This is a genomic window from Xanthomonas sp. NCPPB 3442, assembly GCF_056725145.1.
The window spans coordinates 4,897,501-5,012,843 of the sequence record NZ_CM161514.1; the positions used below are offsets into that span (position 1 = coordinate 4,897,501).

Below are 115,343 nucleotides of genomic sequence, written 5' to 3' on the forward strand. Positions count from 1 at the left end.
TGCGCGAGGACAGCGAACGCGAAGCGGCGTTGATCACCTTTCTGGTCACCGCCTCCGGGCTGACGCTGGGCGGGATCGGCGCGGCGTTCTGGGGCCTGGTGGCCGGAACGATCACATTGCTGGCATTGCGGACGAAGCCAGCGCCTTAGTACGCGTGCCCGCTGATGGAGCACCAAGTGCGGCAGACGCATGCGCTGGCCGCCTGCCGGTGATCGCAGCGCTCTTACTCCGGGTCGCGCAACTGCAGCAGCCAGTGCGCGGTGACGCTGCTGGGGCTGGGCAAGGGTTCGAGATGGAACTGGCGATACACCGGTGCGCCATCGCGGGTGCGCAGCGGCAAGGTGACATAGGCGGCGCGACCCAGGCGTAGCGCCTCTTCGAACAGTTCGACCTTGCCACGTGCGGCATCGTCGGCCAGCAAGGCGAGGATGTCGCAACCGATCAACTCGGCCACTTCGGTCTGGCTGAGTTCGGCGAACGCCGGGTTGACGAACATCAGCCGGTGCGCGGCGCCCTTGGCACCGCGTTCGATGATGGCCACCCCGTCGCGCAGCCGCGACAGCGAGGCTTCGAGCAGGGTGAAATCCTGCTGGAAGCGCTTGCGTTCCATCAGTTCGATCAGCACGCGCAGGCTGCGCGCCGATTCCAGATGCAGCGGCGACCAGCGCCGTGCGCGGCCGCGCACGGTCTGCTGCCACAGATCGAAACTCTTGCGTGGCGACAGCCGCGAATTGGGGATGTCCTGCAGCTTGGCCAGCTGCGGGTTGCCGGCCCATTTGACCTGCTGCACCTGCTCGCGGCGGGTCCACAACAGGGCGCTGCGCGATTGCGGCATCAGCGGCACGAAGATGAAGCCGGCGGCCAGCGGAGCGAGGTCGGCCAGCTCGGGGAACACCTCGCCGATGGCGTCCACATGCAGGGCACCGACCGCATCCTCGCGCAGGGCGTCGTGATGCTCGGATTCGATGTGGTCGCGGATGCGGCGCAACGCCTCTGCATCCGGCACGCTGCCATGACGGCTGATTTCGTTGCCGTGGAAGATTGCCACGCCATCGGCGTCGACCACGTCCATCAGGTCCGGGGCCATGTCGGCGAGCATGTCCACGGTCAGGTGCTCGGCGTCGTTGAAGTCGGTGATCAGCTTTTCGCGGATGGTGAGCAGCACCGACTCCAGCCGCGCCCGCCCCACCGCCTGCAGCGCGCCGATGCGCCCGGCCAGCGCGCGGGTCACCGCATCGGTGGCATCGCGCATGGCATGGCTGGTGAAGTGCGGGCTGTAGTGGTGACAGGAAATCAGCCCCCAGAGCGCATCGTTGACCACGATCGAGGACACCAGGGTGGCGCTGACGCCCATGTTGGCCAGGTATTCCAAGTGCACCGGCGAGACGCTGCGCAGGCTGACATCGCTCAGATCCACCGGGGTGCCCAGGCGCGGATGCAAGGTGGGCTGGATCGGCGACGGCTGGTACCGCACATCGGCGATCTGGCGCACGCGGTTGCGCAGGTACAGCGCGCGTGCCTGCGCCGGGATGTCGCTGGCCGGGTAATGCAGGCCCAGATAGGCTTCCAGTTCGGGCTGGCGCGCTTCGGCGATGACGTCGCCATTCCACTCTTCGTCGAAGCGATAGACCATCACCCGGTCGAAGCCGATCATGCTGCGCAGGCCCTTGGCCGCGCGCACCGCCGCTTCGTCGATGCCGGCATCGCGCTCGATGCTGCGCAACAGCGGCAGCGCTTCGCGCAGGGTGACATCCATCAGGCGCGCGTCGCGCGGCTCGATTTCGATCAGCCATTGCTCCGGATACAGATGCCAGGCGGCCACCCAGGGATGATCGGTCGGCGCGCTGCGCTGCGGGAAGCGCACATCGGCGTGCAGCAGGTGCTGCGGTTGATCGTCTACTGCGAATGGCTGCGCATCGGGCAGTTCCAGCACCTGGGTGTACGGCATGCCCAGCAGGGCATCCATCGGCACGCCGAGCAGATCGGCGGCGGTGCTGCTGGCCTGCACGATGCGGCCATCGGCCGGTTCGATCACCAGCAACACGCCGTAAGGCTGGATCAGGCCGGGAATATGGATCGGTTCCCGCGCGCAGACATCCATATCCAGAGGTTCGGTGGACTGATTCACGGCTGTGGCTCCGCTGCGAGGCAGGTATGGAAGTGGGCGAACATGGCCTGCGCGCCGTCGATGGCGGCGTCGCGTGCGGATGGGGTGGCCAGGCGTCGGTCCAGCGCTGCCTGGAAGCGGCGCCAGCCGGCCGGGTCGTCGTCGGCCATCTCGAAATAGCGCAGGGCGCCGGCCAGCGCGGGCTGCTGCTTGCGCACGCTGCGTGCGATCACCCGTCCACCGAGCTGCGAGCCTTCGATGACGTACAACATGCCCCAGCGCGCGGCATCGTCGGCAGTGGCGGGCAGTGCGGCCGGCAGATCCGGTTGCTGGCCGAGCGCGCGCAGGTCATCGCGCAGTGCCGGCACCCGACGGCGGTAATGCCAGCCGTTGCCGACCAGGGTGGCCAGCCAGTTGCCGAGTTGCGCTTCGAAGCCGCTCAGCAAGGCATGGTGGCGGCGCAGGATCTGCACATAGGCGGCCGAATCGACCCGCCCCTGCGCTAACGCCTGCATCAGCGGCACTGCTTCGACCAGGCGATGGGCATCCTGGGTGGCGTGGCGCAGTGCGAGCGCAGCCGATGGCGGAACTGCCAGGACGTCGGAAACCATAGGAGCTCAAAGCGGTGCCGCGGCACGAAGGACACCAGCCTAGCAGTGCCTGCGCAAATCAGAAAAAGCAGACGCGAGCGCAAGCTGAATAGGTTGGCTTCACGGCTGCGCCGCGGGGCTGGTGCCGGCGCCGCGCGCAGCCCGTTTCCAGGCCATGCCCCAGCCTGCGGCCAGCAGCACAGCGGCCAGCAACCACGGCGCGCCCGGCAGATGCAGCGGTGCAACGCTGCCGATGAACCAGGCGAAGACATTGGCGAACAACAATGGACCGGCGATACCGGCCAGGCTGACCAGGCCGGTGAGCGCGCCCTGCACGCGACCTTGCGCGTCGGCGCCGACCTCACGGGTGATCAGGGCCTGCGCGGACGGTGCGGCGATGGCCCACAACGCACTGATCGGCACACCGATCAGGAAGGCAGTGCCGCTGTCGGCCAGCCCATAGATGATGAAGCCGATCACCCCGCAGCCCAGCCCCAGCAGCAACGCGCGGCGTTCGCCGAGCCGGCGCACCAGGCGGCCGACCAGCAACGCATTGACGATGATGCTGCAGACACCGACCCCAGCCAGCACCCAGCTCACTTCGCGCGGGCCCCAATGGTATTGGTAGCCGGCGAACAGCACGAAAATGCTGGGATACACGTAATGCGCCAGGTTGGCCAGGAACACCACCGACGCCAGGCCGAACACCTGCGGGTAGCGGCGCAGCAGCTTGAGCGCGCCCAGCGGATTGGCGTGCGACCAGTCCAGCCGCGCGGTACGGCGTTCGGCGGGCAGCGATTCGGGCAGCACGAACCAGCCATACAGCACGTTCAACAGGGCCAGCCCGGCGGCAAACCAGAACGGCCAGCGCAACCCGATGCTGCCCAGCCAACCGCCGATCAACGGGCCGGCGACAAAGCCGATGCCGAAGGCGGCACCGAGCATGCCGAATGCGCCGGCGCGTTTGTCCGGTGGGGTGACATCGGCGATGTAGGCATTGGCGGTGGAGAAGCTGGCCGAGCACACGCCGGAGATGACCCGCGCCAGCAGCAGCATCGGCAGGCTGTGGGCAATGGCCATCAGGATGAAGTCCAGGCCCAGGCCCAGGCACGAGAGCAAGATCACCGGGCGGCGACCGAACCGATCGGAGAGCGCGCCCTGCAACGGCGAGCAGACGAACTGGATGGCAGCGAACAGGAAACCGAACCAGCCGATCCAGCCGGCGGCCACCACGTAGTCGCCGCCGGTGAAGTGGCGCACCAGATCCGGAAGTACCGGAATGATCACCCCGAAGGACAGCACGTCGATCAGGACGGTGATGAAGATGAAGATCAGCGCGGCGCGGCGGCGCCCGGGGACGGGAGCGGAATCGGGAGAGAGGGACATCGCGCGGCGCAGTTGGGCGAAGCGGCGAGTGTAGCGGTGGATTGAATGGTGGGGTTGGGGTGGGCTGTCGTCTGATGCGCCCGAGGTCCCCCTCTACTGAAAGCCCCTCTCCTGCGGGAGAGGGGTTGGGGTGGGGGTACGGGGCGAAGCGACATGTGCGCTCGGCCTCCACCAGGCTTCGCGCCTACCCTCATCCGCCCTTCGGGCACCTTCTCCCGATGGGAGAAGGGAAAGCCTGTACGTCCTGTGCAAGACCCGCGGTGAGGGTACGGCGAAGCATTCGTGTCGTTCCAACTGCGCTAGGCTTCGTTCGTACCCTCATCCGCCCCCTCGGGCACCTTCTCCCCCATAGAGCAGGGCAATGTTCCGGTGGAAGAAGCGAGTCGTTGCTGCTGCTTTCGTATTCTGAAAACAGCGTGGGCTTTGCCCGATCGGGAGGCGATTGTTGCGCTTACTCGACGCTGATGGTCTGGGTCAGGGTGTGGCTGGCGCCGGGAGCGAGTTCGATCACGTCCGGGCCGGCGTTGGCCGCTTCCAGGCAGACGTAGTCGCGCCAGCCCTCGCCCACGTCGGCCATCTGCCTGCCGGCCTCTTCGCCCGGGTTCCAGGCCACCAGCGAGCGGCTGCCTTCGGTGGCGATGACGACGCGGCGGCCGAGCACCGGGTCGGTAAGCGTGTAGCGGCCGCCGGCATTGGTGTAGATGCGGTCGCTGCGGCCGGGGTCGCGTGGGTCGCGCAGGCTCCAGGCGCCTTGCTGGCGGTGAACGGTGGCGTAGTTCTCGTACTTATCGAGATAGTCCAGGCCGTCCAGGCCCTGCACGCTGACCTTGAGCGCGTCGCCGACACGGAAATAGTTGTGCAGCGCCTGGGTGAAACGCACCGGGGCGGCGCTGGTGTTTTCGGTGATCAGGCGTTGCTCCAGCGTGCGGCCGATGCGCAGGGTCATGCGCAGGCGCAGCGCCAGGTCGTCGAAACGCGGCGGGGTGAGCGTGAGCACCACGGTGCCGTCGTCTTCACGGCGGCTTTCAGTGAGTTGCCAGGCCACCGTGCGCACGAAGCCGTGGGCGGGGACGTCGCCGGTCTGGTCCTGGCGGCCGAAATACGGCCAGCACACCGGCGCGCCGCCGCGGATCGGGGTAGGCGGCTGCTTGGCACTGGGCGAGAGCCACATCACGTCCTGTCCGCCCTTGGGCACGAACGAGAGCAATTGACCGCCGAACAGGCTGATGGCGGCGGTGGAGAACGGGGTGTCGATCAGCAGCGACGGAAACCCGTGGAAATCGCCTGTGGTCAGGCCGGTGGTGTCGGACATGGGAGATGCCTTGTGGACGCTGGGGGATTGGGCGAAGGCCGGGTATGCGGCCGGCAGCTTGAACGCGGTGGCGCGCATGGCGGCGGCGCCGGTAACTGGCGGGGCGGCGCGCAGCGCGGTGAGGATGCGTTGGCCGGGGCGGCCGTCGGCCGGTTGCAGGCCCAGGCGGGTCTGCTCGACCTGGATGGCGCGGCGGGTGGCGCTGCCGACCATGCCGTCGGCCTCGCCGATCTGGTAGCCACGGGCGAGCAGCAACTGCTGCAGTTCGCGCCGTTCGGGCCGGCCCAGGCCCGGATCGTCGGTGGGCCAGGCCGCGATCAGGCCGGGGCCGCCACGCAGGCGATCGGCGAGCAGGGCGATGGACAGCGCGTAACTTTCGGCGGCGTTGTAGGCGTAGATCGCGTCGTAGTTGCCAAACACCAGGAACGCCGGGCCGCTGGCACCGGCCGGCAACAGCAAGGCGGCCGGCGTTTCTGCCGGCAGTCCGGCCGGTGCCAGCGGTGTGCCGTCGGTGCCGAGCAGGCCGGCGCGTTGCCAGGCCTGCAGCGGTTGGCGGCGGGTGCGCCCGGCCTTGCTGGCGTCGAAGCCCCGCGGCAGGGTGACTTCCATGCCCCACGGACGGGCGCGTTCCCAGCCGGCCTTGACCAGGTAGTTGGCGGTGGAGGCCAGTGCATCGGGAATGCTGGTCACCAGATCGCGGCGGCCGTCGCCGTCGCCATCCACGGCGATGCGGGCGTAGGTCGAAGGCATGAACTGGGTTTGCCCGAACGCACCGGCCCAGGAGCCGGTGAGTCCTTCCGCCGACAGATCGCCTTGCTGCAGCAGGCTGAGCAAGGCGAGGAATTCGCCGCGAAAGAACGGCTGGCGGCGGCCCGCGCACGACAGCGTGGCCAGCGACACCAGCAGCGGGCGCTTGCCGGTGACGCGGCCGTAATCGCTCTCCACGCCCCACACCGCCACGATGGTGGCCGGGTCCACGCCGGTCTGTTCGGACAGGCGGCTGAGCAGCTCGCGGTGGGTAACCAGCATGGCCTGGCCGTCGCTGACACGCTGGCTGTCGACCAGGCTGGCCAGGTAATCCCAGATGGGCGTGGTGAATTCGGGCTGCGCATCCAGCAGCGGCAGCACGCTGGGATCGGGCGCCAGCCCGGCGGTGAAGCGCTGAAAGCTGGCAGCGTCCACGCCCTTGGCAGCGGCCTGGGGCTGCAGGCCATCCAGGCAGCGGTCGAAGGCCGGATCGGCAGAGGCTGCCAGCGGCAGCAGTCCCAACACGAACGGCAATGCACGCCGGGCCAGCGTCATGGCGCGATGGCCGGCGGGTGGACAGACGTCATGCGGTGAGGTGCTCCTGCGCGGCAAGTCGAGCCGCCGAGCATAGCCAACCTGGAGGTCACAAGCGTGCCGAGGGCGATACGTGAGGCGTCCCTGGGTGGGGCCGGCGGCTCGGTGCGAGCGAGAGGCCGCCGGCCCGACAGGCTCAGCTGCCGTCGCCGGTGATCCCGGTCAGCATCGACAGGGCCGGCGCGGATGGGGCGTTGTCGGTCACTCGGCGGGGGCGGGCATGGCGCGGCGCATCGTGGCGCGGGCCGAAGCGAATCAGTGCGGTCGCCACGCACGCCGGCAGCACGATCGCGAACACGACCGCCGCCAGAAGCACCCACTGCCAGAGATTGAAGGTTGCCATGATCCAAGTCCCCCCGCGGCGGAGTTCGCCTGCGCGGCAAGCTTCGGCGATCGGCTGCGAACGCGGCGTCGACAAATGGCGGGCGTAAAGACCGTTCGTCGGGCTGGACCGGCCTGGCGGGCGGTGCATCGAGGGCGCAGTTGGCTGGCGACGTCGGGTTGGAGTGGGACGGTCGGCGTGGGACTCAGCGCGCGTCGAGGTAGTACCAGTGACCTGCCTCGCGCACGAAACGGCTGTGTTCGGTCATGCGGACTGCGCTGCCGCCACCGATGCGATAGCGCGCCAGGAAGACCACCTCGGCCGTCTCGGGGCCGGTCTCGAGGGTGCGCTGCACGCTCAGGCCAAGCCAGGTGGTGCGCCCGCCTTCGTCCAGCGACAGCGCGGCCGGGCGCGTGGACGGATGCCAGCTGGCCAGCAGGTACGCAGCATCGCGGCGCACGTAGGCGCTGTAGCGGGCGCGCATCAACGTCTCGGCGTCGGGCGCGGCGGCACCGGCGTGATACGGGCCGCAACAACGTGCGTAATCGGCCGGGCGGCCGCAGGGACAGGGGTCGGTGGGTGCGGTCGGCATGCGGGGATTGTGCGGGATGGGATTGGGGATTGGGGATTGCATTGCGAAGCGGGACGCGGGAGCGGCGGCTATGCTGTCGCCCCCCGTTGCGCGGAGCGTGGTCTTGCTGGAACTGATTCCCACCGAATTGCCGTGGCTGCTGTGCATTGCGTTCGTGGCCGGGTTGGTGGATGCGGCGGTCGGCGGCGGCGGATTGATCCAGCTGCCGGGCCTGTTTGCCACGCTGCCGCAGCAGGCGCCGTCGCTGATTCTGGGCACCAACAAGTTCAGTGCGATGTTCGGCACCGCTGCGTCGGCGTGGCGATACGCGCGCACGGTGCGCTTTCCGTGGCGGCCGGTGCTGTATGCCACCGCGGCAGCGTTTACGTTCTCGTTCCTGGGCGCGACCGCCGTCAGCCTGATGCCCAGGCAGGCGGTGCGGCCGCTGATTTTGCTGCTGCTGATTGCGATGCTGATCTACACGCTGATCAAGAAGGACTTCGGCGCGCTGCATCGGCCACGTCAGATCGGCCGGCGCGAACTGGCCACCGCGTTGGCGATGGGCGCGGCGATCGGCTTCTACGATGGGTTCTTCGGCCCCGGTACGGGCAGCTTCCTGATCTTCCTGTTCATTCGCTTTTTCGGGCTGGATTTCCTGCGCGCCTCGGCGGCGGCGAAGGTGGTCAACCTGGCCACCAACCTTGCGGCGTTGTCGTTCTTCTTGCCCAGCGGACAGGTGATGCTGGCGATCGGCCTGCCGATGGCGGCGGCGAACGTGGCTGGCGCGGTGGCCGGCACACGGATGGCGTTACGTGGCGGCACGCCATTGATCCGCAAATTGTTCCTGGTGCTGGTGATCGTGCTGATCGGCAAGATGGGCTGGGATCTGCTGCACTCATCACTGGCACCCGCTGCCAACGCAGCGTAGTCGAACCGGCGACGCCACGTGCAGGTGGCGTCGCCCGTGGATTGTCTTCAGCGCTTGCCGCGCGCCTGCGGGGCGTTCGCCTTAGCGGCACGCTTTTTGGCCGGCGACGGTTTCGCTGCCGCACGTGATGAAGATGTCTTGCCGGCACCACGCGCTGGCTGACCAGTCGATGCAGCTGTTGCACGTGGCTTGGCTGCGGCAGTGTTTTTCACTGGCGCAGATGCAGCGGCGACCTTCCTGGATGTGGCGTTGGATGCGTTTGCGGCCGCAATCGGCTTGCCCGGCGTGTTTGAAGACGGAGTGGTCTTGCCCACGTTGGACCTGGCTCCTGAAGACACCGCCGACACGCCCGCCGTGCGTTTGCCGGATGCCGGCGTGTTGGCCACAGCTGGCGTGCGCAAAGTCGGTTTCTTGGTCTGCGTTGCGCGAGGCGGTGCCGCAGCACGCGTGGAAGATGCAGTCCTGGCGTTCTTGGCGGTCTTGTTCTGCTTGTTCGCGGTCGCGACGGCCGGCTTGCGCTGACTAGTCTGCGTTTCCGGCGCCGCGGACGAGGTCTCCCCCGCCGCAGGCGATGCCGTGCGCATCGGCACGCCGTCGGCTGCCATGCCATCTGCGCTGGCAGCGCCCTGCACGACTGCAGGCTCGCTCAACGCCGCGATCGACGGCGCTGCGCCAGCAGCATCGGCAGCTGCCGGCTCATCGCCACGCGAGCGCTCCGGCAGCTTCAATCGCTGTGCCTGCTCGTCGTATTCGATCAGCAACACGCCGGAGTTATGGCGGCCGCTGATTTCGACAAAGCATGCGCCGCCGATGAAGGGCTCCAAGGTCATCACCGACTTCAACGGCGTGGCCACCACCATCTGGAAGCCGAAGTTCTCGAAGATGTTCATCGCCAGCGCGGTGAATTCGTTGTCGGCCTTGTCGAAGGCTTCGTCCAGCACCACCGCGCAGTAGCGCGGCAGTTCGCCGTCTTCGCCGCCAAGCTGGTAGCGCAGCGCGGCCGCCAGGCAGGTGGTTGCCAGTTTCTGGCGCTGACCGCCGGACTTACCGGCGCCGCTGCGGTAGATCTCCACCTGCGCGCGCGTCTGCGCGTCCAGTTCCACACCGATGAACTCCACATGCAGGCGCACATCCAGCACCTGTTCGCGCCAGCGGCGTGCCTCCGGTTCCTGCGCGCCCAGGCGCGCCACCAGCGCACGCAAGGTGGAAAACTGCGCTTCGGCCAGGGCGCGGTCTTCGGTCTGTTGATGCGACAGCACCGCGCGCAACTGCTGCTGGAATTCCTGCACCTCGGCCAGGCGACGGTCGCCGACCTCGATGGTCAGCACGGTGTCGCGATTGAACGGCACCTGCTCCAGGCTGGCGTTGACCTCGTCCATGCGCTGCTTGATGCCCTTGTGGGCTTCGGCGGTGTAACGCTGCAAGGCCAGCAGGTTGTTCTTGCTCTGGGTCTGCAACAGGTCGAAGAAACGATGCTCGTGACGCGGCAGGCCATCGCTTTCCAGCCGGTCCAGACGCGCGAGGAAATCGTCGGCGCTGGCAAGGCTCACGGTGAAATCGCCGCTGTCTTCGGGCCACTGCTGGCAATACTTGCGGAAGCATTCCAGCAACTGCGCGCTGAGCCGGCTGTCGCGGCCCTGGCTGTCGGCCAACTGCTCGGCCAGGCCACGTTCGACCACGCGGAAATGCGCTTCCAGATTGTCCAGCGACAGCGGCGTCAATGCGGCAAGCCGTTCCCGCAAGCCCTGCAACTGGGTGGGCGTGAGCGTGGCGGAACCGGCGCGGCCCGCGCAGGCCGCATGCTGCTGTTCGAGCCGCATGCGTTCGCGCGCCAGTTGCGCGCGCTCCAGCCGCACATCTTCATAGGTGCGCTTGGCCTGGTCGCGCAGGGTCCGTGCGGTGTCGATGGCCTGCCCGAGCGCGCGCAGGCCGCTGTTGCCTTCGCGCAGCTGCACCAACTGTTCGTCGATATCGCTCAGGCGCTGCAGCTTGGGGCCGACATCGATCTCGTCCCAGTCGCGCTCCACCAAGGTGTGCGCAGCGAGTTGGCGTTCCTGGTCCTGCTCACGCTGCTTGCGCAGCGCTGCCACATCGGCATCGCAGCTGGCGATGCGCTGGGCCAGCGCCTGCGCTTCGCGCTCGAACACCTTGAGCTTGTCGCGGTTGTCGTGACCGAGCAGCCAACGCTTGCGATCGTTGACCGCGTGGCGGTCGTCCTTCTCATAGCGATCGCCGGGATGCTTGACCTGGCCCTCGCGGGTGATCGCGCGGTCGGCGTTGCGCAAGGCTGCGGCGTTGTCCACGCACGCGTAGTCGAAGCGACGGGTCAGCTCGTTGCGCAGCCATTCGGTAAAGGCGTGCTCGCGCAGCTGCAGCTTGCCCGGCAGCGCGCCGGGATCGACCCGCCGCGAATGCAGCTCGTCGTTGCGGCGCACACGGAAGTACACCAGGCGCGTGCCGATGTGGGTGCGGTTGACCCATTCGCTGACCTGCGCGTAATGCCGCTCGTCCACCAGCAGCGATTGCGCAAAGCCGTGCAGCACCCGCTCGATCGCACCGCGCCAGGCCGTCTGGTCCTCGCGCACCTGCACCAGCTCGCCAACGAACGGCAGCGCGGCCTCGGCAATGCCGGTGTCTTCGCACAAGCGCGCGCGCAGGGCCTGCATCGGTGCGGGCATGCTCGATGGCGCGCGCTTCAGCGCCTCCAGTTCGGCACGGATTTCGGCAAACCGGCGCTCGTCGTCGCGCCGCGCGCCCATGCGTTCGGCGATGGCCTCATCCAGCGCGCTGGCGTCATGCTTGCCGTTATCCAGCACGGTCTGCGCATGCGCGATCTGCGCGGCAAAGCCACTGGCGCCGGCCGCCAGGGCGGTGCCGAGCTGGCGGCAGGCCTGTTCGATCTGTGCACGGCGGCGCAGGCGTTCGTCGCGCTCGCGCTCGACGCGTGCGCGTTCGCGTTCCAGTTCCTCGATCTGCTCGCCACCGGCGGCGCGCTGTTCGCGCTCCAGGCCGGCCAGTTTTTGTTCGTGGTTATCCAGCGATTCGCGGCGCTGGCCTTCTTCGCCGGCCAGTCCACGGTCCTGGTTGTCGAGCTCCTGCAGCCGCTCCTCCAGCAAGGCCAGCCGCTGCTGCTCGCGGTAGCTGTCCACGCCCAGCTGCAGCTCGCGCAACTCGCCGACGCTGTGGCGCAGCGCCATCAGCGCCGCGTGGTGCTCGCGCGCAGGGGTCAGGGTTTCCACCTGGCGCCGGGCGGTGACCACCGCATGGTGCGCGCCATCGAGCTCGGCAAAATCTTCCACCAGCCGGTCGGCCGCTTCGAAGGTACGCGGCTCGTCCAGCATGAAGCCGCGCAGAAACGCATTGAGATCGCCCAGGTTCTTGGCCGACTGGGTCTTGTGCAACAGCCGCAGCGCCATCTCGTTGCCGATGCCCAGCGCATGCCGGAAACGTTCGGCGTAGCCGGCGAAGCCGTCAAAATGCGCAACGTCCTCACCCAATCGCGCCTTGAGCTTGCGCAGGTCAAGATCGAAGCCATCCAGCTCGGTCGCCACGTCGAAACGGCGTGGCGCGACCATGTAGTGACGCCGTACATCGGCCGCCGCGTTACCGCTGCCGGCGATCCAGAACAAGCGGATCAGGCTCACCGCCTCGCCGTGCGCATTTGCGTATTCCAGCACCAGCGCGGTCCAGGTGGCGCCCTTGCGCAGGTATTGGGTGGCGATTTCGCCGGACGCGCTGTCCTGCTGATCGGCCCACGCACCGCGCACATACGACACCAGACTCCGATCGCGCCCACTGCGCTCGGCTTCGCGCGCGGCGGCGTTGAAGTCGACGATGCTCGGCGGCGTCAGCAGTGCCGACATCGCATCCAGCAAGGTGGACTTGCCCGAGCCCGAACGCCCGACAAACAGGAAGCCCTTCTCCGCGATCGGCACTTCGGTCAGCCCGTTGAAGGTGCCCCAGTTGTGCACCTGCAAGCGCCGCATGCGGAACTGCTGCGCACGTTGCTCGGCGAGCGTCTCGGCAAACAAGGAGGCACCTGGTTGCGCTGGCGACAGATTGGACTGGGAATTCATAGCTCACTCATCAAAACGGGACGACGTGGAACGCGAAAAACCGGATGACGCATGGTGCCGCGCTGCTGTGTGGTGTGTTGCTGCGGCGCTGTTGCTGGTGATGCTGCGATTCCTATAACTGCCGTCGCAGTAGATGCAACACATACGACATGCTCCCAAGCACCACGCCACAACGTGCCCTCATCCGCCCTGCGGGCAGCTTCTTCCCGATGAAGGAGGACAATGTCCCGAAGCGAGAACGGAAGCCGGCGCGCCGGCGCGGGAGAAGGAAAATTACTCAGCAGCTACATCCCCTTCCCGCAAACCGCGATACGCGACCACCAAGGCCTGCACATCCTCTGCCGAGAACAACAGCTTCAGCACCGGCGAGACTTCATAGCGCTCCTCGCTGCCGCGCAAGCGCGACAGCAACTGGTTGTCGCGCATCTTGCCGATGGCCGTCATCACCCGCCGCGCGAAGCCCGCCCGATCGGTGGACACGTTCTTCTCGTAGACCGACAACGCCTCCACCAACTGCGCTTCGTCCACCACCGCACGCTCGCCGCGCGTATCGGCCTCGGCCAGTTGCTGGCGCAGGAACAGCAGCAACACCGACTCGATGAACGTCAGCGGCGCGCTGCGCAGCAAGGTGGGCGATTCGAGCTCGGCGGTGTCGGCCTGGCGGGTGAAGGCCACCCCGCCCTCGCGGTCGAGCACCAGCTCCAGAAACAGCTCGCACAGCACCTGGCGGATCGCCACCTCGTTGCGCAACAACGCCGGCCACAGCGCGCCGTGCCGTTGCGCATCGATGCTGGGCCCTGCCAGCAACTGGCACAGCGCACGCCGCGCGTCGAACGGCAGCGTGCCGGTGTCGCCTAAAAACAGCTCGCCGCGCGGCTCGGCACTGGAGGCTTGCGTCATCGGCATGCGGTCGTCGATGGCCGACACCGCGGTGCTCTCGTCGGCGTCCGGGCCGGCGTCCTCAGACCAGTTCATTGCGTTTCTCCCGGGTAAACCACACCAAGGGAATGCGCGCGCGCCGCACGGCGCCGTCGCTGCCTTCCCATTGCACCGTTTCCATCTGTCCTTCGATCACCATGCCGTGGCGCGTGCCCAGCGACAGGTATCCGATCACGCTGCCCAGGCCCTGCACGGCCGGGCGTTGTTGCAAGGCGTCGCCGATGGTCAGCCGCGGGCGTTGGCCGAGCAGTTCATGCAGGTCGTTGCGCAGGCTGCGCACATCGATCTCCGATTGCGCGACCAGATCGCCCACGCTGTCCAGCGAGATCTCGGCCGCGTCGGCGGCCTGCACGCGTCCATCGACCTGGGTGAGCCGTGGATCGTGCAGCCGCCATTGCGACAGCGAGCGCAGGCGGCTGCTGCTGAGTGCCTGCGTATAGCCGGTGGCGGTGGTGGCGTGGAGGCTGTCGCGCAATTGCAAGGCTTCGCCCTGCGCCTGCTTGAGCAATTGATTGAGCCGGCGCTGTTCCAGATACCCACGGCTTTGCACGAACCCGCGCAGGCTGCGCGCGAAATGCTGCATCACCGTGTGCACCTCGCCGCCGCGCTCCAGCAGCGTGCCGGTCAGCCCGCGCAAGAAGGCGCGTTCGCGGCGATCGAGCTTGCGGGCAAACCCACGGGCAAGCAGCGCATCCAGCGCCTGGTCGAGCTGGCTGCTTTGCTGGGTGTCGTTGAGCAGACTCCAGAACGCCTCGAAGGTGCGCCCGGCTTCGCTGTCTGCAATCACATCCACGCCGTTGAACAATTGTTCGAGCACGTCGCCGCGCGCGCCTTCGTCGTCGATGATGCGCTCGCGGAATTGGCGGTTGAGCTGCTCGAAGTCGTCGCGCACGCGGTGGAAATCCTCGGCCAGCTCGTCAGAGAGATGGATCAGGTCGCGCGCGCGTTCCAGCGCGCGTTTGCCGTCCAGCGCCGCCACGCGGCCGGAGGCCACGCGTTCGATTTCGGCATCGATGCGCGCACGTTCATCGCGCAGCGCGGCCAGCCGGAGCTCTGGATCGGCCTCGGTCTGTCCGGCCAGCTGCACCAGTTGCTGGATCACCAGCGACAGGCGGCTTTCGGTGGCGCTGTTGCTGCTTTCGCGCAGGCCGGCGATGAAGCGGATGGCCTGGGTCGCGGCACGCGAGAGTTCGTATTCTTCTTCGGCTGCGCCTTCAGGCAGGCGGCGTTCCAGCCAGCCCTGTGCCAACCAATGCGCCAGATATGCCTGTGCGGTGCGCGGCAGTTCGCGCGAAAGCTCGTCGGCGCGCAAGGCGTCGAGCTGGCGCTGCAAACGTTCGTGCAACACGGCCGAAGGCAGGCGGCGTTCGCCATCCATCAGCACCGTCTGCAGCAGGCCGATCAGCTCGGGTGCGTGGTCGGCGGCGAGCAGTTTCCATACCGGCTGCTCGCGCAGTTGCCGATAACCGGCGATACGTGCCTGGTGCTTCATGGGCGCTGCCGCGACTGCCTCAACGCTTGCCGCCCACTTCGATGAACTGCAGGAATTCGGCGCGGGTGCGCGCATCTTCGCGGAAGGTGCCCAGCATCTTGGAGGTCACCATGCTGACGCCGCGCTTGTGGATGCCGCGGGTGGTCATGCACTCGTGCGCGCCTTCCACCACCACGCCCACGCCAAGCGGCTGCAGCACGTCCTGGATGCATTGGGCGATCTGCGCGGTCATCTTTTCCTGCACCTGGAAGCGGCGCGCGTAGCTTTCCACCACGCGGGCCAGCTTGCTGATGCCGACGACCTTGCCACGCGGCAGATAGCCCACGTGCACCTTGCCGATGATCGGCGCCATGTGGTGCTCGCAATGGCTTTCGTAGGAAATGTCGCGCAGCACGATCAACTCGTCGTAGCCGGCCACTTCCTCGAAGGTGCGTTCCAGGTATTCGCGCGGTTCTTCGCGATAGCCGCTGAACCAGTCGCCGTAGGCTTCAGCCACCCGGCGCGGGGTGTCCAGCAGGCCCTCGCGCGTGGGATCTTCGCCCGCCCAGCGCAACAGGGTGCGCACGGCCTCTTCGGCCTGGGTCTGGGTGACGGAGGAATCGGGCTGGTTGGACTGGCTCATGCGCAGGTGCACCCAAAGGGGGCGTGCATGGTACCCGAGGACGGCCCGGCCGCCCCAGTGGCGGTTGCGCCAGCTTGCAAATGTTCAGTGACTATTGATTCATTTATGAATTGATAGCATCCTATCTATTATGAAACCTGCTCTTTCTCCACGCGCCCAGCTCAGTTCCGGTCTGCTGGTGGCTGCCCGTCAGTGGCAACGCTTGGCCGATCAGGCGTTTGCCGAGTTCGACCTGTCCAGCGCCTGCACCGGACCATTGCTGATGATCGGGCGCTCCGGCGGCGGCATCCGCCAGGTGGCGCTGGCCCAGCAACTGGGCATGGAAGGCCCCTCGTTGGTGCGTTTGCTGGACAAGTTGGCCGCGCAGGGCCTGCTGCGCCGCGAGGCCGACAGCAGCGACCGCCGCGCCAACCAGCTGTGGCTCACCGATGCAGGCCAGGCACTGGTCGGCCAGATCGAGATCCGCCTGGATGCACTGCGTGCGCAGGTGTTGGGCGCACTCAGCGACGCCGACGTGCAGGTGGTGCTGACCTTGTGGGAGCAGATCGCGCAGGCGCATGCGCGGCTGAGCCAGGCCGACTGAGTCGGCTGTCGGCGTCGCGCGCGACGCCCGTTGTGCCCTTTCCGATGCCCCGGCGCGCTGCGCCGGGCGCTGTGGTTCTTTTTCCAGGATGTGCCCGATGTACGGCGAATTCAGTCTCTACGGTGTGTTCGTACCCACCTTGCTGGCGTTGATGACGCTGGCCTACCTGCTCAACAGCAGCATCGCCGCGCTGCTGACCCGCGCTGGCGCCTACCGCTACATCTGGCACCCGGCGCTGTTCAACCTGGCGTTGTACATCGCACTGCTGGGCGGCCTGTTCTTCCTTACCCGTTGGATGCAATCGTGAAAAAGCTGCTCAAGACCGCGGGGCCGGCACTGCTGACCCTGGCGATGGTGGTGCTGGCCGCGTGGGTGTTGCAGCACCTGTGGCGTTATTACATGCAGGCGCCGTGGACGCGCGATGCGCACGTGGGCGCCGATGTGGTGCAGGTGGCGCCGGACGTCTCCGGGTTGGTGGAATCGGTCGCCGTGGCCGACAACCAACCGGTGACGCGCGGGCAATTGCTGTTCGTGGTGGACCGCGCGCGCTATGCGATCGCGCTGGAACAGGCGCGCGCCGCGCTGGCCGAACGCCAGGCTACGCTGACCCAGTTGCGCCGCGAGATCGCGCGCGACCGCAGCCTGCAGGATCTGGTCGCCGCCGAAGATGCCGAAGTGCGCCGCTCCAACGTACAGAAGGCGCAGGCCGCAGTGGCCACCGCGCAATCGGCGGTGGATCTGGCCCAGCTCAACCTGGACCGCACCCAGGTGCGCAGCCCGGCTAACGGTCGCGTCAGCGACCGCACCGTGCGGGTGGGCGACTACGTCAACGCCGGGCGTCCGGTGGTGGCGGTGCTGGACACCGGCTCGTTCCGCGTCGATGGCTACTTCGAAGAAACCCGCCTGCAGGGCGTGCACCCCGGCCAGCGCGTGGACGTGCAGCTGATGGGCGAGCCGGTCACGTTGCAGGGGCATGTGCAGAGCATCGCCGCCGGGATCGAAGACCGCTACCGTAGCGGCAGCGCCGGCGCATTGCCCAATGTCACCCCGGCATTCGACTGGGTCCGGCTGGCGCAACGCATCCCGGTGCGCATCGTGCTGGATCGCGTGCCTGCGCATGTGCAGTTGATCGCAGGGCGCACTGCCACGGTGAGCATTCTGCCCGACACAGCGCACCCAACCCCGGCGACCGCGCCTGCCCATGTGCAGGCCAAGGCGGCGCCATGAACCGCGCGATGTTGCGTCCGCTGGGAGTGGCCGCACTGCTGAGCATGCTCAGTGCCTGCAGCACGGTCGGCCCGAACTACGCGGTGCCTGCGGAGTCGGCCTACCAGCGCCCGGCCGCCAATGCCGCGTTCCTGGACACCGGCAACGCGCAGGTGCAGCCCGGTGCCGCGCTGCCGGCGCGCTGGTGGGCGCTGTATCAGGACTCGATGCTGGATGGCCTGATCGAGCAGGCCCTGCGCGACAACGTCGAATTGAAGGTGGCCGGTGCCAACCTGCGCCGCGCTGCCGCGGTGTACGAACAGGCCATGGATGCCGGCGGGTTCGATTACGACGTGGAAGCCGGTGTCAGCCGCGCGCAAGTCTCGGCCGAAGCATTTTTGCAGGAAGAAAAGCTGCCGGTATTCAACCTGGCCGATGGCAAGTTCGGCGTGTCGTACCAGTTCGATCTGTTCGGCAAGCTGCAACGCGGCGCCGAAGCCGCGCACGCCGACACCCAGGTGGCGCAGGCGGCGATCGATCTGGCGCGCGTCAGCGTGGCCGCGCAGGTGGCCGGCAGCTATGTGGAGATTTGCCACGCCAACCATGAGCTGCAGGTGGCCGCGCATTCGCTGCACTTGCAGCAACACAGCCGCCAGATCACCCAGCGCCTGATCGCGGCCGGTCGCGGCACGCCGCCCGATCTGGCGCGCGCCACCGCACAAGTGGCGATGCTGGAAGCGGCGCTGCCGCCGTTGCGCGCACGCCGCCAGGCCGCCGGTTACCAATTGGCCGCGCTGCTCGGCAAGACGCCCGGCGAGTTGCCGCCCGGCGTGGACAGCTGCGCGCACGCGCCTGCAGTGCAACAGCCGATCCCGATCGGCGATGGCCGCGCGCTGCTGGCGCGACGGCCGGATGTGCGCCAGGCCGAGCGCCGGCTCGCCGCCGCCACCGCGCGCATCGGCGTGGCCACTGCCGCGTTGTATCCGGACATCCGCCTGGGCGGTTCGATCGGCGCCACCGGCCTGCTGGCGGATTTCGGCGAGCCGGCCACACACGCATGGTCGTTGGGCCCGCTGATTTCCTGGACGCTGCCCTCCAGCGGTGCGCGTGCGCGGGTGCGCGCCACCGAAGCCGGCGCCGATGCGGCGCTGGCGCAGTTCGACAACACCGTGCTGCAGGCCTTGCGCGAGGTGCAGACCAGCTTGTCGCGCTATGCGCAGGACCTGGACCGCCTGCATCTGCTGGAACAGGCGCAGCAACAGGCCGAGCTGGCGTCGGCGCAAAACCGGCGCCTGTATCAGGGCGGACGCACGCCGTACCTGTCCAGCCTGGACGCCGAGCGCACCCTGGCCAGCGCCGAGATGACCCTGGCCAACGCACAGGCGCAGGTGTCGCAGGACCAGATCCAGCTGTTTCTGGCGCTGGGCGGCGGTTGGGATGCCGACGCCGGGCGCAACACCACCACGGCTGCACGATGAGCCCGTTGTTGCGCGATCGCCAGGCCTGGCTGTTTTCGGCCAAGACCTTTGCCGCCTCGATCGCGGCGCTGTATGTCGCACTGGCCGGCAATCTGTCGCGACCGTACTGGGCCATGGCCACGGTCTACATCGTCTCGCAACCGCTGCTCGGCCCCACCCGTGCCAAGGGCGTGTACCGCGTGCTCGGCACCTTGCTGGCCGGCGTGGCCACCTTGGTGATGCTGCCGAATCTGGTGGAAACGCCGTTGCTGCTGAGCGCGGCGATGGCACTGTGGCTCTCGGCCTGCCTGTTCCTGGCGCTGCTCAATCGCGGCCCGCGCGGCTATGCATTCCTGCTGGCCGGCTACACCACCGCCTTCATCGGCTTTCCGGCGGTCACCTCGCCGGAAGGCATCTTCGACACCGTGGTGGCCCGCAGCGAAGAGATCATCCTGGGCACGGTGATGGCGGTGCTGTTCGCGTCGCTGTTGTTCCCGGCCTCGGTCAAGCCGATGCTCACCGCGCGGATCGGCAACTGGATGCAGGACGCCGCGCAGTGGTGCCGCCAGGTGCTGCAGCGCGGCCCGTCGCAGGCGCCGCGCAATCGGCTGGCGGCCGATCTGGTGCAGTTCGAGGCCCTGATCGCCTTCGTGCGCCATGACGACCCACGCCATGCCGGCGCCGCGCCTGCGCTGGAACAGTTGCGCGCACGCATGCTGATGCTGTTGCCGGTGCTGTCGTCGATTGCCGACTGCCTGGACGCCTTGCAGCGCGACGACGCCGCGCACGGGCCGGAGTTGGCGACATTGCTGGAGGCTGTTGCTGCGTGGGTGGATCATGTCGCCGACACCGGCAGTGCCGATGCCGATGCCGATGCCGCCCGACAGGCTGATGCACTGCGTGCGCGCATCGAGGCACTGCGCCCGGTGGTGGATCAGGACATCGATCACCTGCTGCTGGACAGTGTGCTGCTGCGCCTGAAGGAGCTGCTCGACCTGTGGCAGGACTGCCGCGCGTTGCAGCAGGCGCTGGTGCAGGGCACCGAGCCCGTTGCGCTGCGTGTGCCGCCGGCGCCGGCACCTGCTGCATCCATGCAAGCCGACCCTGCAGCGCGTGATGCCGCGGCGCGTTCCGCAGGGCCCGGGGCGTTGCTGCAGCGCCTGGGCTTCTCGCGCCGTCGCGCGGCGCAGCCGGCCGTGCCCACGCAGGACGACGCGGCGCCGCGCGATGGCGCGCTGCGCTCGTCAACGCGTGCGGCAGCGTGGCGGCCATCGGGCCATCCCTCTGCAGAGATTGCTGACACTCCGGTTGCGGCACACGCCACGCGCCACATCGATTTGGGCATGGCCGCATTTTCCGCGCTGAGCGCCGGCTTTGCGCTGATGGCGTACTGCGTGTTGTGGATCGGCATCGGCTGGGAAGGCGGCGGCAACGGCGCGATGATGGCCGCAGTGACTGCTGCGTTTTTCGCCGCGCAGGACGACCCCGCGCCGAGCATGCTGTCGTTCCTGACCTGGGCGGTGGTGGCCAGCGTGGTTGCCGGCATCTATCAGTTCGGCATCTTCCCGGCCATCCACGATTTCCCGATGCTGGTGGTGGTGCTGGCGGCGGTCTTCCTGCCATTGGGCGCACTGCTGCATCGCCCCAGGAGCATGCTGATCGCCTTGCCGCTGGTGGTGAACCTCACCGCGCTGCTGAGCCTGCAGAACACCTACAGCGCCAACCTGCAGAGCTTCGTCAACGCGGCGGTGGCGATGGTGCTGGGGATCGGGTTTGCGGTGGTGCTGACGCGTCTGTTTCGTTCGGTCGGTGCCGAATGGAGCGCGCGCCGACTGGTGCGCCAGGGCTGGCGCACGCTGGCCGATGCCGCCGACGGACATGGCGCGCAGGATCGCCAGCACTTTGCCGCACGCATGCTGGATCTGCTTGGTCTGCTTGCGCCACGGCTGGCGTTGACGCCGGAAGGTAGCGACCTGGCCTCGGTGGATATGCTCAACGAAGTGCGCGTAGGCTTGAACATCCTGCAGCTGCGCCGCGCACGGCATGGCTTGCCGGCGTCCAGTCGCGATGCGGTGGACGCGATGTTGGGCGACGTGGCTGCGCACTACCGGCGGCAGGTTGCACGGAAGCGTCCGTTGCCGGGTCCTGACTCTTTGCGTGATCGTCTGGATATGTCGCTGACGCGCGTGGGCAAGGTGCCGGCAGGCGCGCAGCGTGATGAAGCGTTGTTGGGATTGATTGGTTTGCGTTACAGCGTGTTTGCTAAGACAACAGCGCAGCATCAGGACGGCGCAGAACAGCAGCCCGCGTTAGCCCCTCTCCCGCCAGGACGATAAGGCACTGCTTGCGCTCCACTGGCGCGCATGTCTTGCAGCGGCCGCGCTGCTAGTGCAGGCCGGGACGCGGAGCGGGGGTTGAGCTGAGGGTTTGGCTACCAATGCACGACCGCAGCATCGAAGCTTCACCTTGGCTGCGCGTGGCGACGCGTTTACCACGCTCGGTATGCCAATCACCTGAGGCGCCCCTCATCCGCCCTTCGGGCACCTTCTCCCCCATGAAGGGGGACAATGTCCCGCAGGGAGAAGGGAAGGGCTCTGCCCGCGCGCGCGCATCACCGCTTGCGCTGATGCATCGCCGCTTCGTCGTCCAGCCAGTTGCTGCCCTTGTTGGTCAGGAAGAACATGTAGACCACCAACGACACCGCAATCACCGCCGTCGCATAGATCACGAACTCGGTCACGTGGTTGGTCTTCAGCGAGGCCTGATACAGCAACGGCGCGGTTCCGCCGAAGGCCGAATTGGCCAGCGCGTAGCCAAGACCGACACCCAGCGCGCGCACGTGGGTGGGGAATAATTCCGCCTTCACCACGGCATTGATCGAGGTGTAGCCGGTCAGGATCACAAAGCCCACGGTGAGGATTGCGAACGCGGTCAACCAGTCGGTCTGCTTGGGCAGTTCCATCACCAGGAACCAGGTGTAGAGCACGCCGCCGATGCCGAAGAACACCAGCAAGGTCTTGCGCCCGACGATGTCCGACAACCAGCCGCCCACCGGCTGCATCAGCATCAGCACGGTCAGCGCCACCAGATTGATGATGGTGCCGGCCATCACGTCGCCACCGGCGAACGCGGTCTGGATCATCTTCGGCCCGGTGACCGAATAGGTGTAGAACGCGATCGTGCCGCCGGCGGTGATCAAAAAGCACAACAGCAGCGGACGCCACTGATTGACGAACAATTCGCGCATCGAGCCGGAGGCCTTGGCCTTGCCGGTACGCGAATCGGCGATGGATTCGGAGCTCAGCGACTCATCCATCGTGCGGCGCAGCCAGAACACCACCAACGCGCCGATGCCGCCCAGCCCGAACGCCACGCGCCAGCCCCATTCGGAGACCTGCGACGCATCGAAGAAATGCAACATGATCAGCAAGGTGGTCTGTGCCAGTACGTGCCCGCCCACCAGCGTCACGTAATGGAACGACGACAGGAAGCCGCGCCGGCCGGGAATCGCCGCTTCGGACATGTACGTGGCGCTGGTGCCGTATTCGCCGCCGGTCGCAAAGCCCTGCAGCAGGCGCGCCACCAGCAAGATGATCGGCGCAGCAATGCCGATCGTGGCCACCGTGGGCGTGATCGCAATCACGAACGAGCACAGCGCCATCACCGATACCGAAATGGTCAACGCCAGGCGGCGGCCATAACGGTCGGCGAAGCGGCCGAAATACCACGCGCCGATCGGGCGCATCAGGAACGTCATCGCAAAGATCGCCCACACGAACATGGTGGCGTTCTTGTCTTCCTTGGAAAAGAACTGCGACTCGAAGTAGGTGGCGAACACCGAATAGACGTAGACGTCGTACCACTCGACGAGGTTGCCGGCCGAGCCCTTGAGCGTGTTGGACACCGAGCGGCGAAGGCTGCCGGCAGCTTTGCCAGAACCGGCAGCGATCGGAGACGATGGGGGTGCGCTCATGCGGTCAGAACCTCTTCGGTGGGACAGCCCCGGAGTATAGGTGCGCGCTTGTGTGACGCATGTAAGCATTTTGGCTTATAGATGGCGGCAACTCGCACACCGGACCGCCTGCTTCAGCCCGCTTTTGGCGTGGGTGCCGCCAGCGCGTGGCTGTACTTGCCGGAGCGATCGAAACAGCACGCACGCCGCTTGCCCGAGGCCAGCATGGCGCATGCGGTGGCGATGCGCTTGCCCCGCGTTTGGGCCTTCTTGCCGGACACCACCCAGAAGATCCAATCGCGCCGCGCCACGGCGGTGATGTCGTCCCAGGTCGCACGCGCGGCCGGATGCGCGGCCAGCGCTGCATGCAGATCGTCCGGCACCAGCGGCTCGGGCTCTTCGGCCACGGGCGTCAGCGCGAGCGCCACCGTCTGTCCAGCGCACACACCGGCTGCCTGCTGCAGGGCGCGTTCGATCGTCAGCCAATGCCCGCCCCGCCCGTCCGGCTGCAGCGTCGCCTGCAGTGGGTGCCCGGCCACCGTCCCGGTGACGCTCACCATGCTGCGCGTGGGCAGTCTGTAGCTTGCTGCCATGGGCAGTACCAGAAACAGCCAGGACGCACCGGCAGGCATTGCCGGTTCCAGCAACGTTGCCTTGCAGTGGATGATGGCGCTAGCTTGCGTCATGTCGCCTTGCTTTAACCGGCTATCCAATCGCCTATGAATATGTCACTGGCCTTCATGCCATGCACCTAGTCTCTAAGATATCTTACGCATGAGCCCGCAAGGCTTTCATTTTACTATTCCGAAAATTCTTTCAAAGAGGAATACGTCGTGCAAGAACGCAACTCCAGAAGTCGCCTACTGTTGACGACAACACTATTGGTCAGTTCAATGACCTGTGCCCACGCCGCGGACCAGCGAAATACCACTTTTAATTCCTCAAATGGTTTTTCCGCAACATATGTGACGTGTCAAAAACAGGCACGCGGTGCGGTAGAACGTGCTGCGTGTGTGTCCCAGGAAGAGACGCTTCAGGACAGACGCTTGAACAAAGCGTACAAACTGCTTTTGAGTTCTCTAAAGGCTGATGTGCGTACCAAACTAGTGGAGGCGCAACGCGCATGGCTGCAGTCCAGAACCAAAGACGGCAATTTGGAGGCCGCGATTTATGGGGATAGCCAAGCGGAAAACATTGAATCCGCAGAGGCTGCCATGCTGAGGCTGACCGCACGGGCTGATCAACTCGAGAAGTATGCCGCACTAATCAACTGATTCAACGTTAAAAACCGTTAAGAAAGGAACTCTTATGCCTACCAATATCGATACGCGCGATCTCGAAACCGTCTCTGGCGCCGTTTACTTTTCCGTCGGACGCGGAACCGAGGGCGGTGCCGCCTCTTATCATTTGGCAATTGCGGGAATTACTGTCGGCACGTCAGAGCCTCGCTGGGGTGAGGTCAATCGCGTCGCACAGAATAGCGGCTATAGCCTTGGTACGATTCAAGTCGACTTCGGCCAACGTGGCACGTGGCCGCTAGGTTCGATTGAGAACCGTGCGCTGCAACCGGGTGAGCAAACCTACGTTGATGGCGTTATCCAGCAGGCCGCAGCATACGCCAAGGAGCACAAACTTCCCTTCGCGGAAGATCATGCGGATTTACGCCGCGATCTATTGAGTCATGGAAACGGTTTGAACGGTCGGCCCACACTCAATTTTATTGATGTCGGTACGCGCGACAGCATCAACGCGTGGGCTAGCTCTACAGAAGGCAAGCAGTGGATCCACAGCAATATCGATTATCCGCAGGTCAGGAATGCCACGCAGACGGCAATGGGAATTCTAGACGCGCATGGCACTAACATCGCAGAAGATCGCCGGTTTGAAGCAATTAGCCTGCTCGCAAAGACAGCGAATCAAATGCCTAGCCAATTAGTAAAACTTGAAAAGGTTCTCAAGGAAGGTGGAGATTACGATCAGTTGTTAGCCAAGGCAGATCAGATTCGTTCGACTCACACATATTATGATGGCCCTAAGGCTGCGAATGTTGCCCAGAGTTATGAGGATGCATATCCTCAGAATCAGGCTGCGCTGGATCGAGCCCATTTGAAAGTCAGTGGCAGAAACTTCGACCCTTCCTCTGAGCGTACTGATCCCGATGTCCAGAAAGCGCTGGAACTGGTTAACGCATCACCGGGCCGGCAGGCCGCGCAGAGCCATATCCTCAAAGAGGGTTCCAGCGGCCGTGAAGTACGCAAACTCGAATCCAATCTTAGCGCGCTGGGGTATGGCGACTCAGACGGCCATGCGTTACAGATAGACCAAAAGTTTAATGCGTCGACCAAGCAGGCGGTCGAGGCATTCCAGTGGGCCAATGGACTGACGCCTGTTGATGGAAAGGCAGGCCCAGCGACGCTAGATGCCATTGGTCGGCAAGCACGCGGCCTACAATCCGATCTGATCGAGCTTGGTTTTACCGGCGCGGACAGTAAGCCCCTGCGTGTGGATGGCTATTTGGGGAGTGGCACACGTCAAGCGGTCAGCGCCTTCCAGGAAGCCAATGGATTACCGGTCACTGGCATTGCAGATCGTGGAACGCTAGACAGCTTGGCAAGGCAAACAGCAGAGCAGATCCAAACCAATGACCCTGAGCAGGCACCTGGTACGTACCGAGGACATAGGCATACCGGGACTATGGAGGCGCCCTCACCGCGCAGCGATGAGGTGCTCGCCAGACCGGCAAACACTCCTCCACTGCTTTCGAGCCCAAATCATAGTCATCATTCCTTCTTCCACCAGATGCTGGAAAAGGTGCATGCAGCCGAATCGCAACGTGGCATTTGCTCAGGCCTGCACAGTGAGCGCCTTGCCGGAGTACTCTCAGTGGAAGGGATCCGCAGCGGACTAACGTCGGTAGACCGCGTCGAGCTGAATAGCGACGGCTCCCTAGCACGTGCAGTGCAGATCAGCACCTCTCGCGACGAGGCGGCATTGAATCGCTGCACTTCACCGGTGAATACGGGGCAAGCGGTGAACCAAACGCTACAGGAGAGCAGTGAGCAAGCGCAGCAAGTAGTGGCTATGGAGCGCTCGCGCGCGATGGAGCAATCGCAACAGCAGAATCAAACTCGGGGATCTGCCAGCATGGTGGCCTGACATCCTTGCCCGCCCCGGCACAGAACTGTGCTGAGGGGCGGGATGATGTCCAAAGACTGTTCGCCAGGGGAGATGGCGCACAGTGGGGCATGAGCCGCCGCCCTGTCGCCTCGCCCCTTCACAAACCCCATGCCACCGGCCTTGCCAAAATGCCGGCCGCTTGCGCCCGCAATGGCGGGACATCGGAGTGGGATGCATGACATGGATCATCGTGGCCGCCGTGGCGGTCACCTTGCTGGTGGGGCTGCTGCTGCTCAACTTCGCCACGCCGGAGAAAAAGCTCGAGCACATCCCCAAACACCTGTACGACGTTGCCGATCCGCAATTCAAACGCGAGATGTCGGTGTTGCTGGGGCCGGCCATCCTGCCGGGCAACAGGATCGACGTGCTCAATAACGGCCGCGAGATCTTTCCGGCCATGCTGGAGGCCATCCGCAGCGCGCAGCACACCATCACGTTCGAAACCTATATCTATTGGTCGGGCGAGATCGGCCGCGAGTTCAGCGACGCCTTGTCCGAGCGCGCGCGTGCCGGGGTGGATGTGCGGGTCACCATCGACTGGGGTGGCAGCCTGAAGATGGACCATGCACTGGTGGACACCATGACCGAGGCCGGCGTGGAGGTGCATCGCTACCGCCCGCTGGCCTGGTACAACCTGCATCGCATCAACAACCGCACCCACCGCAAGTTGCTGGTGATCGATGGCCGCATCGGCTTCACCGGTGGGGTCGGCGTGGCCGACCAATGGATGGGCGACGCGCAGGACCCGGACCATTGGCGCGACACCCACTACCGCATCGAGGGCCCGGTGGTGGCGCAGGTGCAGACCGCCTTCAACGACAACTGGATCAAGACCACCGGCCGTGTGGTCAACGGCGCGCAGTATTACCCGGCGCTGGAGGCTGCCGGCGACAGCGATGCGCAGTTGTTCGTGGCCTCGCCGGCCGGCGGCAGCGAAAGCATGCACCTGATGTACCTGATCGCCATCGCCGCCGCACGCAGCAGCATCGACCTGGCTGCGGCGTATTTCGTACCCGATGCCTTGATCACCCGCTCGCTGCTCGAAGCACGTACGCGCGGCGTGCGCATCCGGGTGCTGCTGCCCGGCAAGCATATCGATGCCGTCTCGGTGCGGCTGGCCTCCAAGGCCAGCTGGGAGCCGCTGCTGCAGGCCGGCATTGAGATCCACGAATACCAGCCGACCATGCTGCATACCAAGCTGCTGATCATCGACGGCCTGTTGGTGTCGGTGGGCTCCACCAATTTCGACATCCGCTCGTTCCGCCTCAACGACGAGGCCAGCCTGAATGTCTACGACCGCACGCTGGCCGCACGCATGACCGAGGTATTCGAACGCGATCTGCAACGTGCCGAGCAGTATTCGCTGGAGCGCTGGCGCGCGCGGCCGTTGCGGCAGAGGCTTGGCGAGAAACTGGTGTTCCCGTTCCGCTCGCAGGTGTGAGCGCGCAGGGCCAATCGCGGCGGGTCAGCGTGCCGCCTGCAGGCGCAGCTGGCGCAGCCGCCACCACAACCCGCCCACGTGCACCAGCGAATACAGCACCAGTGCCGCGGCAATCCCCAGGGTCAGCGGGCTGGCCTGCGAACCGGCCGCCGCCGCACCGGCAGTGAACGCGCCATCGGCCCAGCGCCAGGCCAGGCGCCCCAGCAACACCAGCGTCAAACCGCCGCCGATCCAGGGATTGGGCGTGTACCAGCCTTGGCCATCCACCCATCCGGCATGCGTGTAGCGCAGCGACAGCGCACCCAGGCCGATGCCGACCAGCGCGCCTGCGGCAATGCCGAACCGCACCTGCGGCAAGCCGTACACCGCGAACGCCAGTGCTGCCACCGCGATCAGCAGCACCGCGCTGCGCACCGCCGTGGCCACCGGCTTCCATTGCTGGCGCCCGAAGCTGCGCCGGATGCGCCGGTAGTAGAGGTAGCCGATGGCGGCCATCGAGAGATACGGCGTCAGGGGTGCGATGGCAGCGGCAGGCATGGCGAGTCCTTTGCGAATGAGTGAAGCGACCCGCGCAGAATGAAACCAGCCATGGGCACGAACAAGGTGCCAAGTGTCACTTTCTGCAGGCGGCAGCACTGCCGGTCGCTGCCGGCATCGGGCATGCGGTTAGGCCGTGCGCCACCCAGCCCGCTGCCGCGCAGGCGCTTGCCGCCTGCCCGGTGAACGCCGCGCGCGGACGCCGGCGCCTGCCACACGCGAACAGGAGCGGCGCGGGTAGACTTGCGCAGTGCTCCCCCACCGCCGTGCCATGTCCGCCATCAAGCAAGACGCCCACATGCTGATCGACACGCTGCCCGAGACGGCTGGATGGAGTGACGTGGTCCGCGTCGTGGCCGACGCCAGCTTCCAGGCCGCGGTGCAGGACGGCATTGCCGCTGCAGATCAGGGCGCGTTGACGACTCCGGCACAGGTGAGCGCACTGTTCGCCAGATGGGGCGTTGATGTTACGGCGTGACTGGACCGTCCCGGCCGCCACGCAGCTTGCACACGCCCAGGATCACTACCACGCGCTCAACCCGACCGCCGCTGCCGCGATGGCGCGGCAGGTGCTGGAAGCCACCCGCACCCTGGCCGAGCAACCCGGCCGTGGCCGCGCTGGCCGCGTGCCCGGCACCCGCGAATGGGTGGTCAAGCAGACCCCGTACGTGCTGGTCTACCGCGTGCGCGAGGGCGCCCTGCAGGTGCTGCACGTCCATCTGGATGCCAGCGACTGGCTGCCCCGCACCGAGCCGCTGATCGAACGCATCGAACCGTGGATTGCCGCGCTGATCAGCGCGCTGCTGCACGTGCTGATGTTGCTGATCCTGCTGTCGGCCTCCACCCCCGCCATGACCCCGCCGCAGGGCTCGGCCAGCGGTGGACGCATCAAGGTGGATTTTGTCGGCGACACCTCCCAGCCCGATCAGCCGGTGCCCTCGCCCACCCCGGTACCACCGACATCCACGCCCGTGCAGCCGCCACCGGCGGCCTCGCCGGTGCAGTCCACGCTGGTGCAGCAGGCCAAAAATCCGGTGCCGCCGCAGGGCGATACCGCGCAAGGCAGCCTGGCCGAACGCCGCCAGCCGCGTCGCCAGCAACGCCCCACCCCGCCGCAACCGCCCGCACCGCCGGCGGCATCCGCACAGCGCCGCCCGGACACCTGGACCGGCAGGCCGCCGGGCATGCTGGACGAACCGGCCGACGGCGCCGAAGACGGCATGGCCAACACCCCCACCATCAGCCAGGGCCGCCGCAACGACCGCAACAACGCCCAGCCCAGCCTGGATATCGGCGGCTTCCAGGTCTATTACGACGTGCGCAGCGAAACCCAGCTGCGCGCCTGGAAAGAACAAGGCATGCAGGAAATCGCCATCATCCTGCCCGGCACCCAGCAACGCATGATCTGCCCGCTGGATGTCGCGCTCAAGCGCGGCTCCAGCAAATGCCGTCTGCTGCCGCCGGATTCGCCCGAACTGAAGTCCATCGGCGACGCCCGCGAAGTCATCAACATGATGGAGGTTTACCGCCAGGGCGAACCGGTCTGGCGTGGGCCGGGGCCGTATCGCTGAGGGCTGGTTGCCTGCCACACATCGCGGCAGGCAACCACGCCGCTTGCTCGGATACGGCGTCCCGGACAACGCCACCGCTCGCCCATCGCCAGCGTCCTGTGCTGGGCACATCCTGCTCCGGGGACGCGGCCGCTTAGCGATTGGTCGAACGCGCTGAAGCCCTGGTCGGCTGGCCCGTCCGGCGGCGACTGGGACGCTGCAACATCAACGCCCCTGGTCCTTTCCAAGCTGGCTGCTCAAGGCTCCCTGGAAGGGCGCCGGATCGCTGGTGACCAGGCAGTTGTAGCGCTTGTCGCTGTTGAGCACGAGCACGGACGACTTGGGGTCCTTGAAATTCAGCCCGACCGAGAACAGCACATAGGTGTTGGGCAGTGCGCTCGGCCGGAATGCACCAAACGCATAGTCGCCGGACAACCCCAACGGCGACAGCGGCACCGTGAGCATCAACGGCTGCGTGGCAACAGGCGATGGCAGCGACGCCGAAGCGGTCATCATCTTCGACTGCACATCGATGGAATAGGTGGTGGTGACCGCCACTCCCAGGTATTTGGACGTCGGCTCGGCAACCTGCTTGCGACACGCCGCAACATCTTCGGGCTTCTGATCCTGCTGACCGTTCTGCAGCGTGGCGAAGACATGGCGCAACGTAACCGTTTCCTTCCCGGGCACCGCTGCGGCAACAGCTGCGCTCATACACAGCACCATCGCCACAAGCGAGAGGCTGCATGCCGCAAGCGCACAGCGACGGTTTTTTTTCTGGATCATTTTGATCACTCCTGAGTGTGAGTTTATGGTGCAAGGACGATCAGCGGCCACGGTTTGTAGTGCGATGTACTGCGCTTTGAAAGAGCACGCAGTGCCATTTGCGAACATCTCAAACAGCAGATAATCGCTTGCGCTTTTGACGATTAGATACGGCGTTGAAGGTAATTCCAGATCTCCATCGATGTTTAATCGATTACTTTCTGGTGCAGCGATTTTGAGTTTCTGCAACATGCCAACCCGACAAATCGTCTCAGCGATTTCGTTACGTGATGCAGTTTTGATTTTCAGAGGAGAACAAACCGGGTTCGGTCGATCGAGCTAGAAAACAACTGAGACAGAACGGATCCGTCACTTAGTGAGCGACTCGGTACGTCAGGGCCGCTACTGAAGTCTGAGCGTCTATTGATGACTCATGGATTGCTCTTACTCACCGATCCATGCTGGGCTTGGCCCAGAAGCGTCAGCGCAAAGCCCCATTGACAATCCGCTCAACGACTATCGGCTCTTGAGAGCTTGTAGTAAGCTGGCAGCCTTCCGCCCGAACGCTACTCGGTTTTCGAGCTTGGCCGAGAAGGACAGTATCTCGCGGATATTCGAATCACGTGATTAGTCGCATCAGGAGATCGCCATGCCACGCATCATGTCGAAGTGCTTGGCCGCAACACTTGCACTTGTCGGGGTTGCGGTACTTCCACTTTCGTCCTGCGCCAATGCGGACAATGCGCGCACTACTTCGACACAGGAAGACCCCTCGATGACAGGAGCCAGCCCAATGTTTGACGAGATTTATGCTTCCCAAAAACCCGTTCGATTCGAGCAGATCGATGTGAGCAATATCGTTACGAAATACATACCGTTGGGCACTACAAAGGCGTCGGTGCTAGAGACCTTCGGTAAATCTCCAACCTCGAAGGTCGTTGAAGACACCGAAAGCAAGATTGTCGTCAGGGACAACAAGGGACAAGCGATGTTGGATCCCGATGCACGTTCCGTAGTGATGACTTTTTCTTTGGATGCCGACGGCAAGGTGACACACGTCGCAGCCGTTCATATCAAGAATCAGTAAGCCACAGGAGCATGTCATGGATGAGAAGATCGAAGTCGGGTACCGGAATATCGGGGCTGCTCTCGGCAAGGAATACCACCACAAGTTCCTTCTCTACACGGACAAGGAGGGCAACCAGCGCACTATTAGCGGCTGGACTGGCGATGAGCGACCTGGATTGCCGTACGGACGGATGCACGTTGAGACTAACCTCCCCTATGACCGAAACAACCCTGATCATCGGGACAATCCGAATGCAATTGGCCAAAAGCAGTATCGGGAAGAGATTGCAAATGGCGCGGACTTGTCCGGAACGTGGGGCCGCATGGTCGCTAATGCCAGGAGTAAGGATGACAAATATCCCTACGATCCCCTGCTGCAAAACTCAAACACACTCGCTGATAGCGTTCTGCGGGACGTGGGTCTTCAGGAACCGAAAAACGACGGAGTCTTAGGACATTGGGCGCCTGCATCGGGGCGACAGCTGGACGAGTCGGTCCAGCCCGCGGTACCAGGTCTAGGTAATTCAGGACGTGCCTTTAGTGCAGGTGGAGCACCTCTCGATCCGCAACAAGAAGCCCGGCTGCGTGATGATCCATTGTTCAAACAGGCTCTTGCTGGACTCGACAAGCTGGGTCCAGATGTTGGTGTTTACACCAATCAGCAAGACAAGGAGCGGATTGCCGGCGCCCTGGCTGTCCAGGCAAAACTTAATCGTCCGCCTCTGCCCGAGATCCAAGAAGTCGTTCCAAGCCAAACCAATGGCAATGTCTTCGCAACTTATAAGAATCCAGGAAATGACATGGACCTCCTGCGCACCCATGTCGACAAAGGTGAGGCCGTCAAGCAGCCGTTGGCAGAGAACCTGCAGAAGCTGGAAACCGCAAACCAGCAAGCTGTACAGCCCCCCGCACAGGAAGCATCACGCTCGATAGATCAACCAAGTCATGGCGCACTCGGATTGCGATAAGCACGGCGAACTGGTTAGTTGCGTATGATTACAAGCGCAAGAAACATAATCAAAATCAACTTGTATTGTGGACGTGCTCCGGGCCCGTCAACATAGCGCTCGACGAGTCTGGACCGTCATATCGGCATTGCCAGCAATTAGCCCACGCGATCAAGCGTTGGGCTGTCGGACAAGTGCACCGGAAGCTGACTGCCGGCATCGACGACGTTGTCTGCACCGAGTGGCACAGGGAAGAAGTAGGAATTATCAGTTCGCCACTCTACCAGTAGACAAGCGTCCATAGGTCGCTTTCTACCGGGTCGCAGCGATGCATGAACTTCTAACTACAAATATCGCCATATAACTTATCTGACGCCTGTCTGCTGCTTGCCTATCGATGTCTTGAGCTCCACTCGCAAATTCGACGTGACCTGGATATCCGGTTGCCTCAGCAGTTCAGACAGTCGATCTAACTGCATGGTATCTGTGCTGTATCAGCTGCGCTGAGCTAGTCCGCCCTCACCACAAACGCCTTGAACACATGCAACTCTAGCCACTCTTGCGCCGCAAGCGACCCCAACCTGAGCGCGTAAAATACCTGGATTGGATGCGCTGACCTCATCTCGCCCACAGCGCGCGCAGCTCCCCAGAAACTGGCTACAGTCCGCACAGGGCCACCAAGCCCACCCCACCCATCCGCTTTCAAGGATCTGCATGTCCCTGCATCGTCTTGCCCCACGCCTGGGCCTGGCCGTTGGCCTGTTGTGCGCTTGTGTCTTACACGCCGCCGAGCCGGCGCCGGCGCATCGTCTGCTGCGCGTCACCCTGGGCGGGGCGACCGACCAGGCCACGTCCGGGCGCCTGCTGGTGTTCGCCACCCTGGCCAAGGATGCCCAGGCGCAGGCCAAGCAAAGCGGGAAAGACGGCAAGGTGGAGGAAGTGGATATGAATCCCTTCCGCCCCACCGCAGTGGCGGTCGCCGCGCAGGAGGTCACCGCGCTGGCACCCGGCGGCAGCGTCCAGATCGATCTGGACAACATCGCCTTCCCGCGCGGGTTTTCTGCGCTGCCGGCCGGCGATTATCTGTTCCAGGCCGTGCTCGATCCGGGTGGCAGCTATGGCTACAGCGGCCGCGATGGCGGCGATCTGCTGAGCGAGGTCACCGCCGTGACATTGGCCAACGGCAAGCCGCTGCCGGCGCTGACCTTGAGCAAGCAGGTGCCGGTCTCGGACAATCCGTGGCAGGTCTCGCCACGCGCGCCGCAGGCGGTGCGCGATGCGGTGCCCGAAGCCAGGCTGCATAGCGCCGATGCCTCGATGGTGAGTCCGTCGCTCAGCGCGTTCTGGGGCCGGCCGGTGTCGCTGCGCGCCCGTGTGCTGACGCCGCCCGGCTACAACGCCAAGGCCGCCACGCGCTATCCCACCGTGTACGTCACGCATGGCTTCGGTGGTAACTACAACCGCTTCGCCGGCAGCATTGCATCCACCTGGCGCCTGATGGCGGCCAAGCAGATACCGCCGATGATCTGGGTCTTCCTGGATCAGTCCACGCCCACCGGTACCCACGAGTTCGCCGATTCGGTCAATAACGGCCCGTGGGGCACCGCGCTGACCGAAGAGCTGATTCCGGCGCTCGAGCGTCAGTACAAGATGGACGGCAAGGCCAGCGGCCGCTTCTTGAACGGGCATTCGTCCGGCGGCTGGGCCACGCTGTGGTTGCAGACGCGCTACCCCAAACTGTTCGGCGGCACCTGGTCCACCTCGCCGGATTCCAGCGATTTCCGTGACTTCACCGGCCCGGATTTGTACGCGCCCAATGCCAACGTCTACCGCCGCGCCGACGGCAGCCAGTTTCCGCTGATCCGCGACCACGGCAAGGTGCTGGCCGATCTGGAAACCTTCGCCAAGCTCGAACGGGTGCTCGGCCCGTACGGCGGCCAGCTCACCTCGTTCGAGTGGGTCTTTTCGCCGCGCGGCGCCGACGGCCGCCCGCTGCCGATGTTCGACCGCGACACCGGCAAGGTGGACCCGGCCGTGGTGGCCTATTGGCGTACCCACTACGACATTTCCGCACGCGTGGCCGCGCAATGGCCCACGCTCAAGCCGGACCTGGACGGCAAGATCCATGTGATCGTCGGCACCGCCGATACGTTCTACCTGGATGGCGCGGCGCATAAATTCCAGGCGGTGCTCGATGGCCTGGGCGCCAGGAGCGATTTCCGCTATCTGGAAGGCCGCACCCACTTCGATCTCTACACCGAGGGCGACGACAACGACGCGCTGATGAAGAAGATCGCCGCAGAGATGTACGCAGTGGCGCGACCGAAACGGTGAGTGGCTGAGATCATCGCGTTGCACACGGCTACCCGCGCGTGCAACGCCCGCCGCAACCGCACCGCGCATGCCGGACCGCATGCACGGCGGTGTCGATCAGGCATCAGGCATCAGGCAGAGCGCGGCAATTCCCATTCCACCTGCTGGCGCAGCACCAGCAGCAGCACCTGGATGCGCCCGCCACGCACCATCGCCGCAGGCGTCTGGCCGTCGAGGGCATTCATGGGTTGACGAAACCAGCGGATCAATGCCTCGTTATTGCCACCGTTCAAGGCCCACGCGTGGCAAACGATTTCGCCCAGGTTTTCGATGCCGGCGGTGCCAAGCAACTTGAGGTGTTCGGGGGTGAACGCAAACATCGACAGCACCAGCTCGGCGTCGGCCGCCTTGCCGTGGTCCACCTGCATCTGCTCGCTGTGCGCGGTGCTGTAGAGCGCGCCCTGCGCGCGAAAATCTTCGGCGCGCCGCATGCCGGTAAGCACTGCTGCGATGAGGTCGGCGCGTTCCATGGGTTGTCCAGCTGAGTACGTGCGCGCACGCTAACCGGGCCGCTGCTGCCGCTCAATCGGGAGACTCCTGACAGCCGCCAGGCGCGTCAGCGGCCGTTGCGTGATGCAGCGCGGCGCGGCGGCCCGGCATGGAACACGCGTGCTGGCCGGCGCATCGCCTGCACGGCGTCGCCCGCGCCTGCCCGCCTTCGCAGCACTTAACGCAGCGGTTGCTAGCATCCGGGCGCGTCACTGGCAGCAGCCCGCGCGTGGATGGGCTGCAGTGTTGGAGTCTCACCTCATGAGGAGTTGTCAGATGCCCTGGAAATCCGCCCTTGCCATGCTTGCCCTGTCCACCGCCGCGCTGCCGGCGCTGGCCCAGTCCGACCGCCAGGTGGTCGAAGACATGCTCACCCGCTCGGCCAATGTCTGCCCCGGCCACAGCACCGAACACACCACGCCGACCGTCAAGGCCGTGCCGGTCGGCGCGCTGCGCGTGATGCTGGAACGCGGCCTGGTCATGTGCCCCGACCGTCGCCTGGACGCCGCAGCACCGGCCGTGTTCTACGGCCGCCTGGGCGTGTTCGCCTGGAACCCGGACGTGAAAGCCGGATCCACCGTCATCGCCAAACAGATCGACAGCATGACCCGCAAGGACGAATACCCCACCGACACCCTGGTGTGGGACGCCAAGGGCACCGCGCTCAAACAGCAGACCGTGCCGATGTTCGAACCCAGGCCGGGTGCGGCGGTGTTGTACAAGGTGCGTTGAGGTGTGCCGAAGCGGGTCTCAGCTACGCGTCGATGACGACCGCGGCACCTGGCGCGGCACAGCGATGCGCCTGCGCCAGGGCCTGGTCAGTGCCCGGCGGGTTGCCGCCACGTGGATCAGCACCGGCACCGCCCAGCTCGCCCAGAGCAGCGCGGCGATCGTGCCGGGCGAAGGCACCACCCCGGCCCCAACTGCTGCATAGAGCGCGATGCGAAACACCACCGGCGCCAGCGTCACCAGATATGCCCGCACCATCCAGCGCCGGTGCCGGTCGAGCTGCCCGCGGCCAATGGCCAGCAGGCCGACACATGCCACCGCCGCCCATGCCACTTCCGTCGCTGCGAAGGCAACGCGGATCGTCGTCGGCGCGGGCGAGGTAGCAATCAGCCCAGTGGCGCCAAGCATGGCCACCAGCATGCCGGCGACGTACGCCCGCCCAGTCCAGCGATGCACCCACGCCTGTCTGCGCCAGCGTTGCGTGGCGAACTGCAACGTGCCAAGCGCAATGCCCACCGCACCACCGCCGAGGTGGCACCACAACCAACCGCGGCGAGTCAGAAACATGCCATAGGCCGGCGAATCCATTGCGGCATACTTCAGATACACGTGCCGCACGAACTCACCGGCGAACACGGCCAGCGCAAGCCAGAGCAGCGCCCACAACAAGCTGGTCGATCGCCGGTTACGGGAGACCGCAACACCATCGCGCATCGGATCGACGTGCATGTCCCGCTCCTTCGGTCAGCCCGCGGCAGAGTGCATCGGCCCCACCGTTGCGGTGAAGTGCCTCGGCTCACCGGTCAGCGGGTCATCGAACGCCAATGTATGCGCGAACAGCTGCAGCGGGCGTTCCGGGTCATCGGGCCGCTGGGCTTCCAGCTCGGGATAAAACCGGTCGTGCAGGATCGGCGCGCCCAGCGCGGCCAGGTGCACACGCAGTTGATGCTTGCGCCCGGTCACCGGCTCCAGCCGATACGTCCAGGTGTCTGCGTTGCGTGCGACCACCTCGATCACCGTCTCGCTGTTCGCTTCGCCCACGCCCTCGTGCATGCGGAAGAACGGCTCGCCCGGCACCAACAGGCTGCGGTGCACATGCGGAAACCTCAGCTGTGGCAGCGGTGGTGCCACCGCCAGGTAGTGCTTACGGATGCGCCGTTGCCGAAACAAGGCCTGATAGATCCCGCGCGTGGCAGGGTTGGCCGAGAACAGCACCAGCCCCGCGGTTTCGCGATCGATGCGGTGCAATGGCACCAGCGCCGGATTGTCCAGCCGCCGCACCAGTCGCGTCAGCAGCGTCTCGCGCACGTATGCACCGGCGGGTGCCACCGGCAAGAAGTGCGGCTTGCAGGCCACCACCAACTGCGCGTCGGCATGCACCACGGTCTCGACATAAGGAATCACCGGCTCATCGGCGACCTCGCGGAAATAGCGGATGTCCGCACCCACGCGATACGGTGCTGACAACGCCAGGGCCTGGTCGTTGGCATCGCGCACCAGGCCGCGTGCGAAGCGGTCGCGCCAACGCTCGGCCGCGATCGCCGGAAAACACGCGCACAGCGCCTCGAAGACCGAGACCCACGGGCCGGCAGGCAGCTGGAAGCGGCTGGCCGGCGTGCCATCGTAGGTACGGGGTGCATCGGGCATCGCCGGGATCGCAACAGGATCGAGAGTGCAGCATGGTAACGCGCGATGCGGCGACGCACTGCATGCAGCGTGGCAGTTGCATGCAGCAGTGCAGCATCGGTCGATCGCTGCAGTGGCCGTAGTCGGCATGCGCGAAGCGATGTGCGCCCGCGCGATGGCGCCGCATCGACGCGTGGTGTGATGGAACTTAGGTTGGAAGCGCGATGCGTGTGATCGCGCCGCATGCCACGCCTCGATCGCGACGCTGCGGCTTGCAATACACCTGTCATCAAATCCGTTGACGTTGCGTACGTGCAACCGGCTCTCCTTCGATCCCTTTCTCAAGCAGGAACATCACCATGCGTTCAACACTTCACGCCACCGTCGTGACGGCGGGGCTTCTTGCGCTGGTCACCACCAGTGCGGCCATCGCCGCCGTGCCATCGGTGGCGCAATGCACCACGCCGCAGCCGTGGGCGCACTCCAATGCCGGCGTGGTGGTCGGCAACGGTACGGCCGCCAGTTGTACCGCCAGCGCTCTCGCCACTGCGGTGGCGCAAGGTGGCTATGTCACCTTCAACTGCGGCACCCGTGCAGCCAGCATCGCCGTCAACCAGACCATCAACATCAGCGCCAGCACGCCAACGGTGATCGATGGTCAGGGCAAGATCACCCTGGATGGCCGCCAGGCCGCGCGCATCTTCCAGGTGCAGAACGGCAATGCGCTGTCGGTGCGCAATCTCAAACTGCAGAACGGCAGCTCCGTGCAGCCGGCATCCAATACACAGTACGCGCCCGGCACCTGGGGCGGTGGCGCGATCAAGGTCAGCTACCGCGGCAAGCTGGAAGTGATCAACAGCCAGTTCCTGGGCAACCGCAGCAGCATCGGTGGCGGTGCCATCTTTGCCGGCAGCGATACCGACGTGACCATCGTCAAGAGCGCGTTCTCCAGGAACACCTCATGGCTGGGCGGCGCGCTCTACACCCAGCTCAGCCGTCTGACCATCGTCAATTCCGAATTTGTCGGTAACCAGGCCATCAATGCGCCGGCCGGCTTCCCCGATGCCGACCAGTTCGGTAACAGCGGCGCGATCGACACCGACGGCGCCTCGCTCGCCGGCTACCTCAACGCCGCTGCCGGTGGCGCAACGCTCTCGGTGTGCGGCACGGTGGTGCGCAACAACAGCGCGGCCAACAGCGGCGGCGGCGCCACGTTGTGGGCGTATGCGCCCGACACCATCGATGTGCGCTACTCCACCTTCGCCAACAACATCGCCTATGGCGGCCCGGCCGGCGGTGCGCGCGTCAGCCTGGGCTTCGGCGACACCACGCACTCCGGCACCACCATCACCACGCCGGGCATCATCAACATCGAAGAAACCAGCTTCATTTCCAACCGCGCCGAAAAGAGCAATGCCGGTGCCTTGTACATGGACTGCTACGGCCCGTCCTGCAATGTCAGCAACAGCACCTTCTACGGCAACTACGCTAAAGGTGTGGGCGCGGCGATCCAGCATGTAGGCTGGCAGCCGTCCAATGGCGACCAGGGCAAGACCACGGTGCGCTTCAACAACGTCACTTTCGCCGAGAACACCCCCGGGTCCACGTTGTTCGGCAGCGGCTTCGACATCCGCAACAGCGTCTTCTACTCCAAGACCGAGCGCACCTTCTGCAGCGACCAGAGCAGCACCGGCAACAACCTGATCGAGTACTCCGCTGCGGGCGGCTTGTTCCATAGCTGCCTCACCACCGGCCTGGCACGCGCCACCGACCCGCTGCTGGGAGCACCCGCCGCCAATGGCGGACCCACGCTCACCCAATTGCCGGCGGCCAATAGCCCGGTGCGCAACCTCGGCAGCAACTGCCGCACGATCGACCAGCGTGGTGTTGCGCGTGATACCGCGGTGTGCGATGTGGGCGCGGTGGAAATCAAGTAAATCGAACTGCGTGTCCTGCTCCCCTGGCGAGGACGCGCATTGTGTGGCCGAGTGGCTTAAGCCTGCTCGGTCATGCGATCAAGGATTCCCAGGGCCGGCCCCTTTGTGACGGCGACTGCGTCTTCGAATCTGGTCTTGTTGTGATGCGCACAGCTTGCTCAACCGCTGAAGCCGATCAAGCTGCATGTTGAAATCTTGCGCAGTTCCGGATTTGGTCAATGCGCAGCTGCACGCAAAAGCGCGGCAGCGATCTACTTCGTTTGCTGCGGCGGCGCTTCGTCCCTAAAAAAAACGTTAATTGCCGAGGAATTACGATGTCTTGAGTTGTTTCACCATAACCTCGTAGGAAAAGATGATTAATATTTACTTCGCGCGTCCAGATACGTCTCAAAAGAAAATGGGACGTGCACGTCGCGGCTCTTTGATCGCCGTTGGTGTCCTGGCGCTCCTTGCGTCTGCCTCGGCGCTTGCCATCGATCAGGCCAGACTCCGGCAGCCAGTGGTTGGCGGTACGGTGCTGACAATGAGCCTGGGTAACCGCTGCACTGCCGGCCTTGTGCTTAAGCAGACAGGCGTCCTTGCTAACTTGACGCCCTATCGGAGAGCGGTCCGGTTCGTTCTGACTGCAGGTCACTGTGGTGACTACAACAGCACAGTGTCCGTAGATGGGGCAGATCTTGGCTATGTCTCATGGAAATCGAGCGTTTCAGATCTCGAATTGATTCGCGTGGAACCGGTGCTGCATAACTACCGGCATTGCGAAGCGCCATCAACGGGAATTCACTGCACAATCGTTTCGACCTACGAGCCGCGTGCGGTAGGCAAGGTCCTGCTCTCGCGGGCAATTCTTTATCGGTCGCGCGCTGGTGGACTCGATACGATTGCGGTCAATGGCCACACGCCCGCTCCTCCGACTGACCGCTTCTGCACAAGCGGCATGAGCACCGACGTGTTGTGCGACTGGACCGATGCGCGCATTCCTGCAAATTTCCCAGACCCAGGACTCCAAGGACTGCATGCCGCCACCCCGGACTTCGGCGGCCTGACAGGTCCAGGCGATTCCGGCGGACCGGTGGTGAGCTCATCGGGAGTGATGCATGGGATCATTAAAGGTCAATACGATAATCTGAACATGATGTTTTATACATCTACAGCTCAGTTCTTCCGTGAGCAGCCTGATTATACGATTGCACCACCAAACTGATTTCGGCAGTGAGATGATTTGACGAAGTATTCGCCTATCACTCCGGGCCGGCAGCCCCTTCCCCTTCAAGGGAAGGGGTTGAATGGAACGAGTTGCCGCAACTGAGTGTTGCCCGCTTGATCTCAAGGCAGAGAACCTTCAAACCTGCCTCCACCGACGATCCAAAGACTCCGCTCGTAACGATGGCCAAGTTGGCGACCACTAGCCCGCATTGCATCTGGTCATGTTGATCGTCGTATCCGAAAACAATCCGCGCGCAACCCGTTCAAGAGTCGGCTTGCGGCTGCCGATGCAACTGCCGACGTAGTTTTAGCGGACTCAAGCATTGAGATCCGTGTAAGCCTTCCGCGCTGAAGTGCACGATCCTAATCACTTGATGGGGTGCAGATCGCAATAGCATCGTTCGCTTGCTGACAACACGCGTTTCAGCAGTTATGTTCGAACCTGGAACGGGGGTTCTTGCATGGGACGCAGAAAGAAGCAGAGTGGGTTTGAAGCGTTGGCCGCGTTGCCGTGGCCGCTCGGCCTTGTAGCGGGAATCGTTGGGTATCTTGGGGTGCGCTACGGCATCGGCTGGTGGTTCTCCCACCATGGCGGGATGCTGTCGCAAGGGTTTGCCCAACAGTCGAGTGGGGCGTTCGCGCCATTGGCGTGGATGCTGCTCGGCATCTGCTGGCTCGCCGCGCTGTGCTCCTATCTGGGCTCACGCAGCCGGCAACGCTTTCTGGACACACGTACCACCCTGGAGAGCCTGGCCGCTGGCGGCTGGCGCCAATTCGAACGATTGGTAGGCGAAGCATTTCGCCGCCAAGGCTATAGCGTCGAAGAAACTGGCCTGGGCGGTGCAGACGGCGGCATCGACCTGATTCTGCGCAAGGACGGCCGCCGCACACTCGTGCAATGCAAACAGTGGAAACGCCAGCAGGTTGGCGTCAGCGTGGTGCGCGAAATGTACGGCCTGCTGGCACATCACCAGGCCCACGCGGTCAAGATCGCCTGCATCGGCACTTACACGAAAGACGCCGAGCGCTTTGCCGAAGGCAAACCGATCGAATTAATTGGCGGCGAACAGTTGCTGAACATGATCCAAGCGGTGCAGCAGCAAGACACAGGGCAGCCGACGGCGATATCCGCGCGCATCGAGCCTGTCTTTGGTTCAGCTGATTCCACTGCCTCTGCAAACATTGCCACTCCAAGCTGCCCACGCTGCGGCAGCGCACTCGTGCAGAGAAGAAACCGGCGCAGCGGCGAGAACTTTCTGGGTTGCAGCCATTTTCCTAGGTGCAGAGGAATTTCGTAAGCGAACCTGACCCCCGTTTTTTTCATTTTTCATAGGTTCGTTTGCTGCTCATGTAGTTCGTGGGTGTGCGAGTCGCGGTTCGAATCGCGACTAATGTTGCAGAGTCAGTCGGACTGTATTTTCTTGGACTCTGGACATTTTTTAACATGAAAAACAAGATAGGCATTGCTGGCACAGCCGGGCTTTCTAGTTCTCATGTTCCTTTCGATGACGCAGAATCCAAAGGCGTCCAAGCTGAGTCATCACAAGCGGCGCCGGAGTATAAATTCCAGACCCAGCTTGATAATTTGCCGGCTAGACCCCCTAGTTCGAAGAGCAGTAACACCACTCATGCTTATGTTCATGCATCGCCGCCGCATTCGGTGCCGATCGCAGGTACATCGACCGCCGCGGTGACACATCAACAGGCTACTCAGCTTAAAGGCACCGATGAGTTATATGGTTTGGGCAACCTCCCATCTTCTGGTCCGGGGCGATGGGAGTATCTGGCGAATCCGGAGAACTGGCATCCGGAGCGCCGTAAGTTGCACGAAAAGCTATTAGATGAAGCACGATCTTCGGCCTTGACCCTGGCAGAATCTCTTGAGCGCGATGGCTGCCAACCGACATTGTTTGCGTTGCGCGGAAACACTGCCACGGGTAAGACGCGGATAGCCACAAAAAAAATTCCAGCTCTCGCCGCAGCTCTGGAGAAGACAGGTGGGAAAGGTTGCATCAATCCAGATGTATTCAAGAGTTCGCTTGCGAAGTCGGAGGCCGGCGCCAAGATATTTAGCTCGGCGCAAGTTCATAACGAATCATGTTTTCTTGCTGACCATTTTGAAGACGGGCTTCGCTCTCAAAGGACGGGCAGCGGTGCAATCGCTAGCATTGTTGTCGACAAGCGCTTGGCAAGGGCGTACGAAATCGACAGCTATATAGAACTAGCCAAAGAAACAGGTCGAAAAGTTGAATTGTGCGATATCGATGCACCCCTTGAGAATTCTTTGACGGGAGTTTTGCAACGGAAACCTGAAGGTGAAGATCCTAGGCCTCCTTACCCTGTAGTCTCAAGTGGATTTGTGGCCGTACGAAGCAATAGACTGGGTGTGATAGACAGGTTCATCGCCGATCCGGGCTTGGGAAACTATCGACTATTCGGAACAGCCGAGGATGGTAAGAAGGTCATGGTTGCTAGCGTCATGGGCGGTGAGTTGAGTGTAGAGGATGCTGATTTATATGAAAAGATAACGTCCCCGCAGGCCTCGGTCACCGGTGATTTGGCTGATAAGATAATCGACAATGAATTGATTGATCGTCTGACAAATAATATAGATGATCCCGAGCGCGCGGCGAATACGCGAGCCGCGCTGGAAAAATATAACGGCAAGTCATGGTCGGCCGCGCTAGCTGCTCATAGCGAGCTAATTTGATTGACAGGAAAATAGCGATGAAGACTTTGAAAGGCGCAGAGGCGCTCGAACTCCATAAGAAGCTTAAGGAACGCAATGAAGCCTTACATGCTTCCGATATCGCGTCAGCATTAGTACGCGCCGATGCCGTCGGCAAGGAACGGTTTGATCTCGAGGAACTGGAAAAACTTTGCGATACCAGTAGTGCGGGGCGCCTTACTGATGTGAAAGAGCGCCGCGACATATATGAGCGGATGTACTACGTCGAGTATCCTAAAATTATGACGTTAAAAGAATTTGCTCGTATCGTTGAGACACTTTCCTCTTGGTCATGACAGCCAGGCTGGTGCATTTACAATGATGGTTTTGTATCTATCGATAGCTTAGCTGGCTCAGTCTGAGTCCTCGGCGCAAGCTAGGTAGGTTCAAGTGTGTAAACCAGGAAACTGGGTCAGGTTGAATTCTAAATGGACCTGATTCTGTTCTTGCGACTTCGTCGAAAGCGCGTGCGTTTCGGCGCGCGATGAGGCGCGGCGATGTTTCGATGAGAAAATTGGCCTCGACCATCCATGGTGAGGTGTCTCATGCATCCCGCAGTGTTACCGTCCTTGTCGCCGATGGCGAGAAGAGAAGAGATCGATCTGGAAAGAGGTCGTGCCGAGATCGAACTCGGCGCCACAGAGCCGCGACATGCCGATGCACGGATAGATGCACAGTTGCAAGGCCTACCACAACAGCCGGTGCGCAGAGCGTCGACCAGAACGACGGGGCAACGGATTGCCGGCCACGTTTCGACCGTCGCCGGCATCGGCGCCGCTCTCACTGGTATCGCTTCGATTCCTCCACCCATGGTCGCATTCATGGGCTATATCAGCGAGAAAGATCAACTTGCAAAGTACAGCGGAATTGCCGCCTTGGCCGGTGTTGCCACTGTCAGTCTCCCGTAAAATTGATCCAGCCATAACTAGAGGTCTCCAGCACACTAGCCACCAAGGAGACCAACAATGCGCAAGAGCAAGTTCACCGAGAGCCAGATCGTCGCCACGCTGAAACAGGTCGAGGGCGGCCGCCAGGTCAAGGATGTCTGTCGCGAGCTGGGCATTTCCGAGGCGACCTACTACGTCTGGAAGTCCAAGTACGGCGGCATGGAGGCCGCTGACGTGCAACGCCTCCGCGACCTGGAGACCGAGCACAGCAAGCTCAAGCGCATGTACGCCGAGCTCGCGATGGAAAACCATGCATTGAAGGATGTCATCGCAAAAAAGCTGTAGACCCGACGCACAAACGCCCGCTTCTGGCCTGGCTCGTCGAGCGGCATGGCTGGAGCGAGCGCCGGGCCTGTTCAGTAGTTGGCGTGGCTCGCTCGACAGCGCGCTATCGGCGCCGTCCCGATCGCGACGAGGAGGTCATCGCGCTGTTGTCCGAGTTGGCCGAGCGTTTTCCCGAGCGTGGATTTGGAAAGCTCTTTCAGATCATCCGCCGTCGCGGACATGTGTGGAATCACAAAAGGGTCTGGCGCGTGTACTGCTTGATGAAACTCAATCAACGACGTCGCAGCAGGCGCCGGGTCCCGACGCGCTATCCAAAGCCGCTGGCATGCGGCGATCGACCCAATGCTGGATGGTCGATCGATTTCATGTCCGATGCGTTATGGGATGGTCGGCGGTTCCGCACGTTCAATGTCATCGACGATTTCAGTCGGGAAGCCTTGGCCATCGATGTGGACCTGAATCTTCCGGCCGCCCGCGTCATCCGCACGTTGGAACGCATCGCAGCCTGGCGCGGCTATCCGAACAAGTTGCGTTTGGACAATGGCCCGGAATTTGTTGCATTGGCCTTGGCCGAGTGGGCTGAGCGCAAGGGTATCGCGTTGGATTTCATCGAGCCGGGGCGTCCGATGCAAAACGGTTTCATCGAACGCTTCAACGGCAGTTATCGGCGTGGCGTATTGGACATGCACATCTTCCGCACGCTAAGCGAGGTCCGCGAACAGACCGAACAGTGGCTCGCCGACTACAACCAACAGATCCCGCACGACAGCCTGGGCGGGCTAACGCCCGTCGAGTTCCGTGATCAACATCAACCGCAGACCTCTAGTTTTAGCTGGCATTGAATTACGGGGAGTCGACACCACCACCTGCGCGCTCAGTGCCGTCCAGCGCCTGGCACACGCTTATGCGTATGGAAACAACATCAGTTCCAGGGCCCGCGCAATGGGAATGACAGACGGCTGCATGAACCGCGCGGTCGACATAGTCACGATGCCCGAGGAGCACGATCGCGCCGCGCATCCGATGAACGAGCATGAGACCCAGCTGCTCGCCGACGATCTGCTGCGGTTGGCGACGTGGGAGCCTTCCAGATTGGAGCCGGGCCTGTGGGAGGCGGCCAGCGGCGTTGGCGATGACGCGGACGCGCTGGTCGATCGCCTGCTTGCCTTTAGAAGGTCGGTGACGGCAGCCGCCACAGCGTCGTCCTCCGAATAAGGTACAACTACGGAAACGGGGCGGAAACGGAGTCAGGTTTACTTTCTGAGTGAACTTGACCCTGTTTCCTTGCCACCTCCCCTGCATGCCAATGACGCAGCCGGGGCCAGACAAAAGCCCCCGTGCAGAAGCACCGCCGAGGGCTTGCATCTCAGTCGCCTAGAACCTCTACATACCCAGATCAGACAGCCCCGGATGATCGTCCGGGCGACGGCCCAGCGGCCAGTGGAACTTGCGGTCGCTTTCCTTGATCGGCATGTCGTTGATGCACGAGAAGCGGCGCTCCATCAGGCCATCGGCGCCGAATTCCCAGTTCTCGTTGCCGTAGGAGCGGAACCAGTTGCCTGAATCGTCGCGCCATTCGTAGGCGTAGCGCACGGCAATACGGTTTTCGGTAACGGCCCACAGTTCCTTGATCAGGCGGTACTCAAGCTCCTTGTTCCATTTGCGCGCAAGAAACTGCCGCGCTTCTTCCCGACCGTTGGTGAACTCGGTACGGTTTCGCCATTGGGTGTCGAGCGAATAGGCAAGCGACACTTTGTCGGCATCGCGGGAATTCCAACCGTCTTCGGCGAGTCGTACCTTTTCGATCGCCGATTCGCGGGTGAAGGGGGGAAGCGGCGGGCGAGCGTGAGCGTTGGACATGGCACAGCCTCCAATCAAAGTGGATACATCGGTGTTTTGAGCTTGCGACGGAGCGTCAGGCCGCTAGCCGGTGGCCTGCTTTAGCAACAACTGCGCGATATCCCTTGCGGTGTCTGCGGCGTCTTCGTCACCCATCACGCGCGAGACGGTGATTGCGCCTTCCATGAGAAGCAGCAGCTGGCGCGCCAGTGCGGCCGGCTGCGTGATACCCAGTTGCCCGGTCAGTTCCAGCGTGTAGTCGAGCAACTTCTGTTTGTGATGCTTGGCGATCTTGCGAATTGGATCGTCGGGGTCCCCGACCTCGCCTGCGGTGTTGATGAAGGCACAGCCGCGGTAACCGGCAGACTGAAACCATTCCTTGAGCACCGTGAACATGCGCAGGATGCGCGCCTCGGGGCTGTCGGCCTTGTCGCATTCGCGCCTGAACCACTCGAGCCAACGGACGTCGCGCGCGCTCAGTGCAGCGGCGGCCACCTCGTCCTTGTTGTCGAAGTGGCGGTAGATGCTTTTCCGCGCCACGCCTGAGGTCTTCACCAGCAGGTCCATGCCGGTGGCATGGATGCCGTGCTGATAGATCAGCGCCTCAGCCGTTGCCAGGATCTTCTGTTGGGTGTCGTTGGTTGGCTTGTCCACGGCGCCAAGGTAGAACGATCGTTCTCCCTTGTCAACGCTCGCGCGTGCGTAGGTTCCGAGCCCTCACCACCCGACACGAACGATCGGGCAATCCGGACGTCATCGTGTCAGCCGCCTCATGCAGCCGACGCCGCCCTTGGCGCTGCAATGCCGTCGACGAACAGCCCGATCAGATGCGCGATGCGCGTCTTCGGCGAGCCATGCTGTTCGGTGGCCAGCGAGGTGGCGATGGCGACGACGACGAGATCGTCGAAGCAGACATCGCAGCGGACGACGCCGCTGTTCTGCGCGCTACGCAAACGTTGCTGCCCTTCCTTGCTGACGGCCTCGCACCCTGGCGTGCCGCTCTGCAGCACGGCGCCGAGCGACGCAGCCAGGCCACGATAGACACTGGTGTGCAGTGCCAGATCCTCCAGATACGCGCGCAGCGCGGCCAGCGCGTCGAGCGAACTGGCGCGCGCGTGACTGGCGTTCGCCAGCGACAGGAAGCGCCCGCTATAGGCCGCGGCAAACAACGACTCGCGTGTGGGGAAGCGCCGATACAGCGTGCCGATGCCCACACCGGCGCGCTTGGCGACGTCTTCCATCGACGCCTCGGCGCCGCGCTCCAGGAATACCTCCTCGGCCGCGGCGAGCAGGCGCTCGCGGTTTCGCTGGGCATCGGCGCGCAAGGGAGTGTCGGCGGTCAACGGGCTCTTCCGGCGTGACTTGTGGAAGTGGAGGCTACCTCCATATAATAAGTGGAGCAATCCTCCACTTACTGGGAAACACCATGGGCAAGCGATTCGAAGGCAAGGTGGTCGTGGTCACCGGCGGTACGGACGGCATCGGGCTGGTGACAGCGCAGGCGTTTTCGGCCGAAGGCGCGCAGGTCTACGTCACGGGGCGGCGGCAGGACCGGTTGGACGCTGCGGTGGCGGAGATCGGCGGCGGCGCGGTGGGCGTGCAGGGCGATGTCGGCGTGCCCGAGGACATGGACCGGCTCTATGCGCGCATCCAGCAGGAGCACGGCCGGCTGGATGTCGTCTTTGCCAACGCGGGGGTTTCCGAGTCGGCCGCGCTTGGCGAGATCGACGTTGCGCACCTGGAACGCCTGCTGGCGACCAACATCAAGGGCACGGTCTTCACCGTGCAGAAGGCGCTGCCGCTGATGGCCAGCGGCGGCGCCGTGATCCTGGCCGGCTCTGTGGCTGGCAGCAAGGGCATTGGCGCGCTCTCGGTCTACAGCGCCACAAAGGCGGCCATCCGCTCGTTCGCGCGCACCTGGACGAGCGACCTGAAAAGCCGCGGCATCCGCGTGAATGTGGTGTCGCCCGGCATGGTCCACACACCGGCCATGCAGACCTACCTGGAAGCCAATGCAGGGGCCGAGGACGCGTTCAAGCAGATGATTCCGTTCGGGCGTCTGGGCGACGCCGAAGAGATCGCCGAGGCGGTACTGTTCCTGGCCTCGGACGCGTCCAGCTTCATCGCCGGGCACGAGTTGTTTATCGATGGCGGAGTCATGGCGATTTAGGCCGCTGCCAGAGCGCTGCGATCAGCCAGGGTGACCGCGCGCTCGATCGCCCGCAGGTGGCGGTTGTCGCCATGTTTGCTGAAAACGCGGCCGGGGTTACTTTTTCGGTGGCCTCGTCCAATGGTTGCCGCCGATCAGGGGGTACTCCGGCATCCCGTCGCCACGCCATGTCGCCTTGCGCACTGGCCGTGCGTCACGACACCGAGAGCCGATCGATCTGCTCCAGCGTGGCGCCGAACCTGCAGCGCGCCATTGGGTGAAGCCTGAGCGCAGTTTTTTCCGGTTTGCTGCCTGTGTCATGTCGAGCACTCCAGCCGCCCAGCGAACGGTCGTCGTAAGCGCCTGGAATGCATTCCAGCGGTCGATCACGACGCCGAACGCGCTACCGTGCAGTGCTGAGCCACGCACACGATGGCAGTGATTGTGCCGCCTGCGCCCGCAGACCCCGCGTCGCTCACAGTGCCGCCAAGGCGTTGCATGAGCGCCACCATCGGGGCCAGGTTGTCGCCCCCATTGTTGGTCCAGGTACCCGAAAGTTCGCTGGCTTGCTTCGGAATCGATTGGCCCGCTGCGGTTCTTTCGCTACCGGGTTCGGATTTTCCGTTGGCCTGATTCACATCAACGATCACGCCGACGTATGAGCCGTCCTTGAAGACAACTCTGAAAAGCAAGTTTGCCCGATGCGGGTTGGCCCGCGACGCCGTGGTCCCGGAGCCTGTGACCTGTTGTATCAGCAAGCTGCTGCCCGTGGCAGATTCAACCTACCCTGAGATTTGCATCGATCACGTAATCGTATGCGCTTTTCTCGCGTGCATGAGAATTCAATCCCAGCATCTCGATCGGGATATTGTAAATAGGTCGAATGGTGCCCCCATCGATCACGTGAAACGTGTGCGCGTTGGCGAGCTCTTGAGTCGCTCCAGCGGATGGCGTCTGCTGCTGCACGATTGGCGTCGGTGGAGCTTTCACCGCTGCGGGCACTGTGTCGCCGTCTGATCCAACGTACCACTGTTGAACCAGGTTATCTTTTACGTTGTAGACGATGTGGGTGCCAGGTCCGCTGCGCACCGCTTCAGCACGAAAATCGCTGGCTACTCGGCAAGTGTCGCACCGGATTGCGACGGCCTGGGCCAAGGCCGAGACAACGGCACATCCTGTCGCCAGCACAGCGCTCCATATGTGCTTCACGTTATCTCCGTAATTTTTTGCGAAGGCAGTTCAACAGCGTATTTGAGGGGGTCTTTTGTCGCAACAGGTTCGCATGTGACGCGTTTTCGCACTTGGCAGAAGGTGCGGGAGCAGAGGCAGAATTGACGTAAAGCATGAGTCGGGTCGACTTCTTCCAACCTCATCAGTGCTCGCATTCGAGGCCTGGGCGAATACGCCTTGACCTCCCATACATCCCCCACCCGCCATCCTCGCTGCAGCCTCAACTGGAGAACGCACGATGATGAAGTGGATGGGCACCGCGCTGGCCGCGGCATTGTTGATGAGCGGTTGCGCCAAGGTGGAAGGCGAGAAGTTCGTTGGGCATTGGGTCAACCTGCAGTCGCAGGACGAGACGATGGACATCGAGCGCAATGGCGAGACCTTCATGGTGCGCAGCACCACACCGAAGTTCTTCAGCCGCCAGCCCAAGACCGAAAGCTACCCGGCGGTGTACAAGGACGGCGCATTGCAGGTCACCAACGATGGCGAGACGGTGAACTTCGCCATCGACGAGAGCAACGGCCATCTCAATACCGGTGGTGAGCAGTACGAGCGCGTACCGGCCAAATAAGAGCAGCTGACAGAACGCCTGCGCAACCGCCAGGCGGGCGCGGTCGGTGCTCGGAATCGGCATGTACCACGCATACACTGCGGTTCTGAGCGCGCCGTCCGCGCCCGCCTGACGGCTGCTGCCTACGTTTTGTTAGCCGCTCTAAGGCCACGGCTGTCACCGGCGCCCGCGTGCAGCCCTTGACGATCGCACGCGGGCGTTCGGCATCTGGGCACGTGTGTGCGTCCGTCGATGCGGATGCATGCGCCGAAGCGAGCTGGAGCAGCGCGCTGTTTTCGAGATGGCTACATGCTGTTGCAGGCGTATAGGATCACGGCCTTGTTCGAGGCCGTGCAATGCGCATCCATTCAAGACACATTCCCCCTTTTCGCTTTGCGCGTGCGTCGGTCTTGGCGGTGGTGCTCGCACTGTTGGCAGGCCAAGGGTTCGCGCAATCCAGTCACGGCCCGACGTACGTTGCCCCGACGCCGACGGTTGCGCCGCCGGTAGACCACGCCTTTGCCGGGGTGATGCGCGTGGACGTGGATGCCACCGACGTAGCGCGCCGCATCTTCGCTGTACGCCAGCAGATACCGGTAGACGCGAGCGGCGCAATAACGCTGCTGTATCCACGTTGGGAGGCCGCCAGCCATGGGCCGAGCCTGACGGTGACCGATCTTGCCGGCCTGGAGGTCAGTGCAGCGGGCCGCCGCCTGGCATGGCGGCGCGATGCCTATGAGCCGCATGCCTTCCACGTGCAGGTGCCGGCCGGCGTGCAGCAGCTCGATGTGCGGTTCCAGATGGTGGCCGGCGGCGAGTTGCTGACACGCGACATCGTGTTTGTGCCCTGGCAGCGGTTGGTGCTGTATCCGGCCGGTTGGTATGCGCGGAACATTCCTGTGGCCGCCATGTTGACGCTGCCCGACGGGCTGCGACCGTTCAGTGCCTTGGACGTGGAGCGCGTGCGCGGCACGCACTACGCCTTCAAGACGACATCGCTGGAAACGCTGCTGGATGCGCCGGTGCTCGCCGGCCGATACGCCGCGCAGCTGCCGCTGAGCGGGGCGGTGTCGCTGGATATCGTGGCGCAGCGGCCCGCCGACCTGCAGGTGCCGCCCGCACGTGTGGCCGAACTACGTTCGCTGCTTGCGCAGCTGGGCGCGGTGTTCGGTCCGCCACCGTTTGCACGCTACGCCATCCTGGCGCGGCTGAGCGACGAGGGGTCGGCCGGCGGCACCGAGCATCGTGCGTCCAGCGAGAACGGTTTGGCCTCGTCGCATTTCCAGGACTGGCCGGGCCAGATCCTCTCGCGCGACCTGATTGCGCACGAAATCGTGCATGCCTGGAACGGCTTTTACCGGACGCCTGCCGATTTATGGGCACCGACGCCGAACGTGCCGGTCTCCGGAAGCCTGTTGTGGATGTACGAGGGACAGACCGAGTTCTGGGGCCGCGTGCTGGCGACACGGGCCGGCCAGTTCACGCCCGATGAGGTGCGCGACCGCCTGGCGCTGGAAGCGGCGGAGATCGCAACGCGGCCCGGGCGGGCATGGCGCTCCTTATCCGACGACGTGCACTACCCGGCTTTCATGTTGCGCCAGCCGGTGGCGTGGCGCGACTGGCAGCGCCGGCGCGATTACTACTCCGAAGGCGTGATGCTGTGGCTGGCCGTGGATGCCGAACTGCGCACGCGCAGCGGCGGCAAGCGCAGCATCGACGATTTCGCGCAGCGCTTTTTCGCCGGCGCCACGCCGCACGCGCCCACGCGGACCTATACGTTCGAGGACATCTGCGCCACGTTGCATGCCGTGGCGCCAGCGAACTGGGCAGGTTTCCTGCGCGGGTGGATCGATGCCCACGACGAACTGGACACCACGCGCGGACTGGCCCAACACGGTTGGGCGCTGGTCTACACCGACACGCCAACGGCCGCGTTGCGTGCCAGCGAAGCGGAAGCTGGCGTTGCCGATCTCACCTACTCGATCGGATTGACGGTACGCGCCGACGGCATGGTGCGCACGGTGGCCTGGAACGGCCCCGCGTTCGCGGCCGGGCTGCGGCCGGGCACGCGCGTGTTGACCGTCAATGGATCGCCGTTCGAGCAGGACGCGTTGCGCGATGCGGTGCGCGACTCCATTCGCCGCCCCATCGTGTTGGGCATCGCACAGGACGAGCAGCGTGCAGACGTGCAGATCCAGTACACCGGACCACTGCGCTACCCACGGCTGGAGCGGCTGGCCGGGCGGCCCGACACCTTGGCCAAGCTGCTTGCGCCACGCTGAGGCGATGGGCGCCGGCTGCCGCCACCGGTTGTCGCGTCTTCCCCTGCGCCAGACCCTCTGCCCTTCCATGGCGCACAAGCCTTACAGTGCGCTGGCACGCCGGGTCCGGCGCTGCCCGACCGTTCAATCCAGCAACCACGAGGGTGTCATGAGCAAGGGGATGGACCAGAAGAAGAACCAGAAGAAAGAGCCGACCAAGACGCTGAAAGAAAAGCGCGCGGCCAAGCAGGAAAAGAGGGGCAAGTAAGCCGCCCGGCCTGTTGGCAGGCGGACGAACTGGAGGGGAAGCCCAACCTCGCGCTTCGCGGATGACGCCCGACGGCGCCACTCCGCGAAAGCTGCCGAGCGCTCAGCGCCCGCGTTGCCCCTCGTCCTGCTGGGCGAGCGCGGCCTTGGCCAGCGCCGACAGCAACAGCCTGGCTTTTTCCGGACGCACAACCTCGGCGTGGCCCACGTGCTCCACCGGGCTGGCTCCCTCGCGGTGCATGGGGGTTGGCTGGAACAGCAGGCGCGCGGCGCCGGGCAGCGCTGCCAGCAGGGTCAGCGGATCGTAGAGATTGAGCTTGGTCACCTGCGGCCAGATGGCGTCGAAGCTCAGGGCGCCTTGCTGATCCGCTGCCGCTGGATCCTGCGGTTGTGCTGCGACGAACGTACGGAAGAACCACGCCGTATCCAGGCCGGGGATCAGGTTGGCCTGGATGCCTTCCCACAGGCCTTTCAAGGCGTTTTTCTGCACATCGCGCAGATACTCGCCCACGGGGTGGCCATTGCGCGCGATGCCTTCGTAGAACGCCGGCGGTACGGCGGCCCTGTAGGCAGCTTCCTTGCTCAGGATGCGCAGCGGAATGCCGAGTTGCTGCGCGCGGCGGTAGAGCGCACGGGCGGCGTGGATGTCGGTGGCGTTGTTGTAGGCGCGCGTGTCCGGTTGCACGAGACCATCGGCGTCCCTGGCGGGGTCGATGCCCCCATGATGGTGATGGACGCGACCTTTTCCCGCACCAGATCGCCCGCCTCCGCAAGCAAGGCGCTGGCGTCGGTCATTCCGGCGATGACCACCATGCCGAGCTTGTGGGGCGAGGTCGCCAGGCGCTCGCGCATCGCGCGGACGCCATCGGTGTGCACCGCGTCCGGCGCCGCACGCAGCGCGGCTCCCTCGGCGAGGAACTTGGAATGCTCCCGGGCCTGCGTGGACGTCATGGGATAGTCCTGACCGCGCGCGACGCGAACCTCCGGCAATGCCAGGCGATCGAAGACACCTTTGGCCAGCTGCGCGCGTTGCGATCGCATGTCGGCATCGCCCAGGGTGACGACGACGTCGGTCAGACGCAAAAAGCCTTCGGCCTGCAGCTGCTTGGCGATGGTGTAGGTCACGACATCGTCGGGGTCCTTGTTCGGGTCGGTGAACAGCAGCGTGTCGAGCGGCAACGGCGGCCGATGCAGACGCAGCTCCCGCAGCACGGCCGCCTCGGTGGGCGTCAGCACGGACGTGTCGGCCGCGCCCAGCTCGGCCAGCATGCTGCGCTGGGCAGGCGTCAATCGCGCGGGCAAGCTCTGCGTGCGGCGGTGCCGTGGTCCGTCCGGGCGAGGAGGACGGCCAACGATGGTCTGCAAGGCGCCCGGCGGCGGCGCGGCCGCGTCTGCGGCGGAATGTGCGGGCACGGCGACGGGTGGAGGATCGCGTAGGTCAGCCGTCATGTCTGCGCCGGGCAAGCCGACGGTGGAACGGATTGCGGTGGGCTGCATGGGAGGACCTCTGGCAGTGAACGGCGGTGCTGGCAGCCCCCGTCGGCAACACGACAGAATCGGTGCTCTCGCTCATGCATGCGCAAGGCTGCACGAAACTGTCGCCTGTTCGCGCTCACGCGTGCCACCGTGGGCCGCGGCAATGGCGTGCGGCGCGATCACGCGATCCAGCGGACGGCCAGGCTCGCAACGTTACCCACCTCCAGCGCAGCGCCAGGGCGGCGTGGTGAATTCCTGTGTGCGGCGACGAAGCGTCACCGGCCGGCACGCCGCCGCATCAGCCCAACCCGACGCCGGTGTTGGCGAGCAGCGCATGCGCTATGCCGACTTAGCAGCATGTGCTGGAAGCCGCCCGGATCATGCCGCCAGCCGCTTGATCCGCGCCGGCAAGTCGCCCAGCGCGCGATGCGCCTGCTCCAGTTCGTCGTCGGCCTGCAGGCCAAGCCAGACGCGCTCGGAGGTTCCCAACGCGGCGGCCAGACGCACGGCAGTGTCCGGCAGTGATGCCGCGCTTGCCCAGCACGATTTCGTTGATACCGCGCGGCGGGACGCCGGTGGCGCGTGCCAGTGCGTTCTGGCTGATGCCCAGAGGCTCGAGAAACTCCTCAAGCAGAATTTCGCCAGGTGGATATTGGGTAGGACCGTCATCGACAGATGCCTCGTGCTCAGTGGTAATCGACGATTTCGACCTGGACCACATCGCCTTCCATCCATCGGAAGCAGATGCGCCATTGATCGTTGATCCGGATGCGGTACTGGCCGCGCCGCTCGCCCTTCGACGCTTCCAGCCGGTTGGCGGGCGGAATCGGCAGATCGTCGAGATGCGCGGCGGCATTGAGCATGCGCAACGTGCGGCGCGCGACCAATTGGATGTCGGCAGGCAACCGGCGGGAACGCTCACCCAGCCCAGATCTTTTCGGCTTCCTTGTCGGTAAAGCGCCTGATCATGTGACCAATGTGCAGTCGGCCATTGCGCGACAGGCGCCGGCACCGACTGGATTGGATCAGAACAGCGCACCTTGCACAGGCGCACTAGGCGGTGGTTGTGGAAGTGGCGCTGGCGTGGGTGCTGGAACCGGCGGTGGCTTGTCGTCTTTTGCACCCAACCGCCACGCCAAGCCCGAGATCCGTGCGGCGTGGCGTGCCAGCGCGGCGCGCATGACCGCTTCGCTGCCGGCCAGGTGCAGGGCGCGGCGGGCGCGGGTGATGCCGGTGTAGAGCAGTTCGCGGCTGAGTACGCGGGCGTCGCGGGTGGGCAGTTGCAGCCAGACCTCGTCGAATTCGCTGCCCTGGGCCTTGTGCACGGTCATGGCGAAGGCGCTTTCGTGCGCGGGCAGTGCGGCGGGGTGGAAGCCGCGCACCTGGCCGTCGCCGTCGCCTTCGAACCAGGCGACCAAGGGGCCTTGGGCACGGCGGTCGGTGGCGGGGGCGTCATGGCGTGCGCTGTCGCCAGCGTGGCCCGGCCTTGACGACGGTGCCGCGTGGCCGCGCGCGGTCACGGCACTTGCGTCGCCCTGCCCGGGGGAAGGGTCCGCGTCGCTGCGCAGGCAGATACCGACATCGCCATTGAACAGACCGTGGCGATAGCTGTTTTCGGTGATCAGCAGCAGGCGGCCCTGGAACCAGGGCGAGGCGCCGCCCAGACGGCGGGCGCCGGAGCCGGTGTCGGCGAGCAGTTGTTCGATGCGGGCGTTGAGGCCGCGTGCGCCTTGCGGGCCGGCACGCACCGCGGTGAGCAGGCGCAGGCGGCCGGCATCGCGCAGGGCGGCGGCGGGGTCCTGGGCGTTGGCCAGCGCACGCCAGTGCGCGAGCAGCGCGTCGCGGCCGAGTGCCAGCGGATCTTCGCCGTCTTCGTGGAAGTGCACGCCGGGCAGTTCGCCGCTGCGCAGCAGGGCCAGGGCGGTGTCGGCATCGCCGGCGCGGATGGCGTCGGCCAGTGGCGCCAGTGCGAAATCCTGCGCCTGGCGATAGCCGCGCAGCAGGTGCACGCGGTGGCCGTCCAGGCCGCCGCTGCGGGTGGCGGAGGTGACCGCAGGCGGACACTCGACGGGCGCGCTGCCGAGCAGCGATTGCAGTGCCTGGGCGTCTTCGGGCTGCAGGGCATCGCCCGGGCCGGCGGCCTGCAGGATGGCGGCCAGCACGTCGCCGGCTTCCACCGAAGGCAGCTGGTCGGCATCGCCAAGCAGGATCAGCTGGGTGCCATCGGCGACGGCGTCGACCAGTTTGCACATCAGCGGCAGGTCGACCATGGAGGCTTCGTCGACGACGATCAGGTCGAACGGCAGCGGGTTGTCGGCGTTGTGGTGGAAGTGCGGGGAATCCGGGATGACGCCGAGCAGACGATGCAGGGTGCTGGCGCCGCTGGGCAGCAGCGCTTCCCAGCTGGGCGGCCCGCCCCGCTCTGAGGCGGCATGCGGCGGCAGTTCCAATCCGGCGCCGGTGGACGCGGGCGCGGCGGCGTTGGTCGGATGCGTGGACGTGATGAGGCCGGCGCTTGCCGATGGCGCGGGGAGCGAGCCGGCGGCCGGGAGCTGGATGCCGTCGGCGATGGCACGCGCGATGGCGGCGCGCAGGCTTTCGGCCATGCGCTCGGCGGCGCGGCCGGTGGGCGCGGCCAGGGCGATGCGTGGGGCCGGCGTGCTGGATGCCCGTGCCTGGGCGATGCGCAGCAACAGCAGGCGGGCGATGGTGGTGGTCTTGCCGGTGCCCGGGCCGCCGGTGACCAGCAGTAACGCGCGGCGTAGCGCGAGTGCGGCGGCCTGGGCCTGGCGGTCCGGGGGGTGGGATGGCGTGGGGGGGGTTGTTCCCTCTTGGTAGTGGATTGGCGCGGGCAGGCCCGTACCCTCACCCGCCCGTCGGGCACCCTCTCCCGGGGGGAGCGGGGTTGGCTCCGCGGTGCGAGGGGTTGGGATCGCGTTCGGGAACAACTGCGCGAACAGCGGCGCCAGCGTGGCGGCGTCGACCGGCGGCAGCGGTTGCGCGGCGATGCGTTGCAGGCCCAGGGCCAGGCGGCGTTCGTACTCGCGGTAGCGGCGCAGGTAGAGCAAGCCGCGTTCGAGGACGAGCGGGCAATCGGCGGCGGCCGGGGCGTCGGGCTGCGGTTGGTCGACCCAGCGCGAGGCGGTCAGGCTGCGTTGCCAGTCGGCGGGGTCCGGGAAGGTGGGCGCCGGGCCGTCGCGCGCGTCCAGCAACATGGCGGCGCGGGCGGGGTCCAGGCCGGCGTGGCCGCTGGTGACCGCCAGCGAGGCGAGCGCGGCGCCGGCCAGCACCCGTGGGTCGGTGTCAGGCTCCAGGCGTTGCAGGCTTTGCGCGAAGGCCAGATCCAGGGTGCGCAGGGCGCCGCTCTGGTTGAGGGCGGCGAGCAGGTTTGGATGGGTCATGGCGTCGGCATTCCCTTGGCGCACGCGCGCTCGCGCCCCGTCATGCTCCGCGCACCTGTGCTGGCATGCGCGGCGCTGGCTTGCTTTGCGGGCGCGCAGCGGCATTGGCGCCCGTGGCTCGCGGGCGGTGCCTGCTCGGCGCGATCACGGAGAGGCTTGGACGCGGTGCGGGTCGGCCATGCCAGTGGCGTGGTGCGTTGCTTCATGGTGTGGGGGTCCCTGGTGCGGACGTACCCTCGCCCCAACCCCTCTCCCGGGGGGAGAGGGGCTCGAGGCCGTTGCGGGAACCTTGCGCTGGCGCGTCATTGGACAGCGCATCTGCGGGCTTGCCGGCGAACAAGGCGTCCACGGCCAGCACCAGCGCCGGTTCGAAGCGCCAGGCGTGGATGCCCGGTGCCGGATCGCCAAGCGGCGCGCGCATATCGCCGGTGGTGGTGGCGCCGGCGTTCGGAGCGGAATCGGGTCTGTCGCCCGTGGAATCGCGCGCGGTTGCGGACATGCGCTGGCCCGCGATGGAATGGCCAGGGGTTTCGGCAACGGCTTCCGACCCGGCAGCCTCCGCAGGGCGCCCGGCATCCAGGCCGCGACAGAACAGATAGCGCACGCCGCCGAAGTCGCGGGCGTAGTCGTAGGCCTCGCCCAGACGGAAGCGCAGCCAGCGGTGCAACGCTACGGTGTAGATCAGCGCCTGCAGTTCGTACTCGCTGTGCGCCATGGCCCGCGCCAGGGCGTCGGCGTCGTAGCTGGGCAGGCGGTTGGATTTGTAGTCCAGCACATACCAGCGCCCGTCCACGCTGTAGGTGAGGTCGATCAGGCCGGTCATCAGGCCTTCCAGGCGCTGGCGCGCGCCGAAGGCCTGGCGGTCGCCGACCACGCCGAACCCATGCAGCAAGCCGAGCAACGCATCGACGCGGGTGGGCCGCATGGCGAAATGGAATTCCATTTCGTTGCGGCGCTGCGGTTCGGGCACGTCGGCCAGGCGGGTGCCTTCTGGCAAGGCCACGGTGAGCGTGTGGCCGATCAGCGCGGTGAGCATGCGCAGGCCGTCGTCGAGGTCGTCCTGGGCGTAGCCGCCGCGTTGCAGGGCCTGGAGGATGGGTGCGGCCTGGCCGTCGGGGGCGGGGTGGCCCGGCCGCCAGGCCTGCCAGGCGGCGAAGTCGCAACGTTCGAACACATCGTGCATCACCACGCCGAAGCGGTTGCCGGCAAAGCGCGGATCGAACGGTTCGGCGTCGCTGGCAACGGCCACGGCAACCGCCTCGCTGCCGGACGGTTCATCGCTGCCGCCGCTGCCGACGACGGTGGCGCTGGCCATCGGGTCGGTGGCCGCGCCGGCATCGGCGTTGGCCAGTTGGGTGAAGCTATACACCCACCATTCCGGGGCGATGTGCCGTTGCGCGCTGCGCGCGGGCGGCACCTGCGCCTCTCTCGGCGCCGGCAGCCGCGGCAAGTGGGCCGGCGGCGTGCTGGTGTCCACCACCACGGTGCCCTCGCCTGCCGCGCCCTGCAGCGCATCGAGCGCATGCAGCATGGCCGACAACGCGGTGCGTTCGTGCTGATGGAACGGGCCGCTGGCGATCCACAGCGCGTGCTCGGCGCGGGTCAGGCCGACATACAGCAGGCGCGCGTCTTCGGCACGTTGTTCCTGTTTCCAGGCGGCTTCGGCGGCGCTCCAGCTCGGGTCGTCGCGCTCCGTCTTCCAGTGCAACTGGCGGCCCACGTCCGGCGCATGCACCACGCAATGACGGCCGGCGCCCTTGTCGCTGCGGCCGATGCCGATATACGGCAGGAACACCAGCGGATATTCCAGGCCCTTGCTCTTGTGCAGGGTGACGATCTGCACGCGGCGCGCGTCCGATTCCAGCCGCAACTGCTGGGCTTCGTCGTTGTCGTCGGCATTGGCGATGCGCCGCGACAGCCAGTCGACCAGGCCATGCGGGCCGAGTGCGCGCGCGTCGGCTTCCTGCAGCAGTTCGGCCAGTTGCAGATAGTTGGTGAGGCGGCGTTCGCCATCAACCAGGGCAAGCAGGCGTTGCCCGTGGGTGGCGCCGAGTTCGCCGATCAGGGCGAGCGGGCCGCCGCGCTGCCAGCGTTCGCGCCAGTCCAGCGCCTGTTGCTGCCAGTGGCGGTGACGCTCGCCGTCGCGTTCAAGTGCGGCGATGGCGATGGCGTCTTCGCCGATCAACACCGTGGCCAAGGCGGCGCGCAGGCGGCTGTCGTCGCCCGGATCGAGCAAGGCCTGCAGCAAGGCGAGCACTTCCAGCGCCTGTTCGGTGGCGAACAGACTTTGCTTGCCGGCGGCCACCGCCGGAATGCCCACCGCGCCGAGCGCCTGCTGGATGCGCGTGGCCTCGCCGTGGCTGCGCACCAGCACGGCGATATCGCCGGCCTGCACCGGGCGGCCGCACACCGTGGCCGTGCCGTCGCGGCCGCCGGCCAACCAGCCGCGGATCGCTGCAACGCAGGCGGCGGTGGCCAGCTCGCGTGCGCGGCCGGCGCTCCAGGGCTTGGGCTTGCCTTTCGCAGGCGGCGGCGGTTCCGGCGCGCGCCACAGCGTCAGTGCCGGCGCAGTGACGCCATTGCGTTGCAGGTCTTCATCCACGCGCTTGGTCCCGGCCCGCACCGGGTGGAAGGCGATGCCGTCGGTGAGGAAGGCATCGGCGTAGCCGGCCTGTGCGTACAGCGCGTCGATGGCTGCCAGCACGCCGGGGCGCGAGCGGAAGTTGTGGCTCAGCGGCGGCGCCAGTTCGGCGGTGACGGCCGCGGCCAGATAGGTGCGCACATCGCCGCCACGGAAGCCGTAGATGGCCTGCTTGGGGTCGCCGATCAGAAACAGCGCCGGTTCCAGCCCTGCTGCTCGTGCGAGCCGGCCTTCGCCGAACACGTTGGAAAAGATCGACCACTGGCGGTCGTCGGTGTCCTGGAATTCGTCCACCAGCGCGATGGCGTATTGCGTGCGCAGGCGTTTGACCAAGGCGTCGGCCTGCGCGCCCTGCAATGCGTGCGCCACCCCATCGACCAGGTCGTCGTAGGTCTGCACGCGGCGTTGCCGCTTGAGCAGCGCCAGCCGTGCGATGGCATCGTCGCGCAGCGCGTGCAGCAATGCGATACGGCGACGGCTGCGCCATTCTTCCACGCGCGCCAGCGCAGTGAGATAGCCATCGATCTGGTGGCTCATCGGCGAAGACGGCGTGCGATCGACGAACTTCTTGTTGGTGCCGGCAGCCAGTTCCGCCGCGGTCAACTTGAGCAACTTGGCATGCGGCGCGGTGTTGAGCGCAGGCGCAGCGGCGAAGGTTTCGAACCAGTGCCACAGCGATGCCAGCCACTCGGGTTTGTAGCTGACCTTGCTCAGGATGCCGCCCTCGATGGCCGCCATGATGGCGTCGAAGAATGCGGTGCCGTGCGTCTGGAATGCGGCGGCCAGTGCGTTGGCTGCCGCGTGCGCGGCCTGCAGCAAGGCAGGTGCATCGTCGGTGGTTGTGGCGACTGCCGGCAACAGCGTCGGGTGCCGCACCAGCGCGCGCAGATCGCTGGCCAAGGCCTCGGGGCCGCCCGACCACAGGGCGATGAGATCTTCGGCCATCACCGCATCGGCGGCGCGCTGCCGCCACAGATCGGCCGCCACTTCGCCAAGCAATTGGCGATCGTTGGCGAGCAGTTCCGGCGCGGCGAACGCCTGGCCGCTTTCCAGTGCGTGTTCGCGCAGCGCGCGCGCGCAAAAGCCGTGGATGGTGAACACCGCGGCCAGATCGATTTCTTCCACCGCCTGCTGCAGGCGGCGACGCAAGGCGACGGGCGTTTCGCTGCCGCCGCCCAGATGGGTGGCGAGGATGGCACGGGTGAGTAACACGTCGGGCGCTTCATGGAGGAGCGGCCCTGGCTGCGACGGGGCATCGGCGAGGTCGGTCGCGCCCAGGTCCGCTCCTGCAGAAGCCGATGGGGCGTCGGGCGACTGGATTGCGGACGACTCGGTCGCGGCCGAAACCGCTCCTGCGAGAGGCGATGGCGCCTCGGGAACCAGGCTTGCGGCCAGCACCAGGCGTTCGCGAATGCGGCGGCGCAGCTCCTGCGTGGCCGCTTCGGTGAAGGTCACCGCAAGGATCTGACCGATGCGCAAGCCACGCTCGACCACCAGCCGGGTGAACAACGTGGCCAGCGTAAAGGTCTTGCCGGTGCCGGCGCTGGCCTCGATCAGGCGCACGCCGTGCAGCGGCAACTGCAGATACGGGTCGGTGACGGGGCTGACGCTCATTCGCCATCCTCCTGCGCGCCGTGCCAGTGTCGCCAGCTGTCGATCACGCGCTCGGTCTCGAGCGGCGCGCCGGTGTTTCCCTGTTCGAGCAATGCATACACCCGATGGCTGGTGGCGGCGAACTCGGCGAAGCGTTGCGCGTCGGCAAACGGGTCGCGGCCGCGGGTGACCAGGCGCAGCTCCGGGCTGTGCGATTCGCTCCAGCCGAAGCCCGATTGCCACTGCCCGGCCGCCTCCTTGATGGCCTTGTCCAGGTCGCCGCCGCGCGCGGCCTGGTGATATTTCCAGCTGCTGTACGGCGCGAACGCCAGCGGCATCTGCAAGCCCTGGCGATACAGCTGCAGCAGCTCGGCCAACGCGGTGCGCGCCTGTGTCTGCGACAGCGGCTGCGCGTCGATGGGATGCGGGCCCAGGCCGTCGTCGTGTTCGAAGAAACGCACGTACGGCGCGTGCTCACCGGCGGCGCGCAGCAGCAGCCATTCCAGGCCGTGGCGAATGGCGCTGCGGCCGCTGAGCGCGCCGACCTGCACGCGCCCCACGCCGCTTGCGTACCAGCCCGGCACACGACCGTGCAATTCGATCTCGTCAATCTGCACCTGCAGCCGGCGCGACTGGGCCGGGTATTCGCCACGCCACTGCCGGAACGCATCGGCATACGGGCGCAATTGCGCCACGCGCTCGTCGAGCTGGCGCCGCCCCAGCGGGCCGGACGGCAGCAGCGCGCGCGCGCGCAGACGCGCGTACAGGTGCTCGGTGTCGCCGGCCAATGCAGCGTCGAATATCTGCTGCTGCAACCCGTATTGATCCAGCCCGCGCGTGGGGGCGAGCAACGGTTCCAGATCGGCGTCTTCTCCGGCCGGATCGGGCAGGCGCATGCCCAATCGATGACGCAGGAACTGCCCGGCCGGGTCGGTCAACAGGCGGCGCAGCGCGTCGATGGACATGCTGGCCGGCAAGGCGATCCCTTCGGCCGGCAATGCACCGGCCACCCACGGCGCCAGCGGTTGCCGCTGGCCGACCAGGCTGTCCACCGCCGGCCGCCACTGCCGGCGATAACTGAAACGGCGCGGGTCGGCACCGGCATCGCTCTCGTCGCCCAGCGCGCCGAACGCGGCAGCGGCGAAGGGTTGCAACGGGTGTCGCACCACCAGCGTGTCGAGCGCGTTGCTGGCGGCGTGGTATTGCGCAGCGCTTGCCAGTAATTCGCTGACCAGCACCGACGGCTCGCGCACGCTGCCATCGCGCGCATCGGCGCCGAGATAGCTCAGATAAAACACGTCCTGCGCGGAGGCGAACAACTGCAGGAACAAAAAGCGGTCGTCCTCGCGCGTGGAGCGGTCGCCGTGCCGGCGACGCTCGGTGCCCAGTTCCGCGGTGAGGCGATTGAGCCCGGCGGCCGGGTCGCGCCGCGGGAAGTCGCCATCGTTCATGCCGAGCAGGCAGATCACGCGGAACGGCAGCAAGCGCATCGGCACCATGCGCCCGAAACTGATGCCGCCGGTAAGCAGCGGCGCGCGCGTATCCGATTCGCCCAGCACCGCCGCAAAATGCGCACGCACTACCTCGGCAGGCACCTTGCCGGCGTACTCGGCGCGTATCGCGTCGCGGGCGAATTGATCGATCAACGCGCGCAAGCGATCCAGCGCGCGTTGCGCGCGCGGCGCAGTCGGCGTGGTCGGAATCAATGCCTCGAGCAGGCCCAGCAGCCGCTCGCGCCACTCGACCGGTGTCATCGCCTCGGCCAGCGCGGCTTGATGCCGTTCGAGCACGCGCAACAACCGCAACAAGGTGTCCAGTGCGGCCAGTGCGCTGCCTTCCAGCTGCGGCCACGGCGCCACCCCATCGATGTCCTCGTCGGCGCCGCTGGCATGGCCGAGCAGCAGCCGGTCCAGCGCGAAACGCCAGGTGTAGGCATCGTCGCCCGGTGCCTGGTGCTGCCGCCGGTGCGCTGCGTCCAGGCCCCAACGCGCGCCGGCCGCGTGCAGCCAGCTGCGCAGGCGTTCCAGCCCGGCTTCGTCCAACCCGGCCGCTTCGGCGATCGGCGCGCTGGCCAGCAGGTCGAGGATCTCATGCAGCCCGAAACGCGCGATCGGCAAACCGAGCAAGGTGAGGAACACCTCGGCCAGCGGCTCGCTCGCCAACGGGCTGGCATCGGCCAGCGCATAGGGCAGCGCGTCGTCGTTGCCATGGCTGCCGAACACCGCATCCAGATACGGCACGTACGGGTCGATATTGGGCGACAGCACCGCGATCTCGCGCGGCTGCAGGGGCGGGTCGAAGCGTGCATCGTCGAGCAGCGCACGCAGTTGGTCGTGCAACACCTGCAACTCGCGCAGCCGCGTGTGGCAGGCATGCACCTGCAGGCTGGGGTCGTGCAGATTCACCGCCGGCAATACCGCGTGCGCCGCAGGCGCGCGGCGATGGAACAGATCGCTCTGCATGCGCCGCAACAGGCTGTCGCCCAACCCGCCATCGGCCAGCGTGCGGCGGCCGGATTCGAGCGGGTCGGCGTAGGCGGCGATTTCGGCCAGCGGGTGCACCACTTCGTAATCGCCCACCAACGCCATGAAATCGCGCCCGGCTGCGCCCCAGGCCTGCAGCAACGGGTTTTCCTGTACCTGCTCGGCGAACAGTTGCACGGCGCCGTCTTCGCGCCGGCGTTGCCACAAGGTCTGCAGGTCGCCCCAGTAGCCTTGCGTCGGCGTGGGCAGATAGAAGTGCAGCGTGCCCACGCGCGCCTGCGTGGCCAGCACGCGCAGGACGTCCGGCGAGATGTTCAAGATGGCGAACGCGAATACGCGCGGCGGCAGGCCTTGCGGCAACGGGCCGTCGGCACGCGCATGGCGATCCAGATACTGGCCGATGCGCCGGGCGCGGTATTGCCGGCCGGTGGCGATGCTGCGCCACAACCGTGCCTGCGGGTCGTCCGGGTCGGCGCCTGCTTCCCAGCGCAGCAACCAGTCGCGGCGCCATGCCTGGTATTTCTCGAACACGCTGGCCAGCTCGCCGGCCAGCGCCCATGGCTTGAGCGCATCGCCATCGGACAGGTATCCGGCCAGCGGGGCCAGGGCCGCGTCGCTGCCCAGGTCCGACTGCAGGGCCGCATACAACCGCCACTGCGTGGTGGCCATGTCCAGATCGTCGTCGGCCGCGCCGAGGTTGCGCTCCAGCGCGCGCGCGACGAATTCGCCGGGCGTGAGAAATTCCAGATTCGCCGCAACACCGTGCTCGGCCGCAAGCGTGGACTGCAACCAGCGCCGCATCGCCACCTGCGGAATCAGCACCACCTCCGGCTGCAGCAACGGCTGCCCCGGCATCGGCCGGCGCAACTCCTGCGCGAGCAAGGCGGCCAGGGTATCCAGCGCATTGGATGGATAAAGACGGAAATCGGGCGCGGAAGTGGCGTGCATGCGTGGCGCATTGTGCCGGATGCGCGCGTGAGGCGTTGTTGGCCGCCGTGTCGGCGGCCAGGTCGCCGCGCTGGGACGCAAGGCCGCACGGCACCGTGCAACAGCGCTGCGCGGGAGATGCCGATCGACGGCGCGCCGCACACCGTGCGTCACCCACTGCCATCAGGCTCAACACCGCATTCGACGTACTGCGGTCGTTACGTGCAACCTTCGAGACGCCCAACGCAGCCATTCACTGCGTCCGCGAGCGTCATCGCAACCACGCGCGCAACACGCCGCCGACATCACAAACGTGATGGGCCGGGGCGTTCGCCCGGCCCATCGCGTTGCATGACCGCGTGGCTTACAACCCGATCAGTATTTCTTTTCCAGATTGATCATCCAGGTCTGATCGTTGTTGCTGTCGCCGTCGGTGATGCCGCGGTATTCCAGCCGCGTCGACAGGCCTTGTTCGGTCAACAGCGCTGCACCGATGCCCATCATCAGGCGGTTGCGGTCGAACGCGCTCTGCGCGGTGCGATAGAACGGGCCACCGGTAAGGTCGGCGTAGCTCAGGATCGCATCGCCACGGCCCTGGAAGTCGCGCTGGTACTCCACGCGCAACTGCGGGGTCAGCCGTCCCCAGGCAACCTCGCGACGCCATTCCAGACGCAGGCCGAGATTGCCGGTGGTGGTGGCCACATCCATGTCGGCATAGCGCAGCGCGAACGGGGCCACGCCTGCTTCCACATAGCCGTCCAAGGTGGCGCGTGCCACATCCACCCGCGCGTACGGGGTGATCTGCAGCGTGCCGCGTTGCAGGTCGGCACCGGTGGAGAGCGAGGCGATCCACTGCTTGCCGTCGCGGTTGCCCTCGGCCAGCGAACTGTCATCGGTGACGAAGCGGCGCAGGTCGTAAGACAGCAGCTGGTAGCCGACCAAGGTGTCGAAGAAGAACGCCTTGCCCGGATGGAAGCTGGCGTACAACGCCATCGTGTAGGCAGTGGCCTTGCTGTGGCTGCCGTTGTTGCCCACGTCGCTGTCGTCGCGGCCCCAACCCAGGCCCGCGCCGATCGCCAGCGACGAGGCAACCCGGTAGTCGGCACCCACGCTCAATCCATCGGTCTGGAAATCCACGCCGTTGCTGTTGGTCTGGCGGTTCAGGCTGCCCGAGCGGATAGCGCCGCCCACCCACAGGCCCAGGTCACCCTGCGTCTGCGCGCTGCTGCCGGTGGTGCCGGTCGCCGCGGGCGCATCGCGGAAGTCGTTGTCGACGTCCTGCGTGTCCGGGCTGCAGGGCTGCGCACTGATGCCGCGCTCGGCCTGGCGGCAATGCGAGGTCGGCTGGAAGCTCACTGCGTTGGTGAAGCTGCCGCCGCCGCGATGGGTGGCCTCCAGACGGCGCTGGAAGTTGTCGATCTGCGCCCGCGCAAAACGCCGCGTGGACTCGGACTGCGCATCGATCAGGCCACGCACTTCCGCATCCACGCTCGGGTCGCGCCGTGGCGCGATGTTGAACACCACACTGGCCGGGGCCGAGGTGGCGAATGCGTTGGACAAGGTGAACTGCACCGTGGCCTGGCCGACGAAGGCCGGGTTGGGCGTAAAGGTCAGGGTAAAGGTCGGCGTCTCGGCCATTGCAGCGGCCGCTGGCGACAGCCCGGAGGCACGCGCCGCCGCCGCACTGGCGGTGCCGCCCACGCGGGTGATGGTGGCGGTACCGGCCGAGGCCGGCAACACCGCAACCACCGCAGCCGCCACGAACGGCCCGCCGGTGGCGTTACGGGTGATGTCCACCTGTTGCGCTTCGCCCGGCACTGCCGCCGCAGTCACCGACACCGCCACCGGCCGCACGTTGACCGTGATGGTCAGCGTCACCGCTGCCGAGGTGCCGCCTGCGCCGCTGGCGGTATAGCTCAGCACGTCGGTACCGGCAAAGCCGGCGTTCGGCGTGTAGACCACTTCCAGCCCGTTGACCACGGCCGTGCCGTTGGTGGGCGCGCTGGCAATGGCGATCGCGGTGATGCTGCCGGTGTCGTTGGCGGTGACCGCTGCGGTCACGGCGGTGTCGGTCATGGTGGCGGCAACATCGGCCACCGCCACCGGCGCCGCATCGTTCACCGTGAAGGTGTAGGCCTGCGTGGCGCTGGCATTGCCCGCATCGGCCACCGCAATGGTGAACGACGTGGTGCCCTGTACCGTTGGCGTGCCCGACAGCGTGCCGTCGCTGGCCAGCGTCAATCCGGCCGGCAACGTGCCGCTGGCAATGCTGTAGCGGTACGGCGCAACGCCGCCGCTGGCGGTGAGCACCTGGTTGTAGGCGGTGCCACGCACGGCCGGCGGCAAGGTGGGCTGCCCCGGCACCAGCGTTGCGGCGTTGATGGTCAGCGAGTAGCTCCGGCTGGCCTGCGCGGCGGGGCTGGGCGTGCTGTCGGTGACCGTCAGGGTGAAGGTGAAGGTCCCCGACACCGTCGGCGTTCCGCTGAGGCCGCCGGTGGCAGCGTCCAGTCCCAAGCCACCCGGCAGCGCGCCGGCAGTGACTGCATAGCTGTACGGCGCGGTGCCGCCGGTGGCCGGCGTGACCGCAGCCGCATAGGCCTGCCCGGCCGTCCCTGCCGGCAAGGTCGACGCCGGCAACACCAGGTTCGGGCCAGCCACGGTCAGGCTGTATGCCTGCGTGCCGGTGAAGCTGTTGGCGTCGGTGGCCTGTACGGTGAAGTTGAACGTACCCTCCAGCGTGGCCGTGCCCGACAAGGTGCCGTTGCTGGCCAAGGTGATCCCGGCCGGCAATGCACCGCTGGTGATCGCGTAGGTGTAGGCCGCCGTGCCGCCGCTGGCGGTCAGCGTCTGGCTGTAGGCGGTGCCACGTGTTGCGGTGGGAACCGTGGACGGCGCCACTGCAATCGTCGGCGCGGCGATGTTCAACGTGTATCCGCGCGTACCCTGCGAGGGCGTGCCGCTGGTACTGTCGGTCGCAGTGACGGTGAAGCTGAAGCTGCCCACGCTGGTGGTGGTGCCGCTCAATGCGCCGCTACCGCTATTGAGCGTGATGCCGGCAGGCAACGCGCCGGCGGTGAGCGCGTAGCTGTAGGGCGCAATGCCGCCGGCAGCCGGAGTGATCGCACTCGAATAGGCCTGGCCCGCGGTGCCGGCCGGCAAGGTGGTGGCCGGCAAGATCACGTTGGCGCCGGCCACGGTCAGGGTATAGGCGCGGCTGCCGCTGGTCGGTGCCCCGCTGTCGGTTGCGGTGACGGTGAAGTTGAAGCTGCCGCTGGCAGTCGGCGTACCGGACAGCACCCCGGCGGCGTTCAGGGTCATTCCGGCCGGCAACGTACCGGCACTGATCACGAAGCTGTAGCCGGGGGTGCCACCGCTGGCGCTCAGCGTCTGGCTGTACGCGCTGCCTGCGGTTGCTGCGGGCAGCGACGCCGGCGAGATCGTCACCACCGCATCATCGTTGAGGATGGTGCCGGTGCCGGTGGCGCGGGCGATGGTCGCATTGCTGGCGCCGGACAGGCCAACGCTGAAGGTTTCGTTGGGCTCGACCGCGGTGTCGCCATTGACGGTGACGGCCACGCCTTGCGCGGTCACGCCCGGCGCGAAGCTCAGCGTGCCGGAGCGCGCGACATAGTCGCTGCCGGCGGTGGCGGTCCCGTCGGCGGTGGCGTAGTTGACCGTGACGGTCTGGCCGCTGGCAGCGCTCAGGCTCACCGTGAAGGTGGCCGTGGTGGTGCCGCTGTTGCCTTCGTTGACGCTCACATCGTCGATCGACAAGGCCGGCTGCGCATCGTCGTTGACGATCGTGCCCAGGCCCTGCCCGTCACTCACGCTGGCGCCGGTGACGTTGCTGAGGTTGACGAAGAACGTTTCGTTCGGCTCGGCCAGCGTGTCGCCGGTGACCAGCACGGTGAAGGTGGCGCTGCTGCTGCCGGCCGGGATGGTCTGCCCGGTCAGACTGGAGGCGACATAGTCCACACCCGCAGTGGCGGTGCCATCGGCCGTGGCGATATCGAAGCTGACGCCGCCGGCGCCGGCCGGCGCGCTCAACGACACGGTGAAGGTGGCGTTGGTGGTGCCGGCATTGCCTTCGTTGACCGAGACATCGTTGATCGACAGCGCCGGCTGGTCGTCGTTGAGGATGGTGCCGGTGGCGCTGTTCGGCGAACCGACCGTGTAGCCGCTGCCGGTGTTGAGGCTGATCACCACGGTTTCGTCGGGCTCGACCGTGCTGTCGGCGGTCGGATTGATGGTGATGGTGCCGGTGGTCTGGCCAGCGGCGATCACCAGCGGCGAACTCACGGCCGCATAGTCGGTGCCCGAGGTCGCGGTGCCGCTCACGCCAAAGCCGATGGACAGCGCGGTGGGCGACGGTTGGTTCAGGGTGACCGTGTAGAGGAGATTGGTGGCGCCGTCCTCGGACACGCTGGCCGGGGAGACGGCGATGCTCGCGGAAGGGAAGTCGTCGTTGACGATGGTGGCGGTGGCGCTGGACGGGCTGCCGGTGGAATAGCCGGTGCCATTGGCGACACTGAAGATCACCGTTTCGTCGGTTTCCACCGCGGTGTCGGCGATCGGGGTAACGCTGAAGCTGGCCGAGGCGGTATTGGCCGGCACCACCACGCTGGTCACAGCGCCGGAGTAGTCCGTGCCGCTGGTCGCGGTGCCGCTGCGGGTCAGGTTGACCGTGGTCGCCGAGGTATTGGTCTGGCTCAGCGTCACCGTGTAGACCAAGGAGGTACCGCTGTCCTCGTTGGCGGCGGACGGGCTAACCGCGATGCTGGCGGTCCGCGAGGGGGTAATCGTGATATTGACTGTGATGGTATCGCCAGCGCCGTCTTCCAGCGGAAACGTGTCGCTGGTGGCGCTGTCGCCATTATGCGTGTATGTGACGATCTGCGTTCCCTGTGCTCCGCTTGGATTAGGAACGGTCAGAGTGCCGTGGGGAGGCTGCACTCCGTCCCAGCCAACGCCGATGTCGTCTACGCCAGTGCCGTCGCAGGTGGTGACGTCGATCTGCACCGAGCCACCCTGAACTACAGTGGCGTTCAACGTCGGACAATATTGCGACGCCGCTGCTGCGGCCTTGCCGGAATACAGCGTACTCAACAGCAGCAGCGCGAACACCAGCGGCCAACGCAAAACGACGCGCACGCCTGCAGCCATATTGGTGCAATTCGTAGACATATTCCATTTCCCCGGAAAATCACGCCACCCCACTGGCGCCGGCAACGCTCCTGGTGCCTCAGACAGCATGGTTATAGGCCTTGAAGGGCATATTCCCCACCATGCTGCGCTAGCATTTGAACAGTAAATTTACGTATTCGTAAAGCACCAAATACGTCGCCCCTGTCCGATTCAGCATTATCAATGCTTGCATTGCGCAGAAGACGTGATTAAGTAGAGCAGCGCCAGGCGCGATGTCGGCGTCAAACACCCTAGGGGAGATCCGCATGAGCGAGTTCTTCATCGGTCAGATCATGCTGACCGGTTTCGCGTTTGCGCCGAAGTATTTTGCGCAATGCAACGGTCAATTGCTGCCGATCAATCAGAACCAGGCCCTGTTCAGTCTGCTCAGCACGCGGTTCGGCGGCGACGGCAAGACCAATTTCGCGCTGCCGGACATGCGCGGCCGCACGCCGATGGGCTATGGGCCGTCGGCGGATCCGGCATGGCAGCCGACGGCGATGCCAATGGGTCAGGCCGCTGGTGCGGAGACGGTGACGCTGGTGGAAAACCAGTTGCCTGCACACCTCCATCTGATGGAATGCGCCAGCGCCGCCGGCAATAACCGCAACCCAACCGGGCGCCTATTCGCCAACAATGGCGCCACGTCGGGAACGGCGACACCGCTGTACGCCGCGCCGGGGAGCGTGGTCCCGCTCTCGCAAGCCACGGTAGGCGCAGAGGGCGGCGGCCAGGCGCATCCGAACGTGCAGCCATACACCACGATCAATTTCTGCATCGCGCTGTCCGGCATCTTCCCTTCGCGCAGCTAGGCGCATCCGCACTCGGGTGCGCAGCGCACTGGTGCGCGGATCACCTCATCGACCAGGAAGAATCTCATGGGTACTCCCTTCATCGGCGAAATCCGCCTGTTCGGCTTTGGCCGCACTCCTCAGGGCTGGCAAGCGTGCGATGGCTCATTGCTGCAGATCTCCGAATACGAGCCGTTATATGTCCTGCTCGGCACCGCCTACGGTGGAAATGGCACCAGCACCTTTGCAGTGCCTGACCTGCGCGGCCGCGTGCCGGTCCACCAGGGCCAGGGGCCGGGACTGAGCAACTACGTGCTTGCCCAGAGTGCCGGTACCGAGACGGTGACGTTGACCGATCTGCAGATGCCGGCGCATACGCACGTCGCGCAAGCTACCACCGCGGGGGCGACAGCGACGGCACCCTCGGGCCTGTTGCCTGCAGCGGTGAGCGGCGACACTTTCTATCTCACCACCACCGGCGGCGCCACGGCGCAAGCGATGTCGGGGCAGAGCACCTCATTCGCCGGTGGTAACCAGCCGCACGACAACGTCATGCCCACACTGACGGTGCAGTACTGCATTGCCACCACCGGCATCTTTCCGCAGCAAGCCTGATCCCATGCGCCGCGTCGACGTGGCTGCGGCACGCATCCGCTCCATCGGAGGAATCCGCTCATGACCGAACCCTATCTCGGCGAAATCCAGTTGTTCGGCTTCGACTACAACCCTTACGGCTGGGCCCTGTGCAATGGTGCCGTCCTGCCGATCACGCAGAACAGCGCGCTGTATTCGCTGCTCGGCATCGCCTACGGCGGCAATGGCTCCAGTACGTTTCAGCTGCCGAACTTCACCGCGCGCGCTGGCTGCCAGCAGGGCCCGGGCCCTGGCCTGACCCCGCACACGCTGGGCAGCAATTTTGGTTCCGCAGGGGTGAATCTGTCGGGCTCGGAGATGCCGATGCACCAGCACGGCGTCAACTCGTTCTCCTTAGCGGACCAGACGAAGAAGAGCGGTGCGCCCGTCGGCGGCGCCGCGCTGTCGTCGCCAGGTAGCAGCAGCGCACGTCCATATAACGCAATTGCGCCCGACAAGCAGTTCTCTCCCGTTATGTTGATTCCCACCGGCAACGGCCAGGCCCACGAGAACCGGCAGCCGTATCTGGCGGTGAACTTCTGCATCGCGCTATCCGGCGACTACCCTGTCTTCAGTTGATGTCATGACACGCCCGCTTTCCGGCGAGGTCGTGAAGGCATCCGGCGGCGCAAGCCAGACCACGTTGCCGGGTGCGCACGCCATTGCATTGCGCGAAGAGCAGGATGCGGATCTGCCCTGGTTGCAGGATCTGTACGCCAGCACGCGTCGCGAGGAGCTGGCACCGGTGCCTTGGCCGGAAGCGACCAAGCGCGCCTTCCTGCAGCAGCAGTTCGCCCTGCAGCGCGCGCATTACCGGCAGCAGTTTGCCGATGCGGACTTTCTGATCGTGCAGACCAAAGCTCTAGCGATCGGCCGGCTGTATCTGCACCGCGGCGCCGCACACCACACGCTGGTCGATATCAGCCTGCTGCCGGACTGGCATGGCAAGGGCATCGGCACGCAGTTGATTGCACATGCGCAGGCGTGCGCCCGCGATGCGGGATGTGCTTTGTCATTGCATGTGCTGCACGCCAACCCCGCCGCGCAACGCCTGTATGCCCGCCTCGGATTCGTTGCAGGCGACAGCACCCAGACCCATCTGCAGATGCACTGGCATCGGCACGATCACCTGCTCAGTTGAACGAGCAGCTGGCCGTGTTCAATTGAATACGGCCTGATACAAGAACCCGTCGCGCTCGCGCGCCACCGGCACCAGGAAGATACCGATCTCGCCGAGCCGCGCATGCCGCATCTGATAGGTCTGCTGCGGAAACAAAAAGGCCGAACCATTCCGAAACAGCAGCGAGAACGGCGCACGTTGCGAATTGCGCGCGTGCTGCAAGGGCCGCGCCTCCACCAGCACGAACGGCACCTCGCCCTCATTCAAAGCGGCGGCAAAGGTCTCGTTGACGCTGCCGGCAAAGTGTTCAAGCGTCAGCAACTCCATGGAAGATTCCTGCAGCGACGAAGTAGCGTGGATCGTCACGTTTTGTGGCCGGTTCGACAAGATGCCGCTGCCGACAACGCGACGTGCTAGGCAGATCGTTGCGCAACTGCGACAGGCAAGACGACCAGGGGCACCTGCCAGTCTCAAGGTACACACTGCGTGCTGTGGCAACGTCGCTTACGTCCCTACCGCAGCGTACGTTTGCCGATCGCGACCGCATGCGTGGGCCTGGTTGCGTTGCAGGACACGCTGTTACGCAGACAGCGACGCGCAACCTGCACATCGCCCTTCGGTGAATGCGACAATACTGCACGCGCCAGTCTGGTTATGTTCAGCGGTGCACGGGCTACTCTATCGCGTTGTAATTTTGTTAAAGGCACCCATGACGGCTTCCGCTTCCCCTGTCGTGCAGTTGTCCGGTGTCCGCATCGATCGCGGCGGGCGCACGATCCTGCGCGATGTGTCGCTGGATGTGCCACGCGGCAGCATCACGGCCGTGCTCGGTCCGTCCGGTAGCGGCAAATCCACCATGCTGGCGGCGCTGACCGGCGAGCTGCGTCCGGTCGCAGGCACGGTCACGTTGTTCGGCAATCCCATTCCCACCGGCAGCCGCGCGCTGCTGGAGATGCGTCGCAACGTCGGCGTGCTGCTGCAGGGCAATGGCCTGCTCACCGACCTCAGCGTGGCCGAGAACGTCGCACTACCGCTGCGCACCCACACGCGGTTGCCGGCAGCGGTGCTGCAGCGGCTGGTGCAGATGAAGTTGCATGCAGTGGGCCTGCTGGCCGCAGCCGATGCCTGGCCACGCGAGTTGTCCGGCGGCATGGCACGGCGCGTGGCACTGGCGCGCGCGCTGGCGCTGGACCCGCCGCTGATGATCTACGACGAGCCGCTGACCGGACTGGACCCGATCGCCTCGGGCGTGATCATGAGCCTGATCCAGCGCCTCAACGACAGCCTGGGGCTGACCAGCATCATCGTCAGCCACCATGTGCACGAGACGCTGCCGATCTGCGACCAGGCGGTGGTGATCGCCAATGGCGGCATCGTGTTCGCCGGCACGCCGGCGCAGCTGCAGGACAGTACCGACCCGCTGGTGCAGCAATTCCTGCACGGCCAGCCGGACGGCCCGATCGCCTTCGATGCCGCCCCGCGCCGCGACCGGAGTGCTGCCTGATGGCCTTCGCCGATTCCATTCGCGCCTTCGGCCGCGCCGGGCTGTTCTCGCTGACGGTGCTGCGCGGCTCGCTGCCCACGCGCGATTTCATTGCCGAACTGGTCCGCGAGATCTACAAGGTCGGCGCGCGCTCGCTGCCGATCATTGCGGTGGGCGGCGCCTTCGTCGGCCTGGTGCTGACCTTGCAGGGCTATCGCACGCTCACCACCTACGGTGCGTCGGATGCGTTGTCCACCTTGTTGGGCCTGTCGCTGTATCGCGAACTGGCGCCGGTGCTGACCGCCTTGTTGTTCATTGGCCGCGCCGGCAGTTCGATCGCCGCCGAGCTCGGCCTGATGCGCGCCACCGACCAGATCAAGGCGCTGGAGCTGATGGCCATCGACCCGGTGGCCAAGGCCGTGGCGCCACGCTTCTGGGCGGCGGTGCTGACGGTGCCGTTGCTCACCGGCGTGTTCTGCTCGCTGGCCATCACCGGTGGCTATTTCGAAGCGGTGCATGTGCTGGGGATCGACAACGGCACGTTCTGGTCCGGGCTGAGCAATAGCGTGGACGTCTGGGACGACTTCGGCGTGGCGATGCTCAAGTCGGCGATTTTCGGCGGCACCGCTGCACTGGTTGCCGCCTACGTGGGCTTCCATGCCGAACCGACCATCGAAGGCACCTCGGTCGCCACCACCCGCGCGGTGGTGAATGCCTCTTTGCTGGTGCTGATGTTCAACTTCGTCCTTTCTGCAATGTTGTTTAGGTGAGTGGAATAACTATGGCCATGCGTGGACCACGACTCGAATTCGCCGTCGGCGCCTTTTTGCTGCTGACCCTGGCCTCGCTGCTGGTGCTGGCGGTGGCCTCGACCAACCAGCGCTGGGGCTTTGGCTCCAGCCAGTACACGCTGACCGCCCGCTTCAGCCAGATCGGCCAGCTGCGCGCGCAGGCACCGGTAAAGATCGGCGGGGTGACCATCGGCAAGGTGTCCAACATCAGCCTGGACCCGACCAAGTTCGATTCGATCGTGACCCTGTCGCTGGATACCAAATACAAGGACCTGCCGGCCGACACCTCGGCCGGCATCTTCACCAGCGGCTTGCTGGGCGAGAGTTATATCGGGCTGCAGCCGGGCGGCGACCCGGACACCCTCAAGCCGGGCGACGAAATCGGCTTCACCCAGCCGGCGGTGGATCTGCTGCAGCTGGTCGGCAAATACATGTTCAGTGGTGGCGGTGGCGGCAGCAATGCCCCGGCCGCCGCCAACGGCCAGGCGCCTGCGCCTGCCCAAACCGCTCCTCCCTCTACGGAACCACACCAATGAAGACCACTGTGCTTTCTGCCGTCCTGGCCTCGACCCTGCTGGTGTGCGCACCGGCCACCGTGCTGGCGCAGCCGGCCGCTGCCAGCGCACCTGCGCAGGGCGCGGCGACCAAGACCGTCATCGACAGCAGCACCCGCATCCTGAGCACGCTGGACCAGCGCCGTGCCGAGTTCCGCAGCAATCCGGCGGCGCTGCGTCAGTTCATCAATGGCGAATTGAACAAGGCCTTCGACCGCGACTACTCGGCCCGCCTGGTGCTGGGCGTGCATGGCCGTGGCGCCTCCGATGCCGACGTCAAGCTGTTTGCCGATGCGCTGGCCGACAACCTGATGCAGCGGTATGGCACCGCGCTGCTGAATTTCGAAGGCAAGCCGACCTTCCGCGCCAAGTCCGAGAGCGCGCTGCCGGGCAACCGCGGCGTCAAGGTCTCCACCGACCTGCTGCGTGCCGGCAACGACCCGACCCCGGTCGACTACCTGATGCGCAATACCGGCGGCCAGTGGAAGATCTTCGACGTGATGATCGAAGGCATTTCCTACGTGCAGACCTTCAAGACCCAGTTCGACGGCCCGCTGCGCGAGAAGGGCATCGCCAAGGTGGCCGCCGAGCTGCGTAGCGGCAACCTGCAGGTCGGTACGGCACCGGCCAATGGCAACTGATACCGTGCAACGCACGGCCGACACGCTGGTCATCACCGGCGTGCTCGACCGTGCGGCGGTCACCGCGGCCTGGCCGCAGGCGATCGCACAGCTGGATGGCGCGCGCACGCTGGACCTGTCGGGTGTACAACGCCTGGACAGTGCCGGCGTGGCGATGCTGGCCGAACTGGCTGCCCGGTTACAAGCCGGCAGCGGCGCGGTGGTGGGCGAGGCGTCCGGTCTGGACGAATTGCGCGCCGCCTACCGGTTGTCCCCCACTCTCGATTTTCAGGCCTGAGCGCCAGCCCATGACCCAGTTCCGTTCTCTCCCGTTGTTGGCCAGCCTGCTGCTGGGTGCCTGCGCCAGCCAGGCGCCCAAATCCGCACCGCCGTCGGGCGGTACCGCCATCGCGCCTGCGACCGAGGCGCCGGTACGCGACGATGCCGGAGTGACCGCGCAGCCGGCCGCCGCCGGGATGGCCGCCCCGGACGCGCTGCCGGCGAGCGCTGCTGCTCCTGCCGATGCGCCTGCAGCGGCGGGTACCGGCACCGCCGCTGCAGGCGCGCCCACCGATGCCGAAAGCGATTTCGATGCGCTGTATGGCCCGACCACCCCGCAAGCAGGTGCCAACGGTGCGCCGGCACAACCGGGCGCGGCGCCGGCATACGACCCCTGGGAGCGCTACAACCGCGGCATGCACCGCTTCAACATGGCGGTGGACCGCGGCGTGGCGCGTCCGTTGGCGACGGCCTACACCAAGGTGGTGCCGAGCCCGGCGCGCCTGGGCGTGACCAACTTCTTCGACAACCTGGGCACGCCGCTGACCATGGTCAACCAGCTGCTGCAAGGCCACCCGGTCCATGCAATGCAGTCGCTGGGGCGCTTTGTGATGAACAGCACCCTGGGTGTGGCCGGGCTGTTCGACCCCGCCTCGGCGGCCGGCATCCCGCGGCGCAGCGAAGACTTCGGCCAGACGCTGGGCGCGTGGGGCTGGCGCAATTCGCGTTACTTCGAACTGCCGTTGTTCGGCCCGCGCACCGTGCGCGACACCTTCGGGCTGGCGGGCGATATTCCGCTGTCGTGGATTCGCCAGGTGGACGACGGCGGTACGCGCTTCGCCCTGCAGGGCTTGCAGCTGGTGGACACGCGCGCGCAGCTGATGTCGCTGGATTCGCTGCGCGACCAGGCGCCGGACGAATACGCGCTGACCCGCGATGCGTGGATGCAGCGCCGCAATTACCAGATCACCCGCGATCTGCGCAGCCATCGCGAGAAGAACAACGAGCTGCCGGAATACCTGCGCGAGGACAAGGACAATACCGTGCCGGGTAACGCCATGCCGATCCCGAACTGGGTGCGTTGAGCGGTTAGGGTTTTGGCGAGTGATGAATGTAAAAGCCCGGAAGCGATCCCGGGCTTTTTGTGTGTTGGGCACCAGGCGGACCCGTTGCGACGTCACGACGAACGCCCGCGTTGCCAAGCGCCTCGGTGTGACAGCAGTGCTAGGTGCCGTCGTTGCGAGGCGGTGTCGGTACCGGTACCGCTGCATCCTGTGCAGCGATGATTTGCCACCGACCACTCCGCTTGATCCAGATATCGGTCCAGACATACCGGCCCGTAGACCCGTCTTTACGGGTCCACGTTTCGCTCCCGTGCGCGATCGCGGTCTCTCCGAAGAATCTGACGTTGATCTCGTCGAGTGTGTTGGACATGATCTGTTTGGCAGGACCGGTCTCGCGAGTGACCTGGGATTTATCGTATCTGCGGCCCTTGGTGTCAGTCCCGATGAAGTCGTCGGCAAAGTAAATCCTGCGCTTTGACCGATCTCCTGTCACGACAGACTCTGCCCAGTCGCGAGAACAGTCGACGATGTACCGCGCTGCCTGCGTGTCAGGGGTGGACGCCGTACCGGGCATGTGCGAGCAGCCAGTCACCATCGACAACGCGAGCATTGAAGAGCTGAAGAAGTGATTGAAGGTCATTGCCTGTTCCCTGGCTCCCGATAAGAACGTGACGCGTCATCGCAATGCCGCCAGCGCGCTATGCGTGGGTGGCCAGCGCCGCATCCACTGCCGCACGCAGGCGTGCATCGTCGGCGGGAATATCCGGAGCGAAGCGGTCGATGATCTTGCCGTCGCGGCCGATCAGGAATTTTTCGAAGTTCCACACCACGCCGGGCGCGGGGTTGGGGGCGATGCCGTAGCCGGCCAGTTTTTCGCGCATCGGGCCCTCGCCGGTGGTGTGCGGATGGGTGCTGGTCAGTGCGCGATACAGCGGGTGCGCCTGGTCGCCGGTGACGGCGATCTTGGCAAACATCGGGAAGGTGACATCGTAGGTGAGCTGGCAGAACTGCGCGATTTCCGCTTCGCTGCCCGGCTCCTGTGCGTTGAAGTCGTTGGCCGGAAACCCCAGCACTTCCAGACCTTGCGTGCGCTTGTCGCGATACAGCGCTTCCAGGCCTTCGTACTGCGGGGTCAGGCCGCACTTGGAGGCGACGTTGACCACCAGCAGCACCTTGCCGCGATAGTCGGCCAGGGTGGCGGGATCACCGTCGATGCGGGTCACGGGAATGTCGTATAGCGTCTGGCTCATCGATGCGTCCTGGACAGGTAGAGCCGAGAGCATAAACGGCCAGGGTGGAGCGAGCGATGCGGCTGGCTCAGGCGGCTGGCAGTTGTCTGCAGCGGCGCCCACGGGCCGAACGGCTGACCGGCCAGGACCCGCGCTCGGCCATCTTCGAAGCCCTCAATCGATGCACAACGCCGCCTGGCCCTTGCCGCCGACCACCTCCTGGCGGCAACCGAAACGATCGCTGTCGCGCTGGCAGGTCCCGGTGGCCGCCGCGCCGGTCGGCACGATGCTGGTGGCCAGGCAGTCGCCGCTGCAATCGCTGTTGTCGGTGCAGGTCTTGCCGGCATCGGCATACGGCACGATGCAGCGCGGAACCTGCATGCGGCCGACCGGGCGCAGTTGGCCACCCTTTGCGGTGCAGGCAGCGGCGTCGGCGCTGGTTTGTGCAGCAGGGGCCTGCGCGGCTGGCGAGGCAGGGGAGGCGGTTGGCGCATTGCTGCAGGCAGTCAGCAGCAGCGCGCAGAGCCCTGCGTGGATCCATCGGGTCGCCATGTTGAAACTCTCGTCTTGAATCAGGTGGGTGCAAGCATCGCGGTGGCGATGTCTGCGCGATGTGCTGGCGATCGGCGCAAGCACGTGCCGAAAACCTGCATTCGTAGGAGCGTACCCGGGCGCGATGAAGCGTTATCGGTAAAGCGGCTCGCGCCCGGGTGCGCTCCTACGTGTGCTGTCGCCTGCGCAGGCCATGCATCGGCGTCTGCAGCCAATCACGCCTGCTCGTCGGTGCTGTCGTCTTCGCTGCTGGTGCCGGTGTCGTCGCTGCCATCGTCCAGCAGCGCCTGCGATTGCTCGCCGGCCAGGGTTTCCACCCCGCGCAGGCGGCGTTCGATGGTGCGGGTCTTGCGGCTGGCTTCGCCCAGGCTCTTGCCGACGGTGCTGATCTGCCGCTCGGCCTTTTCCAGAATGCCGGCGAACTTGCCGAACTCGCTCTTCACCGCGCCCAGCACCTGCCAGACCTCGCTGGAGCGCTTTTCGATCGCCAACGTGCGAAAGCCCATCTGCAGGCTGTTGAGCAAGGCGGTAAACGTGGTGGGGCCGGCCAGCACCACGCGGTGTTCGCGCTGCAGCAGATCGACCAGGCCGGCACGCCGGATCACTTCGGCATACAGCCCTTCGGTGGGCAAAAACATCACCGCGAAGTCGGTGGTGTGCGGCGGGCAGACGTACTTGTCGCTGATCGACTTGGCCTGGATGCGGATGGCGCGTTCCAGTTGCGCGGTCGACTGCTTGATCGCGTCGAGGTCGCCCTTTTCCTGCGCGTCGATCAGGCGTTCGTAGTCCTCGCGCGGGAACTTGGCGTCCACCGGCAGCCAGACCACCTGCTCGTCGCCGCGGCCGGGCAGGCGGATTGCGAAATCCACCGCTTCGGCACTGTCGGGCTTGACCCGCACGCCGCGGGCGTATTGCTCCATCGTCAGCGTCTGCTCGAGGATGTTGTCCAGCTGCACTTCGCCCCAGCCGCCGCGGTCCTTGACGTTGGTGAGCACGCGCTTGAGGTCGCCCACGCCGGTGGCCAGCTGCTGCATTTCGCCCAGGCCGCGTTGCACCTGTTCCAGCCGTTCGGAGACCAGCTTGAACGAGGCATCCAGGCGTGTGTTGAGCGTGGTCTGCAGTTTTTCATCGACGGTGGCGCGCATCAATTCGAGCTTGCTGGCGTTGTCGTGTTGCAGGTTGGCCAGCTGTTGCTCGAGCGTGGCGCGCATCTCGCCGATGCGCAGTTCGTTGCGCTGGGTGAGTTCGTTCAAGCGCTGGCCCAGCGCTTCGGTGAAGCGTTGTTGCGATTGGCCGGCTTCCTGGCGGCCCTTGCGGGCGTCTTCGGCCAGCGCGTCGCGCAGCGCGGCCATGTGCGTATCGGTGCGCGCGATCAGTTCGGTCAGTTGCTGGCCGAACACGTGGATGCGGGTTTCCTGTTGCTGGCCGAAGCCTTCGAGCTGGGTGCGCAATTCGGTGAGCCGCAGGGTCAGCAGCTCGCCGGTGCGTTGTTGTGCAAGGCCGCTTTCTTCGCGCGCCTTGCGGGCGTCTTCGCCGAGCGCGTCGCGCAGCAGGTCCAGGCGTTGGTCGGTGCGCGTGGACAACTCGGTGAGGTTGCGCGCGAAGGTTTCCAGGCGGGCGTCCTGCTGCCGCGCCAGGCCTTCGAGTTGCTCGCGCAATTCGCCGCGGCCATCGCGTTGCTCGGCGCGCAATGCATGTTCCAGCGCGGTGGTGGACGGACGTCGCAGCAGCGCCAGCAGCTGCAACACCAGGACTACGACAAGCAGCCCGAGAAGGATCAGGGATTGAGATGACATGCGCGCAGTGTAGCGGCGCCTGTCGCAATAGCTGCGTCGCGGACCTTGGCCAGCGGCGATCGCGTGCCAACGCTGCAGGGTGCGGCTGCACGACAGCGGCCATGCCAGAGCGCTGTCGTGCGTGAGGCCTCTGCGCTCAGAAGCCTTCCAGCACCAGCTTGCCGCGGGTGCGGTGCGATTCCAGCGCGGCGTGGGCGCGGCGCAGGTTGTCGGCGGTGATGCGCCCGTAGTGCTCGCCCAGGGTGGTGCGCAGCACGCCGGTGTCCACCAGCTCGGCGACGCGATTGAGCAGATGGTGCTGGGCGATCATGTCCTGGGTTTCGAACAGCGAGCGGGTGAACATCAGCTCCCAGTGCAGCGACAGGCTCTTGCGCTTGAGCGGCAGCGCGTCCAGCGTGGCCGGGTCGTCGATCAGCGCCAGCTGACCTTGCGGGGCCAGCACCTCGACCAGTTGGGCGAAGTGCTGGTCGGTGTGGGTGAGGCTGGCGACGTGCTGCACCTGCGCGATGCCGATCCGCTGCAGGCCCTCGCCCAGGGGCTGGCTGTGGTCGATCACGTGATGCGCGCCGAGTGCGTGCACCCAATCCCGGGTTTCCGGGCGCGAGGCGGTGCCGATGACGGTCAGCTTGGTCAGCGTGCGCGCCAGCTGCACCAGGATCGAGCCCACGCCCCCGCCCGCACCGACCACCAGCAATGCCTGGCCTTCGCCGCCGCCTTCGGCAATGCCGAGCCGGTCGAACAGCAGCTCCCAGGCGGTGATGGCGGTGAGCGGCAATGCGGCGGCCGCAGCGTTGTCGAGCGTGGCCGGCTTGCGCCCGACCAGGCGCTCGTCCACCAGGTGGAACTCGGCATTGGTGCCCGGGCGGGTCAGCGCGCCGGCGTAGTACACCGCATCGCCGGGGCGGAACAGGCTGACCGCCTCGCCGACCGCATCGACCACGCCGCTGGCGTCCCAGCCCAGCACGCGCGGGGCATCCACCGCCGCGTTGCTGCGCACCTTGGTGTCGACCGGGTTGACCGACACGGCGTGGATGCGCACGCGCAGGTCGCGCGGGCCGGGGGTGGGCAGCGGCAGCTCGAGTTCGATCAGCGCGCGCGCATCGTCGATGGGCAGGCCGTGTTGCGGGTAGGCGATGGCTTTCATGGCAGGCGTCGTGCGGGAGGGAGTTGCATCGTCAACCACCTGGATTCACGAAAAAACCGGCAAACTGCACAAGCACTTTCACCACTGGAGTGAAGATGGTCCGCTTCGACGACCTGGCGCTGTTCGTGCGGACCGCGGCGCTGGGCAGTTTTTCCAGCGCAGCGCGCGAGGCCGATCTGTTGCCGGGACAGGCCAGCGCGGCGGTGGCCCGGCTGGAACGCGCGCTGGATCTGCGTCTGTTCGCCCGGTCTACGCGCAGCCTGCGGCTGACCGCCGAGGGCGAGCAGTACCTGCCCTATGCGCGCGGCGTGCTGGAGTTGCTGCGCGACGGGCGCGAACATGTGCGGGGCGCCGACAGCGCGCTGCAGGGGCTGCTGCAGGTGACGGCGCCGTCGGACCTGGGCCGCAACGTGCTGCTGCCGTGGCTGACCGAATTCCGCGCCGCGCACCCGAAGCTGACCCTGCGCCTGCACCTGTCCGATCAGGTGGCCGACCTGTATCGCGCGCCGGTGGATGTGGCATTTCGGCTCGGCCGTATCGACGATGCAGAGCATGTGGCATTGCCGCTGGCACCGGACAACCGCCGCGTACTGGTGGCCGCGCCCGCCTACCTGCAGCGCCACGGGCGCCCCGCCACGCTGGATGCGCTACGCGAGCACGCCTGCCTGCTGTACGTGCTGGCCGGGCGCGCCTACGACCGTTGGCAATTCGACCTGGACGGCCGCCGCCACGTGGTGCCGGTGCGCGGGGCGATGCTGTGCGACGACGCCGATGTGGTGCGGCGTTGGGCAGTCGCCGGCGAAGGCATTGCCTACAAGTCGTGGCTGGATGTGTGCGCAGACGTGCAGGCCGGGCGGCTGGAGGCGCTGTTGCCCGAGTGCGGCGATCGGCTGCCGCTGCAGCTGGTGTGCCCGCACCGCAAGCAGTTTTCGCCGGCGATCCGGCAATTGCATGCGCTGTTTGCGCAGCGCTGCCAGGCGCTGACGGCGTTGTACCCGCTGCAGGCCGATGGGGCTGGTATGGGGTGATGCGGTGATCGCAGTGGCGCGATCGGCGCGATCGCTTGGCTAGACAGAAGGCCGGCGGTCGATGCGATGCGCGCGCGAACGCACATCATCCACGCGCCACACCTGCATGCGCTGCGCCATCTGCCACACGCGCGGTACCTGCCATCACGGCGGCCCTCGCGTGGCCGGCGTGCAAACGGTGGCTGCACGGCTGCGCCATGACGCTGAAATGGCCAGCACACCTGTTTCGATGTCGCATGGCCTGCGGGCTGTAGCGCGTTATTGCCGTGTTCGTTGAAGCGCCCATCACTGCAGCGGTTCTAGCCTGCCGGCATGACCGCACCCCGCCCGGTTCGCATGCAGCGCTATGGCAATCGCGACGGCCACTCGGGCGTGGTGGCCTACGCGCTGGCCGACGACGCCATCGCCGTGCGCTTTCGCAGCGGCGAGACCTATGTGTATACCGCCGATAGCGCCGGTGCCGAGGCGGTCGCGACCATGCAGCGGCTTGCCACGGCCGGACGCGGGCTGAGCACCTACATCAGCCAGACCGTGCGCGATGCATACGCGGGCAAGATCGAGCTGTAGCGGCGCAAGAGTGCAGCGGCGAGAATGCACCGCTCTGCGACTGACCGCAGCGTGCATGGATGCACTCGGCTGCACGCGCTGCACAAGGCGCGTGCGGGGTTGCAGGCAGCACGGATCACCACCGCCAACGGCCGGCCATTACGCGCGTCACTGAGGAACACATGCTGGAGATCTACGGAAAGCCGAGCTCGATCAATGTGCGCAAAGTGTTGTGGTTGTGCGATGAGCTGGGGCTGGACTACACGCTGCATGCCTATGGCAGCGGTTTTGCGTCGGTGCAGACGCCGGAATTTCGCGCACTCAACCCCAATGCGTTGGTGCCGGTCATCCGCGCGGGTGAACTGGTGCTGTGGGAATCGAACACGATCTGCCGCTACCTGGCCGCGCGCAGCCAACGCGATGATCTGCTGCCGGCCGCGCCCGCCGCGCGCGCATTGGTCGAGCAATGGATGGATTGGCAGGCCACCGAACTCAATACCGCCTGGCGCTACGCATTCATGGCCACCGTGCGTGGCAGCGCCGCGCATACCGATGCGCAGGCGATTGCGGCGAGCGTGGAGCAGTGGAACCGCCACATGGCGATCCTCGATGCGCAGCTGCAGCGCGGCGGTCCGTTCGTCCTGGGCGCATGCTTTACGCTTGCCGACATCGTGCTGGGGGTGTCGACACAGCGCTGGGTCGCCAGCCCCATCGCGCATGCGGCATTGCCTGCGGTGGCGGCGTATTACGCACACTTGCAGACACGCGCCGGATTTCAGCGCCATGGCTGCACGGCACCGTGATGCTGCATGTCGCCTTTGTGCGAAGCGAACCAGACCACCGAAGCGATGCATGCAGCACGCTCGCACTGCATTGACCTGGGCATGGGTAGGGTGAGGGTCTGCTTTTGCGAGACTTGCCGATGACCACTGCCACCAACCAAACCCGCCTGCTGGCGCTTGGCCTGTTCGTTTTTCTGGGCACGTTCGCAGCGATCGTCTGGTACCTGATGCGCCCCTACGGCACGGCGTATTTTTTTCCGGTGCATTTTCTGATCGGAGCGGCGTTGCCGTTTTTGATCTACGCAATCGGCGGAACCCGGCTGTGGTTCTGGATGGGCATGGGCATCACCGCGTTGGTGCTGCTGTGGTTTAACCTGTGGGGCCATGACGCCAATGGCGCGGCGCCGCGGGTGCTGGACTGGAGCCACTTCGCTGCCGGTGTGGTCGGGCTTGCCGGTGCCTGGGCGGTGCAGCTGATCTATCGCAACGCGCGCCCGCCGCATCGCGCCTCGATTGAGTGAGCGGCAGTGTGGTGGGCGAACGCGTGCCGTCGATCGCGCACGCCGTGATGGATGGTGGTGCTTGGCCAAGGATAGGCACGATGCGCCGCGCATGAGTTGATGCCATCGCGTGCCCGCCTTGCCCGGGCATAGCCACCGCATGACCTTGGACCGATAGCTTTGCTGCGCTGCGTTGGGCGACACTCGCGCATTCTTTTGATTCCTGCGAGGTCCGCATGTCGTCTTGGCTCAGGCGCAAATCCATCGATCAGGTCACCGTGCACGAGACTGGCCGGCAACTGGTCCGCAGCCTGAGCTGGCCGCATCTGATCGCGCTGGGCATCGGCGCCATCGTCGGTACCGGTATCTACACGCTGATCGGCGTGGGCGCCGACAAGGCCGGCCCCGCGGTGCTGCTGTCGTTCGTGGCGGCCGGCATCGTCTGCGCCTGCGCGGCGCTGGCGTATGCGGAGATGGCCACGATGATGCCGGCTGCCGGCAGTGCGTATACCTACAGCTACACCGCGCTGGGCGAGAGCATTGCCTGGGTGGTGGGCTGGAGCCTGGTGCTGGAATACTCGCTGGTGGTCAGCACCGTGGCGGTCGGCTGGTCGGGCTATTTCGTCGGGTTCCTGCAATGGCTGGGAGTGGGCTTGCCGCATGAACTCATTGCCGGGCCGCATGCCGGCGGCATCGTGAACCTGCCGGCGGTGGTGATCACCTTCCTGGTGGCTGGCCTGTTGATGGCCGGTACCAAGGAAAGCGCCACGCTCAATGCCGTGCTGGTGGTGTTCAAGATCATCGCGCTGGGCGTGTTCGTGGCCATTGCGCTGCCGGCCTTCAACAGCGCCAACCTGCAGCCGTTCATGCCGTATGGCTTCTCCAAGGCAATGGGTCCCGATGGCGTGGAGCGCGGCGTGATGGCAGCGGCGGCCATCATCTTCTTCGCGTTCTATGGCTTCGATGCGATTTCCACCGCCGCCGAAGAAACCAAGAACCCGGGACGCGATCTGTCGATCGGCATCGTCGGTTCGATGATCGGCTGCACCTTGATCTATGTGCTGGTGGCGCTGGCGGCGGTGGGTGCGATGAGCTTTACCGTGTTCGGCAAGAGCCCCGAGCCGTTGGCGCTGATCCTGCGCGAACTCGGCCACGGCAAGGCGGCCCTGGTGATCGGTGCGGTGGCGATCATTGCGTTGCCGACGGTGTTGCTGGCGTTCTTGTACGGGCAGAGCCGCATCTTCTTCGTGATGTCGCGCGATGGCTTGTTGCCGCGCGGGCTGTCCAAGGTCAATGCACGCACCGGCACGCCGGTGGCGATCACGCTGTTCACCGCGGTGCTGGTGGCAGCACTGGCGGGCGTGGCCCGGCTGGACGAAATTGCCGCGTTGGCCAATGCCGGCACGCTGGCCGCATTCACCGCGGTGGCGGCTTGCCTGTTGGTGTTGCGCGTGCGCGAGCCCGGCCGCGCGCGCGCCTTCCGCACGCCGCTGGCGTGGGTGGTGGGACCGGTGGCGATCGGCGGCTGTCTGTACCTGTTCTGGAGTTTGCCGAGCAAGACGCAGGTCTGGTTCCTGCTATGGAATGCGCTGGGCGTGGTGGTGTACCTGGCATATGGGCGACGCAATAGCCGGTTGAATCAGGCGGGCTGAGCGTCCTTCTCTCTCCAAGGCACGCGCGCCAGTAGCGCGCAAGCTGTGCCTTTTCGCCCCGCAGGGAGAGGGCTTCAACCGCCGTGGTGTTACTGCGCCTGAGGTGTGGCGCAGAATGAAGTGGGCAATGCATCCGCTTGCGTACCCCAGCCTTGGGTGGGCGCCTGCGGGGTGAGCGCAAACGACAGCGTGCCGCCCTGCTGCAGCTGCGCCCAATCCAGGAACACCTGCGGCTGCGGCTTTCCATTCCAACGCACGCTGTCCACGTATTGCAGCGCGCGGCCGTTGGCGCCGGGCGCGTCGATGCGCAGGCGCTTGCCGTTGCCCAGATTCAGCGTGACCCGCTTGAAACGCGGTGCATGCAGCAGGAATTGCCCGCTGCCCGGCACTGCCGGATACAGGCCGAGCGCGCTGAACAGATACCAGGCCGACATGGTGCCAAGGTCGTCGTTCCCGGTGACGCCGTTGGGTGCATTGGTGAACAACTGCTGCGCGGCGCGCACCACGGTGGCGGTCTTCCACGGTTGCCCGATCAGCGTGTACATCCACGGTGCGTGCAGGTCCGGTTCGTTGTTGGGGTTGTAGCGGTACTGGTTGTAATAGCTGTACGGGCCGACCACCCAGTGCGTGCGTGCGGCAGTGAGCGGATCTTTCAGTAGATCGTCGTAGGCGAAGAAGGCGTCCAGGCGTTTACCGGTGTGTTCGCGGCCATGCATGGCCTGCAGCATGCCGGGGATGTCCTGCTGCACCAGCCACTGGTATTGCCAGGCGGTGCCTTCGTGGAAGCCGTGCTCGGAGCGTGGGCTGTAGCGATCGTCGGATGGCGCATACCAGCTGCCGTCTTCCAATCGCGGGCGCGGGAAGCCGGCAAAGCCGGTCTCGGTATCGCGCACATCCGCATCCCAGACGTTGTGCCAGTTGCCGCCGCGTTTGCGCAGCTGCGCGCTGTCATCGCCGTGGCCCAGCGCTTGCGCCATCTGTGCGAGCGCGCAATCGGCCAGCGCGTATTCCAGCGTGGCCGAACCGCCGTGATGCGGGTCCACGTCCATGCCCTTGGAGGGAAACGCACGGTCGTATTGCACGAAGCCGTTGGCCAGATAGTTGGCATTGCCCGAGCGCCCGGCGTGGCGCGAATTGATCGGCGGCTGGCCGAACGCATTCTGGCGCAGCGCTGCATACGCCTGCGCCTCGTTACCCTGCAACGCGCCGAAGCGCCACAGATCCACCAGGAACGGGGTGACCGGGTCGCCGGTCATGATGTTGGTGTCGTAGTTGGCATAGCCCCAACGCGGCAGCCAGCCGCCTTGCTGCTGGATCGCCAGCAACGAGCGGCCGATGTCGCGCGCGCGCGTTGGCTGCAGCAAGGCCAGCAGCTGGTTTTGCGAGCGGTAGGTATCCCACAGCGAAAAATACTCGTAGTAGGTCCAGCCATCGGCGCGATGGATCGCATCGTCGTAGCCGCGATAGCGGCCATCGGCATCGCTGCCGGTCAGCGGCTGCAGCAAGGCGTGATACAGCGCGGTATAGGCCACGGAACGCTCGTCGTTGCTGGCGCCTTCCACTTGCATGCTGGCCAACGCATTGCGCCAGGCCTGCTGCGCGCGTTGGCGCATCTGTTCAAGACTGAGCAGTTTGCCGCCCTGCATGCCATCGGCACGCAGGTTGCTGCGGGCGCCTTGCGCATCCACATGCGAGATGGCGCTGACCACAGTCACCGCACGCGCGCGCTTGTCTTTGCCCAGCGGGAAGCTGAGCCAGGCACCGTTGGGTTTGAGTTCGCCGCCCATGCCGTGACGCGCGCCGGGCACACCGCCCTCTTCGCCCCAGACGCCATGCGCGGTGAACGGGCGATCGAATTCCAGCCGGAACCAGGTGGTGTATTCGTGGCCACCGCAGAAACTCTGCGTGGTCAGTTTGCCCTCGACCACGCGGTCGCCGACGATCTGCACCTGGCTGCCGATCACCACATGGCGGTCGTTGGCCTGCGCCACGTTGACCAGCACATGGCCGGTGTCGGCGCCCGGCGCGAAGGTGTAGCGCTCGGTCGCGGCGCGGGTCAGCGCGCTGGCTTCGGCGTCGATGCCGCCGTAATCGGTGAGCCGTACCTTGTAATAGCCGGCCTGGCCGACTTCGCCATCGTGCGTGTAGCGCGCGGCATAGCGTTTCTGGTCGAAGGCCTTGGCATCGTTGGTGTCGAAGTCGCCCCCGGGGCCGATGCGGCCGATGACCGGCAGCAGCGAGACCTGGCCGCCCTGCTCCCAGCAGCCGGCGCCGGACAGGAACGAATGGCCGAAGCCGCGAATGCTGGGGTCGTCATAGCGCCAGCCGGCGTAGTGCGCGCCGATCGGGCTGACCTGGATCAGGCCGAATGGCGCCGAGGCGCCCGGATAGGTATTGCCGTCGTCCTTGCTGCCGATGAAGGTGTTGACCTGCGCCGGGTCTTGCGCGGCCAGCGGGCCGGACATGGCCACGCCAAGCAGGCACAGACCGACCGCGGCGCGGCGCCAGAACGGCGTGCGCGCAGCACGCGCGGTGGAACGGTTGGGCGGTACGACTGACAGCATGCAGAACCCCTTGGGGGAGAGGGCGGCCAAAGCCGCAGGTGGAAGGCGCGTGCCCGCCGCTGCGATGCGCAGCGACCGACGCACGACACGTGCGCGCAACACGAGACACCAAGCGCCGGCATCGTCGTGCGTTTTGGCCGTGCCCCGAATCGACAGGCATCTTGCGTGCCCGGACGATGCCGCAAACACCACCTGTCCATATCCGACGCACGCGTCGCCGATTGCGCGCTTCAAAAATCGAACACGTATTCTGCCGCGATCTCGCGCCCGACCGGGCTGAACAGGCGGCTGTTATAGAACTCGTAATCGAGTTTGTACGGATCCTTGTGGTTGTAGCCGGTGCTGTTGAAAACGTTGTTGACGTACAGGTTGAGCTTCATCGCCGGCGTGATGCGGTAGCCGACATTGACATTCCAGGTGATCGCCGGGCCGATGCGGCCGTAGTACTTGCGGGTGCTCTGGCCGAAGGTGGGGCTGGCCGGATCGGTGTCGGTGCAGTTGGCGCGGTCGTCGGGCACGCCGCCATCGGCAAACGGCACGCAGCCGCCGGGGTTGTCCAGCCGGTCCAGGCCCCAGTGCGAACGCACGCCCGGCACCGCGCCGACGCGATCGCCATAGACGGTGGCATTCCAGTTGCCGTACAGCCAGCTCACGCTGCCGCGCAGCTTGCTGCGGATGTCGCGGTCGCGGCGCTCGGGGTTGGGGTCGGTACGGTAGGTCTGCTCGCGCATCGAGCGCAGGTTGGTGTAGTCGAGCCCCATCTGGAAATCGCCGACACCGGTCTTGAGCTGGTAGCGCGCCGACAGGTCGATGCCGCTGACATCGCGCTGGGCCAGGTTGATCGGACCGCGCTCGATGGCGGTGATGGCGCCGGCCGCATTGCGCTGCACGCGCGCCAGGATCGAGGCGCAGTAATCGGCGCCGCCCGGGTTGGACCAGGCCTGCCCAGGCGTGATGGTCAGCCCGGTGCGGCAGCCGGCCTCGTCGCGCAGGATGGTGGTTTCATCGATGTCGCGGATCTCTTCTTCCAGATGGATGCGCCAGAAGTCGGCGGTCAACGACAGGTTCTCGAACGCATCCCAGACAAACCCCACCGTCCAGGAATTGCCCAGTTCCGACTCCAGATCCGGGGTGCCGCGGCGATTGATCGCGAAGGGATAAGTCACCTCGGTGTTGTCGCCGGTGCAGTTGTTGATCTGGTAGGCACCGCTGGCGATGCAGCGGTACTGGTCGAGCGTGCGCACCTGCGCCGAGCTGGGTTGTCCTAGCAGGTAATGCATGTCCGGGGCGCGGAAGCTGGTGGCGTAGCTGCCGCGCAGCAGCAGGCTGTCGATCGGCCGCCACTGCAGGCCGGCGCTCCAGGTGGATTCCTTCTGGGTGCCGATGTCCAACTGATCGGCGGCGTCGTTGAATGCGGTGTAGTCGCCATAGCGATCAAAGCGGCCGGCCAGGGTGGCGGTGAGCGTGGCGGTCAACGGCACGCCGAACTCCAGGCCGCCCGAGTAGCGGGTGCGCTCGCCGCCGCCGCGGTCGACGTTCTGCACTTCGTAATCGACATTGGCACGCGGGTCCGGATTGAGCCGATACCCTTGCTGGGCCGCTTCCAGCACCGCGGCGAATTCGACCGGCCCGGCCCAGCCCTCGAACAGCCGACCGCTCAGGCTGAGCGCTCCCTGGTTGACCCAGGACGCGGCGCGGTTGACCGAATGCGCGCCGATCTGCGCGTACTGGCCTGGCGTCAGCGGGGTCCACCAGCGCGCGCGGTCCAGCGTGTAGGCCGGCAGCCCGTCCACCGTGCCCTGCTGCGGGCCCAGGAAGTAGTCGTTGGCGCGCTGCCAATCGACCGTGGAAATGCGCTCCTGTACCCGGTAGTACGAGCGCCCCAGCGAGGCTTCCCAGTCGAGGCGGCCGTCGGCCAGGGTGCCGCGCAGCCCGGCGCTGATGTCCCAGGAGCGCTCGCGATTGCGGTTGCGCAGGCCGGCCTGGCTGCCGACCTCGCTGGCGGTGAACTGGCGCACGCCGATCAGCTGCTGGCCGCTGGCGGTATCGTAAAAGGCCGGATAGTCCAGCCCGGCCGGCAGTTGCACATAGGGCGGCGAGGTGCCCCACTGCGCTTCGGAGTCGAACACCGCCAGATTGGTCCAGGCCTGTACGCCGTTGCCGAACTCCCAGGTGCCGTACAGATACCCGGACAGGTCCTTGCTGCCGCTGCGCAGCAGCCATTGGCCGTAGTCGGCGCTCAGCCCGCACAGCTGGCCGGTATTGGTGGTGACGCCGGTATTGCGGTTGTAGAGCAGCCGGTCGGCCAGGTAGTACTCGCCGCCGAACTGATCGCAGGCACCGGGCGGCGGCGCCTGGCGGGTGCCGGTGGCATTGTCGATCAGCGCAATGCCGCTGCTGGGGCGAAACCCCACCCGCCGCTGTTCGGTGGTCCAGGCGCTGTAGGGCGCATCGCTGGCGTCGTCCATCTGCGGGCGATCGCGGCCGAACAGCGGGTCGCGGCTGGTGTACTGCAGCGCGTAGGTCACGCTCCAGTGGTCGCCGGTGCGCCCGCCGGCCCAGGACACGTCGGCGGTGTCGCGGCCGCCCTCGGTGGAGGTGCCGCCGCGCATGCGGAACTGATCGCCGCTGTAGTTCTGCTTGAGGATCACGTTGACCACGCCGGCGATCGCGTCCGAGCCGTAGATGGCCGAGGCGCCGCCGGTGAGCACTTCCACCCGGTCCACCGCCGCGGCCGGGATGTTGCTGTAGTTGGAAACGTTGCTCTGGCCGTTGTACGGCAACGGGTAATCGGCCACGCGGCGGCCGTTGACCAGCAACAGGCTGCGGTTGGGGCCGAGGTTGCGCAGGTTGAGCGGGCTGGCATTGGGCGTATGCGAGCCCCAGCTGACGTCCGCCTCCACCGTGCCGATGGCCTGGTTGAGGGTGCCGAGCATGTCGTAGACGGTGGTGAAGCCCTGCGCGCGGATCTCGTCGGCGCCGATGATCTGCACCGGCGCCGGGCCTTCGGCCTGCACGCGCTTGATGCGCGAGCCGGTGACGGTGACCGCGTCCAGCTGTTGCGGGGCGGGGGTCTGCTGGGCCAGGCCAGCCAGGGGCGACAGTGATGCGAGCAGCAGCGCCTGCGACAGGCGGGTGTGGCGGCAATGGCGAAAAGCGGTCATTCAAGCGTCTCGTCGAGGATGATAGTGCGACGGAAAGACAATGTCTTTTCAAACACTTGCGGGCGATGGGCGTGCTTGGATCGATCTAAACCCAGGAGGGCGGTGTGTCATTTGTTGGCAAAGATTAAGCATGCGGCAGCACCCACACCACGCCGCGACGCAACAATCCGGGCGGTCTCAAGCGCGTCTTCGAGATAGAGACGTCTTTTGGATCAATGGTTTGGAGTATTGAACCCAGACGCCTTGCCAGCTTCGCTAACGGATGAGCCCGGCTGTGACTTCCGACGCTGCCCGGATGGCAGTTGGTCCTGCACCCATTTCCAGGGCCAAACGCCGTTGCGCCAGCCGTGGCGCTGCCGGATCGGAGGGTGCTCTGCGCCGACAACCCCGCTCGCAGCGTGCGCGGGAGGCTGCCCAGGACGCATGGCCGTGCAGCGAGGCCTATTCTCAAATCCTGGCGTTGCTGCGATCGCGTCTGTGCCCGCGCGGCATGAGTCGCGTACGGCGAGGATTGGATGTGCTTCTCCCGCGATCCTCTGCCATCTGGCATGCAAAGGATGCCCACACGTTTGTCCTCAGGTCGGCGCGCTTGGCCCACAAAAAAGCCCGGTCACAGGACCGGGCTTGGCGGCAGGGCGTCGGTGGGGGGGTCCGCGGCCCGACGGTGGCTTACCAGCGCATGCCTTCGAACGGGTTGAAGCTGGTGCTGCCCTTCACCTTGTCTAGGTAGTAGGCGTAGTTGGCGCTCATGCCGGCCAGCAGGGCCAGTGGAATGCTCAGCGCGTTACCGATCGATGCGGGCAGGAACGAGGCTACGATGCCGACCACCAGGCCGACGCCGATCAGGCCCAGCGCCTTGCGCCACAGGCCCAGGATGAAGAAATAGATGAAGCCGAAGAACAACGCGTAGAAGTTCATGCCCACCTTGAGCTTCTCCCCGAACGGCAGGGTCTTGAGCGCCTCTTTGTAGGCAGGGTCCCTGGGACCGCCGTGACGGTCGAAGAAGGCGAAGCGGAATTGCCACTTGGGGCTGAGCTGGGTGCGATCGAAGGTATCCATTCCAATCCATGTAGTTGTAAACGTTTACATGATAGGCGATCGCGTATTCATCGGCACGCGTTCCCGCCGGTCACCTGGGTCCGGTGCAGCTTTCGGGTGTACGCAAGCTCAGCGCTGGTCGCTGGTGCCGGTGCCGCGGCGGGCGCGGCGCAGCGAGTACAGCGAGTGGTCGGCGCGATCGACCACCGCCGCCAGCGCTTCGCCGTCCTGGCGCAGGGCGGTGCCGAGGGTGAAGCGGATCGGCGCGTCCTCGATGGCCCCCATGTAGTCGCGCGTCAACGCATCCAGCTGTGCCTGGGTGGCCTGGTGCAGCAACACCAGGAATTCGTCGCCGCCCAGGCGTACCAGGCGGTCCTGGGTGCGCAGCGGCTGGTTGAGGAACCATGCCATCTGCACCAACACCTCGTCGCCGCGTTGATGGCCATGGGTGTCGTTGACCAGTTTGAACTTGTCCAGGTCCACCACGATGCAGCCCCAGCGCACGCTGGGGTCGCGCTTGTCCAGTTCGTCCAGGAAGCGGCGGTTGTAGCAGTTGGTCAGCGGGTCGGTGAACGACCATTCCAGCAGCTGCTTCTCCTGCCGGTACTGGTTGGTGATGTCCTGGGCATGCGCCAGCACCACCGTGGCGTCGGATTCCACGTCCAGCACGTTGTGGTACTGCCAATGGCGCAGGCTGCCGTCGCCGGCCACCAGTTCGATCACTCCCGAATCCTGGCCATCGAGCACCATCCGCGAGAGGTACCCGCGCAAGGCGGCGTGGCGCTCGGGGCGCACGAATTCCACCAGCGAGCGGCCTTCCATCTGCTCGACGCTGCGGCCGAGCGAGCGTGCGGCGGCCGGGTTGATGCTGACCAGCCGGCCATGCATGTCGTGGGTGCAGATCAGGCCCAGGCTGTACTGGAACATCTTGCGGAACTTGCGCTCGCTGGCGGCCAGCGCGTCCACCGCCTGGTGCCGGTCGGTCACGTCCTGGACCGCACCGATCAGGCGCATGCGCCCATCCACGTGTTCCACCGATCCGGTGCTGTGCACCCATAGCCGCCGCCCGGTGGCGCTGGTCAGCGGCAGCTCCAGATCCCAGGACGTGCCGTCCCGCACGCAGGCTTCGACCGCTTCGGTAATGACCGCGCGCGCTTCCAGCGGATAGAAGCCGATCGCCTCGGTCAGGCTGGGCCGGTAACCGAGCGGAACATCGTGCAGGCGGCAGGTCTGGTCCGACCAGATCAGCGTGCCGCTGGCCACGTCCACCTCCCACCCGCCGACCCCGGCCACCCGGCCGGTGCGCTCCAGAAACGCTTCGCTCTCGCGCAGCCGCTGCTGCAGCTGGGCATTGGCCGCCTCGCGCTCGAGCATCACGCGGCGTTGCTCCAGGCCTTCGGCGGCCACCCTGGCCAGTTGCTGCAAGGCCTGCAACTGCGCCGGCTCCAGCGCGCGCGGGCGCTGGTCGATCACGCACACCGTGCCCATGCGTAAACCATCCGGCAGCACGATGGGGGCGCCGGCGTAATAACGGATACCGGGCGCATCGGTGACCAGGGCGTTGTCGTGGAAGCGTGGGTCGGCCGGCGCATCGCGCACTTCCATCACCGCATCGCCCTGGATGGTGTAGGCGCAGAACGCCAGCTCGCGTGGGGTTTCCGAAACCCCCGGCAGGCCGATGTTGGCCTTCCACCACTGCCGATGTTCGTCCACCAGCGAGACCAGTGCGATGGGGGTACCGGCGATCGCCTGCGCGGCAGCGGCCAGCGCGTCGAAGAACGGCTCGGCGGCGGTGTCGACCACCTGCAACAGCGCCAGACGTGCCAGGCGCTGGGCCTCGCTAGACGCAGATGACACGACGGTATCGCACTGGTTCAACGGAGCGCTCGCGGCCGGGCAATCCGCGCAGTCTAGCGGACTGCGCATACCAGCCAAGGCGGCGTTCCGTGCGCCACTGCACAGGGCAGCGTTGCGGCGGTTGTGGCCTCGCTCAGTCGGGGGCGTGCGCGTCGGTGTTCGGCGTGGTTGCGGCGCTGTCGTGGCGCATCTGCAGCGCCAGGTACAGGCGCATGCAGTCGTCGGTATTGCCCAGGTCCACCGCGCACAGTTCCTGGATGCGCTGCATGCGGTAATCCAGGGTGTTGCGATGAATGCCCAGCGCCTTGGCGGTGGGGGCCATGCGCATGCCGGCGCCGAACCAGACCGACAAGGTCTTCAGCAACTGACTGCGACGGTCCTGCGCCAGCAGTGCCTGCAGCGGCTTGCGCAATTCCTCGGCCTGCCAGGCCTGGCGCAGGTCGTCCACCAGCACCGGCAGGCGGTAATCGTCGTAGAAGAAGGCGTCGGCATGCGGGGTGCGCGCCTTGCCGATGCGCATGGTGGTGCGCGCGATCTGATGCGACAACGCCAGGCCGTTGGCCTGCGGAAAATACTGGCCCAGGGCCAGCCGGATGCGCAGCCGGCTGCTGGCGCGCATGCGCTCGAGCAGGCTGTGCGCGCGACGGCGTTGCTCCTCCACGTCCCAGTGGCCACGCCGGTCCAGTGCCGGCTTGAGCACCACCAGCTCGTTGAGCGCGGTGGCGGCGATCAGGTTGCCGCGCTCGGGCGTGGACAGCAGGGTGTGCAGGCGCTGCAGTTCCACCAGCATCGCGTCCAGGTCCAGGCTATCGCTTTCCACTTCGATCACCGCGGCCACGCGCGGCAGGTCCAGCGCGATCCCGAGCCGCTCGGCCCAGCCGGCCAGCGCCGGGGTCGGGCCCTCGGGCCGGATCAGGCCCAGCGTGACCTCTTCGCGCAGACGCGCGTCGCGTGCCAGCAGGCGCAGCAGCCCGGCCTGTTCCAGCATCGCTTCGGCGGCCATGCGCACCAGCTCGGCCTGTTGCCCGATGCGCTGCGGGTCGCCGGTCAGCCCGACGCAGCCGACGATGCGGCCCTCGGCGATCAGCGGCAGGTTGACGCCGGGGCGCACCGCATCCAGCTGCTGCGCCAGGGCGGCATCGATCTCCACCCGGCCCTGCCGGGACAGCACCAGCAACGCACCTTCGTGCAGCTGGCCGATCCGCGCCGGCTCGCCGCTGGCGATGATGACGCCGGAGTGGTCCATCACATTGACGTTGCCGTCGATGATGGTCATCGCGCGGTCGACAATGGACTGCGCCAGGGTGCGGTCGAGCGTGAGCATGGGCGGGGGGTCTGTTGCCGCGATCAGGAGCGGTCACGGTGGCATGTTCGCTTCGCGGATGTTCGGCAGGTGTGTGACGGGAGCAGTTGCGGCCGATGCCCGGGATCGGTGCGAAGAACGCTGACCGCCTTCGCGCGGATCGGTCGCACATGCAGTGGGCGCGCACCCTGTCCAGGAGGCCGCCCCGAACGCAAGCGCAGGTGCCCCACCCCTCCGAGCCACCCGGGCACTGCCGTCAGCCCCGCTCGCGCCCCGACCCGACCTGTGCCAATGCCCCGCCCAGCTGCAGCGCCGCGGCCACATTGCGGGCGGCGATGCGCACGTTGCTGGCGGCTTCGGCCAGCGCCTGCTCCACCGTGCAGGCGCGATGCACCACCGCAAACATCGCGTCGATGCCGTGCCCATGCAGCAGCGCGGCGCCGTTGCCCAGGCAACCGGCGATGGCGATCACCGGTTTGGCATGCCGTTGCGCCACCCGCGCCACGCCGACCGGGGTCTTGCCATGCAGGCTCTGGCTGTCGAGGCGGCCTTCGCCGGTGATGACCAGATCGGCCTGGGCGACCAGCGCGTCCAGCCCGAGCGCCTGGGCGACGATCTCCACCCCGGGCCGCAGCTGCGCGCCCAGATACGCCACCAGGGCCGCGCCCAGGCCGCCGGCCGCGCCGCCGCCGGGCAACGCGTGCAACCGCACACCCAGGTCGCGCTGCAGCAGGTCGGCGTAGTGCTGCAGGTTGCGATCGAGCTGGCGCACCATGCTGGGGGTGGCACCCTTCTGCGGGCCGAATACCGCCGAGGCGCCGGTCGGCCCGATCAGCGGGTTGTCCACATCGCAGGCCACTTCGAACTGGCAGTCCTGCAGCCGCCGGTCCAGGTCCTGGGTATCGATCCGCGCCAGCGTCGCCAGCGCGCCGCCACCGGGGCCGATCGACTCGCCCTGCGCATCCAGCAGCCGCACGCCCAGCGCCTGCGCCAGGCCGGCGCCGCCGTCGTTGGTGGCGCTGCCGCCGATGCCGATGATGAAGCGCCGCGCGCCGGCATCCAGCGCGGCCAGGATCAACTCGCCCACGCCCGCGGTACTGGTGCGCAGCGGCGCGCGCTCGGCCGGCGGCACCAGGGCCAGGCCGCTGGCGGCGGCCATTTCGATCACCGCGGTACGGCCGTCGCCGGTCAGGCCGAAGAACGCCTGCACCGGGGTGCCGAGCGGGCCGCTGACCGTGCAGTCGATCACCCGCCCGCCGGTGGCCGCCACCAGCGCATCGACCGTGCCTTCGCCGCCATCGGCGACCGGCACCTTGCGGTACTGCCAGTCGGGGAACACCTCGCGGAAACCGGCCTCGATCTGGGTGGCGACCTCCAGCGCGGACAGGCTTTCCTTGTAGGAATCGGGGGCGATGACGATCTTCATGGGCACACTCGCTGGGACGGACGCATCACTGGTTCACCGCGCGTGCCGGCACCCGCAGCACCAGCGCGGCGCCCAGCAGCATGGCCCCGGCCAGCACATACAGCGCCAGCTCGGTGCTGTGGGTGGCGTCCTTGATCCAGCCCACCAGGTACGGGCTGACGAAGCCGGCGACCTGGCCGGTGGAGTTGATCAGCGCCAGCCCACCAGCCGCGGCGGCGGCGGTGAGAAAGCCGTTGGTCAGCGGCCAGAACAGCGGCAAGCCGCTGACCGCCCCCATCGTGGCCAGGGTCATGCCGAACACCGCCAGGCCCAGGTTGTCGGTGACGCGGGCGGCGATGCACAGGCCGGCCGCGCCCATCAGCAACGGAATCACCAAGTGCCAGCGACGCTCGCCGCGACGGTCGGCCGAACGGCCCATCAGCACCATGAACACCGCCGCGGCCAGGTACGGGATCGCGCTCATCAGACCGATGCGGATCGGGTCGGTGACACCGCTGCCCTGGATGATCGACGGCAGCCAGAAGTTGATCGCATACACCCCGCTCTGGATGCAGAAGTACACCGTGCCCAGCAGCCACACCGCCGGATTGCGCAGCACTGCGCCCAGCGAGGTGGACGCGCCGGCCGGCTTGCCTGCTTCGTCCTCGGCCAGCACGCGTGCCAAGGCCTGTTTTTCCTGCGGGTTGAGCCAGCTGGCCTGTTGCACGCCGTCGCTGAGCAGGAACCACACCCCGATGCCCAGCAACACGGTCGGCAGGCCCTGCAACAGGAACATCCATTGCCAGCCGGCCAGGCCGCCCTGCCCGGCCGAGAAGTGATCCAGGATCCAGCCGGACAACGGCCCGCCCAGCACCCCGGAGATCGGGATCGCCGACATGAACACGGTCATGACCCGGCCATGCCGGGCACGCGGGAACCAGCGGGTCAGGTACAGCACGATGCCGGGAAAGAAGCCCGCCTCGGCCGCACCGGTGAGCAGGCGCAGGGTGTAGAACCCGGCCGGGGTGCGCACGAACAGCAGGCAGGTGGAGAGCAGGCCCCAGCTGACCATCATGATCGCCACCCAGCGCCGGGCACCGATGCGCTGCAGGATCAGATTGCTCGGCACCCCGCAGGCCAGGTAACCGATGAAGAAAATGCCCGCGCCCAGCCCGTACACGGTCTCGCTCATGCCCAGGTCGCCCAGCATCTGCAGCTTGGCAAAGCCCACGTTGACCCGGTCCAGGTAATTGAACAGGTAGCAGACGAACAGGAACGGGATCAGCCGCCACAGGATCTTGCGGTAGGTCGGACCCATGTCATCGGAGGGCGGCAGGGGCCGGGTGGCTTGGGTCATCGCACGCTCCAGCAGTCGGAAGGCCAGCCGGTGCGCAGTGCGGCAGCACCGACACCAGGCAGGTGGTCGACGCATTCTAGATTGAGCGTTTTCCCGGAATCATCGTCAGGGTGTTGCCTGTCTGCGGGCTGACACGCGCAAATTTTCGTGCAAATGCCCAAATCAACTGCAACCGCTCCCGGCGTGTGCCGGGTTCGGAACGCAACAGCCACCATGCTGTTGGTGCAGGGCTGGCCGCCCCGATGCAGCGACGGCGCCCCGTGACCCACCGCTTGGCTGACACCTAGCGGCGCACTCCGCGCGCCCCAACCAGCCCATCCGGCGAAGGAGCCCGCGGCAGCAACGCTGCCTCTACCCCAGCCCTGCACCCACAACCAAGCCGGCGGCCAGCACCCAGCCCCACACGACACACCGCCTCGGCTTTGCGAATCCCGATTCCCGAATCCCGAATCCCTGGTCCCCCAGCACTACCTCCCCACTCCCGATTCCCGTTTCCCGGCCGCATACGCCTGCGCCTGGCCCATCACCCGCAACAGGTTGCCGCCCCAGATGCCGGCGATCTGCTGCTCGGTGTAGCCCTTGCGCAACAGCCACGCGGTGATGCGCGGCAGGTCGGAGACATCTTCCAGGCCCACCACCCCGCCACCGCCGTCCCAATCCATGCCGATGCCCACGTGCTCGGGCCCGACCACTGCCAATAAGTGCTCAAGATGCGCGAAGAAGTCTTCTTCGGTGGCGCGCTTGATCGGGTAGCGCGCATCCAGCTCCTTCAGCGCGGCGCTGAGCTTGGTACCGTCGGCGATCTTGACGTGCTCCCAGCCGCCGTATTGGTCGGTGAGCGCCTTCTCGGCGGCCTTGCGCTCGGGGCTGGCGCCGCTGTCCACCAGGTAGCCGCCGTAGGAATTGACCTGGATCACCCCGCCATGCGCGGCCAGCACCTTCAGGCGCGCATCGTCGATATTGCGCGGGTGGTTGTAGACCGCGCGCGCACCGCTGTGCGAGAGCACGATCGGCACCGGCGACAGCGCGATCAACTGGTCGAACACCGCATCGGAGGCATGCGATTGATCGATCACGATGCCCAACGCCTGCGCCTGTTGCACCAGCTGTTTGCCGGCCGGGCTCAGGCCGTTCCACTCCGCGCCCTTGGGGTCGGTGGCCGAGTCGGCGAACTCGTTGTTGAGAAAGTGCACGGTGCTCATCAAGCGCAGCCCCTGCGCGTAATAGAAGCGCAGCAAGGTGGGGTCGGCTACCAGCGGGCTGGCGTTTTCCATGCTGATGTACACCACGCGCTTGCCGGCGGCCTTGATGCGCGCGGCGTCGGCCGGCGTGGTGGCCAGTGCAAAACGCTGCGGTTGCGCGGCCACCAATGTGTGGATCTTCAGCAGGCGCTGCAGACCGGCATCGCGATCGTCCAGGTGCGCGGCTGCACTGCGATCGCCCTGCCCGGTGTAGACCGCCCAGAACCCACCATCCAGCGCGCCTTCGACCATGCGCGGGTAATCCACCTGGGACAGGCGGTTGCCGGCATGCGCCTGCAAGACGTCGAAGTCGGCGCGTTCCAGATTGGCAGGCGTGTCCAGATGCGAATCCAGCGTGACCAGGCGTTTCTGCAGGGCAGTCGCGCGCGCCAGTTCGGCCTTGGAAAACTCCAGCGCATGTGCGGGCAGCGCAGCGGCCAGCAACAACGTGGCAGACAGGCAAAGCGAACGCAGGTGCATGCGATCTCACAGGCAGTGGGGGTGAGCCGATCATAGCGGCTGGCTACACGCACTGCGGCCACACGTGGGACGCTGCAGCGCTGCGGTCGATCCGCACGGCGTGGCGTGCGATACGCGCGCTGCAAGCGCAGTTCTGCGGCGATGCCGATGGCGTGCGCACGCGCGATGCTGTTGAGCGACGCCGCCATGCCGGCAACCACGGCGCGGGCGGCCGCTCGTCGTTGCAGATCGGTTTGATCTGCCTGGCAGCGCGCGCAAACCGCCACGCGCGCTGCATCGCTCAGTCGTCCAGTTCTGCCAGACGCGCGCGCACGCTGTCCACATCGATGTGTTCGCGCACATGCGGCCACTGCCGCGCCCACACCGAACGGAACACGATCCACGCACCGAACACGCCCAGACAGGTCGAGCCCAGCGCCAGCAGCAACGGGTGCAGCGGCGAACCGTCGCCGGTCTGGAACAGATACATGAAAGCCCCGGAAAACAGCAGCCAGACGCCGAACACCGGCCAGTTGCTGGCCAGCAGGCTGGCATTGGGCCGCTCGATCTGCCGCAGCAAGCGGCGCAGGGCCTTGCGTTCGTCTTCGTCGCTGGAGGTCATCGGCTGCCCGCTCCTGGTTGCATGTCTGCGTTGACCTACTGCTGGCCGGCGATGGCATCGCGCCGCGAAAGACGCTGCCTGCCACACGGCAGCGGGCGTCTTTCGCCGCAACGCGCTGCTACATCACCCGGCAGAACACCGCTTTCAGATAGCGCGATTCCTGCACGTGCGCCATGAACGGATGATCGGGACCGGCCCCGGCCACCTTCAGGATCTGAATGGTGCGCCCGGAGAAATACGACGCGCGCCGCAGCATGTCCAGGAACTCCTGCTCGGCGACCAGACCGGTGCACGAGAAGGTGGCGAACAGGCCGCCCGGCTTGACCACGCCCAAGGCCAGCTTGTTCATGTCCAGGTATTTCTTCAGCGCCGGAATCACCTGATCGCGGTCGCGGGTCATCTTGGCCGGATCCAGGATCACCACATCGAACTGCTCGCCGCGGTTGGCCGCATCGCGCAGCCACGGAAAGATGTCGGCCTGCACGAACTTGGGCCGCACGTTATTGAGCTTGGCGTTGCCCTTGGCAATGGCAATCACGTCTTCGTCGATGTCCACGCCCAGCACTTCGGCCGCACCGCGCGCGGCGGCATACACCGCAAAGCCGCCGGTGTTGCAGCACAGGTCCAGCACGCTCTTGCCTTCGACCTGCTCGCTCAGCCACTGGCGGTTGTCGCGCTGGTCGGCGAAAAAACCGGTCTTGTGCGCACCGGCCGGGTCGGCGCGGAACTTGATGCCGTGCTCGGTGATCACCGCCGCTTCGGTGGTGGTGTTGCTGTGGAAATCGAAGCTTTCCTGCTTTTGCACATGTTCGTCGGCAAAGCTGTGGAAGCGGCAGCCCTGGAACTGTTCGCGCAGCGCCTCGTAGATCCATTCGCGATGACGGAACATGCCGGCGGCGAAGAACTCCACCACCACCAGGTCGCCGTAGCGGTCCACCACCAGGCCGGACAGGCCATCGCCTTCGCTGTGCGCCACGCGCCAGGCGTCGGACACGCCATCGAGCTTGAGCCAGTCGCGGCGCAGGCTCACTGCCGCGGCGATCTTGCGCGAGAACCAGCCCGCATCCACCGGCACCGACTGGTCGGTTTCCAGGATGCGCACGGCAATGCGCGAATGGCCGTTGTAGAAGCCGCGGCCAATCCATTCCCCATCCACGCCGACCACATCGACGATGGTGCCGGGCTTGGGCTTAGCGGCGGGCTTTTCCACCAGCTTCTGGAAGATCCACGGGTGGCTGGAGCGCCAGGCATTCTTGAGACGGACGACGGGGACTGGAATATTCATCGGCCCATTGTATCCGGCTGGATTGACGTGCCTGCGCCGTGCACGCAGAATCGGGCGCAGAAGGGGAGTAGCTCCCAGCGTTGTCGCCGTCATTACGAGCCCGCCATGTGCAGCGCTCCGGTGCAACGGCAACCGGCCCGGCCGGTTGCGAGCGAGACCTTCGCCGCGCAGGCGAAGGTCCGTCACCCGGAATCCACGATTTCCGTGTCACAAGGCCTCAGCCCGCCGGCTGTCCAGGCCGCTTTCACTTTTTTCGGGATTCTTATGCAAACCATTGGCAACGTGTGGTTATGGGGTGGCTTCGCGGTGGTGGTGATCGCCGCGCTGCTGATCGATCTGGTGCTGATGCGCCACGGCGGCGCCCACAAGGTCACCTTCAAGGAGGCCACCTGGTGGAGCATCGGTTGGGTGCTGCTGGCGCTGGCCTTCAATGCCGGGCTGTGGTGGTACCTGCAAGGCAGCGTCGGCGACGTCCAGGCCGACCAGATCGGGCTGCAGTTCCTCACCGGCTACCTGGTGGAAAAATCCCTGGCGGTCGACAACATCTTCGTCTTCCTGATGGTGATGACCTACTTCGGCGTGCCCGAAGAACAGCGCCAGCGCGTGCTGATCATCGGCGTGCTGGGCGCGATCGTGCTGCGCGCGATCATGATCTTTGCCGGCTCGATGCTGCTGGCCAAGTTCCATTGGCTGCTCTACGTGTTCGGTGCGTTCCTGCTGCTGACCGGCATCAAGATGTGGTTCTCCGCCGGCAAGGAGCCGGATCTGGAAGCCAACCCGGTGCTGCGCTGGATGCGCGGGCACCTGCGCCTGAGCCCGCAGTACCACGGCAACCTGCTCAGCGTGATCAAGGACGGCAAGCGCTGGTTTACGCCGCTGTTCGTGGTGCTGATTTTGATCGCGGTGATCGATGTGATCTTCGCGGTGGACAGCATCCCGGCGATCTTCGCGATCACCACCGACCCGTTCATCGTGCTCACCTCCAACGTGTTCGCGGTGCTGGGCCTGCGCGCGATGTTCTTCCTGCTGGCCGGCATGGCCGACCGCTTCCACCTGCTGCCCTACGGCCTGGCGGTGATCCTGGTGTTCATCGGCATCAAGATGATGATCATCGATCTGTACAAGATCCCGGTGCTGGTGTCGCTGGGCGTGGTGGTTGCGATCCTGGTGGCGACCATCGTGCTGAGCCTGCTGCGCCCGCCCAGGCCGGCCGGGCACTGAGGGGCCGGGATTGGTGGTTCGGGAATCGGGAATCGTGGCGCAGCCTGCACTGCTGGCAACCATGCGCACCGACCATCTCGACAGGTCCTTGCCCGCCCACCGTCGCGGGACCTTGAGCGGCATGGATGCCGCGCCAGAGCTTACAAGGACGTACTTGCAGCGTGTCCCGCGATGGTGGGCGGGCAAGGGCCCTGCAGCCAAGCTGCAGATCGGCCGGAAGTGGACTTTGCAGATGGCAGATGGCGCGGCACGTGCGGTGCCGCGCCTCATCCACTTGCGTCATGCGCGGCAGACGACGCCAGGATTCGGCGGCGGGATTGGATTATCCCGCCGCCGGGCCTGCTTATCCCGAGTTTGAGAGGCTTGTAAAAAAACCCGCGCGACGCCATCCGTGAAGGTATGACACCGCATCCTGTTGCCGCCGCCGACACCACCGCCCAAGCTCGCCTGGATCGTTCCCGGGTCTTGCGCGCCTTCAATGTGAGCCTGGCCGCCGTGCTGCTGCTGGTGGCGGTGTTCACCGCCCAGGGCATGTTCGACTGGCGCGCCTGGGCGGTGGCACCGCTGCAGGCCGACGGCCTGCGCGGCATCCTCACCGCACCGCTGCTGCATGGTTCGCTGGCCCACCTGGGCGCCAACGCCGCGGCGCTGCTGATCCTGGGCACGCTGGCCGGCAGCGTGTATCCGCGTGCCACCGTCATGGCGCTGCCGCTGTTGTGGCTGGGCTCGGGCCTGGGCGCATGGCTGCTGGGCGAACCCGGCAGCCGGCATCTGGGCGCCAGCGGCGTGACCCACGGGCTGATGTTCCTGGTGTTTGTGCTGGGCCTGCTGCGCCGCGACCGCCCCGCGATCGCCACCAGCATGATCGCCTTCCTGTTCTACGGCGGCATGCTGATGACCATCCTGCCGCACGAAGCCGGCGTGTCCTGGCAATCGCATCTGGGCGGTGCGGTGGCCGGCCTGATCGCCGCCCTGCTGCTGCGCCTGCGCGACCCGCAACAGGCCAAGCCGCGCTACAGCTGGGAAGACGAGGACGAAGACGCTGCCTGGGAGGTGAGCAACTCCGAACACGCGATGCTGGAACCGCCACCGCCGCGTCAGGTGCCGGTGCTGTGGCAGCGCCAGGACGATGGCTCGCAGAGCGTGGTGCTGCATTTCCCGCCGCGCGAACGGCCGCCGGGTACCTGAGACGGATCAGGCAACCACGACTCGGTCGATCGCGCTGCGCTGCCCTGCGTGGGCGCGTGCCTGCGCGCGACGGGCTGTACCGCTAGAGCCCGTCGCGCTCTGGCGCGCTCCTACAGATGCTGATTAGCGCGAGGTGTGCCCGCTCAATGCGCGCCGCGCCAGGCCCGGGTCGTCGGCAAAGAACGCATCGATGCCCGCATCCAGATACGCCTTCAACTCGACCAACGCGCCGGCGTCGTTGCGCTCGGTCACCGCGCCGCCGCTGCGGTTGTTGGCGGCCAGAAAATAATTTTCCGGACGGAACGTATACGGCTGCACCTGCAACCCCGCCGCATGCGCGTCGTGCACCAGGCTGGTGGGCGCGCCCAAACGTTGCTGCGCATCCAGCGGGATGATGCTGCGGATGTCGGGGCCGATCGCATCGGCATAGCGTGCGACCTGCTTCAGGCCGTCGGGCGTGATCATCTGCCCGTAGGTCTTCGGCGCATCGCCCGTGCCGGCATCGGGCAGCGCCATCTGCGCGCCCCCGAGCAACTGCAGCAGGCCGATGTTGCTGGTGCGCCCGATCTTGTCGCGCAGATAGCGCAGGTTGCCGGTCTCGAACGACTGGATGATCACCGGCGCAGTCCGGGTATAGGCATGCGCCTGCAAGGTGGCCAGCACCTTGTCTTCCATCGGCAGGCCCAGCGCCTTGAAATAGCTGGGATGCTTGATCTCCGGAATCAGCCCGATCGTGCGGCCGGTCGCGGCAGATTCGGCCGCAACGAAATCGATGATCTCGTCCAAGGTCACGATCTGGAACTGGCCATCCCAGCGCGTGCCACGCAACTGCGGCAAGCGCTCGCGTGCGCGCAAGGTCTTCAATTCGGCCAGCGTAAAGTCCTCGGTGAACCAGCCGTCCATTGCCTGGCCATCGATGGTCTTGCGGGTCTTGCGCGCAGCGAATTCCGGGTGGCTGGCCACATCGGTGGTGCCGCCGATCTCGTTCTCGTGCCGCGCGATCAGTACGCCATCCTTGGTGGACACCAGATCCGGCTCGACAAAATCGGCGCCATCGACAATGGCTTTGGCATAGGAGGCCAGGGTGTGTTCCGGACGCAGCGCACTGGCGCCGCGGTGCGCAAAGATCTGCACCGTCTTGGCCAGCGGCGCTTCGGCAACTGCCGGGCCGTTCATGCCAACCATCATCGCTCCCACCAACCAGATACGACCGAACTGCATCATGCATCTCTCCAACGAAAAACAGGTACCGAATCGACGCCTGACCGCCGGGCGAGTCTGGTCGATAGGCGGCGCGGGAGGTACGACTGTACATCCCGCTTCCGCTGCATCGTCAGCACCCGCCGGAACATCACTCGCGACGTCTTGTTCGCCAGCCTAAAACTGTCTGCGTCGATGGAAACCGGAATTCGGTAAGCAACCGCAAGACCGGCTCTTATGATTCCCAATCCCGATTCCCCTCCTCAGAACTTCGCATCCAGCGTCAAGAACACCTGCCGCGGCGCACTGGCATGGAAGGCCAGCTGGCGGCCGTTGGGATCGCTATTGGCGAAGGCCGTCAGGTTGGAGGCGTAACGCTTGTCGGTGAGGTTGGTGACATTGAGCGAAAGCTTGAGCCCCTGCAGCACGCCAACCTGGCCGAAGTCATAACCACCGCCCGCATCGAAGGCGGTGTAGCCGCCGAAGCCCTGGTCGTTGGTATAGGTGTAGTAGCGCTGGCCGGTGTACTTGCCGCGCAGGTTGAGATTCCACGGCCCGTAATTGAAGGCCAGTTCGCTGGCGAACATGCGCTTGGGCGTGTCGACGGTGTATTTGCCGGCGGTGGGAATCACCACGCCGTTCTGCACGTAGTTGTCGTCGTAGGTCGAACGGTTGATCGAGGCCGAGTTGTACCACTGCAGGTAGCTGGTCGGCTTCCAGATCACCGTCAGTTCGCCGCCGCGGCTGCTCACCGAGCCCACGTTGAAGAAGCGCGTGGTGCATGCGGGCGTGGTGCCCTGCTGGATGCTGGCGCAGGGGTTGAGCGAAAGCAGGCGGTTATCGAAGGTGACGTCGTAGCCGACCAGCGAGGCTTCGAAGCGGTCGCGCACGAAGCGATAGCCGGCTTCCAGCGTGCGCGATTTCTCCGGCTCCAATGCGCCGACGCTGGCATCGAACGAGGCCTGGGTCACCAACAACGGGCCACCGGCGCCGCCGCCCTGGAACGCGGCGATGTTTTCCGCGTACGAGGCGAACACTTCCTGGCCTTCGGCCAGGCGATAGCCCACGCCGATCTGCGGCAACACCGATTCGCTGGCCTTGAGCGAACCGGTGGCCACCGGCGCTTCCACTGCCACGCCCGGCGTCTCGCGCGCGGTCATTTCGGTGCTTGGGCTCTTGATGCCCAGGTCCAGGCTCAGACGCTCATCCAGGAACTTGAAATTGCCCTGCACGTAGAACTGCCGCGTGGTGATGATGTAGTTCTGCGAGAACAAACGGCGATTGGGATTCTGAAGGAACTTGTCGTCGCTGACCGGACCATCGATCCAGTAGAAATTGCGCTCCACATCGTGATGATTGCGCTCGTACCACAGGCCCGCTTCAAGATGATGCGGGCCAAGGTCCCAACCGAGCGAAGCGATGCCGCCGGTGCGGTTGATCCAGTAATTGGTGCTGCGGATGGAAATCGGCAATGCCTGCGGCGTACCCGGATTGGACGCCTGGCCCGGCGACCACCAGTGGCCCTGGCCCTTGTTTTCATGGTGATAGACCTGCGTGTGCAGGCTGATCGCATCGTTGGGCTGGAAATCGCCGGCCACGTAGAACAGGTCGTCATCGCGCAAGGCGCGGCTCTGGTAGTACGCATCGTCGATGTTGTCGACACCGCCGCTGAAACCGCAACGCGCGGCATTGCGCGTGGCCGGTGCGCAATACGCCGCAGCCAATGCGCGGTTCCAGTCCGGCGCGTACAGATTCCAGTCCCAGCCCAGGCCGCGCGCCATGCCGCTCTTGGACAGGTACGCATAGTCGGCCTGCGAAGTACGCGAGGTATCGGCGAATGCGGTCAGCTTGCCGCCATCGAACTGGTAAACGCCCTTGGCATTGAACTGCCGCGTGGTGGTCGGCGATTCCGGGCGCGCCCACATGTCGGCTTCGGCATCGATGCCGGACACATACGCCGAAAACCCGTTGTAATCGCCGGTATCCACGCGCAGGAAGGTGCGCCGATTGGTATCGGAGCCCACCGTCTGCGACACCTGCCCGCCGAATACGCTGGACGGATCGGCCGAGTAATACTGGATGGTGCCGCCCAGGTTGCTGGTCGACGCCGTGCCCAACGCACCGATGCCCGAGGCCAGCTCCACGCCACCGAAGTTTTCCGCAATCAATGCGCGGCTGATGTTGAGGCCGTTGTAGTTGCCATAGGCGTTGTCGCCCAGCGGCAGGCCGTCGAGCGTATAGCCCAGGCGCGTACCGTTGAAGCCGCGCAGGCTGATCGTCTGCGATTCTTCGTTGGCACCGAACGCATCGTTGGATTGCACGTTTACGCCCGGCATGCGGTTGAGCAGCTTCTGGATGCTGGTGCCCGGCGGCAGCACCGCAATGTCCTGCGGGGTGATGCGCTGCACCTGGCGGGTTTCGCCCTGGCCGATCACCGACACCGCATCGAGTTGCTGCACGGTCGCACCGGTATCGGCAGACACCTCAGGGTCGGCGGCGTAAGCGGCAGGCGCGAGCACGAGCGCGGCGAGAACGGCGGCACTTAACTGATGGGTCTTGGGCATGAGCGGCGTTGGGGACGAGTCAAAAGATGGCGGCAAGCGTGCGACAGTTGTCTTGCGTCGATGCGACCGAAACATGACAGTGCAACGACAACCGTTTCGCATCCCTGGCCGTTGCTGCGTCGCGTTGGCATGCAGCTGTCATCGAGCCGTCGTAATCTGCGGGCTCTTCCATTCGTGTTGTCTGAGGTTGCCATGTCGCAGCGCATTGCTTGCCACTCTCACCGGACGCTGGTCAGCGTTGCCATCGCCGCATTGTTGATCGGCAGCGGCATCGCAAGTGCACGGGACAAGGCAGCCGCGAAAGATTCGGTGCTCGCCACCGATGCGCATGGGTACCTGGAGAAACAACAACTGCCCGACAGCGTGCAGCTGGTGCCACCGCCACCGCAGGAGGGCAGCGCTGCGCTCGCCAACGACGAGGCAGTCGCCAAGGCCATGCTCGCCCTGCGCGGGACACCGCGCTGGGAGCTGGCCGCGCAGGACGCGGTGCTGAGCTTTCCGGCTGCGGCCACGCACTTCAGCTGCGCGCTCGGCATACAGATCGACCAGACAAGCACCCCGCATCTGATCCGTCTGCTCGAACGCAGCATGCGCGATGCCAGCACCGCGACCAGCGCCGCCAAGGCACGCTATCAACGCCCGCGTCCTTTCATGCGCAACGCGCAACCGATGTGCACCCCGGCCGATGACACGGCCCTGCGCAAGAACGGTTCCTACCCCTCCGGCCACACCGCCATCGGCTGGACCTGGGGCCTGATCCTGTCCGAAATCGCCCCCGCCCACCGCGACGCCCTGCTCGCGCGCGGCCGCGCCTTCGGCGACAGCCGCCTGGTCTGCAACGTGCACTGGCAGAGCGATGTCACCCAGGGCCGCGTGGTAGGCGCTGCCACGGTCGCCGCATTGCACGCCAATCCTGCGTTCGAAAAAGACCTGGCCGCCGCACGCCGCGAGATCGAACAGGCGCAGGCCAAGCAGCCGGCTGCGTCCTCGGTGGCTGCGTGCAACGCGGAAAACCAAGCGCTAGGGACCGCATTGCCTGGGGTGCTGTAGTCCACCGCAAGCGCATGGCCGATGCGCCTGCGGTGCTCGGACGATGTGCGAGAGGTTGCGCCCGCATCGCCGTCCACGCAGATGATGTGCGGCGGCAGCTGCGTCTGGGTGCGGCCCGGTTCCGACGGTTCCCGCGCGCCTCATCGCGCTGGGCATCGCCGCATCACTTGCCGATGCAAAAACTCGAGAAGATCTTGCCGAGCAGGTCATCGGCACTGAGCTTTCCGGTGATCTCGCCGAGTGCTTCATGCGCCAGGCGCAGTTCTTCGGCAGCCAGTTCCAGCTGCTCGAAACCCAGTTCCAGATCGGCAGCGTCCACGTGTTGTTCGGCGCGACGCAGCGCCTGCACATGCCGCGTGCGGGCAGAGAATTCGCCCTCGACGCTGTCCACGCCATCGCCGAGCGCAAGCGCGCGCAGGCGGATGTGCAATTGCTCCAGTCCTTGTCCGGTCACGGCAGAGACAGCGATCGCATCGGCATCGAGCGATGCGGCATTGCCGAGCAGATCGCATTTGTTGTGGATCCACAGCTGACGCGGCACGGCATCGATGGCATCGCCAATGGCATCGCGGGCGGCCTGCGGGTCGCGTGCATCCAGCACCACCAGTGCCAGGTCCGCGCGCTCCAGCTCGGCGCGTGCACGGCGCATGCCTTCGCGTTCGATCGCATCGCCGCCATCGCGCAGGCCGGCGGTATCGACCAGGGTCAACTCGAAGCCGTCGAGCTGGATGGCTTCGTGCAAGGTGTCGCGGGTGGTGCCGGCGACATCGGTGACGATCGCCCGGTCGCTACCGGCCAGCGCATTGAGCAAGGAACTCTTGCCGGCGTTGGGCGGACCGATCAACACCGCATGCAGGCCGTCGCGCAACTTGCGTCCGCGTTCGGCATCGCGCAGCAGCTGGGCGAGCACGTTGCGCGCCTGACCCAGACCATCGCGTAGTTGGTTGCCGCCCAAGGTGTCGAGCGGCTCGTCGGCAAAGTCGATGGCCGCTTCCACGTGGATACGCAGGCGGGTCAGGGTGTCCGCCACCGCATCGACCCGTCGCGAAAACACCCCGTCCAGTGCGCGCCGCGCGGCGCGTGCCGCCCGCAGGTCGCCGGCTGCGATCAGGTCGGCGATCGCTTCGGCCTGCGCAAGATCGAGCTTGCCGTTGAGAAATGCACGCTCACTGAATTCACCGGCGCGTGCCTGGCGGGCACCCAGTTCGATGCAACGGGCAACCAGTTGCCGCAACAGCACCGGGCTGCCATGGCCTTGCAGCTCGACGACGTCTTCGCCGGTAAAGCTGTGCGGCGCGTTGAACCACAGCGCAATGCCATCGTCGATGATGGCGCCCTGCCCGTCGCGAAAACGCGCGTAGTGCGCATGCCGCGGCTGCATCCGCGCAATTCCCAGTTGCGCTGCGATCTGCACCGACTGCGCCCCGGACAGGCGCACGATGCCCACGCCGCCGATTCCGGCAGCACTGGCGATGGCAACGATGGTCGAAGCGGAAGACGACATGGGCACTGCTCTACGTGGATTGAAAAAGGACACCTGTAGTTTAAACGGCGCAGTCAACAACGCCGACCCACATATTTGCGGGCACTTTTGAATCACCTCCCATGACGACATCCGCGCTGTCTGGCGTCTGCACGCCATGTCGTGTCGCGCGTCCGGTCACAACGATTGCAGCTGTGCGCGCGCCTGCTCGGCACCACTGCCTTGCGGCTGCAATTCCAGGTAGGTGGCATAGGCCTTGCGCGCCTTGTCGCGATCGCCTGCCTTGGCATATGCATCGCCGAGATTGAGATAGGCCACCGCGCGCGAGGGATCGATCTTCAAGGTATTTTCCAGCCAGCGCGCCGATTCGGCAAAGCGCCCCTGACGGTAATACACAAAGCCCAGGTTGTTGGCCGCCAGCGCGAAATCCGGACGCAGCTTCAGTGCCTCGGCAAATTGCTCGGCCGCATCGGCATAGCGCTTTTCCTTGTACAACTGCAGGCCGCGTTCGTTGGCCAGTTGTGCACGTTGGCGATCGCTGCTCTTCGCTGCGGTGGGCAACACCAGCGTGACCTGGCCACCTTGCAGTGTCTTCACCGTCACCGGCACTGCAGCCACTGCCACACCGGCTGCGGCCGGCACAGGGCGCGCTGCGTCCACGCGTGAGTTGAGCGCAATCGCATCGGCCGACAGCTGCGCGGTCTGCGCAGTGAGAAATTCTTCGCCGCTGGGAACCTGGAACACGAATTCGCCGCCTTGCGAACCGGGCAGGCTGCCGAAGGCCGGCGTCTGCGCCGAGACTGCCGACACCGCGGGCGCCACGTACGCGGCCAGTTCGGTTCCGGTGATCAAGCCATCGCCATTGAGGTCGCCCTTGCCAGCCAATGCCTGCAACAGCACCCAGGTGAACACCGAATGCCCATTGGGCCCGCTATCGGCCACCTGTTGATCGGCGCCGCCGGCGGTGAGCATCTGGCGCGCGATGCGCCGCGCGTTCTCGCGCAGATACGCGCTGGACGTCGGCCCGCCACGCGTCAATCCCAGCCCGCTGTAGCACGCATCCATCACGAACAAGACGTGCTTGGCCTGCAGGCTTTCGGCGATGTTCTGCAAATCGCTCATTGCGATCGCATCGCTGGCCAGATGCTGCGGGTCCGAGTCGACCGGAATGATGTAACCCAGATCGCGACCGGAAGCGAGCCGTCGTGTGGCGCCATGCCCGGCAAAGAACACGAACACCCGGTCGTTGGTTTGTGCACGGCCTTCGCCGAGGCGGTCGTGGAATGCGGCCAGGATATTGTTGCGCGTGGCCTGCCCGTCCTTGAGCACGATCACTTGCGAGGACGGAAACCCCAACGGCCCGGTCAGGGTACTGGCAATCGCCTGCGCATCGTTGGCCGCATATTCCAGCTTGGGCCAATGCGCGTAGTCGTCGATGCCGATCACGATCGCCCACGATTTCGCATAGCCGGTGGTCACCGTGGCATCGGCCGCCGCGCCGGGTGCGCGCGCGACCGAGAACTCGCGGCCATTCCAGCCGGCGAACTGGTAACCGTCGGCGATCAGACGATCCAGAATCTGCGGCAGCGCCTTCACTGCGCGGTCGTGGATGTCATGAAACAGCACGATGCCGCGCTGCTCCTTGTTCACTTGATCGAGCACGCGTTGCACGATGGATTCCGGCACCGGATCGGCCCAGTCCAGCGAGTCGATGTTCCACATGATCGATTTCAGGCCCGCTTCGCCCAGCAGCTGCAAGCCTTCCGCATTGCGTGCGCCATATGGAAACCGGAACAGCGGCGCGCGCTTGTCGTCCACTGCACGCAGCAAGGTGTCGGTATCCAGAACCTGGCGACGCAGTGCATCGCCGGTGGTCTTGGACAACTGTGCGTGGGTCAGGCTGTGGTTCCCCACCGCATAGCCTTCTTCCATCAGCGAATGACTGATCTTCGACAGCGGCGCAAGTTGCGGTTTGCCGTTGGCATCCATGCTGCCGAGGTTGCGTCCCACTTCGAAGAACACGCCTGGCACATCGTAGCGTTTGAGAATCGCCACGATCTCTTCGGTATAGGCCTTGTGCGGGCCATCGTCGAAGGTGAGCACCACTGTCTTGGGCGGCAGGTCGCGGCCGAACACTTCGCTGTCGCTGTCGCGCGCGGCGAACGGGTACGGCTCGACCACGCCATGGTCGCGCAGGATGTTCTCGCGCGTATAGAGCGTGCGCAACTGCGCCACGTAGTCGCCCCATTTCTCGCGCTTGGGCACGATGGCGCGGCTGCGATCGAAACGGCTGAAGATCTGCGTCAACTCCTTGTTGTAGCTGCGCTCGATCTCGTCCAGCGCCTCCAGATCCTCGCCGATGCGCTGATGCAGTTTCACCGCCGGCAATGCAGAGTCGCGGCCGATGCGCGCATGCAGATCGCGCAGCACCTCGGCAAATGCCAGGCGGTCGGCATCGAACAGATCCGACGCAGATTCCACCTCGTCCAGCACTGCGGCAATCGTCGCGAACCGGCGTGCATCCTTGGAAGCCAGAATCGTGTCCAACGATGCGGCAATGCGTTCGCGCTGCTCCAGGTTTTCATGAAACAACTGCTGGCCCACGCTGCTGGAGGTGGCGCGATCGCGTGGCGTTTGTTTGTCCTCATCGGCCAGCAGCACGATGATGCGGCGGTGCCGGTCCAGCTGTTCGCGCAGTTGAGCGATCAATGCACCGGTGGCGTTCCCGGTCTTGTCCGCCTGCGTGCCAGCGCTCGTTGCAGCCGCGGGCTTCGCAGCGCCGGCAGCATCGCTGGCGTCCTGCGTGCCGCAGCCGGCCAACGCCAGCACTCCCACGCAACTTGCGCACAGCAACAGGCGATGCAACGGCGATGTGGTCACGACGGCGTCCTTGGCGAAAGAGACAACAGGCACTCAATGCGGGCTGACATGCAGAAAGCCCGCCTTGCGGCGGGCCTTCTTGAACTTACTTGGCGTTGGCCTGGATGATCTTGCTCGGCTTCTCGCCGTGCTGGCGGATCATCCACCACTGGATCAACAGGCCCAGCCCGCCGTTGACCACCCAGTACAGCACCAGGCCGGCCGGCAT

General features: G+C 65.8%; 91 protein-coding genes, 1 other RNA gene and 5 pseudogenes (2 of these 97 only partly in view). 47 read left to right on the forward strand and 50 right to left on the reverse strand.

The genetic code is table 11. The annotated features are described in order from the left end of the window. Window positions 1-149, forward strand: the end of a protein-coding gene (locus AC1POX_RS21125; protein WP_218503275.1) for a benzoate/H(+) symporter BenE family transporter. The gene continues 1,033 nt to the left of window position 1, outside the view; only the last 149 of its 1,182 coding nucleotides appear in the window; the start codon falls outside the window, past its left edge; its stop codon occupies window positions 147-149. Window positions 150-223: 74 nt separating this feature from the next. On the opposite strand, the gene bphP is transcribed toward AC1POX_RS21125, so the two are convergent. The 6 genes from bphP to AC1POX_RS21155 all read right to left on the reverse strand — a co-directional run bounded on the left by bphP (window position 224) and on the right by AC1POX_RS21155 (window position 7,650). Further along, a complete protein-coding gene (gene bphP / locus AC1POX_RS21130; RefSeq protein ID WP_127166353.1) occupies window positions 224-2,128 on the reverse strand; it encodes a bacteriophytochrome BphP in 1,905 nt (634 codons plus the stop codon). Continuing rightward, window positions 2,125-2,718 carry a biliverdin-producing heme oxygenase gene (locus tag AC1POX_RS21135; RefSeq protein ID WP_008573226.1) on the reverse strand — a complete coding sequence of 198 codons (594 nt, stop codon included), beginning with the start codon at window positions 2,716-2,718 and terminating at the stop codon, window positions 2,125-2,127. Before AC1POX_RS21135 ends, bphP begins: the two co-directional genes overlap by 4 nt. Before the next feature lie 99 nt (window positions 2,719-2,817). Beyond that, window positions 2,818-4,083, reverse strand: a complete 1,266-nt coding sequence (locus tag AC1POX_RS21140; RefSeq protein ID WP_372356571.1) for a TCR/Tet family MFS transporter — start codon at window positions 4,081-4,083, stop codon at window positions 2,818-2,820. Between the two features lie 451 nt (window positions 4,084-4,534). Beyond that, entirely contained in the window at window positions 4,535-6,697 is a 2,163-nt protein-coding gene (locus AC1POX_RS21145) for a lytic murein transglycosylase (protein WP_372356572.1), read from the reverse strand. A gap of 175 nt (window positions 6,698-6,872) precedes the next feature. Beyond that, window positions 6,873-7,079 (reverse strand): hypothetical protein, encoded by a 207-nt coding sequence (locus AC1POX_RS21150; protein WP_031425161.1) that lies wholly within the window; start codon window positions 7,077-7,079, stop codon window positions 6,873-6,875. Window positions 7,080-7,263: 184 nt separating this feature from the next. Continuing rightward, entirely contained in the window at window positions 7,264-7,650 is a 387-nt protein-coding gene (locus AC1POX_RS21155; protein ID WP_008571430.1) for a YchJ family protein, read from the reverse strand. A gap of 70 nt (window positions 7,651-7,720) precedes the next feature. Here AC1POX_RS21155 and AC1POX_RS21160 point away from each other — a divergent pair, with 70 nt between their 5' ends. After that, window positions 7,721-8,557 (forward strand): sulfite exporter TauE/SafE family protein, encoded by an 837-nt coding sequence (locus AC1POX_RS21160; protein ID WP_218559799.1) that lies wholly within the window; start codon window positions 7,721-7,723, stop codon window positions 8,555-8,557. A 47-nt stretch (window positions 8,558-8,604) separates the two neighbouring features. On the opposite strand, the gene AC1POX_RS21165 is transcribed toward AC1POX_RS21160, so the two are convergent. The 4 genes from AC1POX_RS21165 to folE form a co-directional block, all read right to left on the reverse strand. Further along, window positions 8,605-12,633 (reverse strand): SbcC/MukB-like Walker B domain-containing protein, encoded by a 4,029-nt coding sequence (locus AC1POX_RS21165; protein WP_372356573.1) that lies wholly within the window; start codon window positions 12,631-12,633, stop codon window positions 8,605-8,607. A 273-nt stretch (window positions 12,634-12,906) separates the two neighbouring features. Beyond that, window positions 12,907-13,608 (reverse strand): DUF4194 domain-containing protein, encoded by a 702-nt coding sequence (locus AC1POX_RS21170; protein WP_008574660.1) that lies wholly within the window; start codon window positions 13,606-13,608, stop codon window positions 12,907-12,909. Beyond that, window positions 13,595-15,064, reverse strand: coding sequence for a DUF3375 domain-containing protein (locus AC1POX_RS21175; protein ID WP_372356574.1), 1,470 nt, complete (start codon window positions 15,062-15,064; stop codon window positions 13,595-13,597). The genes AC1POX_RS21170 and AC1POX_RS21175 overlap by 14 nt, the downstream gene beginning before the upstream one ends. 19 nt (window positions 15,065-15,083) lie before the next feature. Next, entirely contained in the window at window positions 15,084-15,686 is a 603-nt protein-coding gene (gene folE, locus AC1POX_RS21180; protein WP_008574657.1) for a GTP cyclohydrolase I FolE, read from the reverse strand. Between the two features lie 130 nt (window positions 15,687-15,816). On the opposite strand from folE, the gene AC1POX_RS21185 reads away from it, so the two are divergent. The 5 genes from AC1POX_RS21185 (at window position 15,817) to AC1POX_RS21205 (ending at window position 21,268) form a co-directional block, all read left to right on the forward strand. Continuing rightward, window positions 15,817-16,269 carry a MarR family winged helix-turn-helix transcriptional regulator gene (locus AC1POX_RS21185; RefSeq protein ID WP_008574655.1) on the forward strand — a complete coding sequence of 151 codons (453 nt, stop codon included), beginning with the start codon at window positions 15,817-15,819 and terminating at the stop codon, window positions 16,267-16,269. A gap of 88 nt (window positions 16,270-16,357) precedes the next feature. Beyond that, complete coding sequence (locus AC1POX_RS21190) at window positions 16,358-16,576, forward strand: DUF1656 domain-containing protein (protein ID WP_008574653.1); 219 nt, start codon at window positions 16,358-16,360, stop codon at window positions 16,574-16,576. Continuing rightward, window positions 16,573-17,496 (forward strand): efflux RND transporter periplasmic adaptor subunit, encoded by a 924-nt coding sequence (locus tag AC1POX_RS21195; protein WP_218556448.1) that lies wholly within the window; start codon window positions 16,573-16,575, stop codon window positions 17,494-17,496. Before AC1POX_RS21190 ends, AC1POX_RS21195 begins: the two co-directional genes overlap by 4 nt. After that, complete coding sequence (locus tag AC1POX_RS21200) at window positions 17,493-18,953, forward strand: efflux transporter outer membrane subunit (RefSeq protein WP_372356575.1); 1,461 nt, start codon at window positions 17,493-17,495, stop codon at window positions 18,951-18,953. The genes AC1POX_RS21195 and AC1POX_RS21200 overlap by 4 nt, the downstream gene beginning before the upstream one ends. After that, window positions 18,950-21,268, forward strand: a complete 2,319-nt coding sequence (locus tag AC1POX_RS21205) for an FUSC family protein (protein ID WP_372356576.1) — start codon at window positions 18,950-18,952, stop codon at window positions 21,266-21,268. The genes AC1POX_RS21200 and AC1POX_RS21205 overlap by 4 nt, the downstream gene beginning before the upstream one ends. A gap of 275 nt (window positions 21,269-21,543) precedes the next feature. On the opposite strand, the gene AC1POX_RS21210 is transcribed toward AC1POX_RS21205, so the two are convergent. Together AC1POX_RS21210 and AC1POX_RS21215 are read right to left on the reverse strand one after the other, a co-directional pair. Further along, window positions 21,544-22,905, reverse strand: a complete 1,362-nt coding sequence (locus AC1POX_RS21210) for an MFS transporter (protein WP_372356577.1) — start codon at window positions 22,903-22,905, stop codon at window positions 21,544-21,546. 113 nt (window positions 22,906-23,018) lie between these two features. Beyond that, window positions 23,019-23,570, reverse strand: a complete 552-nt coding sequence (locus tag AC1POX_RS21215; protein ID WP_011349151.1) for a YdeI/OmpD-associated family protein — start codon at window positions 23,568-23,570, stop codon at window positions 23,019-23,021. A 147-nt stretch (window positions 23,571-23,717) separates the two neighbouring features. Between AC1POX_RS21215 and AC1POX_RS21220 the strand changes: the two genes are divergently transcribed. The 3 genes from AC1POX_RS21220 to AC1POX_RS21230 all read left to right on the forward strand — a co-directional run bounded on the left by AC1POX_RS21220 (window position 23,718) and on the right by AC1POX_RS21230 (window position 27,502). Continuing rightward, window positions 23,718-24,158: a lysozyme inhibitor LprI family protein gene (locus tag AC1POX_RS21220; protein WP_372356578.1), complete on the forward strand. Its 441-nt coding sequence runs from the start codon at window positions 23,718-23,720 to the stop codon at window positions 24,156-24,158. A 34-nt stretch (window positions 24,159-24,192) separates the two neighbouring features. Then, entirely contained in the window at window positions 24,193-26,040 is a 1,848-nt protein-coding gene (locus AC1POX_RS21225) for a peptidoglycan-binding domain-containing protein (RefSeq protein WP_218497385.1), read from the forward strand. A 196-nt stretch (window positions 26,041-26,236) separates the two neighbouring features. Next, complete coding sequence (locus AC1POX_RS21230; RefSeq protein WP_008577180.1) at window positions 26,237-27,502, forward strand: phospholipase D-like domain-containing protein; 1,266 nt, start codon at window positions 26,237-26,239, stop codon at window positions 27,500-27,502. Window positions 27,503-27,526: 24 nt separating this feature from the next. Here the strand turns inward: AC1POX_RS21230 and AC1POX_RS21235 are convergent, their stop codons facing one another. Next, the gene (locus AC1POX_RS21235) at window positions 27,527-28,039 is read right to left on the reverse strand and encodes a CcdC protein domain-containing protein (protein WP_372183868.1); all 513 of its coding nucleotides are present in this window, start codon (window positions 28,037-28,039) and stop codon (window positions 27,527-27,529) included. 271 nt (window positions 28,040-28,310) lie between these two features. Between AC1POX_RS21235 and AC1POX_RS21240 the strand changes: the two genes are divergently transcribed. Both AC1POX_RS21240 and AC1POX_RS21245 read left to right on the forward strand, forming a co-directional pair. Then, entirely contained in the window at window positions 28,311-28,517 is a 207-nt protein-coding gene (locus AC1POX_RS21240) for a hypothetical protein (protein WP_008577177.1), read from the forward strand. Beyond that, the gene (locus AC1POX_RS21245; protein ID WP_029820587.1) at window positions 28,504-29,610 is read left to right on the forward strand and encodes a type II toxin-antitoxin system RelE/ParE family toxin; all 1,107 of its coding nucleotides are present in this window, start codon (window positions 28,504-28,506) and stop codon (window positions 29,608-29,610) included. The genes AC1POX_RS21240 and AC1POX_RS21245 overlap by 14 nt, the downstream gene beginning before the upstream one ends. Before the next feature lie 204 nt (window positions 29,611-29,814). Here the strand turns inward: AC1POX_RS21245 and AC1POX_RS21250 are convergent, their stop codons facing one another. Continuing rightward, entirely contained in the window at window positions 29,815-30,303 is a 489-nt protein-coding gene (locus tag AC1POX_RS21250) for a hypothetical protein (protein ID WP_029820586.1), read from the reverse strand. 700 nt (window positions 30,304-31,003) lie between these two features. On the opposite strand from AC1POX_RS21250, the gene AC1POX_RS21255 reads away from it, so the two are divergent. The 3 genes from AC1POX_RS21255 (at window position 31,004) to AC1POX_RS21265 (ending at window position 34,703) form a co-directional block, all read left to right on the forward strand. Next, complete coding sequence (locus tag AC1POX_RS21255; protein WP_223866239.1) at window positions 31,004-31,441, forward strand: DUF6393 family protein; 438 nt, start codon at window positions 31,004-31,006, stop codon at window positions 31,439-31,441. 16 nt (window positions 31,442-31,457) lie between these two features. Further along, the gene (locus AC1POX_RS21260) at window positions 31,458-32,390 is read left to right on the forward strand and encodes an XVIPCD domain-containing protein (protein ID WP_074053295.1); all 933 of its coding nucleotides are present in this window, start codon (window positions 31,458-31,460) and stop codon (window positions 32,388-32,390) included. A 693-nt stretch (window positions 32,391-33,083) separates the two neighbouring features. After that, window positions 33,084-34,703, forward strand: a complete 1,620-nt coding sequence (locus tag AC1POX_RS21265; protein WP_008574611.1) for an alpha/beta hydrolase — start codon at window positions 33,084-33,086, stop codon at window positions 34,701-34,703. Between the two features lie 110 nt (window positions 34,704-34,813). Here AC1POX_RS21265 and AC1POX_RS21270 read toward each other — a convergent pair whose 3' ends face one another. Further along, window positions 34,814-35,212, reverse strand: coding sequence for an antitoxin Xre/MbcA/ParS toxin-binding domain-containing protein (locus AC1POX_RS21270; RefSeq protein ID WP_008574610.1), 399 nt, complete (start codon window positions 35,210-35,212; stop codon window positions 34,814-34,816). A gap of 319 nt (window positions 35,213-35,531) precedes the next feature. On the opposite strand from AC1POX_RS21270, the gene AC1POX_RS21275 reads away from it, so the two are divergent. Next, window positions 35,532-35,963 carry a hypothetical protein gene (locus tag AC1POX_RS21275; RefSeq protein ID WP_372357205.1) on the forward strand — a complete coding sequence of 144 codons (432 nt, stop codon included), beginning with the start codon at window positions 35,532-35,534 and terminating at the stop codon, window positions 35,961-35,963. 18 nt (window positions 35,964-35,981) lie between these two features. Here AC1POX_RS21275 and AC1POX_RS21280 read toward each other — a convergent pair whose 3' ends face one another. Together AC1POX_RS21280 and AC1POX_RS21285 are read right to left on the reverse strand one after the other, a co-directional pair. Beyond that, the gene (locus AC1POX_RS21280; protein ID WP_071117667.1) at window positions 35,982-36,674 is read right to left on the reverse strand and encodes a DUF2306 domain-containing protein; all 693 of its coding nucleotides are present in this window, start codon (window positions 36,672-36,674) and stop codon (window positions 35,982-35,984) included. A gap of 30 nt (window positions 36,675-36,704) precedes the next feature. Further along, the gene (locus tag AC1POX_RS21285) at window positions 36,705-37,607 is read right to left on the reverse strand and encodes a pseudouridine synthase (protein WP_372356579.1); all 903 of its coding nucleotides are present in this window, start codon (window positions 37,605-37,607) and stop codon (window positions 36,705-36,707) included. Between the two features lie 365 nt (window positions 37,608-37,972). Between AC1POX_RS21285 and AC1POX_RS21290 the strand changes: the two genes are divergently transcribed. From AC1POX_RS21290 to AC1POX_RS21325, 8 genes are all read left to right on the forward strand, one after another. Continuing rightward, complete coding sequence (locus AC1POX_RS21290) at window positions 37,973-39,523, forward strand: choice-of-anchor Q domain-containing protein (protein ID WP_170922866.1); 1,551 nt, start codon at window positions 37,973-37,975, stop codon at window positions 39,521-39,523. 352 nt (window positions 39,524-39,875) lie between these two features. Then, window positions 39,876-40,727 carry a chymotrypsin family serine protease gene (locus tag AC1POX_RS21295; RefSeq protein ID WP_008574601.1) on the forward strand — a complete coding sequence of 284 codons (852 nt, stop codon included), beginning with the start codon at window positions 39,876-39,878 and terminating at the stop codon, window positions 40,725-40,727. Between the two features lie 463 nt (window positions 40,728-41,190). Continuing rightward, window positions 41,191-42,027 carry a restriction endonuclease gene (locus AC1POX_RS21300; protein WP_372356580.1) on the forward strand — a complete coding sequence of 279 codons (837 nt, stop codon included), beginning with the start codon at window positions 41,191-41,193 and terminating at the stop codon, window positions 42,025-42,027. A 59-nt stretch (window positions 42,028-42,086) separates the two neighbouring features. Then, entirely contained in the window at window positions 42,087-43,439 is a 1,353-nt protein-coding gene (gene xopAJ, locus AC1POX_RS21305; protein WP_071117662.1) for a zeta toxin family type III secretion system effector XopAJ/AvrRxo1, read from the forward strand. 17 nt (window positions 43,440-43,456) lie between these two features. After that, complete coding sequence (locus tag AC1POX_RS21310; protein ID WP_071117661.1) at window positions 43,457-43,753, forward strand: hypothetical protein; 297 nt, start codon at window positions 43,457-43,459, stop codon at window positions 43,751-43,753. Window positions 43,754-44,002: 249 nt separating this feature from the next. Then, window positions 44,003-44,365 (forward strand): hypothetical protein, encoded by a 363-nt coding sequence (locus AC1POX_RS21315; protein WP_372356581.1) that lies wholly within the window; start codon window positions 44,003-44,005, stop codon window positions 44,363-44,365. Window positions 44,366-44,422: 57 nt separating this feature from the next. Continuing rightward, window positions 44,423-45,531, forward strand: a protein-coding gene (locus AC1POX_RS21320) for an IS3 family transposase (protein ID WP_122272034.1) whose coding sequence is annotated in 2 segments (ribosomal slippage) — window positions 44,423-44,684 and window positions 44,684-45,531 — 1,110 coding nt in all. Because the reading frame shifts where the segments join, the coding sequence is not laid out codon by codon here. Window positions 45,532-45,652: 121 nt separating this feature from the next. Beyond that, window positions 45,653-45,904 (forward strand): hypothetical protein, encoded by a 252-nt coding sequence (locus AC1POX_RS21325; protein ID WP_228729674.1) that lies wholly within the window; start codon window positions 45,653-45,655, stop codon window positions 45,902-45,904. A 168-nt stretch (window positions 45,905-46,072) separates the two neighbouring features. On the opposite strand, the gene AC1POX_RS21330 is transcribed toward AC1POX_RS21325, so the two are convergent. From AC1POX_RS21330 to AC1POX_RS21340, 3 genes are all read right to left on the reverse strand, one after another. Further along, window positions 46,073-46,549 carry a nuclear transport factor 2 family protein gene (locus AC1POX_RS21330; protein ID WP_031425210.1) on the reverse strand — a complete coding sequence of 159 codons (477 nt, stop codon included), beginning with the start codon at window positions 46,547-46,549 and terminating at the stop codon, window positions 46,073-46,075. Window positions 46,550-46,612: 63 nt separating this feature from the next. After that, on the reverse strand, window positions 46,613-47,182 hold the full coding sequence (locus tag AC1POX_RS21335) for a TetR/AcrR family transcriptional regulator (RefSeq protein ID WP_011349171.1): 570 nt from the start codon (window positions 47,180-47,182) through the stop codon (window positions 46,613-46,615). 116 nt (window positions 47,183-47,298) lie between these two features. Then, window positions 47,299-47,871: a TetR/AcrR family transcriptional regulator gene (locus tag AC1POX_RS21340; RefSeq protein WP_071117660.1), complete on the reverse strand. Its 573-nt coding sequence runs from the start codon at window positions 47,869-47,871 to the stop codon at window positions 47,299-47,301. An 83-nt stretch (window positions 47,872-47,954) separates the two neighbouring features. Here AC1POX_RS21340 and AC1POX_RS21345 point away from each other — a divergent pair, with 83 nt between their 5' ends. Next, on the forward strand, window positions 47,955-48,698 hold the full coding sequence (locus tag AC1POX_RS21345; RefSeq protein WP_008571767.1) for a glucose 1-dehydrogenase: 744 nt from the start codon (window positions 47,955-47,957) through the stop codon (window positions 48,696-48,698). A gap of 365 nt (window positions 48,699-49,063) precedes the next feature. Here AC1POX_RS21345 and AC1POX_RS21350 read toward each other — a convergent pair. Then, window positions 49,064-49,580 (reverse strand): annotated as a pseudogene (locus AC1POX_RS21350) (hypothetical protein). 565 nt (window positions 49,581-50,145) lie between these two features. Between AC1POX_RS21350 and AC1POX_RS21355 the strand changes: the two are divergent. The 4 genes from AC1POX_RS21355 (at window position 50,146) to AC1POX_RS21370 (ending at window position 52,986) form a co-directional block, all read left to right on the forward strand. Next, window positions 50,146-50,478 (forward strand): hypothetical protein, encoded by a 333-nt coding sequence (locus AC1POX_RS21355; protein WP_003482333.1) that lies wholly within the window; start codon window positions 50,146-50,148, stop codon window positions 50,476-50,478. A gap of 61 nt (window positions 50,479-50,539) precedes the next feature. Beyond that, window positions 50,540-50,616, forward strand: a non-coding RNA gene (locus AC1POX_RS21360) — sX9 sRNA. 197 nt (window positions 50,617-50,813) lie between these two features. Further along, entirely contained in the window at window positions 50,814-52,739 is a 1,926-nt protein-coding gene (locus AC1POX_RS21365) for a M61 family metallopeptidase (protein ID WP_372356582.1), read from the forward strand. Between the two features lie 67 nt (window positions 52,740-52,806). Next, entirely contained in the window at window positions 52,807-52,986 is a 180-nt protein-coding gene (locus AC1POX_RS21370) for a hypothetical protein (protein WP_003482327.1), read from the forward strand. Window positions 52,987-53,088: 102 nt separating this feature from the next. Here the strand turns inward: AC1POX_RS21370 and xopQ are convergent. From xopQ to AC1POX_RS21410, 8 genes and pseudogenes are all read right to left on the reverse strand, one after another. Continuing rightward, window positions 53,089-54,482, reverse strand: a pseudogene (gene xopQ / locus AC1POX_RS21375) (type III secretion system effector XopQ). A 357-nt stretch (window positions 54,483-54,839) separates the two neighbouring features. Next, window positions 54,840-55,130 (reverse strand): annotated as a pseudogene (locus AC1POX_RS21380) (HigA family addiction module antitoxin). Between the two features lie 17 nt (window positions 55,131-55,147). Next, window positions 55,148-55,430: pseudogene (locus tag AC1POX_RS21385) on the reverse strand (type II toxin-antitoxin system RelE/ParE family toxin). A gap of 56 nt (window positions 55,431-55,486) precedes the next feature. Then, the gene (locus AC1POX_RS21390; RefSeq protein WP_372357206.1) at window positions 55,487-57,529 is read right to left on the reverse strand and encodes an AAA family ATPase; all 2,043 of its coding nucleotides are present in this window, start codon (window positions 57,527-57,529) and stop codon (window positions 55,487-55,489) included. Between the two features lie 51 nt (window positions 57,530-57,580). Next, window positions 57,581-57,967: pseudogene (locus tag AC1POX_RS21395) on the reverse strand (hypothetical protein); the annotation flags it as partial. A 97-nt stretch (window positions 57,968-58,064) separates the two neighbouring features. Continuing rightward, window positions 58,065-62,117 (reverse strand): UvrD-helicase domain-containing protein, encoded by a 4,053-nt coding sequence (locus tag AC1POX_RS21400; RefSeq protein WP_372356583.1) that lies wholly within the window; start codon window positions 62,115-62,117, stop codon window positions 58,065-58,067. After that, entirely contained in the window at window positions 62,114-65,527 is a 3,414-nt protein-coding gene (gene recC / locus AC1POX_RS21405) for an exodeoxyribonuclease V subunit gamma (protein ID WP_372356584.1), read from the reverse strand. The genes AC1POX_RS21400 and recC overlap by 4 nt, the downstream gene beginning before the upstream one ends. A 354-nt stretch (window positions 65,528-65,881) precedes the next feature. Beyond that, window positions 65,882-70,690 carry a putative Ig domain-containing protein gene (locus AC1POX_RS21410; protein WP_372356585.1) on the reverse strand — a complete coding sequence of 1,603 codons (4,809 nt, stop codon included), beginning with the start codon at window positions 70,688-70,690 and terminating at the stop codon, window positions 65,882-65,884. Between the two features lie 266 nt (window positions 70,691-70,956). Here AC1POX_RS21410 and AC1POX_RS21415 point away from each other — a divergent pair, with 266 nt between their 5' ends. The 4 genes from AC1POX_RS21415 to AC1POX_RS21430 all read left to right on the forward strand — a co-directional run bounded on the left by AC1POX_RS21415 (window position 70,957) and on the right by AC1POX_RS21430 (window position 73,255). Further along, window positions 70,957-71,502: a phage tail protein gene (locus AC1POX_RS21415; protein WP_011349183.1), complete on the forward strand. Its 546-nt coding sequence runs from the start codon at window positions 70,957-70,959 to the stop codon at window positions 71,500-71,502. A gap of 66 nt (window positions 71,503-71,568) precedes the next feature. Then, complete coding sequence (locus AC1POX_RS21420; protein WP_057682050.1) at window positions 71,569-72,096, forward strand: phage tail protein; 528 nt, start codon at window positions 71,569-71,571, stop codon at window positions 72,094-72,096. A 60-nt stretch (window positions 72,097-72,156) separates the two neighbouring features. After that, window positions 72,157-72,693: a phage tail protein gene (locus AC1POX_RS21425; protein WP_011349185.1), complete on the forward strand. Its 537-nt coding sequence runs from the start codon at window positions 72,157-72,159 to the stop codon at window positions 72,691-72,693. A 4-nt stretch (window positions 72,694-72,697) separates the two neighbouring features. Then, window positions 72,698-73,255, forward strand: a complete 558-nt coding sequence (locus tag AC1POX_RS21430) for a GNAT family N-acetyltransferase (RefSeq protein ID WP_014091557.1) — start codon at window positions 72,698-72,700, stop codon at window positions 73,253-73,255. A gap of 18 nt (window positions 73,256-73,273) precedes the next feature. Here the strand turns inward: AC1POX_RS21430 and AC1POX_RS21435 are convergent, their stop codons facing one another. Next, on the reverse strand, window positions 73,274-73,561 hold the full coding sequence (locus AC1POX_RS21435; protein ID WP_011257259.1) for a DUF6916 family protein: 288 nt from the start codon (window positions 73,559-73,561) through the stop codon (window positions 73,274-73,276). A 382-nt stretch (window positions 73,562-73,943) separates the two neighbouring features. Between AC1POX_RS21435 and AC1POX_RS21440 the strand changes: the two genes are divergently transcribed. The 6 genes from AC1POX_RS21440 to AC1POX_RS21465 are packed head-to-tail and all read left to right on the forward strand — an operon-like array spanning window position 73,944 to window position 78,046. Continuing rightward, on the forward strand, window positions 73,944-74,738 hold the full coding sequence (locus tag AC1POX_RS21440) for an ABC transporter ATP-binding protein (protein WP_136733114.1): 795 nt from the start codon (window positions 73,944-73,946) through the stop codon (window positions 74,736-74,738). Beyond that, window positions 74,738-75,487 (forward strand): MlaE family lipid ABC transporter permease subunit, encoded by a 750-nt coding sequence (locus AC1POX_RS21445; RefSeq protein WP_011349188.1) that lies wholly within the window; start codon window positions 74,738-74,740, stop codon window positions 75,485-75,487. Before AC1POX_RS21440 ends, AC1POX_RS21445 begins: the two co-directional genes overlap by 1 nt. A gap of 11 nt (window positions 75,488-75,498) precedes the next feature. Next, window positions 75,499-76,044: an outer membrane lipid asymmetry maintenance protein MlaD gene (gene mlaD / locus AC1POX_RS21450; protein ID WP_008575276.1), complete on the forward strand. Its 546-nt coding sequence runs from the start codon at window positions 75,499-75,501 to the stop codon at window positions 76,042-76,044. Beyond that, window positions 76,041-76,703: an MlaC/ttg2D family ABC transporter substrate-binding protein gene (locus AC1POX_RS21455; protein WP_011349189.1), complete on the forward strand. Its 663-nt coding sequence runs from the start codon at window positions 76,041-76,043 to the stop codon at window positions 76,701-76,703. The genes mlaD and AC1POX_RS21455 overlap by 4 nt, the downstream gene beginning before the upstream one ends. Further along, window positions 76,693-76,980 carry an STAS domain-containing protein gene (locus AC1POX_RS21460; RefSeq protein ID WP_057682048.1) on the forward strand — a complete coding sequence of 96 codons (288 nt, stop codon included), beginning with the start codon at window positions 76,693-76,695 and terminating at the stop codon, window positions 76,978-76,980. Before AC1POX_RS21455 ends, AC1POX_RS21460 begins: the two co-directional genes overlap by 11 nt. 10 nt (window positions 76,981-76,990) lie before the next feature. After that, window positions 76,991-78,046, forward strand: coding sequence for an MlaA family lipoprotein (locus tag AC1POX_RS21465; protein WP_372183882.1), 1,056 nt, complete (start codon window positions 76,991-76,993; stop codon window positions 78,044-78,046). 139 nt (window positions 78,047-78,185) lie between these two features. Here the strand turns inward: AC1POX_RS21465 and AC1POX_RS21470 are convergent, their stop codons facing one another. The 5 genes from AC1POX_RS21470 to AC1POX_RS21490 all read right to left on the reverse strand — a co-directional run bounded on the left by AC1POX_RS21470 (window position 78,186) and on the right by AC1POX_RS21490 (window position 82,746). Further along, complete coding sequence (locus AC1POX_RS21470; protein ID WP_008573078.1) at window positions 78,186-78,665, reverse strand: nuclear transport factor 2 family protein; 480 nt, start codon at window positions 78,663-78,665, stop codon at window positions 78,186-78,188. Between the two features lie 58 nt (window positions 78,666-78,723). Then, the gene (locus tag AC1POX_RS21475) at window positions 78,724-79,275 is read right to left on the reverse strand and encodes a glutathione peroxidase (RefSeq protein WP_338334797.1); all 552 of its coding nucleotides are present in this window, start codon (window positions 79,273-79,275) and stop codon (window positions 78,724-78,726) included. A 153-nt stretch (window positions 79,276-79,428) separates the two neighbouring features. Then, window positions 79,429-79,830: a hypothetical protein gene (locus tag AC1POX_RS21480; RefSeq protein WP_031425245.1), complete on the reverse strand. Its 402-nt coding sequence runs from the start codon at window positions 79,828-79,830 to the stop codon at window positions 79,429-79,431. A 191-nt stretch (window positions 79,831-80,021) separates the two neighbouring features. Continuing rightward, on the reverse strand, window positions 80,022-81,554 hold the full coding sequence (locus AC1POX_RS21485; RefSeq protein WP_186379773.1) for a DNA recombination protein RmuC: 1,533 nt from the start codon (window positions 81,552-81,554) through the stop codon (window positions 80,022-80,024). A gap of 184 nt (window positions 81,555-81,738) precedes the next feature. Continuing rightward, window positions 81,739-82,746, reverse strand: a complete 1,008-nt coding sequence (locus tag AC1POX_RS21490; protein WP_372356586.1) for a zinc-binding alcohol dehydrogenase family protein — start codon at window positions 82,744-82,746, stop codon at window positions 81,739-81,741. A gap of 95 nt (window positions 82,747-82,841) precedes the next feature. Here AC1POX_RS21490 and AC1POX_RS21495 point away from each other — a divergent pair, with 95 nt between their 5' ends. From AC1POX_RS21495 to AC1POX_RS21515, 5 genes are all read left to right on the forward strand, one after another. Then, window positions 82,842-83,774 carry a LysR family transcriptional regulator gene (locus tag AC1POX_RS21495; protein WP_338339007.1) on the forward strand — a complete coding sequence of 311 codons (933 nt, stop codon included), beginning with the start codon at window positions 82,842-82,844 and terminating at the stop codon, window positions 83,772-83,774. A gap of 336 nt (window positions 83,775-84,110) precedes the next feature. Beyond that, the gene (locus AC1POX_RS21500) at window positions 84,111-84,341 is read left to right on the forward strand and encodes a hypothetical protein (protein WP_008573091.1); all 231 of its coding nucleotides are present in this window, start codon (window positions 84,111-84,113) and stop codon (window positions 84,339-84,341) included. A gap of 161 nt (window positions 84,342-84,502) precedes the next feature. Further along, window positions 84,503-85,123 carry a glutathione S-transferase family protein gene (locus AC1POX_RS21505; protein ID WP_042774040.1) on the forward strand — a complete coding sequence of 207 codons (621 nt, stop codon included), beginning with the start codon at window positions 84,503-84,505 and terminating at the stop codon, window positions 85,121-85,123. A gap of 119 nt (window positions 85,124-85,242) precedes the next feature. Further along, on the forward strand, window positions 85,243-85,623 hold the full coding sequence (locus AC1POX_RS21510) for a hypothetical protein (protein WP_008573095.1): 381 nt from the start codon (window positions 85,243-85,245) through the stop codon (window positions 85,621-85,623). Window positions 85,624-85,838: 215 nt separating this feature from the next. Beyond that, entirely contained in the window at window positions 85,839-87,254 is a 1,416-nt protein-coding gene (locus AC1POX_RS21515) for an amino acid permease (protein WP_057682045.1), read from the forward strand. Between the two features lie 89 nt (window positions 87,255-87,343). Here AC1POX_RS21515 and AC1POX_RS21520 read toward each other — a convergent pair whose 3' ends face one another. The 10 genes from AC1POX_RS21520 to AC1POX_RS21565 all read right to left on the reverse strand — a co-directional run bounded on the left by AC1POX_RS21520 (window position 87,344) and on the right by AC1POX_RS21565 (window position 103,549). Next, window positions 87,344-89,818, reverse strand: coding sequence for a GH92 family glycosyl hydrolase (locus AC1POX_RS21520; protein ID WP_372356587.1), 2,475 nt, complete (start codon window positions 89,816-89,818; stop codon window positions 87,344-87,346). A 230-nt stretch (window positions 89,819-90,048) separates the two neighbouring features. After that, the gene (locus AC1POX_RS21525; RefSeq protein ID WP_057682043.1) at window positions 90,049-92,982 is read right to left on the reverse strand and encodes a TonB-dependent receptor domain-containing protein; all 2,934 of its coding nucleotides are present in this window, start codon (window positions 92,980-92,982) and stop codon (window positions 90,049-90,051) included. Window positions 92,983-93,651: 669 nt separating this feature from the next. Beyond that, window positions 93,652-94,041 carry a DUF2628 domain-containing protein gene (locus AC1POX_RS21530; protein WP_008573104.1) on the reverse strand — a complete coding sequence of 130 codons (390 nt, stop codon included), beginning with the start codon at window positions 94,039-94,041 and terminating at the stop codon, window positions 93,652-93,654. A 108-nt stretch (window positions 94,042-94,149) separates the two neighbouring features. After that, on the reverse strand, window positions 94,150-95,898 hold the full coding sequence (locus AC1POX_RS21535; protein WP_014091571.1) for a sensor domain-containing diguanylate cyclase: 1,749 nt from the start codon (window positions 95,896-95,898) through the stop codon (window positions 94,150-94,152). Window positions 95,899-96,010: 112 nt separating this feature from the next. Next, window positions 96,011-97,201 (reverse strand): sugar diacid recognition domain-containing protein, encoded by a 1,191-nt coding sequence (locus AC1POX_RS21540; protein ID WP_031425262.1) that lies wholly within the window; start codon window positions 97,199-97,201, stop codon window positions 96,011-96,013. 235 nt (window positions 97,202-97,436) lie between these two features. Continuing rightward, on the reverse strand, window positions 97,437-98,606 hold the full coding sequence (locus AC1POX_RS21545) for a glycerate kinase (protein ID WP_372356588.1): 1,170 nt from the start codon (window positions 98,604-98,606) through the stop codon (window positions 97,437-97,439). 25 nt (window positions 98,607-98,631) lie between these two features. Continuing rightward, complete coding sequence (locus AC1POX_RS21550; RefSeq protein WP_372356589.1) at window positions 98,632-99,942, reverse strand: MFS transporter; 1,311 nt, start codon at window positions 99,940-99,942, stop codon at window positions 98,632-98,634. A 467-nt stretch (window positions 99,943-100,409) separates the two neighbouring features. Continuing rightward, on the reverse strand, window positions 100,410-101,663 hold the full coding sequence (locus tag AC1POX_RS21555; RefSeq protein WP_008573114.1) for a dipeptidase: 1,254 nt from the start codon (window positions 101,661-101,663) through the stop codon (window positions 100,410-100,412). Window positions 101,664-101,943: 280 nt separating this feature from the next. Then, window positions 101,944-102,264 (reverse strand): hypothetical protein, encoded by a 321-nt coding sequence (locus AC1POX_RS21560; RefSeq protein ID WP_003482258.1) that lies wholly within the window; start codon window positions 102,262-102,264, stop codon window positions 101,944-101,946. Window positions 102,265-102,382: 118 nt separating this feature from the next. Next, entirely contained in the window at window positions 102,383-103,549 is a 1,167-nt protein-coding gene (locus AC1POX_RS21565) for a class I SAM-dependent rRNA methyltransferase (RefSeq protein ID WP_372356590.1), read from the reverse strand. Between the two features lie 264 nt (window positions 103,550-103,813). Here AC1POX_RS21565 and AC1POX_RS21570 point away from each other — a divergent pair, with 264 nt between their 5' ends. Together AC1POX_RS21570 and AC1POX_RS21575 are read left to right on the forward strand one after the other, a co-directional pair. Then, window positions 103,814-104,770 carry a TerC family protein gene (locus AC1POX_RS21570; RefSeq protein ID WP_109290573.1) on the forward strand — a complete coding sequence of 319 codons (957 nt, stop codon included), beginning with the start codon at window positions 103,814-103,816 and terminating at the stop codon, window positions 104,768-104,770. A 399-nt stretch (window positions 104,771-105,169) separates the two neighbouring features. Then, window positions 105,170-105,958 carry a rhomboid family intramembrane serine protease gene (locus AC1POX_RS21575; protein WP_372356591.1) on the forward strand — a complete coding sequence of 263 codons (789 nt, stop codon included), beginning with the start codon at window positions 105,170-105,172 and terminating at the stop codon, window positions 105,956-105,958. A gap of 123 nt (window positions 105,959-106,081) precedes the next feature. Here the strand turns inward: AC1POX_RS21575 and AC1POX_RS21580 are convergent, their stop codons facing one another. Next, on the reverse strand, window positions 106,082-107,182 hold the full coding sequence (locus AC1POX_RS21580; protein WP_372356592.1) for a glycerophosphodiester phosphodiesterase: 1,101 nt from the start codon (window positions 107,180-107,182) through the stop codon (window positions 106,082-106,084). 239 nt (window positions 107,183-107,421) lie between these two features. After that, window positions 107,422-109,722, reverse strand: coding sequence for a TonB-dependent receptor (locus AC1POX_RS21585; RefSeq protein WP_277575529.1), 2,301 nt, complete (start codon window positions 109,720-109,722; stop codon window positions 107,422-107,424). A gap of 192 nt (window positions 109,723-109,914) precedes the next feature. On the opposite strand from AC1POX_RS21585, the gene AC1POX_RS21590 reads away from it, so the two are divergent. Further along, window positions 109,915-110,772 (forward strand): acid phosphatase, encoded by an 858-nt coding sequence (locus AC1POX_RS21590; protein WP_008573006.1) that lies wholly within the window; start codon window positions 109,915-109,917, stop codon window positions 110,770-110,772. A gap of 163 nt (window positions 110,773-110,935) precedes the next feature. Here AC1POX_RS21590 and mnmE read toward each other — a convergent pair whose 3' ends face one another. The 3 genes from mnmE to yidC all read right to left on the reverse strand — a co-directional run. Continuing rightward, on the reverse strand, window positions 110,936-112,276 hold the full coding sequence (gene mnmE / locus AC1POX_RS21595; protein WP_372356593.1) for a tRNA uridine-5-carboxymethylaminomethyl(34) synthesis GTPase MnmE: 1,341 nt from the start codon (window positions 112,274-112,276) through the stop codon (window positions 110,936-110,938). A 156-nt stretch (window positions 112,277-112,432) separates the two neighbouring features. Continuing rightward, the gene (locus AC1POX_RS21600) at window positions 112,433-115,135 is read right to left on the reverse strand and encodes a polysaccharide deacetylase family protein (protein ID WP_372356594.1); all 2,703 of its coding nucleotides are present in this window, start codon (window positions 115,133-115,135) and stop codon (window positions 112,433-112,435) included. A gap of 85 nt (window positions 115,136-115,220) precedes the next feature. Next, window positions 115,221-115,343 carry the 3' end of a membrane protein insertase YidC gene (gene yidC / locus AC1POX_RS21605; protein ID WP_008573001.1) on the reverse strand. Its footprint extends 1,602 nt past the window's final position, so only the last 123 of its 1,725 coding nucleotides appear in the window; its start codon lies beyond the right edge, outside the window; its stop codon occupies window positions 115,221-115,223.

Coding starts and splice junctions, on each gene's coding strand:
- AC1POX_RS21135 (WP_008573226.1), bottom strand. CDS start 2,718: ATGGTTTCCGACGTCCTGGCAGTTCCGCCATCGGCTGCGCTCGCACTG.
- AC1POX_RS21140 (WP_372356571.1), bottom strand. CDS start 4,083: ATGTCCCTCTCTCCCGATTCCGCTCCCGTCCCCGGGCGCCGCCGCGCC.
- AC1POX_RS21145 (WP_372356572.1), bottom strand. CDS start 6,697: ATGACGCTGGCCCGGCGTGCATTGCCGTTCGTGTTGGGACTGCTGCCG.
- AC1POX_RS21150 (WP_031425161.1), bottom strand. CDS start 7,079: ATGGCAACCTTCAATCTCTGGCAGTGGGTGCTTCTGGCGGCGGTCGTG.
- AC1POX_RS21155 (WP_008571430.1), bottom strand. CDS start 7,650: ATGCCGACCGCACCCACCGACCCCTGTCCCTGCGGCCGCCCGGCCGAT.
- AC1POX_RS21160 (WP_218559799.1), top strand. CDS start 7,721: ATGCTGTCGCCCCCCGTTGCGCGGAGCGTGGTCTTGCTGGAACTGATT.
- AC1POX_RS21165 (WP_372356573.1), bottom strand. CDS start 12,633: ATGAATTCCCAGTCCAATCTGTCGCCAGCGCAACCAGGTGCCTCCTTG.
- AC1POX_RS21170 (WP_008574660.1), bottom strand. CDS start 13,608: ATGAACTGGTCTGAGGACGCCGGCCCGGACGCCGACGAGAGCACCGCG.
- AC1POX_RS21175 (WP_372356574.1), bottom strand. CDS start 15,064: ATGAAGCACCAGGCACGTATCGCCGGTTATCGGCAACTGCGCGAGCAG.
- folE (WP_008574657.1), bottom strand. CDS start 15,686: ATGAGCCAGTCCAACCAGCCCGATTCCTCCGTCACCCAGACCCAGGCC.
- AC1POX_RS21185 (WP_008574655.1), top strand. CDS start 15,817: ATGAAACCTGCTCTTTCTCCACGCGCCCAGCTCAGTTCCGGTCTGCTG.
- AC1POX_RS21190 (WP_008574653.1), top strand. CDS start 16,358: ATGTGCCCGATGTACGGCGAATTCAGTCTCTACGGTGTGTTCGTACCC.
- AC1POX_RS21200 (WP_372356575.1), top strand. CDS start 17,493: ATGAACCGCGCGATGTTGCGTCCGCTGGGAGTGGCCGCACTGCTGAGC.
- AC1POX_RS21205 (WP_372356576.1), top strand. CDS start 18,950: ATGAGCCCGTTGTTGCGCGATCGCCAGGCCTGGCTGTTTTCGGCCAAG.
- AC1POX_RS21210 (WP_372356577.1), bottom strand. CDS start 22,905: ATGAGCGCACCCCCATCGTCTCCGATCGCTGCCGGTTCTGGCAAAGCT.
- AC1POX_RS21215 (WP_011349151.1), bottom strand. CDS start 23,570: ATGACGCAAGCTAGCGCCATCATCCACTGCAAGGCAACGTTGCTGGAA.
- AC1POX_RS21225 (WP_218497385.1), top strand. CDS start 24,193: ATGCCTACCAATATCGATACGCGCGATCTCGAAACCGTCTCTGGCGCC.
- AC1POX_RS21230 (WP_008577180.1), top strand. CDS start 26,237: ATGACATGGATCATCGTGGCCGCCGTGGCGGTCACCTTGCTGGTGGGG.
- AC1POX_RS21235 (WP_372183868.1), bottom strand. CDS start 28,039: ATGCCTGCCGCTGCCATCGCACCCCTGACGCCGTATCTCTCGATGGCC.
- AC1POX_RS21240 (WP_008577177.1), top strand. CDS start 28,311: ATGTCCGCCATCAAGCAAGACGCCCACATGCTGATCGACACGCTGCCC.
- AC1POX_RS21245 (WP_029820587.1), top strand. CDS start 28,504: ATGTTACGGCGTGACTGGACCGTCCCGGCCGCCACGCAGCTTGCACAC.
- AC1POX_RS21250 (WP_029820586.1), bottom strand. CDS start 30,303: ATGAGCGCAGCTGTTGCCGCAGCGGTGCCCGGGAAGGAAACGGTTACG.
- AC1POX_RS21255 (WP_223866239.1), top strand. CDS start 31,004: ATGCCACGCATCATGTCGAAGTGCTTGGCCGCAACACTTGCACTTGTC.
- AC1POX_RS21260 (WP_074053295.1), top strand. CDS start 31,458: ATGGATGAGAAGATCGAAGTCGGGTACCGGAATATCGGGGCTGCTCTC.
- AC1POX_RS21265 (WP_008574611.1), top strand. CDS start 33,084: ATGTCCCTGCATCGTCTTGCCCCACGCCTGGGCCTGGCCGTTGGCCTG.
- AC1POX_RS21270 (WP_008574610.1), bottom strand. CDS start 35,212: ATGGAACGCGCCGACCTCATCGCAGCAGTGCTTACCGGCATGCGGCGC.
- AC1POX_RS21275 (WP_372357205.1), top strand. CDS start 35,532: ATGCTTGCCCTGTCCACCGCCGCGCTGCCGGCGCTGGCCCAGTCCGAC.
- AC1POX_RS21280 (WP_071117667.1), bottom strand. CDS start 36,674: ATGCGCGATGGTGTTGCGGTCTCCCGTAACCGGCGATCGACCAGCTTG.
- AC1POX_RS21285 (WP_372356579.1), bottom strand. CDS start 37,607: ATGCCCGATGCACCCCGTACCTACGATGGCACGCCGGCCAGCCGCTTC.
- AC1POX_RS21295 (WP_008574601.1), top strand. CDS start 39,876: ATGATTAATATTTACTTCGCGCGTCCAGATACGTCTCAAAAGAAAATG.
- AC1POX_RS21300 (WP_372356580.1), top strand. CDS start 41,191: ATGGGACGCAGAAAGAAGCAGAGTGGGTTTGAAGCGTTGGCCGCGTTG.
- AC1POX_RS21310 (WP_071117661.1), top strand. CDS start 43,457: ATGAAGACTTTGAAAGGCGCAGAGGCGCTCGAACTCCATAAGAAGCTT.
- AC1POX_RS21315 (WP_372356581.1), top strand. CDS start 44,003: ATGCATCCCGCAGTGTTACCGTCCTTGTCGCCGATGGCGAGAAGAGAA.
- AC1POX_RS21325 (WP_228729674.1), top strand. CDS start 45,653: ATGAACCGCGCGGTCGACATAGTCACGATGCCCGAGGAGCACGATCGC.
- AC1POX_RS21330 (WP_031425210.1), bottom strand. CDS start 46,549: ATGTCCAACGCTCACGCTCGCCCGCCGCTTCCCCCCTTCACCCGCGAA.
- AC1POX_RS21345 (WP_008571767.1), top strand. CDS start 47,955: ATGGGCAAGCGATTCGAAGGCAAGGTGGTCGTGGTCACCGGCGGTACG.
- AC1POX_RS21355 (WP_003482333.1), top strand. CDS start 50,146: ATGATGAAGTGGATGGGCACCGCGCTGGCCGCGGCATTGTTGATGAGC.
- AC1POX_RS21365 (WP_372356582.1), top strand. CDS start 50,814: ATGCGCATCCATTCAAGACACATTCCCCCTTTTCGCTTTGCGCGTGCG.
- AC1POX_RS21370 (WP_003482327.1), top strand. CDS start 52,807: ATGGCGCACAAGCCTTACAGTGCGCTGGCACGCCGGGTCCGGCGCTGC.
- AC1POX_RS21400 (WP_372356583.1), bottom strand. CDS start 62,117: ATGAGCGTCAGCCCCGTCACCGACCCGTATCTGCAGTTGCCGCTGCAC.
- recC (WP_372356584.1), bottom strand. CDS start 65,527: ATGCACGCCACTTCCGCGCCCGATTTCCGTCTTTATCCATCCAATGCG.
- AC1POX_RS21410 (WP_372356585.1), bottom strand. CDS start 70,690: ATGTCTACGAATTGCACCAATATGGCTGCAGGCGTGCGCGTCGTTTTG.
- AC1POX_RS21415 (WP_011349183.1), top strand. CDS start 70,957: ATGAGCGAGTTCTTCATCGGTCAGATCATGCTGACCGGTTTCGCGTTT.
- AC1POX_RS21420 (WP_057682050.1), top strand. CDS start 71,569: ATGGGTACTCCCTTCATCGGCGAAATCCGCCTGTTCGGCTTTGGCCGC.
- AC1POX_RS21425 (WP_011349185.1), top strand. CDS start 72,157: ATGACCGAACCCTATCTCGGCGAAATCCAGTTGTTCGGCTTCGACTAC.
- AC1POX_RS21430 (WP_014091557.1), top strand. CDS start 72,698: ATGACACGCCCGCTTTCCGGCGAGGTCGTGAAGGCATCCGGCGGCGCA.
- AC1POX_RS21435 (WP_011257259.1), bottom strand. CDS start 73,561: ATGGAGTTGCTGACGCTTGAACACTTTGCCGGCAGCGTCAACGAGACC.
- AC1POX_RS21440 (WP_136733114.1), top strand. CDS start 73,944: ATGACGGCTTCCGCTTCCCCTGTCGTGCAGTTGTCCGGTGTCCGCATC.
- AC1POX_RS21445 (WP_011349188.1), top strand. CDS start 74,738: ATGGCCTTCGCCGATTCCATTCGCGCCTTCGGCCGCGCCGGGCTGTTC.
- mlaD (WP_008575276.1), top strand. CDS start 75,499: ATGGCCATGCGTGGACCACGACTCGAATTCGCCGTCGGCGCCTTTTTG.
- AC1POX_RS21455 (WP_011349189.1), top strand. CDS start 76,041: ATGAAGACCACTGTGCTTTCTGCCGTCCTGGCCTCGACCCTGCTGGTG.
- AC1POX_RS21460 (WP_057682048.1), top strand. CDS start 76,693: ATGGCAACTGATACCGTGCAACGCACGGCCGACACGCTGGTCATCACC.
- AC1POX_RS21465 (WP_372183882.1), top strand. CDS start 76,991: ATGACCCAGTTCCGTTCTCTCCCGTTGTTGGCCAGCCTGCTGCTGGGT.
- AC1POX_RS21470 (WP_008573078.1), bottom strand. CDS start 78,665: ATGACCTTCAATCACTTCTTCAGCTCTTCAATGCTCGCGTTGTCGATG.
- AC1POX_RS21475 (WP_338334797.1), bottom strand. CDS start 79,275: ATGAGCCAGACGCTATACGACATTCCCGTGACCCGCATCGACGGTGAT.
- AC1POX_RS21490 (WP_372356586.1), bottom strand. CDS start 82,746: ATGAAAGCCATCGCCTACCCGCAACACGGCCTGCCCATCGACGATGCG.
- AC1POX_RS21495 (WP_338339007.1), top strand. CDS start 82,842: ATGGTCCGCTTCGACGACCTGGCGCTGTTCGTGCGGACCGCGGCGCTG.
- AC1POX_RS21500 (WP_008573091.1), top strand. CDS start 84,111: ATGCAGCGCTATGGCAATCGCGACGGCCACTCGGGCGTGGTGGCCTAC.
- AC1POX_RS21505 (WP_042774040.1), top strand. CDS start 84,503: ATGCTGGAGATCTACGGAAAGCCGAGCTCGATCAATGTGCGCAAAGTG.
- AC1POX_RS21510 (WP_008573095.1), top strand. CDS start 85,243: ATGACCACTGCCACCAACCAAACCCGCCTGCTGGCGCTTGGCCTGTTC.
- AC1POX_RS21515 (WP_057682045.1), top strand. CDS start 85,839: ATGTCGTCTTGGCTCAGGCGCAAATCCATCGATCAGGTCACCGTGCAC.
- AC1POX_RS21520 (WP_372356587.1), bottom strand. CDS start 89,818: ATGCTGTCAGTCGTACCGCCCAACCGTTCCACCGCGCGTGCTGCGCGC.
- AC1POX_RS21525 (WP_057682043.1), bottom strand. CDS start 92,982: ATGACCGCTTTTCGCCATTGCCGCCACACCCGCCTGTCGCAGGCGCTG.
- AC1POX_RS21530 (WP_008573104.1), bottom strand. CDS start 94,041: ATGGATACCTTCGATCGCACCCAGCTCAGCCCCAAGTGGCAATTCCGC.
- AC1POX_RS21540 (WP_031425262.1), bottom strand. CDS start 97,201: ATGCTCACGCTCGACCGCACCCTGGCGCAGTCCATTGTCGACCGCGCG.
- AC1POX_RS21545 (WP_372356588.1), bottom strand. CDS start 98,606: ATGAAGATCGTCATCGCCCCCGATTCCTACAAGGAAAGCCTGTCCGCG.
- AC1POX_RS21550 (WP_372356589.1), bottom strand. CDS start 99,942: ATGACCCAAGCCACCCGGCCCCTGCCGCCCTCCGATGACATGGGTCCG.
- AC1POX_RS21555 (WP_008573114.1), bottom strand. CDS start 101,663: ATGCACCTGCGTTCGCTTTGCCTGTCTGCCACGTTGTTGCTGGCCGCT.
- AC1POX_RS21560 (WP_003482258.1), bottom strand. CDS start 102,264: ATGACCTCCAGCGACGAAGACGAACGCAAGGCCCTGCGCCGCTTGCTG.
- AC1POX_RS21565 (WP_372356590.1), bottom strand. CDS start 103,549: ATGAATATTCCAGTCCCCGTCGTCCGTCTCAAGAATGCCTGGCGCTCC.
- AC1POX_RS21570 (WP_109290573.1), top strand. CDS start 103,814: ATGCAAACCATTGGCAACGTGTGGTTATGGGGTGGCTTCGCGGTGGTG.
- AC1POX_RS21575 (WP_372356591.1), top strand. CDS start 105,170: ATGACACCGCATCCTGTTGCCGCCGCCGACACCACCGCCCAAGCTCGC.
- AC1POX_RS21580 (WP_372356592.1), bottom strand. CDS start 107,182: ATGATGCAGTTCGGTCGTATCTGGTTGGTGGGAGCGATGATGGTTGGC.
- AC1POX_RS21585 (WP_277575529.1), bottom strand. CDS start 109,722: ATGCCCAAGACCCATCAGTTAAGTGCCGCCGTTCTCGCCGCGCTCGTG.
- AC1POX_RS21590 (WP_008573006.1), top strand. CDS start 109,915: ATGTCGCAGCGCATTGCTTGCCACTCTCACCGGACGCTGGTCAGCGTT.
- mnmE (WP_372356593.1), bottom strand. CDS start 112,276: ATGTCGTCTTCCGCTTCGACCATCGTTGCCATCGCCAGTGCTGCCGGA.